Origin of the sequence: Nostoc sp. (genome assembly GCF_036916985.1) — a bacterium.
Classification (GTDB): domain Bacteria; phylum Cyanobacteriota; class Cyanobacteriia; order Cyanobacteriales; family Nostocaceae; genus Nostoc.
The window spans coordinates 1-115,343 of sequence record NZ_JBALFD010000062.1; the positions used below are offsets into that span (position 1 = coordinate 1).

Below are 115,343 nucleotides of genomic sequence, written 5' to 3' on the forward strand. Positions count from 1 at the left end.
GACCAACCTACGAATACGAAGCGATCGCGCTTGAGCCAGTCGTCGAGAACGTCAAACCACCCTCTACTGGGGGCACGTCCAACTGCGATGGTCATTAGAGCAAATCTCCAAATGTTTATAAGTACAGGTTGTATCTGTATTATAGATGGCTATATAAAAGCCCTCTACAAGCAGAAAGTTAACCAGGTTGTTAACCAAGTTTACAATTTTTTACACACCTTTAATCATATTAGGTGTAAATCGCTAATTTTTCTAGGGTATTTGTAATAAAAATTAATTTTTGATTCAGATGAGCGAGATGAACAGAAATTCCCAATCCCCAGTCCCCAGTCCCCATTTCCCTAGAATCACTCAGCTGACGCTAAAATGAGTCCACAGTTAAATTTGATTATTGCTAAATGTTTACCATCGATTTAAGCATCAGAAACACTGCTTTCCCTATTTCAGTACAACGTAAGTCAGCAGAGGATGCTGAGGCTGTCTATCAGCTAATTTTGGCAGCAATCCGTTCTGGGAACCCTGACATTGTAGAACTCAAGTGCGAGGGCAAGACAGAGAAAAAAATCGCTGTGCGCGCTAGTGAAATTTCTGGGGTGCAGATTGTTCAAAAAGATGGTACAACCCCTGGTGGTGGCAGACCACCTGGCTTTTTTGCTGTAGCTGCTGAGTAACTAAGGTTGACAAATGTCTCAAGTTGGCATTGAGGTCAAGGATTTAAATTTCAGTTGGCCTAATGGAGAGAAAGTGATCAAATCTTGCTCTTTAGAAGTACCCAAGGGTGAGTTTTGGATGCTCTTGGGTACAAATGGCAGCGGCAAATCAACGTTACTGAGACTGCTGGCGGGGTTATTAGCTCCTGAATCTGGCGAAATTCGGGTTTTGCACCCCGTTGGTTTTGTCTTCCAAAATCCGGATCATCAACTGGTGATGCCAACGGTTGGTGCTGATGTGGCTTTTGGATTGGTGGAAGAAAAGTTGCCACCTGCTGCTACCAGAGCCAGGGTTGAGGAGGCGCTGGGAGCGGTGAATTTGCTTACCCTGCAACGACGCCCTATCTATGCACTCTCTGGGGGACAGAAACAGCGAGTCGCGATCGCCGGTGCGATCGCCCGTCGCTGTGAAGTTCTATTATTAGATGAACCTACTGCCTTACTAGATCCAGATAGCCAGTTAGATTTAGTTGCTGGTGTCCGCCGCCTTGTCAAAAGTCGAGGTATTACAGCCCTCTGGGTGACACATCGATTAGACGAGTTAAATTACTGTGACGGCGCTTTTTTGCTAGAAAAAGGCTCTCTGGTAGATAGAGGTGAACCCCAACGCCTCAAACAACGTCTAATGGAGGTAGACAGCGAAGTTTCCTAATTGAGTGCTGAGTGATGAGTGCTGAGTTAGGAGTGATGAGTAATGAGTGCTGTTAGCGGTAGCGGGGCGTTTAGCCCGTGTTGAGTAAATAAGTAAAATTCATTGCACTGGCTCAACCCTAGCTATTCCTAAACTGCACTCCTGATTACTACTAAAAAAGAACTGCAACGCGCCTTTTAAACTAAGGCGCGTTTTAAGTTGGTGCGTCTATCTTAGGCTTGAGTTTTGTGAGGCTGCCGTATTTTTTATTCTATGTAGCATAGTGTTACACACAATTGATCAATTATTATAAATCTTATGAATGAATTTTGTTAACTCTAGAAAATTGTGATTAAAAACCATGCCCCGTTCCTTACTCCAAGCCGTTTTGTTAGTGGACGGCTACAATATCATAGGTGCTTGGCCTTGCCTTAAAAAAACGCGTGATAGCGTTGGATTAGAGGCCGCACGGGGCGAACTTGTGGAAGCAATGACTGGTTATAGTGCGTTTCAAGGTTACACAACTCAGATAGTTTTTGATGCCCAATATCAAAACAACTCTAGTAATAAAGAAATTATTACTGAGCTTTTATCTGTTTATTACACTGATTATGGGCAAACAGCAGATACTTATATTGAAAAATCCTGTGCTTCTTTTCGGCAGCAAATAGCTCAATCTTTGATTTCTCGTGTGATTGTTGCTACATCAGATCGGGCACAACAGCTGATGATTCAAGGGTATGGGGCTGAATGGTTGTCTGCACAACAACTTTGTGGGGAAGTGGAAGCAACTGTTTGCCGGATGCGGCAAAAGTATCACACGCGCAAACAATCTAAGAGTAGGTTTTTAGCTAATGCCATTGATGCTAAGGCGCGGCAACGTCTGGCTGAATTACGAATGGGATTATAGTATTTAACACTCTCTGCTTAAGTTCCTGAATGGGTTTTGGCTGCAAAATTTCTATAAATTAAGCATCTAAAAAAAATATTATCGAAAGTACTTGCCAAATTCTATTTTTAGCCCTAAGATTATAAATCGTGAGTGATCCTCAGTAGCTCAGTGGTAGAGCGATCGACTGTTAATCGATTGGTCGCTGGTTCGAATCCAGCCTGGGGAGTTTAGAGATTTTGGATTTTAAATTTTGGATTTTAGATTATCCATCAGAGATTTATGGTCGCTTGACTCGGTTGTGACGTTTCTGAATCATGGGTGTTTTGGTGCTTGTCCTAAACAAGTGTTGGAATTTCAACAAAGACTGCGATCGCATCAAGGGTCTGTTTTGCACTTTTAGCAGTCAACATTGGGCCATTTGCCAAATAAATATTTTTCTCAGATACCTGTTGTGCTTGAGCGAGGCGATTAGTATTTTCGGGAATTATGGACGAATTTAGCAGATAGCAATGTCTACGACGGGCTACGCCTACGCTCTCTCCTGCGCCGGATAATCAATCCACGAGGAAAATCCCACACAGCAAGACAAAGGCGTTGTCCGCAAACTAACGCGAAAAGAAATTTTGACCCAGAAGGCAATGCTTTTCAAGTGCCTTTGGTGCAAAAATATATAGAGCAGTTGCTAGAAGAAGAATAAGCCAGCACTATACTAATGCATAGACTTACAAAAATTAAATAGAGACGTAGCACTGCTACGTCTCTACACTTGTTATTAAAATCGCTTTTTCAATTAAACTTAAGTGTGAAACATCACAGTCAGTAGAGGCAGGAACGCCAACAGAAAGCCATGCCAGGATTGCAATTGAGCTTCTGGAGTTGGTTCTGGTGGTGCTAATAGAGCTTCTACTCTTTGTTCTAAGCGATCTGCGCCAGAGGAACCTAATGCAGCACAGCAAATTTCCGATAAAACGGGGCCACTACTAACTACTAATAAAAGTGATTCCGCTAGCACCAGAGGGTCTACCTGCAATGCTGCATAACCATCGGCACGGAGTTCGCGCAAAGCTAACAATTCTTCCCACAAAGGCTCTGTATTCGGCAACCATGCAGTGCAAGAACGCACCCAACCCAACCAAAAAAACCAGAACGTATCCCTGTAATAGTGATGCCCTTGCTCATGGGCTAAGACGCTTTCTAAATGAGCTGGTGAGAGAGTTTGCACTAATCCTTGACTAACCACTAGTTCTGGTTGCCAAAAACCGATTTGACCTGCGAACAGTGCCCCCGTTTGCAGCAGTCTGGCTCGTCTATCGCCAACATTTACTAAAGGGCAGTTACGGGCAGATTCTACAGACTGCCAACCCTGCAAGGCAAGTTTAATGCATGAAATGGCAAAAAATGCCAAATAAATTAATGCTAGTAAATAGCTAATTGAGCCTGTATACATTCCGCCCATTTGTCCTTGAGGCCCCATGAACAGCACAGCGATCGCAGTCATGAAAATTAGCAAGGGCGGGAAGAGGAATAGAAACAGCGATCGCTGCCACCGCAAATTCCAATTGCCTTGGGGTTGATTCCAAGCTGATCTTAACCACCAGGCAACTGCCAAAGCAATCAAAATCATCATCAGATGCATCATTGTTCCTCCCTGGCTTGGCGTGCAGATTGAATGCGTTTGGCGATCGCTGCTATTTGCTCACTAGCTGCTTCATCGAGACTATCAGCAAAGGCTGCAATAACATCGGGATTCCCCACCGCTAAAAATCGCTGTAACTGCTCGTGAGCTTTGATCACTTCTGATTGCTGCTTACTCAGCATTGGCCGCCAATAGAATGCGCGCTCTTTCTTGTCGCAAGCCAGCCAACCTTTATCAGTGAGGCGACGTAAAACGGTAGTAACAGAAGTATAGGCTAATTCGCGGTTGGGATCGGCGAGGATGCGATCGTGTACATCCTTGACTGTGGCTGAACCAAGTTCCCAGATGATATTTAAAATTTCCGCTTCCAACGGGCCTAAAGATAGTTGTTTCGGGCGGTAGTCAGGTAAAGGTGCCATAGCAATTTCAATGGGGAAGAGGAAGGGGGAGTGAGGGAGATGAGGAAGCAAGGGAAAAGGAACTATTGATTATTGACCAATGCCCATGCCTTCTAACCGTAACTTGTTAAAGGTCTTTCTTGTTTTAGATTACAAGATCGTGCAACAAGTCTGAAAGTCCAGAAGCATAAGAATGGCTTTTTGAGTATTGATGTATTCAATGGGATACATTGTGCATTTTGATGCTAAAAAATGCTGTGGGATAATTGTAACTGTAGTTAGCTAAGAGACAATAAAGTTGCCAATTTAATAAGTTTTTTCTGGTAAAATACTTATGGTAAGCTTGACCCACATTGGTGTCTGATAAGCCTCTGCCCAGTAGCATTGCGACTATTGGTAAGCGACTACGTTGCACAGCATGAAATTAAGTAGGCACATCTTGATTAATACAAATTACCAATTGGTTTGTCCAATAGTGCGAATATGCCAGCATTTCATCTAGGACAGTAAAACTTGTAGGGTACAAGGTAGGAAATTCATAGTCTGCGGCAAGGCATTCTGTGGACTTAAAACAAAGCTCATCGCCTCCTAAGCAATAGCCGGATGTGCGATTCGTTTAGCCTAAAGTAAGCTGAAAGGCTCACGGGACGGTTAACCCAGTTGATGAGACTGGTGATAACTGATTACACCTCTAGGTGCGGGTTTCCCCCTAGTCCTAGTCCTCAAGTGCAGAGGTAAAAGCATATCCCCTATTTTGATGGGTAGCAACCATCAGGGTAAAGCGGGGGTAAAAAGGCAGACTACTGGTAGCCAAATCTGGTAACTGTCGAGCAAGACTCCATGCGTAGCGAAAGCAAAGATGTGTCTGAACCACCGTTAACTGCAATGGTCAAAATGGCTGCTCAAGACCAAGCCAAAAGGCAAGGATAGGGCATAAGCGGTTATCCGACCGACTTATAAGCACCGCCCATAAAACCCGGTGGAAAGCATCACGCTAAAGAGTCAACAGGTGTAATCGGAACGAAGTAACCCCTAGATATCTCTGGAAGGTCGAATATCCAGTAAGTAGCTAACGAATGATTGTAGGGGAGGGATTGTATCAGAAGCGAATGTCTTGCTGTAACGGCAAGGATATGCAGACAGATACACGATAACTCCAAGCGGAAGAAAGACAAGTAGCAATGAATAAGTCTAAAACACAGAACAATCTGATGGTGGAATGGAACCAAATCAATTGGTGTAAAGCTGAGAGATTTACGTTCAAGTTGCAAAAGCGAATTTTCCAAGCGAGTGAGCGTGGCGATGTAAAAGCAGTTCGCAAACTTCAAAAGACCTTGATTAGGTCTTGGTCTGCAAAGTGTATTGCGGTTAGACGGGTCACTCAGGACAACCAAGGTAAAAATACAGCAGGTGTGGATGGTGTGAAAGCATTGACCCCAAGGCGACGTATGACCCTAGTCAAAAATCTGAGAATCACTGGTAAATCTGAACCCGCTCGTAGGGTGATGATTCCCAAACCAGGAACAGATGAAAAACGACCATTAGGAATCCCCACAATACATGACCGGGCATTGCAAGCGTTAGTGAAGCTAACGTTAGAGCCAGAATGGGAGGCAAAATTTGAGCCAAACAGTTACGGCTTTAGACCAGGACGTTCATGTCACGATGCGATTGGAGCAGTATTTGCCAGTATCAATCAGAAGTCCAAATATGTGTTGGATGCTGATATTGCCAAATGTTTCGACCGCATAAACCATGAAGCGCTACTGAGAAAAGTCAACACATTCCCGACAATGAGAAGGCAACTTAAAGCTTGGCTCAAAGCAGGGGTAATTGACAAGGGAGAGCTATTCCCTACCAATGAGGGTACACCACAGGGCGGAGTTATTTCACCGCTTCTGGCTAATATTGCCCTACATGGTATGGAAGAACGAATTAAGCAATACGCTGAAACGCTAAAAGGGAATAAGGTAAAAAACCGTCGAACCCTAAGTTTAATTCGATACGCAGATGATTTCGTGATAATACACGAAGATATCAACGTAGTACAAAGCTGTCAGAAAATAATCGCGGAATGGTTGAGTGATATTGAACTGGAGTTAAAACCAAGCAAGACAAAACTAACCCACACCTATAGCAAATTTGAAGGTAGCACTGGGTTTGAGTTTTTGGGGTTCCACGTACAACAGCACAAAGTAGGAAACTACCGAAGTGCCAAGAATTCCAACGGAAGACCGCTAGGTTTTACAACGCTAATCACCCCATCCAAAGCCAAGGTTAAGACCCATCTAGACAAGATTGCTGAAATAATAGATACCCATAAGACCGCCCCTCAAGCTGCCCTAATCAGTAAGCTGAATCCAATAATCAGGGGATGGTCAAACTATTACTCATCAGTAGTCAGCAAGGAAACCTTCAGTAAAATAGACCGTCTGATGTGGGAAAAGTTAAGAGCCTGGGCTAGGAGTCGGGGAAAGGGTGACATCAATAAGGACAAATACTGGCGAACAGTAGGAAACCGAAAATGGTGTTTCAGTACAGAGGAGGGTCTAGAGTTAGCCGAACATCAGGCAACGCCAATTATAAGGCACGTCAAAGTGAAGGGCGAAGCTAGTCCGTACAATGGAGACTGGATTTACTGGAGTAAGCGACGTGGAGAATACCCGGAAACGCCTAGCAGAGTGGCAAAATTACTCAAGAGGCAACAGGGTAAATGTACCCACTGTGTTCTGTACTTTACAACTACAGATATTGTAGAAGTTGACCATGACAAACCAACCTCATTAGGTGGTAAAGACACCTATGAAAACCTCAAGCTTCTACACAAACACTGCCACGACACAAAGACGGCTAAAGATGGTTCCCTCCACAAGAACTATGACGATAACCCGTTTTGAATCGTATCCATAACAAGGATGAAGTTATTGAGGAGCGGAATGAAGCGAAAGTTTCACGTTCCGTTCTGAAGGAGAGGTAGGAGTGGTAACACTTCTATCGACTCTAACTGGGTGAGAAGCCTACACTGCGTTGCAAGCAACGCAGTGTAGGAGTATGTCATTGACACCAACTAGGTAGAATGTTATTTACGGCAGTAGTATTAAAACAGGTGTATCCAGCCCGTGAAGTTATTCGTATACCACACTCCTGAATTGACTCCAACGGATAAAGCGCCAGAATGTGCGATCGCAGTTGATGTCTTGCGAGCCACTAGCACAATAGCGACTGTCTTAGCATCTGGAGGCGAAGCTGTACAAGTATTCAGCGATTTAGATCAGTTAATTGAAGTTAGCGAAAAATGGCCTTCTGAAAAACGGCTGCGGGCTGGAGAACGGGGCGGCGCAAAAGTTGCTGGCTTTGAGTTGGGTAACTCTCCCCTTGACTGCACACCAGAATTGGTGCAAGGGCGGCGTTTGTTTATCAGTACCACAAATGGCACTCGTGCCTTACAACGGGTACAAGATTCTCCAAATGTCTTAGCAGCAGCCTTAATTAATCGAGCTGCGGTGGTGCAATTTCTCTTAGATAAGCAACCAGAGACAGTGTGGATTGTCGGTTCCGGTTGGGAAGGTAGTTTTTCTTTAGAGGATACAGTTTGTGCGGGTGCGATCGCTCACAGTATTTTGCAACAAACCAAGTTGTTACCAGAAGAACTCGCTGGAAATGATGAAGTAATTAGTGCGATCGCTCTTTACTCTCAGTGGCAAGATAACTTATTAGGATTACTTCACCAAGCTAGTCACGGTCAAAGATTGTTACGCCTTGACTGTCTAGATGATTTAAAATATTGTTCCCAAACTGATATTTTAAATGTCTTGCCTATACAACGAGAGACGGGAGTATTAAAAAGGGGATAGGGACTGGGGACTGGGGACTGGGGAGATGAGGTGGACAAAAGGGACAAGGGGGACAAGAAAAAAATAACTATTCCCTATTCTCTATTCCCTATTCTGCAAGCATTTGTCGGAGTCTTTGCCGCCAATGGGGGGGATAAGTCTCTAGAAGTGCGGAAATTTTTCCACAAGCAAGGACGGAATAAGCAGGGCGACGGGCTGGTGTCGGATATTCGGCGGTTGTAATGGGAACAATGCTTTCAACTTTCAAAGGGAAGCCTAGCTGTTGGGCTTCTTCAAAAATGGCGACGGCAAAATCATACCAGCTAGCAACGCCGCTATTAGTGTAGTGATAAGTGCCGCTAATTTCCGGAGTTAACTGGGGAATTATCTGGGCGATAACTGCGGCTATATCTTGCGCCCAGGTTGGGCTACCAATTTGATCGGCGACAACACGGAGTTCTTGACGTTCTCCACCTAGTCGCAGCATGGTTTTGACAAAGTTACTTTTGCCAAAGTTTCCATAAACCCAAGCAGTACGGAGTATAAGGTGATGGGCGCAAGTTTCCCGAATAGCTTCTTCTCCAGCGAGTTTGGTTTTACCGTAGACACTCAAAGGATTAGTCGCATCAGTTTCCTGATAAGGGCTACAGCCATTACCTTCAAAAACGTAATCGGTCGAAATATGAATTAGAAAAGCTCCTAATTTTTGGCTTTCTTCGGCAAGAATTAGGGGTGCAATAGCATTAATAGCGGTAGCAAGTTCGGTTTCACTTTCGGCTTTGTCTACAGCAGTGTAAGCAGCGGCGTTAATGATGATTTGCGGCTGCTTTGATCTGATAACGTTGCGGAGAGTATCGGGTTGGGCAAGGTCTACTGTTGGGCGCGCTACTGAGATAACATTGCTGTGAGATGTGAGGATTTGTTGCAGTTCCTTACCCACTTGACCATTGCTACCAATCAGCAGAATTGATTTACTCATAGTTATTAGTCATTAGTCCAAAGCTACGCCCACTCTTTAACGTGGTTTGAATTATTCCGATGAAAGACAAAGTTTTTCCGCTCACCATAAAAGTAAGCTTAGGGTATTACAAGAGGAGGGGTCTGTAACACAATCCAATAACCAATGACTACTTAATCAAATATTTCAGCAGTTTTCAAAGGTTTACCAGCTTGGTCTTTAGCTGACAAAATCGGTGGCGCATTTAAGGGCCAATCTATCGCTAAATCTGGATCGTTCCATAAGATTGTGCGCTCGCCTTGGGGCGCGTAGTAATCTGTAGTTTTATAGAGAACTTCAGCTACTTCTGAAAGCACGAGGAAACCATGAGCAAAGCCTGGTGGTATCCACAGTAGTCGTTTGTTCTCAGCACTGAGTTCAGAACCTACCCACTTACCAAAAGTAGCCGAGCTTTTTCTAATGTCTACGGCTACGTCAAAAATAGTACCAGAAATAACCCGGATGAGTTTTCCTTGGGGTTGTTGGATTTGATAGTGCAATCCACGTAGGACGTTTTGCTTAGAACAAGAGTGGTTATCTTGGACGAAGTTCGTAACAATCCCGATCTCTTGAGCAAATTTTTGGTGGTTGTAAGCTTCAAAAAAGAAACCGCGATCGTCTGCAAATACTTGGGGTTCAATTTGTAGAACTTCAGAAATTTTGGTATGTAAAATGCTCATTAATATTATTTATAGGATGTGCCGCGTGTTCTGATTGTGAGATGAATTTCGCATTTATATTTTACAGGCACTATGTTCCAACTTTAACGATGGTTTATCGTATTTTTAACCAGTAAATCAGGTTAATTCAATTTTGCAGTCATCGCCAATTAGAAATCGCAAGGCTTTGGGACGACGGGGCGCAAGAGTCAATTGCGCCCGTTGTCCAATGACACTATCAATAATGCGCTGATGAATTCCGGCGATTTTAGCACCTTCTAAAATCACACTATGTTCTAAATCAGTATCAATGAGTGTGGCATTATTAGCAATACTACTATAAGGGCCAATAAAGCAGTTTTCTAAATGGCAATTGTTACCAATGATCACTGGCCCTCGAATTGTGCAGTTAATTACTTTAGATTTTGCACCGATTTGGACTCGCCCAATAATCTGACTTTGGGCATCGACTTCGCCCACAACTGATACTGTCAGATAGGTGTCAAGAATTAATCGGTTAGCTTCTAGTAAGTCATCTTTCTTACCAGTATCTAACCACCAACCTTGGAGATTGTGCGCTACAACTTGCTTTTTTTGATTAATGAGGTATTGAATAGCATCAGTAATTTCTAGTTCGCCTCTGGCGGAAGGTTGGATATTGGCGATCGCATCAAAGATGAGGTGAGAAAAAAAATAAACCCCTACCAATGCCAAATTTGAAGGAGGAACTTTGGGTTTCTCAATTAACTGTAATACCCGTCCTGTTTCATCTACCTGAGCCACGCCAAAGGCGCTAGGGTTGGCAACCGAACGCAAGAGAATCAAAGCATCTGGCTGTTGCTGGCTAAATTGTTCCAGAAAGTAACGTAACTCACCTAGTTGAATCAGGTTATCGCCCAAGTACATCACAAAGGAAGAATCACCTAAAAATGGACGGGCGATTTGAACGGCGTGAGCAAGTCCAAGTGGCTGGTCTTGCACGATGTAGGTGATGTTTGCTCCAAAGGATTCTCCATTTCCGGTTTTCCCTTGGACTTCTGCTCCGGTTTCTGGACTGATGATGATGCCAATATCAGTAATACCAGCCGCAACCATTTCTTCAATGCCATACCATAAAACAGGTTTATTCGCAACTGGTACAAGTTGTTTTGCCCCGCTGTAGGTGAGGGGACGTAAGCGTGTACCTTTACCGCCAGAAAGAATTAGTGCTTTCATCAGGATTTAGGATTAATTATCAAGTCATTAGTCAAGATAATCTAAAAACTTGACAAAATCCCAAATCCTTGCATTTAAATCCTGGCGTTAGCTTATAGGTAACGGGATAAAACTTCGGCGGTTGCCTTTCCTGTTTTTTCCCAACTGAATTGTTGGGAGTGAGTGATACCTTGGCTAGAAAGGCGCGATCGCAATTCTGAATTAGTTGCAACAGCCTGCATCGCCTCTGTAATTTCTGCTGTGTTGTAGGGATTGATCAGAATCGCCGCATCGCCAGCCACCTCTGGTAAGGAGGAAAGATTGGAGGTAATGACAGGAGTACCACAAGCCATTGCTTCGAGGACTGGTAAACCAAAACCCTCCCACAGACTGGGGAAAACCAAAGCGATCGCTTGATTAATTATTTTTGGCAATTCGCTGTAAGGAACATAGTCAAGGAACTTTACCTGATTAGTTACACCCAATTCTGCAACTTGCACTTTTAAAGTCGGGGTGTAACGCGAATCAATTGGCCCTACTAACCATAGTTCATAGTCTTTGCAGTTAGGTAACGCCGCAAAAGCACTGATGAGCCGTTGGATGTTTTTGTATGGATCTTGGCGGCCAATGTAGAGAAAGTAGTTGCTGGTGGGGAGGTTGAGAGGACGGAAGTGAGTGCGATCGTGGGCGAGGGGGATGAAAGTAATTTTGCTGGCGGGAATTTGGTAGAAATCGATAATATCTTTCGCTGTAGTCTGGGAGATACAAATAATATGTTGCGCTTGCTTAAGAACTTGGGGAGTGTAGTAGCGATGGTAGGCTGTGAGTGGTGAGAAGCCTTTGGCAAAACGCAACGGTATCATATCAAAAGATGTGACAACAAAACGACAGTTAGTATAAAGGGGTGCTTCCGGTAGCGGCGAGAATAAAAGACTTGATTTGAGGTTTTTATATATTTGTGGTAGTTGAAATTGCGTCCAGATGAGGCGGTTAAAATGACCTTTTGTGCCGTGGTCTGGTGTTAAGTTTAACGGGACTGAATAGCAGTCAAAATCGGGATATTTTTGCGCTACTAATAGAGTGGGTTGAAAAGATTTTAAATAAGGAAAAAGATTTTGAGCATAGTTGCCTATACCCGTTGGTTTAGACAACAGAATAGATAAGTTAATAATTAATTGTTTGGCGGATAGATTGTCTACTATTGTCATTAAATAATGGTTCTATAAGCGTTTAACGTTTCTTTTGCCGTTCTTTCCCAGGAGAATAATTTTGCTCTGGCTTTCCCTTTATTAATTAATTCTTGGCGTAACTGGGAATCACTGATGACTTTCAGGATAGCTTCGGCTAGTTGAATAGGATCATTGGGGTTAATCAATATAGCAGCGTCTCCTGAAACTTCTGGTATTGAAGAAGTATTAGAGGTGACGACTGGAGCGCCTAGCGTCATTGCTTCCAATACGGGTAAACCAAACCCTTCGTAATGAGATGGATAAACGAAGATATCAGCTTTTGAATAAAATAATGCAACTAATTCATTAGATAGGTAATTAAGATGATGAATTTGGTTTGCCCAAGGCGAATTTTCAATAGCTGCGAATATCGATTCGTAATTCCATCCTTTCTTACCAATCAATATTAATTGATGTTCAATTTTATACCTTTCTTTTAAAAAATCAAAAGCTGTGATTATATTATTAATATTTTTTCTTGGCTCTATTGTGCTGACAAAAAGTAGATATGGTTTGGAGAAATCATAATTAGTTTGCTTTTCTAGGTTTTGGGCAATTTCTTCAGATAAGTAATTAGGATAGTAGCGACTAGCTAAAGGTGTGACATAGACTTTTTTGGGGTCTACTTCCAAATATTCAATAATATCTTTTTTAGAGCTTTCTGAAATTGTTAAAACTAAATCTGTCCACTGTAAACATCGCTTTACCTTTTCTGTATATGTTTTTACAACTGAATTTATATATTGAGGATATCTAATAAAAGTCAGATCATATATATTCATTACCTTTAAACTATTTTGACAGGGATAGACTGAGTAATTTGTACCATGTAATATATCTGGAGAACCAAAATATTTTTCAAAGTAAGATAAACTGGGTTTAAATGCTAGAGCTAATAATAAATCTGAAATTCTCACAGGTAAAGGCAGGACATACTGTTGAGAAGAATGTTTAAAGGATTCAGGCAAACTGAAGTCACCCCGAAGCCAATTTTTTAACCCTGGTTGATAAACTACTCCTAACTTAAAATTTTCCTCTTTTTGTAATACATCAAGAGCGCATATTAAATTAGCAACATAAAAGCCAACGCCACTGGGTTTTGAATCCACTGGGGTGGCATCAACTACAACTTTTAGCATCAGAATATTTAAGCTCCGCCGTTGCTCAATTTTTTTAGATCATAATCAACCATTAATTCGACCAATTGCTCAAAGGAATGCTGAGGCTGCCAACCTAACTCAGTTTTAATTTTATTAATGGAACCAACTAATTGCACAGGTTCATCAGCACGATAAAAAGCAGGGTCAACCGAGACATAATCTTGCCAGTTAAGACCAACGCAGTTAAAAGCACACTCAACAAGTTCTCTGACAGAGTGAGTTTCACCACTAGCGATGATATAGTCATCAGGTTGTGCTTGCTGCAACATCAGCCACATAGCGTAAACAGCATCTTTGGCGTAGCACCAATCACGACGGGCATCTAGGTTGCCTAATTTTAGTTCATTTGCCAAACCTAATTTAATTTGGGCAGATGCATGGGTAATTTTGCGAAATACAAATTCTGTCCCACGTCGAGGCGATTCGTGAGTATAAGTAATACCACAGGAGTTGTAAAGGTTGTATTTCTGCCGATAGTTGACAGTCATCCAATGAGCGTAAGCTTTGGCAACACCGTAAGGGTTGCGCGGACGAAAAGCAGTACGTTCGGTCTGAGGCGATTCATCAGGTTGACCAAAAACTTCACTACTGGATGCCTGATAGAACCTGGCATCGGGTTTGCACCGACGAATAGATTCTAATAGGCGAGAGACACCGAGGGCAGTATATTCAGCAGTGAGAGCAGGTTGTGTCCAAGAGAGAGGAACGTAGCTTTGCGAGGCGAGATTATAAATTTCGTCGGGTTGACACTCGCTAACCACATCCATTAAAGAAGATTGGTCTAAAAGGTCGCCAGATACAATTTGAACATTGCCTGAGAGGTGGTTGATGCGCTCTAGGTTACTTGTGCTAGAGCGGCGGACTAAGCCAAAAACTTCGTAGCCTTTAGCGAGAAGAAGTTCAGCCAGATAAGAGCCGTCTTGTCCTGTTAAACCTGTGATTAGGGCTTTTTTAGTCATCTGCTACAACAAAATTATCAAGATTGTGAAGATGTTAGTTATGAGGTATAAAAATTACTAAGGTAGCAATTAATATCTCTGGTTACAAGTATCATGTCTATAATGGCTACATAAGCCCCTATCTAGGATTCGGGTAAAGGCGATCGCGCTCGTTAAACTTTTTTGACGATATTGGACAAAGCATTTTCCTGTCAAAAACGCTGATTCCCAATATAAGCTTAAACAGGGAAAAAATTTATAGGTAAAATGGCTTCTAGTTCTTTTATCTTTTCAAAGCATATTCTAGAAGTAGTGCAGCGATGAGAGCTTTTTATTATTGATTCTTTGATGAGGTTCATTAGATGCAACTGGGTTTTATTTTTGCCAAATTACCAAAATAACTCCACCCACAATAAAACTCAAACCGATAAGACGGGTTACGGGAATAGTTTCTCTAAATATAAAGTAACCCAACAGAACTGAGAAAACATAAACTAAGGATATAGATGGGCCAGCAATACTCAGACTTACTCTGGTTAAAAGCATGATGTATGCTAGCGCACCCAGACCGTAGCACGCTAGTCCTAATACAAGTTCAGGTGTTGTAATGATGCTAAGAATGTGACTAACAGCATTTCCAATATGAACTCTACCTAACTTTAGCGCACCTGCTTTTAAGAAAAATTGTCCTCCTACACTGGCAAGGACTGACATTAGCAGTAAAATAAGTTCTTGTGGTGTCACAGAAATATCCTTTAAATTCTTTAATTGCAATTTATCTTGCTATTCCTCTTCAATCGTAAATTGCGTAAAATTGACAGTCATCTTGCGCTCATCATCTGGTGCAAATGTAACTTTTCCGTTATTCCAATCTTTGTATTTGAAAACTACTGTATTCCATCCTGGAATACTTTTGAATTTAAGCCTACGCTTAATATTAGTATCTTTGCTAATATTAACCAGTTTGTCCAAAGTTACTCCATTAGCTTCCACAAGAACATCCTGTCCATTAATTGGATTTATAAAGCTGAAAACTAAGGTTACTGATTTAGAATTTGGCAACTTAAATTTGAGTAAAGTTTCTGGACTTAAACCCCAGCGCCATCTACTGCCTTCATGGGTTTCAATTGTACCTAGAGTTAGCCCATTTACATTTAAGCCATAGGGTACTTGAAACTTAATTAAGTCAGCTTCAGAGAAATCTAAAAAAGGTTCAAACCTCAGGCGACTTCCCAAGTTTAAGTCCACTTGATTTCTTAATTTAGAAGATTTAGGTATAAATTTAACTAGACCAGCTCCAGGCACTTTTGTTTCTACAGTTGGCTTGCCGAAGCGTGTATAAAAATCGTTAATACAATCTTGTGGTAAAAAATCTAGATAAAGGTTAATTCCTGCAAAGTCATTCAGCTTATAAAAATCTGTAAAAAAAGCCCATTCGTCTGAACTAAAACAGCGTTTTTGATGGCTTGCTTTGAAAATATCTTGAATGTCAGGAGCAAACAGTTTATCCCAGCCAGCATCAATATATGGTTTTATTTGAGAAGTATGTAAACGCCCGAAATAGTGTCCCATAACTTTTTTCTTATGAAATCTTCTTAAAGTAGAAATTGCCATATTCTTTGAATAATATGGGCAAAGACTGTTGCCACCTACTCCATTACCTCCTACTACACAAAATGGCCAATCTAGAACTGCTTCTCCTGGTTGTTTGTTAACATAGTTCATATATTGAAGAAAGTTATTGTCAAAGGAGTAGAAAGGCCAATCGCCTAGTTTGGGTGAATAAGCAGTATAAATCTCAGTGCAAGCCAAAAATACTAAGAGCGCTGACAGCACCTGTTTAGTATATAAACGTAAGCCATTCAAATTCATATTTAGGGCAAAAATACTAAGTATGATCGGGTAGAGAACGGTAAAACGACCTTGGACGCGGCTGAAGGCAAACCAGGGAAATATCTTCAGTATGGGAAAGTGAATCGGGTGGTAAAGCAGACAAAGGAAAAAAATAAGCAGGAGAGGTATAAAAATGATAATTTTTTTGCGTCCTTGCCATAACCCGATAGATGCGATAATCAGTAAAAACCAGCCTGGACTACCAGCACCTATACCTTCTGGTGAATCGTTAAAAAATTGATCGAGATTAACTTGCCCTGGGTGAAAAAACGGTAGAAAAGGAATTAGTATTCTAAGAGGATTAGCCCACCAAGCTCCACTAGGAATTTCAGTAAAGTCAAAGCTTTTTGCTTCTCTCGCAATTTGGAAAACTAGGGGTAAATTAATAAAGCTTGAAATCAGGCATAACCCCAGTAAAGCTAGGGATATACGAGGATGGGCAAAAAACTCATTTTTATAATTGCCTGCTGTACTTTTGATAAAGCTTACTAAACTCTGTCTTTTATTTATGAAATACCTGTAACCAAGGAATAAGGCAGCAAAAATAGTAGAAATTGTAAACGACGTTAAAGCACAACCAGCTATGTATCCTAATTCTTGTCCTAGAGATAGAATAAGTAAACAAGCTCTTAATAAAATAAGTCGTAGAGATACATACTGTCCCGATGTTACTCTTTTGAGTATGAGGAAGTCAGCGATAAAACTGAGGGCAGTCCAATGAAATATTGAATAGCTAAGATGCGCTGGATATTTAAGAATTGCGTAGAAGCTAAAGAAGGGAATCAAGAATCCAGCCCCACTAGCGCGGGCAAAGCTATAATCTTTGAAAAGTAGAATGAAGGTTCCGATACCTGTAAGTAAAACACTTAAAAGATAGTAGATTTGTATCCACGGACCAATTCCAAAAATTGAGTAGAAGATAGCATAAAAAATATCTCTTTCAATTGACCAAGGCTGAAAAACACTGCTAGTTCCGTAAGGATAAAATACCTGATTATTAACAAGATCCAGATTAGGAAATGGTGTAAAGCTTATATTATTTTTCAGGTAGAATCCTGCATACTCCCATTGCTCTGTATCACCAAATCCGACAAGTGGTTCAGATAAATTTTTGATAATTAATAAACTAAAAGCCAGAGCAACACCAGAAAAGGCTAAGATTGTTAGTATAAAATTTCTATTTTTTAGATGTATTTTTAAATTCATGGTTAATATTTCATGATTTTGTACAAAATTATTTCTCTAGTTTTAGTGATTTGACTGGCTTCAGTATGCACAAAAAGCAATTAAATTTTATCAATTGCAATCAATATAAATTAAGATTTAGGAATAATTTGTTGTACTTTTAAAACCAAGTATTGATAATCTCGCTGTGGCAAAAAGCCAAAATTATTTCTTCCGCTCAAAATCAAAAATACAAAAGAAAGAGATATAGTCAAAGATTGTAGTAATATAATGAAAGACAGCCCAGCTACATAAGGTGCCCAATTAGGAATAGCTACTCTAATGAGTATAACTGTTGCAATTATTGCAACACTGAGCAACATCAATAATAAGGTTGCAATCAGAAATCTAACACCTATAATGTCCCCATATACAGAAATGGCACTGAGTCCATGTATCACTAAAGATACAAACTTCATTTTTGACTGTCCAGCCAGACGTACACCACGGTTACACGGAATTTGTGTCCACGGTATTTTTGCTTTCAAAATTCCAGCAGTATAGTGGTTCCATATTTCTGAAACAACTACAAGTCTTGATAATATCCTGTGAGGAATAATGCTGAAATTTCCTACATGTATCTCCTGACCAGTTAGCAGATGATAAATTAATTGGTAAATTTTATAAAACACCTTGAATATCTGATTCTCAGAACGTTGATTCCTTCGAGCAAAAACTATTTTCTTATATCCTTCGGCGCTGCATTTCTCTATGAGTCTTAACACATCTCTAGGAGTATCTTCTCCGTCTCCATCCATCACAACAACTGCTTGACATATTATATTGGCTTCAATATAAGCTAATCCAATCGCAATGGCTCTTTGATGCCCTAAATTTCGCTTCAATTCTAGACAATTCACTTTTTGAATAGCGTTAAAATCTGCAAACATGAAACTGTCATGAGCAGGTATGCTAGATGCGTCATCTATAACTAAAATTTCACATTGTATTCTTTGATTACTCATAACTTTGTCTAAATCTCTCAGCAAAATATCTAATGATTGCCAATCATTAAAAACGGGAATTACTATCAAGATTAATTCATTGAGAGATTTTTCCTCATTCATGATTTGTAACAACCTATTATTCCTTGTAATTATTATTGAATATTTATGTCCTACATATCGAAGTGCGGAATCTCAGTTTTAACCTCCTTCACAGAAGTTTTTTAGGAAGTTCTAAAATATCTATATATGCTTGAATTACTTGCTTTGCTGTGTTTGACCAGGAAAATTTTTTTGCTTGTCTTTGACTATTCATCTTCAAAATATTACGCAATTCACCATTATTAAGTTTTGCAAATTTTTCTACAATATCATCTTCATTTGTAGGATCTACGTATAAAACTGCATCTCCCCCAACTTCAGGTAAACTCGTAGTATTAGAAGTTAGAACAGCTGTACGAAGACTCATTGCCTCTAAAACTGGCAATCCAAATCCTTCATAAATTGATGGATAAACAAAAGCCCAACAATTTTTATAGAGCCAACTTAGTGTATCATCATCCACGTACCCTAGTATACGAATATGCTTAGTCAAGCCTATATTAACAATGAAACTTTCAAGATCATCTTCCAACCATCCTTGTCCTCCTGCCAAAACCAAAGGTTTAGGATCGTTATAAATATCGATATATTTTTTATAAGCAAGCAAAGTCCGGCGTAAATTTTTCCTTGGTTCTAAAGTACCTACAGAAAGCCAAAAACTATCAGGTTCGAGGTCAACAACCGGTTTTTTTTCATCACCATCCTGAAAACGACTTCCTAAATAGACTACACGAGTTCTTTCTATTGGGAAGTGTGGAAATATTTCCAGAAATCGTTGTCTAGAATATTCAGAAATAGCAATAATTAAGTCAGCTTGCATTGCTGCATGGAAGACACCATTAAAACAATTCCATCGGTTTTCCTCAGAAGTATATTCTGGATGATCGAGGAAACTCAGATCATATAAAGTATAAACAAACCGAGCAGAAGTAAAACGAGGACACGAAAAGTTGTTGCTGTGAACAATATCTGGATTCCCCAACTTTTCTTCATCAATCGCTGCTGAAGTACTCCAAAAAGCTAGAGACTCATGATGTGAAAAATTGTCTAGTAGATGAGTACAATTACTTTTATGAAGGCGGCACGTGCTAGTTCCATGTTCTGTATCCCAAAAAGTATTCCCAAATGCTGAGTAAAGCAAATACTCATTATTAGTGTCGCACTTTACTAAGTGTTTTATGAGACTATCAGCAAAGTACCCACATCCTGCCTTGGCTTTTCCAGTTTGACTAATATCAAAACCGATTCTCATAACTTTTTCAATAGTAAAACTAAATTTTTAAGCAAAAATATATTAGCAGCAATTAACCACCAAATCATCCTGACTGATGCATTAATTGAAATCGATTTTCTCCAATGATAAAATGACCACAGACTATTAAAAATTACTGCATTCACAAAAATCATGTTTTCAATAGGTTTTGTTCTCTCTAATTTCCAAGTCTCTTCTACCTTTATGTGTGCGTAAGCAAAAATCCATTTATCTGGTACATTTCCAAATTTGGAATGCATCATATTATTTATTTCATAATGAACAGCTATCCGTTGACCCAGTGTTTTATTAGTCTTATATAGCCGCGAACCAGCAAGCTTGCGTGGTATATAATGAAATTGTGTGTTTTTACCATAACGAAGCCACAACTCATAGTCCATACAGTACTTGAGAGAATCATCTAAATTACCATATTTTTTAACTAGACTGCGGCGAAAAAATACGGCTGGTTGACAGAGAAAACAAGTTTCAATTAAACGTTGATAGTTCCAATTCTCAGTCGGATAAGCTTCAATGACTCGATCTTGTTCATCAATGTGATCGGCATCACCATATATAGCTTGAACATTGGGATAAGATTCAAAAATCTCTTTAATTGCCTGAAAAGTTCCTGGATAGTAGATATCATCAGAGTTAATCCAAGCAATTATCTCACCGGTGGTCATGTTGATAGCTTTATTAACCGCATCTGCTTGTCCCCTATCAGGTTCTGAAACCCACTTTATGTAATTATCGTAATTTTTTAAGATTTCTACAGTTTCATCGGTACTAGCACCATCACAGATTACATACTCCATTTCTATATCTGCATCTGCCAATTTTTGAGAGAGTACACTCTGTATAGTTCTCTCTATAAAACAACCTTGACGAAAAGAAGGTGTAATAACGCTAAATTTTAATTTCACACCACACTCTCTAATGCTAAAACTGAACTAGATGACCCATCAACTAAGTTTACCCGATAATCGCGCACCATTAACCCAAGCCGACTTTGATCCGAGTTCAGATTCAGTTTACTATACTGGTGTGCAGTTTAATTGAGATACAAAAACTTTGCTAAAATAATTTTACAGTAAGAACTTTAGTGTTCTCATCTAATCGATAACCGCTATAGGTTGAGAGCTGTTTTTTGATTTAAAGCCTCTGTTTCAAATATATTTAGATACTGGGAAGCCATCTCCTTTCCATCAAATAGCTTTAATCTTTGAAAACCTCTGTTTATCAATTGTTCAACCAATAGTTGATTACCGCTAATATTTGCCAAACATGATGCTATTTCATCTGGTTTTCGAGGATCAAAATAGATAACCGCATCTCCTCCAACTTCTGGTAAGCTAGCAGTATTGCTAGATAATACTGGCTTACCAAATTTCATTGCTTCTAAAGTTGGAATACCAAATCCTTCATATAATGAAGGGAAAATTAAGCATTGACAACCTTGCCAAATAGCTGTCAATGTCTCTTCATTTAGAAAACCTAAAAATAGGACATTTTCACTCAAACCCATAAGTTCTACTGCTTCCTTTAATTGATTCTCTTCGTTTTCTAATGCACCCGTAAAAACCAAATCTAAAAATGAATTTGGAAACTGTTTTTTATATATTCCATAGGCTGTTAAAAGGATACGATGGTTTTTATGTGGCCAATAGTTAGCAGGATAAAATGCATATTTACGTTCTGCTAAACCTAGACTACTTAGATATTTTCTAACAGTACTTTCATTTAATTTAACTAAGCGTTCATGAATAGAAATGGGTACAACAGTAAGTTTATCGGTGGGTGTTTTAAAATGATTGATAAATGATTGGCGTGTAAAATCTGAAATGCAAATAACTTTTTGGGACTTGTTAAGGAGATCAACTATAAATTTTGTTCTATGTTGCCGTTCTTGAGCAGTAAAGAAAAAATGATAGTCTAAATGCTGTAAATCGTAAGCAATAGCTACTAACGGGATATCTTTTTCAGCATATGTTGGCGCAGAAAAAGGACAGAATAGTAAATTAATCTTATTTTCTTTGAGTAGGGAACTAGAGCCTATAACATTATTGAACTTAAAGTTGATTTTAGTAAATATTTTTTGTACCAGTTTCGATAAAAATTCCAACTCATTTTTCTCCGGTGTATCAATTAAATTGGCAACTAATAGTCGCTTCATACTCTTACTTTCGTATTGTGCTAATTCTAAATGATTCCAAGGAGCTGTAAGGAGTAAGAAATAATGATGAGGTGCTAATTTTTGAAATTGCTTTAGTAGAGTTAACACTAAAACTTTAGCTCCCCCATTTTCACCACCAGGTCGTAAAGGAGTTAAATCTATAGCAATTCTTAGAGATTGTTGTAGTTTGCTCATATGGTCATTACATTAATGTATTTAACGTATTTAACGTATTCAATTTTTTTGAGTATATAACTTGTATCCTACAGATGCATGATCTTGTGACCCATGAAAGTAATCTAGATATTCGGATTACTTCACTGAAAAACATTATTATTATAGTATTTTTGTCGAAATAATTGTTACTGTATTCATGAAAAAAGTATTCTGTCTAATTCAATGAAACTTGTGATTTCGTTATTAATTATCGTATTTGCTATTTGTGAAAAATCAGCACCGTAGTCGGCGATTTCATGAGAAGGAATATCCTTGTTATATTCTGTACTCTCTCTCGACCTATGATTCAATGACCATAGAATCCACAGAAAAGAATTAATGTTTCTTTCTTTTTCAATAGGTGATGCCAAACCTAGATCAATAATGAATGTCTTCTCCTCAGAAACTATGATATTCCAAGTGCGAATATCATTATGATATAAGCCTTTTTTTTCTACTTTTACTAATACTTGAATAAGCTGATTAATAATTCTTTTTTGATTTGAGCTATTCAGATCGTTTAGAATATCACATAATAGTTGTCCTTCAATGTTTTCTAAGACTATATATGCTCTCTCATCGTTGATCTCGTAATCAAAAAATTTGGGGACACCATCAATTTCATCTTCTAAGGCAATAAAATTTGCTATTTCAGATATAATTTGTACTTTATTAATATTATCAAGACGATTAAGGAATAAATATTCTTTAATAAATATATTTTGGCTAAAATAGTAGAGCCTGCCACTAGGTGCACATGAATCTTTGTAAGCTTTCCATATTAACTTATCTATTTGATAAATATTATTGTTGACTTTAATTACTTTTTTGCTAATCGCATAAAGAGGTCTTTTAACTGAAGAAAGATGAGTAGGAAAATATCCTATCAAATTAATATGTATGTCTTGGCAGGTTTCAAATATGCTTAGTGAATCATTTGGTAATATTTCTCTCCAATATAAATCTTTCTCTTCATTTTCTTCATCTTTAACAGCTAACTCTACAATAATTACTGGTACTTTATCTAAAAGCATCTCCATCATTTTTTTGGTATATTCAAGTCCTTTAAAATATATGATATGATGAATAACTGACAAGAGAAATACAACATCGTATTCTGATTTTTGGAGTAAATTGATATAATCTAAATTAAATTCAGCTACTCTGAAACCAACATTAATACCATTTATTTCTGAGATTAAGCGACTAGCTAAAACATTCTCTATATTATTATCAATTCCTGAAACATGAGCTTTTCGCTCTGCAAAATAAAAGGAATTATATCCTAAAGAGCTACCTACATCTAAAATTTTTATTCCTGTTAAGTTGTTTCCTAAAGTTAAAAGATTATTTTCTATAGCTTTACACCTATCTTCACAGTTTCTTTGCGGTAAGGAGTTTTTAAGTAAATAAGGTGTTTTGTAAAGAGGTTGATAATATTCAATTTTTTTGAGTAAATGACTTAGTTTAATTAAAGGATTATCTAATATTGCCACCAAATAATCAATATCATTGATTATTTTTTCTTCTGTAGAACCAATCCGTTGTTCTGTAGAACCAATCCGTTGTTCTGTAGAATCAATTCGTTGTTCTGTAGAATCAATTCGTTGTTCTGTAGAATCAATTCGTTGTTCTGTAGAACCAATTCGTTGTTCTGTAGAATCAATTCGTTGTTCTGTAGAATCAATTCGTTGCTCTGTAGAATCAATTCGTTGCTCTGTAGAATCAATTCGTTGCTCTGTAGAATCAATTCGTTGCTCTGTAGAACCAATTCGTTGCTCTGTAGAACCAATTCGTTGTTCTGTAGAAGCAATCTGTTGTTCTGTAGAATTAAGTTTGGATATTAAACTTTGATTAATTTGTAAAGATTCTCGAAGAGCCTGAATTAGATTTCTATTAACAACAATTTGCTTTTTGAATATCAATCCATATATTTTTAAAATAAATTTATTGATAATTCCAATACTAAAAGGAAATTTATTTAATTTTTCTGGTAATTCTGTTGGAACTTGAGAACATAACTCGGAGTCATTTAATAGAGATTGAATACGATCAAATGTATCTATGAAATCATTAGCTTGCAAAACATTGATTTCATTTGAAATACTTTGGTTAATAGGAAACAAAGATTTACGATTAGCAACTTCCACTCTAACTTTCTCCATTAATTCATCTACATTAAGTTCTAAGTTATTTTTCAATCAAAATTAGGATTCCTAAATTTAGATGTAAAACATTTACAATTAATTACTTAATAATGGTTTAACTTATAACATCTTTTAAATCAGACTTTAGTTTTGATTAACACTTTTAAAATAAGATTCCACAACTTCATTGGATTCTCCAGATAATTTTATATTACCCTTCTCTAACCAAATTGCTTTATTACAAGACTGTTTAATAAATTCCATTGAATGAGAAACAACTAAAACAGTAGCTTTGGTATCCCAAAACTTATCCATACGTTGCTTACACTTGTTCTTAAAACTCTCATCCCCCACCGATAAAACTTCATCTAAAATTAAAATATCTGGCTGTACATCAGTAGCAATAGAAAAACCCAAACGAGCAACCATACCTGAAGATAAACCCTTAACTGGAACTAAAGCATAATCCTCCAATTCTGCAAATTCCAAAATAGAATGTGCTCTTTCTTTCATCTCATTTCTAGAAAATCCTAGCAGCACTCCATACAACAAAATATTATCCATGACAGAAATTTCTGCATCAAAAACTGCCCCTAGTTCAATCAAAGGAGCAATTTGACCTCGTACTCTTGCTGAACCAGTCGTCGGTTGAAGAATGCCAGAAATTATCTTTAAAAGTGTTGATTTACCAGAGCCATTAGCCCCAATAATACCTATTTTTTCGCCCCTTTTGACCACTAAATTAATTTTGTCTAATACCAACTTCTTTGCAGGCTGTCGATATTTACCCTCAAATACAGACAATAATGTTTTCTTTAAGTCATAAGAGAACTCCTCTTGAGTCCTTCTCCATAGCGAAACATTATCCAAGCGAATTACTTCCATTTACAGTAAATCCATAAACTGATGTCGCCACAGATGAAAACAAATCCATCCCAGGGTCAAAATAATTACGCCACTAAGTAACGCGCCCCAAATTAAACCTAAATCTGGTGGAGATCCTGATAATGTAATTTGACGCAGACTTTCAATAATCGGTGATAATGGATTCAAACCTAAAAACTGCTTTACCTGCTTTGGTACAATAGCTGCTGGATAAAATATAGGACTAGTGAGCCAAATCACAAATACAACTAACTCATAAAAATAAGGTAAATCTCTAAAAAATACGTATAAAGCGCTTGTAAGAAAGCCAACTCCCGTACAAACTAAGACTAGCGCCAAAAATGGAAACACTAGCGCCAGCACATTGACTAGACTCTTGGAATTAATAAAAGTCGTCAGCGCCAGTAAGGGCAATGTTCCCACTAAGAACTGAAATATATTTGCTGTAATCATCGATAGAGGAAAAACGCTTACTGGCAGACGGATTTTATTCAGAAGTGAGCCATTAGCAACTACACTATTCAACGCCTGGGAGGTGGAAGCCGAGAAAAAATTGATGACCACCAACCCTGTAAAGGCTGCCAATACATAGTTCATTATGGAATTGCCATAATAGGATGCAAAAGTCTCGCCAAAAATAGCCGTATATAAACCAGTCATAATCAACGGGTTCAGCAGCGACCAATATACACCTAAAAACGACCCCCGATAGCGCACTTTCAGGTTACGCGATACCAAAACGTACAGCAATTCCCAATAGCGCCGCACTTGCAACCAAGTTAAATTATCTTTAGGCGAAATTATCATCCTTAAAAACCACCACATACCACAGACAAGTTATTCGCAAATCTTATAGTATCAGAGCGCACGTTGTCGCATTAGCCTAACATTAAAAACTTTATTTTAAAAAGCACTGTTAAACGCTCTAGTTACCATTTTTATACTCTTAACCACACACTATCCCGTTAAGACCAGTTAATTTATCAATTGGTTCCGAGAACTCCCTGACATAAACCAGCAGGCTCTACATATCATAAAAATGTTTAAAAGTCAAAATTAATGTTTTTCAGGCTGTCTACTCATTTGGATGATCTCAGCGCTACTCTATTACCTAGCTCAAGCTATCCGGATCGACCCCGATCGATTGCAAATACTCTGCCAGTTTATCAGCCCGTTGGCGTTCTTGGTTTGCACGTTGGCGTTCTTGTTGTAATTGTTCAGCCAGTTCAGTCGGTGTGAGTAATTTCTCCCCGGTATCTAGACGATAAAATCCCAATAGTTCACCCTCCACCGCCACTCTTAATCCTAAAGGTTGAGATATACCATCGGTAATTAACTGGTAAGTCTCACCCTCTAACCTATATCCTCTTAACTTTTCTTCAATCCATTCCCCCTTGGGGTCAAATAACCAATATTCTAAAATCCCTAATTGTTCATAGAGATTTTTCTTTTGCTCTTGGTCTTGTTTTTGAGTTCCTTGAGAAGTCATTTCAAATACCACCTGGGGAACTTGACCTTCCTCCCAAACTTTATAACTATCCCGACCCCCAGGCGGCACATCAAAAATTACCATTACATCTGGTGCAACTCTTAATTTAGGAAAACCTTGAGCATAGTAGAGAAATTGGTCTGCTAAAACTGTGGCTTGCCTGCCTGCTAGGTATTGTTTAATTACTTCTAGGGTGGTGAGAATTGCGTAGAGATGTAGGTATGATTCTGCCAATGGTTCACCGTCGGAACTAGGATATTCGATGTTGGGATTGACTATTTTTATGCTTGTAGTCATGGCTACCTTTTACTAGGGTAGGTTGTTTGGATCAATTCCTTGCGATCGCAAATACTCTGTTAATCGATCAGCCCGTTGGCGTTCCTGTTCAGCCCGTTGGCGTTCCTGTTCAGCCCGTTGATGTTCCTGTTCAGCCCTTTGGCGTTCCTGTTCAGCTTGTTCTCTTCGAGTCGGCACCCAACCCGCAGAATTATACCAACGCAACCACAAACCTGTTGTCTGCTGATAACTACCTTGCCAAAGACCCAATCCTAGCTCTAACTCTGCCAAAAAGAAGCGGTTTTCTGGTAACGAGATTGCTTCATAACGAGTGCCCATAAGTTTAAAGGCACGCAAATGATTTTCATAGCGGTCATAGATAACGTAGTAGGGAACCCTTAAAATCTGTTCATATACTTCCCACTTTGTTGGAGGTCGGTTTACTTCCCGCAGTGTTTTTCCTAAGTCTTCTTGTTCTGTACCAGGTGAAAGTAATTCAACTACTAAAAATGGATCAATCCCTTCTTGCCAAATAACGTAACTTAAGCGTAGGTCTTGCTGTTGGCTAGCACTCGGTAATCCTAAAACCATGTACCAATCAGGACGCTTGTACCACAAAGGATGGCGGGGATCGTAGTAAAGATTTAAGTCGCTAGCAAGCAAAATTTCCTCAGATGGATAAGCAAGAGGCTGACAAGTCTCACTGAGCAAATCCGCCTGAATGCGGTGAAATTCATCTGGCAAACCTGATTCCCCCACTAATTCACTGGGTAAATCATACATCGTAGGCATGGTTTCTTGTGGCGGACGGGGTGGATCTGTTTGATACATGACTACTACCTTTGTTGCTGAACTCGAGCTATCTGAAACAACTCTCTCCAATTTTTGACGACAACCAGCTTTGCGTCTAGACGAATTTTCCGCTAGCGATCGCAGTTGTTGTTATAACCACCATTGAACCTCAGAAGTCATTAGTCATTTACTATTCTCCTTCATCTTCCTCATCTCTACTGAATTTGTGAGAGCAGAGTCACGGATTCCGCTACACTGAGACGAAGGTTTATCTGAATTGTAATCAGGCATGGAAATCGGACAAAAGGTTAAAGTCTATCGTTTGCGCGATCGCGTTTCTCCCCCAATTGTGAAAAAACTCGGACAAGTGGGTATCATCCAAGGCTACAAAGTCATTGATGGTGGAATCGGTGTAGTGGTGCTGTTTGACGACAATTCTTCCACTTGGTTTTTTGAAGATGAAATCAAAGCTGTGTAGTTGTAAAGAACTCAGATTCAGGTTTTTCTTGCCATCTGAAATTGAAAGCACAGGTTGAGAGTCTTTGTTGAGTGCTAAGTTGGAGTTGAAAAGATCGGCGGTGAAAATAGGAATCAACTAATGGCTCTAATATTGACATTTTTGGGCAAAGGCGGCACCGCTCGTACCAAAATTGCGATCGCCGCCGCCAAGTTATTGGCAAGTCAAGGCAAGCGCGTACTCCTAGCAGGACAAGCAGAACCAACATTGCAAATCCTACTGGGGACTCCCATTGCTGCCGATCCCCAGGAAATAGCTCCCAATTTGCAAGTAGTCCAGTTTCAAGCATCTGTACTACTAGAACGCAACTGGGACGAAGTGAAGAAGCTTGAGGCACAATATCTCCGCACGCCCATCTTCAAAGACGTTTTTGGTCAAGAACTGGTGGTATTGCCGGGGATGGACAACGCCCTAGCTTTGAATGCTATCCGCGAATATGATGCCAGTGGCAAATATGATGCGATCGTTTACGATGGCGCGGGCGATTCTTTAACGTTACGAATGTTGGGTTTGCCAGAATCTCTGAGTTGGTATGTCAGGCGATTTCGGCAATTATTTGTCAACTCCGATTTGGGAAAGACAATTACTGAATCACCTTTGATTCAACCGCTGATTAGCAGTTTTTTCAATATTAACTGGACATCAGATAATTTTGCAGGGCCCACTAACCAAGTCAATAATTTCTTAGAAAAGGGGAGAACTGCTCTAGGCGATCCCAAAAGTCTCGCTGCTTTCTTGGTGACTACAGAAGACCCCATTGAGGTAGCAAATGCTCGTTATTTGTGGGGTAGCGCTCAACAAATCGGTTTAACTGTTGGTGGTGTTCTGCTTGTGTCTACGGAGACAACTGGGAACCTGTCAGAGGAATTTATACCCCTACCTGTGAGCGTCATTCCCGACTTACCTACAGGTGACTGGCAACCACTGATAGAGGCTCTACCCAACTTTGAAGCCCAAGCTTTACAGGCTCCCAAACCAATTGAAATAAACATCCAGAATCGTCAAGTACGCTTATTCTTGCCAGGATTTGACAAAAAACAGGTCAAGCTTACCCAATATGGGCCAGAAGTCACCGTAGAAGCCGGAGATCAGCGACGCAATATTCCCTTACCACCGGCTCTGAGTGGTAGACCTGTTGCTGGAGCAAAGTTTCAGAATAATTATTTGATAATTTCGTTTTAAGTTATGGGAATGGGGACTGGGGACTGGGGGCTGGGGACTGGGGACTGGAGAATAGGGAAGAAAGTTAATCACCAATGCCCAATGCTCAATGCCCAATACCCCATACTTCGGCTTCGCTCAGTACAAGTGCCCAATACCCAATGCCCTATTAATCAGTAAATCTTATGTCAGAATCAACTCCCATTACCCCAGACCCCAACCCATCTGAGGCACTAGACTCAGTAGTAAATAATCCCAGTGAGCAAGCGATTGCATCTGCTGATCGCAATGCGAAAACTAGGCAGCTGTTGGGGATGAAAGGTGCATCTGCTGGGGAAACTTCAATCTGGAAAATTCGTTTGCAGCTAATGAAGCCCATCACCTGGATTCCCCTAATTTGGGGCGTAGTCTGTGGTGCGGCTTCTTCTGGTAACTATACTTGGACGCTGGAAAATGTGCTGAAGGTCGCAGCCTGTATGTTACTGGCTGGGCCGTTGATGACAGGTTACACCCAAATCCTCAATGATTACTACGATCGCGAAATCGATGCCATTAATGAACCCTATCGTCCCATACCCTCTGGGGCAATTCCCCTACCCCAGGTAATTATTCAGATTTGGGTATTACTGATTGCTGGTATTGGTTTGGCATTTGTGTTAGATGTGTGGTCTGGTCATGAATTCCCGACAATTACAGCGATCGCGATTATCGGTTCTTTCATCGCCTACATTTATTCTGCACCTCCCCTGAAACTCAAACAAAACGGCTGGCTAGGTAGCTACGCCTTGGGTGCAAGCTATATCACCCTACCTTGGTCTACAGGACACGCTTTGTTTGGTGAACTGAATTCCACAATTGTGATTTTGACAATGTTCTACAGCTTGGCTGGATTGGGCATTGCCATTGTTAATGATTTTAAGAGTGTAGAAGGCGATCGCCAGTTAGGATTAAATTCACTACCCGTAATGTTTGGCATCACCACTGCATCTTGGATTTGTGTAGTAACGATTGATGTCTTTCAGGGATTGATTGCAGCTTATCTCGTCAGCATCCATGAGAATTTGTATGCAGCAATACTTGTATTGTTAATCATCCCGCAAATCACCTTGCAGGATATGTATTTCTTGCGCGATCCTGTGAAGAATGATGTTAAGTATCAAGCCAGCGCCCAACCGTTCCTTGTTCTAGGAATGCTCGTCACTGGTTTAGCACTAGGTCATGCTGGCGTTTAACTATACTTCTGATAAGTGAGAAGTTAGGAATTAGGAGCTAATATACTGTTAACTCCTAATTTGTATCAGGACATACCGTGTTTAAACTGATATTTTTCCTCATTAATGGGATTCAACCTTTGTTAGTCCCAATTTGCTTTGTCGTTGCTTGGACTGTAATTATTCTCGTTGTTTTAAGTCTCTGGTCGGCAGCACGAGATAGTCTGACTACAGCCAAGCAAATGCATCAAATCCCCTGTACTGGGTGCCAATTTTTTACCGATAATTACCGTCTTAAATGTACTGTCCGCCCATCTATTGCCAACACAGAAGAAGCGATCGATTGTTCTGACTATCAACCGAAAACGAATCCTTATTTGTATTAGGGGATTGGGGACTGGGGACTGGGGAAGATGAGGGAGAATAACCAATGACCAATGACCAATGACCAATGCCTAATGACCAATCTCTAACAATATCTTCAAAACACCGCGACTCTGAGCGTGTTCAAAAGCCGCAAGCCCTTCAATGAGGGGGTAGGTGGCATGAATTAGGGGTTGTACATCAACTTGTCCTGTGGCTAGTAGCTGGAGGGCTGGGGCAAAGGGGCCACAACGGGAGCCGATGAGGGTGATTTCATCCACTACTAAAGAAGAGACATCTAGACTGAGATTGCCAGCATAAGTACTTTTGAGTACAAGTGTACCACGGGGACGTAGGGCGCGACGAGCGATCGCAAATCCTTCTGGGTTGCCAGTACATTCTACTGAGATATCGAAATATCCATCTGTAACAGCGTCGGCTATACTCGTTTTTATCCCTCGTGCTTCTAAGTTAGCCAGTTTTTCTCGATGACGCCCTACAGCTAAAAGTTCACAGCCAGTTAAAGCTAGTGTTTGGGCTACTAACTGCCCTAGTTTGCCATCTCCAACCACTAACACCCGATCATTTGGATGTAATGGCACTTGCTGCTGAATTTCTAAAGCTGCTGCTAAAGGTTCTGTAAATGTTGCTACTTCTGTTGGCACATTATCAGGTACGGGATGCAGATTCTCTATCGGCAAACAGAGATATTCACCAAAAGCGCCGTTGCGGTTGACAATGCCCAGAACTGTACGATTTTCGCAGTGAGTTGGTTGTCCGCTGCGACAAAACCGACAATGCCCACACACAGCATTGATTTCTCCAACAACCCGTTGATTAACTAAGTGTTCTGGCCCTTGTTCGACAACGCCGACAAATTCATGCCCCAAAATACCAGTGTAGGGATAGTAGCCTCTGAGTAGTTCCAGGTCAGTATTACAAATACCCGCACGCAAGACACGCACCAAGGCTTCTCCTGGTGGCGCTTCAGGAATGGAAATATCCGTGCGTAGTTGCAACTGGTTATTTTCAAGCCAAAGTCCTTTCATTTTTCTTCACGTCCTTTACCTAATTATCAATTTTGAATTTTGAATTGTTAAGTCTCTGTAGTCGGTATTTCTTTAATTTTAGTTACATCAATTTTGCTTAACCAAGTAACCAAGTCTTCTGAGTCAAGTGCAATCTCGCTTCCTAAGGTTTTGATATAAAGAAGTCCGTCGCTAATAATTAAATCTCTAATTGGATACCATGAATCTCGTGTTCTAATCAGCAGTTCCAACGGAATCCCTAGTCTTGAAGTATACTTGCGATATTTCCACCAGGCTCGCCATAGGAGTACACATTTAGTGCAGTGCATCTCATAGCCTTTAGGAACTTCACAGTATTGATACTGATAGAAACCCCGACTATCTACTTCTCCTTTGAGGAGATAACTATATTCTGCTAATACCTGATTTATCAATTCCCAGTGGGTTGATTTTGGAGAAATCGAGAATTCAAGTAGGGTGTTGGATAGTTGGGCGATCGCAATTACGCCTTCAGATTTTGCTGTCAGTTGGTTGGTTTTATAAACTGTTTGCGCTGTCAAAGCAGGATTTGACAACAAAACGTCTTTTTTCTGAATAGAGTTTTGCACAAACTCTCGAATTAAATCTAGATTAGACAACATAAAATTTTTTATACTAAATTAACCAGTGTGATGAAAGACACAACACTACTTAAATTAATAACTACACTGGTTTTGCACTTAAATCAGGATTATTACCAGCTTTATTTATACTAGATTCTTTGTTTGGCTAGGGTTTTGTTAAGTTTAATATTGATATAGCAATCCGATTTGATTTCTGAATCACTCGTAGAGGTAAGGGACTGGGGATAAGGGGTAATTGGGGACTGGGAAGAAGGAATAAAGGTGTACTGAGTTTTGTTCAAAAATCAAATATGAGTCCTAATATAACGAAATCCATTAGGCTGGTTGACAAAATTACTGTTTCCAGACCCCAAGCAGCAAATTAAATTTTTACGCCTTCGAGAAAAGGTTGAAATACTGGAACTAATTCGGGACGACTGACAACAAGAGTGGGAAAAGAGCGATCGCTATAATCTTCTCCAGGTGATAATGGAAACGGTTCTGACTTCAGCGATAACCAAACGCCACCAGCCGCCTGGACAATTACCCAAGCCCCAGCTATATCCCAAACTTTTGGTGTCGCCTCAATTCCACCGAGAGTAGCCCCAGTGGCAACTGTCAAAAAATTATAGCTAGCTACGCCCAACATCCGAATTTTGCAGGGAAAACCATTTTGGATAACTGCGGTGCTACGAGAACAGAGGTTAAAAAAGTGATTATTGCTGGGACTATCTATACTAGTGTGGATGGGATGGTGGTTGAGAAATGCGCCTGTAGGTGTTGCTAAACCAGATGAACCTGCCCAGAAACCATGAAAAGCTTGATTTAAAGTTGGTGCGTAAACATAACCAAAAATTGGTGTACCTCGATATAGTAAACCCAGAGATATTGTCCAGATGGGAATGCCGCGTGTGAAGTTGGTTGTACCATCTAGAGGGTCAATTACCCAGCACCACTCAGTACCGGGAAATGACTGATCGCTCTCTTCGCTCAAAATGCCGTAACCAGAAAAATTAGAAGCGATCGCATCCCGAATTTCCTGATCTGCCCATTTATCTGCTTGCGTCACCAAACTACCATCAGCTTTTTGGGCAGCCTGTACTTGCCCAAAATCTTGCATTAGCTGCTTGCCCACCCTGGTAGTGGTAGTTTGAGCAAAATCAAGAATTGTTGTCCAAAAATCATTCATTGGTTATTAGTCATTTGTCATTAGTCATTAGTCATTTGCCCCATGCCCCATACAGTTTAATCTAAATCGCTTTCTAAGACTGAAGCGATCGCCAGCTTTGTACTGGTTTGAAATTCTGTGATGTTCACCCGATTCAGAAACCAAATCGACAGCAACATTCCCACAGCTTCTAGAACGAATACCAGTCCATAAGCTAACTCTAGGCTTGGTAACAGCTTGCGTCCAATATCCAAAACTGTACCTCCGATGACTACCGCCACACCTCTAGAGAGGGACTGCGCTAATCCCCATGCCCCAATAAACGTACCTGCGGCTTCTGCTGCGGTCAGATCCAACATCAAGCTAATTGCTGCTGTAGTTAAAAAACCTGCGGCTAAACCGAAAAAGAATAAACCTAGTTTGAGAACCGCTGCATTAGCTGTGAATCCTGATATACCTAGCAATATTGCACAGAATGCCACCAACATACAGCCTAGACGTGCAGTTCTGCGCTTACCCAAACGCGGGACAATGTAAAAGCCAGTAATGCCGTAGGCAATCAGCAAACCCGTTCCATAAAAAATATTTAATTTGGTACTTTCCGCTAAGGGCATTTTAAACACTTGACCCGCATAAGGTTCCAAAACTGGGTCTTGCATAAACAAACTGATAGTCATCACCAATAAAAAGGTGAAAAACACACCTGTCTGTGGGCTAGCGGTCAAGATTTTCCAAGCATTACCTAGAGTAATGCTGTCTTCCCGGTTCACCAGTGTGGAACGGGTTGAATATTGGGAGTACTTTTTTTCGACGCCGAATGTGGCTGCGATCGCTAAACCAAATACAATTGCTGGGACGATCAAAAACAATCTGTTGATTGCTGGCTGCAAGGTTGCGATAGAAGCGCCTAGTGTTAATGGCTGTAGTAACTTGGCACTAATAATCGCCCCAACAATAATTCCCACCATTAGCATCGACCAAACCACACCAACTACTTTGGAACGGTTATCTTCTTCAGATATATCCACCAACAAAGCAGCAAAAGCAGTACCGCTAGCACAAATCCCTAGACCATATACAGCGAAAATAATAGACAGAAGTGCTGTCCAGCCGATTGTTTGGGTTGTCCATACCCAAGTACCTGTACTATTTCCAGCAATATTAAGCTGCCATATCACTTGTATAGCTAAAAATGCTGCGATCGCAAATATTGCCGCGCCCACCCAAACATAAGCTGTGCGGTGGTATCCCCATAACGGTTTGGCATCGGAAATCTGGCCAAACCAGACACGGGAAGGAGCAACAAATAAAGGCAGTGCTAAAACTACTGATACCAGCGTCGCCGGAATTGCTATTTCTTGAATCATGACTCTATTGAGTACCCCCAGAGTCAAAATAGACATCATGCTCAACCCCATCTGAAATAAACCCAGGCGAAACATGGTCAGCAGGTTTACCCTTGGCAGAGATGGGGATTTTGTTTTGGTATCAAATACTTCACCGCTTGCCATAGCTACTTTTTCGTATGGTTTATAAGATTTAATCTCTCTCTTTAAATAAAGATAAACCCTACTCGCTTCAAATCAGCGAACGAAAAGTTGAAGTTGCGATTTGGCAAGCGATTATACACCTCAATTAGGGTATGCTTCAGCCAAGTTAGGATTAATTTTTAGGGCTTGGTTCTAATCTGCGATGTCTACGATGGTCTACGCCTACGCATAACGAGAGAATTTTAGGATGAAATAGTGAAACGAGACTCCATTTACTATCAAATTTTTAAGCGCTTTCCTGGGTTACTCTTTGAACTGATTGATGTCCCTCCTCCTCAAGCACAAAACTATCGATTTGAATCACTAGAAGTCAAAGAAACGGCTTTCCGCATCGATGGTGTGTTTTTACCTCCAGAGGATGCAACATCCAGAGCGATCTTTTTTGCTGAAGTTCAATTCCAAAAAGATGAAGCCCTTTAGCATCGCTTCTTTACCGAGTCGCTGATGTACCTGAATCGAAATCGTTCTCAGTACGATGACTGGTTCTGTGTGGTAATTTTTTCATCACGCTCTTTGGAACCAAGCGATCAAAGAACTCATCGAATATTTCTCAACAGCGACCAAGTGCAGCGAATCTATTTAGATGAGTTAGGCGCGACCAATCAGCAGCCAATAGGCATCAACTTGATGCAGTTGACTCTAGCATCGGATGAAGTGATGGCAGAGCAAGCAAAGCAATTGATTGAGCGGGTAAAATTAGAGTCAACGGACATGCTGCCGAAAAACGAAATACTAGACATCATCACCACAATCGTCGTTTATAAGTTTTCTTCATTGAGTAGAGAGGAAGTTGAAGCTATGCTAGGACTGACTTTAGAGCAAACAAGGGTTTATCAAGAAGCGAAAGCCGAGGGTCGAGAAGAGGGTCGAGAAGAAGGTCGAGAAGAAGGTCGAGAAGAGGGTCGAGAAGAACGGGAAGCTGAAATGTTGAAACTTACCGTCCCTCTGTTGCTAAAAACAGGGATGAGTATGGAACAGATTGCTCAACACCTCAATGTTGATATAGAAGCTGTCCAGCTTGCCACACAACAAAATACATAGAATGGGCATTTTATGTCTGTTGTCATATTTTTGCAAAATGAGGAGAGCTTGATAAGAATCCTCAATTGTCCTTTTATGGTTTCTAGAGCGATCGCCTCAAGACCGCAAATTGTAAAAAAGCTTTAAAAAAGACTAAAGTCAGAAACTTTAGCGCTGCATTTCTTATCAAGAGTAGGCAAAGTCCAGCAATATCAAAGGTTGTGATAGCCTCTTATTCGCATCTTTCTTGCAAAGTAAAGGTGTGGCTAACAGATGGGAAAATCTTTAAATCCAATCTAAATTTACAATTACTAATCTCTTTAGTTGGGTATTCTCGAAATTCGCCAACGGTATTAGAAATAGAAACTCAAAAATATGGATAATACCTATGAAAAATTAATCAAACAGCTTCATAGTAAACGTTTATCTGATAATGTAGCTAATGAAATTATCAAACTTGGTAAACCTGTATTTGATTATCTATTAGTAAAAATAGATGACCCAAGACTCACTGAATATCAAGTTATAAATTTACTGCGTATTTTATACCAAATGAAATATCATGATATTACACAATTCGTTAATAAACTTTTATCTATTACTCAAGATAAAAGAATTGATGTGCGCTCAACAGCATCATTTTTGTCAATTTGTTTATTTCGGATCAAAAAACAATTTCCTGAGTTAAACATTCCCTTAGAAGGAGAAGTATTAGCACAATGTCTTCACAAATCTTTAGCGATGGAACTACACCAAACGATTGGACAACAAGTAGAAATTTTTCTTCAAGATAATATTTAATAACAGCTAATTTACTTACTTAAGCTAATAGCAAAACTGTAAACATGATGACAAAGAGAGAGATTATGTAGTTTTTTTAAGGTTTGGTATTTGTAACATTGAGCATAAAGGGCAGTAAATAAACAATCAAGCAATTTTCATGCCCTTTTTCTCATTTTTACAATGTAAATACTATTTGAAATTATGAAAAGTAAATTGATTTCTAAGGCTTTTATCCAAGAACAAGGTAATGGAAGGCTCCGATATGAGGAGCAACTTGTCACTGAAGAATTCAGAGCCAGAGGCTTACCAATTACTTTTTATACTGAGAAACATATTCATCGAAGACAACTTGCACTTGATAATGAATCTTTAGTTGTTGGTGATATGCGATGTGTTTTAGGTGCAATAAAACAGCTTGGCATTCCAGAACCAAAGCCTAACGATTATCCCGCTTCACTTAAGAACTTCATGCACCGTCGTACATGGACATCTACTCTAGAACAGTTGGAAATGGAATTTTGCGACGGTAGATATATTCCAACATTTGCTAAACCCGCTACACGCCGTAAACGCTTTACAGGTTGTGTTTTTGAATCGGAATATGATTTGTGCCGAGTATACGGAGTGTCACGTCAAGAGCGGCTGCTGTGTTCAGAAGTTGTCTCTTGGGTAAGTGAGTACCGAGTTTATGTTGTTCACTCACAAATTAGAAGCATCGATCATTATGATGGAAACCCCAATGTTCTACTAGATATTGATAAAGTTCTATACGCTATTCAAGCTCTAGAAAATGCAAAAGAATCTTATGCAGGATATGCAATTGATTTTGGAGTTTTAGATTCTGGAGAAACCGCTCTCGTAGAAATGAACGATGGTTTTGCGATTGGAGCATACAAAATTGATCAGAAAAACTACACAGACATGATTTTGGCAAGATGGGAGGAGCTTTTAACGAACGCACTTTGATATGAAGTTTTAAGATTTTGCAGCCACTAAACTAGAAAGTTATATGCCTTATTGTTGTTGATGAGAGTTGATGGAATAAGTTTTTAAGATGCAAACTTTTGATTATTTTGAAATAAGAATCAATCGATCATTTACTCCCTGGACGCTAGGTAAGAGGCTTTGTGTGGCTGAGATTTATATCAATAATCAACCACTCATAGAAGTAGTGCGTCTAATTGAAAAACCATTTATTCAAGCAGAGATTGAGGAACAACGTGTTGCGGGGGAAGATATTGATGAGTTGGCCTTTCCAGCAGGAGACTATTTGTATTTACCACCTTCAATGGTTTTACTTCCTTCACGCAATTTGCTTGACGAGCCTTGGGATCATGGGTTTAGGTTGCAATCAAATAATTTACAAGCTGGTAAAGCAATTGTTTTAGGTTGTACCTGTGGGGTGATTGAGTGCTGGTTTATGCAGGTTCGCATCACACTTAATGAATCAACTGTTGAGTGGGCTGATTTTGGTCAATTTCATCGTGACTGGCAATATAATCTAGGCCCATTCAAATTTGATCGTAAGCAATATGTATCTGAATTGTACAGACACAGCTAATAAGGCAATGAATCAGACAATTATGCTACGCTATAAAAATAAAAAATCTTTAACTTGAAGAGACGCAATCAAGCCACATAAAAATATCAATATTAAAATGTGGTTTTAACTACGCTATTACATTGAATTAGTAAGATAAAATTGCCGTATGTATGTCATCAAAATACTTACCTTCATCTAGTAACCAAAAAGGCATAAGCAATGAGTAAAGAACCAGTCAAAGTAATATTATGGGAAGAAAATCAAAAAGATTTTCTAAAAAAGTTCTACGATCTCCAATTTACTCCCAGAGTAGGAGAGGAAGTTTACCTAAAAAAGGAGAGATGGAAAGTAACCAGAGTTGAGCATGATGTAGAAATTAGTGAGATTAATGTCTACATGGAATTAATCAAAAAACCCAAGCAGGATAAATCATCTAATTCTTAAATACACTCAACTATAGCAATCCTATTTGATTTGTGAGAATTGCAACCCGCAGATCCCCGACTTCGTAAAAGTTGTCGGGGATCTTGTTTATGCGCGTTTGATTCAGGTTTTAAATCTTTATGCAAGGTGCGATGTCTACGACGGGCGTAGCTGCAACACCACAAGATTTGTAGCCAAGTAGTGGCGATCGCACTCAATCTTGGCTATAACGATACACTATAAAAGTAAAGAAATGTAAATAAACTAAATTTTGCAACCGTGGAAAACATCACATTGGGGCAAAATGGCCCATCTGTTACACCCTTGTGCATCGGCACTTGGGCTTGGGGTGATAAACTATTTTGGAATTATGGCGATCGCTATGGACCAGAGCAGTTACAAGAAGCCTTTACCGCAGCCTTAGATGCTGGTATTACCTTTTTTGATACAGCCGAAGTCTACGGAATGGGACTATCAGAGAAATTTTTGGGACAATTTCTGCAACAGACACAACAATCTGTACAAATCGCCACAAAATTTGGCCCCCTACCGTGGCGATTTACAGCCCAATCCGTCTCTGATGCTTTAACAGCCAGCCTCAAACGCTTGCAATTAGAGCGAATCGCCCTGTATCAAGTGCATTGGCCTTTTGCCTTCTTTTTAAGTCAAGAAACTTTGATGAATGCCCTAGCGGATGAAGTGAAGCGAGGGAGAATTGCGGCAGTTGGTGTAAGTAATTACTCAGCAGAACAAATGCGAGACGCGCATCAAATATTGGCAGCCCGTGGAGTACCTTTGGCTGTAAACCAAGTACGCTATTCTTTACTCAGTCGCCAAGTTGAAAGTAAAGGTATTATCGCAACGGCTCGTGAGTTGGGTGTGACTATCTTGGCTTATAGTCCTCTAGCACAAGGATTACTCACTGGTAAATATAGTATTGATAGTGCTGAAATCCCCACTGGTGCGAGAAAAATAGACCCGCGATTTAAGAAAGAAGGCCTGCAAAAAATTGCCCCAGTTATATCTTTGCTACGCAATTTCGGGGAAAAATACGATCGCACTCCTGCCCAAGTTGCTCTCAACTGGTTAATTGGTCAGGGGAATGTTATTCCCATTGCTGGGGTGAAGACAGCCGAACAGGTACGGCAAAATGCTGGCGCTTTAGGCTGGAAATTGAGCGACGATGAAATTGGAGAATTAGAACTAGTTAGTCGTCTTTGGTTGTAGTAGTTTTGAGCTACTCAAACACAGGAGGCCAAATTTCTGACACTACTAGCTCCCAACCTGGTAGTAAGTCTGGTAGTGTCAGTTTGTCGTTGTCCTGCAAAACTATTGGTTCTTGGTTGAGTCGATAAACTGTCAGCGTCAATTTGTCAGGCTCGATCAGGATACCAACTGTAGATCCGACAAACTGGTAGAAAAAATTACCCAAAAAGCCAAAAAGTCAAGAGCCAAAGTCAAAATCTTGACTCCTAACTCTCAACTCTCCAATTTTAGGTTTGGATTTTGGATTGAAGAAAAAACCTCAAATCTAAAATCCAAAATTGATTAACTTCTAACTGTTGACTAAGAAGCTGATTCCCTAGCTGTCGGTGAACCTATCTTTTTACTAGGGGATGCAGAAGACTCGTGTCCACTTGTCCGTAGTTTTGGTTTGGGAGAAGAATGTCTTTCTTCACCATTGCTATTATCTGATTTCCATGCAGAACGGGGGCGATCGCTAGAAGAAGATTCACGACGCTTACCGAGTCTTGGTTTGGGAGCGGAAGATTCTTCTTGGGGAATTTCCACGTCTGAACTCAACCAAGCAGGACGAGTTTGATCGTAAGCGATTTGTAGTGCAGCTGCGGCGATCGCTTGAGCATCGTATTCTTCAATCAATTCGCTGACAATTGGCAAGAATGAAGCCAAACGCTCACCTGTCAAAGCTTCTCGCACCAGTTCTTGCAATTTCAGAATGTGTTTTGCTTCAATCTGGGCGCGTGTGGGAATCGTCAGCACTTGCCAACTTTGGCGGTTATGACGTTCAAATGTTTGCTGTTTGCGCCGCTCAAATGGCTGAACCAAAGAGATTGCTGTTCCTTCTTTACCAGCACGACCAGTACGACCAATACGGTGGACGTAAGTTTCTACGCTATCGGGTAAGTCGTAGTTGATCACATGGGAGAGTTGATCGACATCTAACCCTCTTGCTGCAATATCAGTTGCTACCACCCAACGAACTTGACGGTTACGGAATCTGATTAATAAGCGTTCCCGCGCTTGTTGGGACAAGTCACCGTGATATTCATCAACGCTGTGACCAGCACCTTGTAACTGACTGGTGAGTTCGGCGGCGGTGCGTCTGGTGCGGACAAAGATTAAAGCTGTTTCTGGATCTTCCATTTCCAGAATTGGCTGTAAAGCTTTGGCTTTTGTCCAGTGGCGGGGGATCAGGTAAGCTACCTGATTAATCTTGTTGGGAGCGGCTTTTGGCTGCTCGACGGTGACAGTTGCAGGCGATCGCAAGAACTTGTTCACCAACATCCGAATCGATGGTGGCATTGTTGCCGAGAATAAAGCTGTTTGGCGATCTACGGGCGCTTGCGAGAGGATTTTGATCACATCGTCGATAAAGCCCATACTCAACATTTCATCGGCTTCATCCAATACAAACCACTTGACTTGATCGAGCTTTAAACAGCCGCGATCGAGCAAATCGATCACCCGTCCGGGAGTGCCCACAACCATGTGAACGCCACGTTTGAGTTGTAACATTTGGCGGTCAATTGATTGACCACCGTAGATTGCTAACACCCGCAATCCTTCATTACCGATAAATTGGGCGATCGCATCGTGAACTTGCATTGCTAATTCACGAGTTGGTGTTAAAACTATGGCTTGTACGGCTCTTTGATTAATATCTAACCGCTCTAAAATTGGCAGTGAAAATGCTGCCGTTTTGCCTGTTCCAGTTTGAGATTGACCGACTACATCACGACCGGCTAGCAATTGGGGAATTGCTTGCACTTGAATGTTAGTTGGTTCGGTAAAACCGATTTTTTCTAGTTGTTCGACACGTTCTTGGGAAATGCCTAATTCTTGAAATGAAAGAGTCATTAATTCGTCCTAAATTTTATGTAAGGATTTTTGGATTAGTCATTTAGTCATTAGTTATTAGTCATTAGTCATTAGTCATTAGTCATTAGTTATTGGCTAGTTAGTAAGCCTTGGGCGATAGCAAAGCCTCAAACTATTGGAGAAGCTATGCCCACGAGTGAGTCCCCGAACTTCAGGTAAACCCTCATGAAAACTGCCATTAATGCAGCGTCGATATTGGAATAAGGGTAAATCTGTAAGGGTCATTTAACAAAAGACAAAGGACAAAAGACAAAGGACAATTTAGTTATTGACTACCTGACCATAGAGGTCGTATGTATCAGCGTGGTGAATCGCTATTGGCACGATGGTTCCTAATTTTGCCTGGCCTTTGACATATACCAGACCATCAACCTCTGGGGAAAATCTACCTGAACGACCTATTAATTCACCACTTTCAGGATTTTCTTGCTCAATCAGGACATCAACGATTTTGCCTACTTCCTGTTGATTTTTCTTTTGGGAAATCGGTTGCTGGATTTCCATAAGTTGGTATCGGCGCTCGTCCATCACCAGTTGGGGCAACTGATTTGGCAACTTGTAAGCTGGGGTTCCTTCCTCAGAGGAAAAGGTGAAGACACCAACATGATCGAATTCATGCCTTTGAACAAACTCTAATAAATGCTCAAAATGCTCGTTTGTTTCTCCTGGGAAACCAACAATAAATGTTGTCCGCAATACGGCTGTTGGTAGCGCCGTTTTGATGCGATCTATAATCCCATCATTTACGCGTCCTTGCCAAGGACGATTCATGGAGCGGAGAACATCTGGATGAGAATGCTGCAAGGGCAAATCCAGATAAGGCAAGACGTTGGGTGTTTCTTGAATCGCCGCAATCACATCTGGGGTCAGTCCCGTGGGATAAGCGTAGTGCATTCTGATCCACGGTATATCTACTTTCCCCAAAGCGCGAAGTAATTCGGCTAATTTTGGCTGACCGTAAATATCTAGACCGTAATTAGTGGTGATTTGGGAAATTAAAATAATTTCCTTTACCCCTTGACTAACTAACTGCTCCGCTTCGGCGACTATAGATTCTATAGTACGCGATCGCTGGTTCCCTCGAAGATGAGGAATTATACAAAATGCACAACGATAATCACAACCTTCGGCAACTCTGAGGTAAGCAACGCCCTCTGTTGTAGTGCGATAGCGCGGTGTAGTTTCGTCGGCAATGTAGGTTGGCTCAATACTAACCTGTTTAACCCGCTCGCCAAGTTCTACACGCTCAATTACATTAACAATTTTGTGATAATCGCCGGTACCTACCACCGCTACTGCTTCCGGTAACTCTTCCAAAAGTTGCTCTTGGAAGTGTTGCGCCATACAGCCAGTAATTACGATTTTTTTGTTTGCCTCTGCCAGTTCTACCAATGTTCTGACAGATTCTTGCCGGGCTGCTTCAATAAAACTACAAGTATTAACAATAACGTAATCTGCTAACTCTTCGTTTGTATCTACACCGTAGCCTGCTTCTACGAGCAGTCCTAGCATGTGTTCTGTATCAATTCGGTTTTTCTCGCAGCCCAGGTGAGAAATGGCAATTGTTGGCTTGTCACCCATATTTTGAAAATATCTTCATTTTTTTTCTTGCAGTCAGGCATTTCAGCGCTAATTTCGCTTTTTTTAGATCGCTATCCCTCTAATAACAGCACGTTGGCAGATTCTCACTGTCAGTAACTATCCGTAGAGTTATGACCCTATCAATAATAAAATAGAGGTCATGTTATGATATTTTTATCAATCTGTTCCCCAGGGTAAATTGAAGTGTCTTTGGGTACATTTGACACTTGTAATGTTTTTTAACAATTCGCTTATTGGTATTTTACATTACCGCAGCGTGCGCGTTGTTAACCTACCCATCGGGAAGCCGCCCAAAGGGCTTGTTGTGAGAAGTCGCTACCCTCAGGGAAATCGACGAAAGCGACTACGCCCATAAAGCAGTAATGCTAGCCTGGCGATTGGCAAGTCCTACGACGGTGCGCGGACAATACGCCTAAACCATGGAAAGCTGCCTTGCGTCTAGTGAGTGGCAAACTCCTCTTGTAGCCAAGTTTTATCTTAACATATCTTATGGGAGGTTTCACGCCAATTTCCATCTCAGGAAAGAAGCAGTAAGCCGACTATCATAAAACACATTTGACTAATTAATGGAAAGTCAAGAGTCAAGGGTCAAAAGGAGCCAGTCACGTGCGGGGTTTCCCCCGTTGAAGAGCCACCCCCGTAGAGAAGTTCTCTCTATTCAGGCGAGTGGCGTTGAACTGGCGTTCAATAGTCAAAAAATTCTGGACTCTGGACTCCGCGAGGCGGATTAAAGACGTGGACTTATATCAGATATTTAAAACTCGTTCCCCAATTATTGGCGTGGTTCACCTGCTACCACTGCCTACCTCACCCCGTTGGGGAGGTAGTTTAAAAGCGGTGATTGATCGTGCCGAACAAGAAGCCGCAGCCCTAGCAAGTGGAGGGGTTGATGGTCTGATTGTCGAGAATTTTTTCGACGCGCCGTTTACCAAAAATCAAGTCGATCCAGTGGTTGTGAGTGCCATGACCATTGTGGTGCAGCGGATACAGAATTTGGTGACTTTGCCGATAGGCTTAAACGTTTTGCGAAACGACGCCAAAAGTGCAATGGCGATCGCTAGCTCTGTACAGGCACAATTTATCCGCGTCAACGTCCTTACAGGGGTGATGGCAACCGACCAAGGATTAATTGAGGGAGAAGCCCATCAACTACTCCGCTATCGACGGGAGTTGGGCTGTGATGTTAAAATCCTGGCCGATGTGTTGGTGAAACACGCCCGTCCTTTGAGTTCTCCAAATCTCACAGTCGCCGTGAAAGACACCATTGAAAGGGGTTTAGCAGACGGAGTGATTTTATCTGGTTGGGCTACTGGTAGTCCGCCTAACTTAGAAGATTTGGAACTAGCTTGTGGCGCAGCAAATGGCACGCCAGTATTTATCGGTAGTGGGGCCAATTGGGAAAATATTGATACATTGATGCAAGCAGCAGATGGTGTCATAGTTTCCAGTTCCCTGAAACGTCATGGACGTATTGAGCAACCAATTGACCCAATTCGCGTCAGTCAATTTGTGGAAGCCGCCCGTCGCAATTGGAACTCCAAAGGTGAAAGTAAATCAGCAGAACAAGTGAAGTTACATTCTTAGGGAGTAGGGAGTAGGGAATGGGGAGTAGGGGAGCAAGCGAGTAATTTCTTATTACCCATTACCCATTCCCCATTCCCCATTACCCATTCCCCAGTCCCCAATCCCCAATATTTATGATTCGCCGTCGTTCTACTCCTTGGATTCATAAATGGTCACGTCCATTGATTGCCGCGATCGCTGGATGTGGTGCTTTGATCACAGGTTATCTGACTATAGAAAAGTTAACAGGAGGCAGTGCCGCTTGTATGGCGCAGGCTGGTGTTAGGGACTGTAATGATGTGCTTTCCAGCCCTTGGGCAACGGTTCTTGGTCAGCCATTAGCCTTGTTTGGGTTTTTGGCATACATCAGTATGGTGATATTTGCTTTGGCTCCCTTGGTATTTAACTCAGGGGAAAACAATAGCCGCAAACAATTGGAAAATTGGACGTGGTGGCTGCTGCTGGCAGGTGCGATCGCTATGTCTGTTTTTAGCGGCTACTTAATGTACGTCCTGGCATCTCAAATCAAAGCTATTTGTCCTTACTGTATTGGTTCAGCTTTGTTCTCTTTTAGTCTTTTGGTACTGACGATTATCGGTCGGACTTGGGAAGATATTGGACAAATTTTCTTTACCGTCATTATTGTCGGCATGGTAACGCTGATTGGTACTTTAGGTGTCTATGCGGGTGTAAATAAATCAGAAGTTACGCCTGAAACTCCTGGACAACCCGTTAAAATCATCTTTAATTCCAAAGGAGATCCTAACCCGGCATTCGGTTGGGAAGTTACAACTACTTCTGGTGAAGCAGAAATCGCCTTAGCACGACATCTGGCAAAGGTAGGCGCGAAGGAATACAGTGCTTATTGGTGTCCTCACTGCCATGAACAAAAGCTGCTTTTTGGTAAAGAAGCCCAGGAAATAATCAATAGTGATGTTAAGGTCGAGTGCGCGCCCGATGGACTCAAGGCTCAAACAGAACTGTGTAAAACCGCGAAAATTGAAGGCTTCCCTACTTGGATCATCAATAGTAAAAGTTATAGCGGAGTCCAAAACTTAGAGGAACTAGCGAAAGTTTCTGGTTACACAGGGCCTCGTAACTTCAAGTATTTCAAGTAATTGTGTTGAAAAAGCCTCAGCCCCAGTTCTCAATTTGGGAGCCTGCACCGACCTACTGGTATGGAGTAGTTCACACACCATAGTCAACTGGATAAATACAGAAAAATCTGTTTCTGGTTGGCTTTTTTGTTTTTGGTGATCGATAATAAGTTTTGTTCAATACCCTATTACCAATTTTCCTGTGGCTTTTATCCTCAAATACCTTGGGTTCAAGGAAATTAATCACTATGTTTACTTAAGTAGACTTATTTTTTAGTTTTTTTACACTTGGAAGCCACATTGGGATGTAATCATGTCAGTGCCGAAATAAACTGGGTGAGCAGGATGCCGCCATTGGTGTCAACTTAAGCTGAAACTCCTTTAAAACCTCGTTTCCAGCCAGAGTCGGGAAATGCAACTCAAAAGCGGCTCTGCCGCCAGCAAGTGAGGCGGAGCCTTTAGGAAGGCATTCCCAGTCGAATATTGGGAACGAGACAATATCTAAGCGTCCTGCTTGAATTTTGAATTCCGCCGACCTGTACTAGTTGCCATTTAGTCAGATCATTGGCCTTAATATATGGTAATACATCATAAATACTACGATGTCTTGAAGTACCTTGCTGAGTTAAAAAAAACTCTTAGAAACTCTATTTAGCTCCCACTTGAGCTATGTTAGTCCGATAGTTAATAGCTATAGGAAATAGAGAATATTTCTCTCTATTAGGTAATGGGAATGAATCAGCAGCTAGGCAAGCGTTTTGTGAAGTTTATCTTTGAACTAAAACAATCGCTTAGTCGAGGACACAAAGAATTGATTACTGCTGCCAGCGTTGCAATCTGCGTCCTGCTTTTGCACTCTATTGGATTATTGCAATCTTTAGAGTTACCAGCTTTGGATCAATTTTTTCGCTTACGTCCAAACGAACCGCCAGAAAATAGTATTACGATTGTAGTGATTGATGAAACCTATTTAAACGAAGTAGGTTCATGGCCGATTCCCGATGCGAAGATTGCCCTGTTGTTGCAAAAATTAAATGTCCACAAACCCCGTGCTATTGGCTTAGATATCTACAGAAATTTGCCAGTAGAGCCTGGTAATCAAGAACTACGTAATGCTTATGAGTTAATGCCCAACTTGATTGGTATTGAACTCCTAGCAAATGACAAAAACAAAAACTTTAGTGTTTTGCCTCCACTGGGGCTAAATCAGGATCAAGTGGGCTTTAATAACGTGCTGTACGATCTTGATGGCAAAGTACGTCGCAGTTTGTTGTATTGGCACGTTAAAAGTCAGGTACATGAAAGCTTTGCCTTGAAGTTGGCTTTATTGTATTTAAAGTCAAAAGGAATTACTCCCGCCAAAGCAAAAAGCAACCCTGAGTATTTGCAATTGGGTAAGGCAGTATTTAATCGTTTTGAGGCTAATGATGGTGCTTATGTGGGAGCTGATGACAAAGGCTACCAAATTTTGACCAATTTTCCTAAACCTAAATGTCAAAGTTCATCTGGAGAATTTTGTAGTTTTCGTCAGGTATCGATGAGAGATGTACTGGCAGATAATTTCAAAGAAAACTTAATCAAAGATCGGATTGTACTTATTGGTTCGACTGCACCCAGTCTTCAGGATTTTGTATTCATTCCCTACTCCAGCAGTCTCATGGGTACGGCAAAGCCTGTACCTGGTATTCAACTGCAAGCCTATTTTATTAGTGAGTTAATCTCTGCTGCTCTTGATGGACGACCATTAATCAAAGTCTGGCCTGACTTGGTAGAATACTTGTGGATTTTTATCTGGTCTTATCTGGGAGCCGTAACAACATGGCGGATACAAAACGCAACTAGGAGCCTACTTTGTATCCTAGTTTCTTGCTTGATATTGATCCTGACTGCATACCTTGCTTTCTTGTACGGTTGGTGGATACCTGTCATTCCCTCACTGTTGAGCTTTGGCTGTTCAGCTATTTGGACGATTAGTCATATTGCCCACATACAGGAAGAGTGGAAACGTTCTAAGGAATTTTTGCATCATGTCATCAACACGATTCCCGATCCCATTTTTGTAAAAAATGAGCAACACCAGTGGATTGTTTTAAATGAGGCGTATTGTCGATTTATCGGTTATCCGAATAAGTTGTTAATTGAAAAGTCAGACTATGACTTTTTCCCTAAACATGAAGCTGATGTATTTCGCCAACAGGACGATCTGGTTTTTCGGACTCAGCAACCCCAGGAACATGAAGAAGAATTTACAAATGCTGATGGCCAGACTCATCAAATTGCCACTAAGCGATCGCTCCATAAAGACTCAGCTGGCAATTTCTTTTTAGTTGGGGTAATCCGAGATATTACTCAGCGCAAGTTGATGGAAGAACAGCTGAAGCGTACTGCTGCTGAACTATTCCGCTCTAACAATGAATTAAAACTCAAAGAAGACCACTTACGTTATTTAGCGTATCACGACCCCCTCACCGGTTTATCTAATCGCAAATTTTTTGCTGAACAACTTTACGAGTCGTTACATTGGGCGCAACATAACAACTTGTTGCTGGGACTGCTGTTTATCGATCTAGATGGCTTTAAGCAAGTCAATGATAACTTGGGACACGAAACGGGCGATCGCTTGCTAATGACTGTCGCTGGAAGACTCAGCAACTCTTTACGCGCTAGTGATACAGTTTCTCGTTTAGGTGGCGATGAATTTACTATAATTTTACGGGCAATTCCTAATGTCCAAATAGCTGCTAAAGTCGCCGAAAAAATTTTAAGCAGTATTACCAAGCCAATTGTTTTGGACGGCTATGCAATCCGAATCTCTGCCAGTATTGGCATTAGTGTTTACCCATACAACAGTCAAGACAGTGAAACTTTGATGAAACAAGCAGATGCCGCAATGTATCGTGCCAAGCGCCTGGGTAAAAATCGTTACGAGTTTGCTTAATGAGTCAAGGTCAAGCCTCCAGATTTTTTTCGCTTTAGTTAAAATTTTTACCTTCAAATTTATAAATGTTGACTAGAGATACCTCTAAGGCGCTGTTTTGAAAAGCATAGCTTATATACTTTGTCGGTAAGATGTAGACCTGGCAAGGATTTTTACCTGAATACTAAGCTGATAACTCATGCAAGAAAGGAATTATTCATCAGACTTAATTATAAAAATAAATATTTTTTGTAAATATTAATACCTCTAAAAATATACTTGTACTGCCTCGTTTTATTACGTGTTGCATAGTCATATATTTTTTTAAATCCTTATAGGATAACAATTATATTGTTTTATCTTCATATATCTTTACTCTAATTAAATATTAACTATACAATCAAATAAGTATTATTTAATAATTTATTAGACTCATTATTTAGTGAACATAGTGTTTATACTTATAAATATGAAGCTATCATTAATAAATGGTTAATTAGACAGTATGCTCACAGCGATCCATCAACATATCTAACTTTAGACTGATGTAGAAACGGCTAATTAAGAATACTAATTAAGTATAAATACTATTTAATACCAGCAGATTAAGGTTAATATCTAAGCTAACACCACACCAACTTATACATTACCAATAGTAATTTAATAAAGTTAAAATATTTTTTCAAAAAATTCAGTAAATATACTGTGAGAAATAAAAAATACATTTTGAGATGAAAAATTAGTAAATTTACTGAAAGCTATGAAAACTAACTTCCGAATTACAAAGTTGATAATATTCTGTATAGGTGCTTACATACTAGTACCAAAAATTGCCGCTTGTACAGGTATATTCAGTGCTGCAAATACTAGTGCTTTTGGTGCTACTAGCAGTAATACCTTAATAGCCCGCAAAGCCAATTGTGAAAATATAAAAGATATATATATTCCACCAAATTATGGCGGTCCAGACAGTCATAATGGTAGTGGTACTCGCTGATGCAATTTCGGATTTTAGATTGTGGTAAAGCAGACCGACAAGGCAGCTATGGTCTTGGAAACCACATCCTTTACTTAGCGGCTCATTGCAAAATATTGTGCTTTAGGGTTGCTAAAAACTATCAGGCTTTTTAAAGCATTTTATTCAAGACAGTAGTTGAGATTTCCACCAATGATGTGTTTGTACAAGTGTGTGGACTTCCCAATTTGGATCTGGTTGAGGATAATCTAAACGGTAGTGTCCGCCTCGGCTTTCGGTTCTAAAAGCAGCACTTTTGAGAATTAAATCAGCCACATCTAATAAATTGCGGGTTTCTGCCCAAAGCCCCAATTGCCGTTCAACATCTGGTAGGTCAAAACTAGCTGGTTCGGCTGGACGTAAAGCAAGCAAGAAGTGACTTAAAGGCAAGGCCGCGAAATCTTGCTGCCAAGATTCAATAGTAGCGATCGCAGTTTCCATCCTTGATTGCTCCCGACAAATACCAGCATTTTCCCACACTAGACGCGGTAACTTCTCTCTGAGTGCTTCTAGCTGTGCTTGCTGGATGTGCCACTCACTAGCATCAGGACTAAATTTTCGTAATGGCAGCGCTGGTGTTTCTGATGGCAGCCCAATATTTTCTAACTCAATTTCGCCCATCTGAGCGCCAAACACAATACATTCCAACAGGGAATTACTAGCAAGGCGATTGGCCCCATGCACCCCGGTACTAGCAGTTTCACCCACTGCGTATAAACCGGGGATATTAGTGCGATTCATCAGATCCGCGACAATTCCACCCATCCAGTAATGGGCGGCTGGCGCTACAGGAATCGGTTCGTGGAAGACATCAACGCCCCAATGTTGACAAACTTTGATGATGTTGGGAAAACGGTGACGAATCTTGTCAGCGGGGATGGGGCGCATATCCAACCACACATGGGCTGTAGCTAAATCAACGGCGGTACGTTGTAAATGGCTGAAAATTGCTCTACTGACTACATCTCTGGGTGCGAGTTCACCAGCAGGGTGGTAGTCAAAGGCAAAACGTCGCCCTTCATTATCGATGAGGTGTGCCCCCTCGCCGCGTACAGCTTCGCTGATCAAGAAGCGATCGGCACCAGGTTTAGTGAGGGCTGTGGGATGAAATTGGACAAATTCTAAATCGCGGAGGATCGCTCCAGCACGAGCTGCGATCGCTACTCCATCACCCGTACTCACAGCCGGGTTAGTGGTTTGGGCAAATACCTGACCGCCGCCGCCAGTTGCCAGTACCACAGCACCAGCTCTTATCCAAGTTATTTTACCTTGATAAAATAGGCTAATTCCCTGACAATGACCAGTTTCGGGTTCAATCCACAAACTCAAAGCCAAAGCTTGTTGAATAACTTGAATATTCTGGCGACGTAATACTTGGGCGGTGAGAGTGGTAGTAACTTCCCTCCCTGTGGTATCCGCAGCGTGGAGAACACGGCGGCGAGAATGGGCGGCTTCTAAAGTTAAAGCTAGGGCTTGACCCTGACGGTCAAAAGCTACTCCCAAGTTAACTAGGGATTGAATGCAGCTAGGGGCATGTTGGGCGAGAAATTCTACGGCGGTGCGATCGCATAAACCCGCACCTGCCTGGATCGTATCTTCAATATGTAGCTTGGGAGAATCTTCTGGGTCTACCGCTGCGGCAATGCCACCTTGCGCCCAATCACTGGCAGACAACGCAACAGTTTCTTTGGTAATCAAGCCGACTCGTAAGGATTCTGGCAGACACAGCGCTGTGTATAGTCCGGCAGCACCAGCACCGACTACTAAGACATCAAATTGGCTAGGAATATCTATCTGAGACAAGGTAATGGGTATGGGGAAGTGAGGAGTTAGAAGTTAGAAGTGAGGAGTTAGGAGTTTTGAATTTTTAACTCATAACTCATAACTCCTAACTCATATCATGCCCCACTTCCTAGAATCAGGAGTGGGCTGCTATTTGCTACATTAACAACTGCACGTGCAGTTATCTGTAGATACCGTTGTTAAAGCGATCGTCTCCTTCGTTGAAGGCAGGCTCTAGTTCTGTCACGGTGAATTTATCCAGGTTAGCTTGCAGGGTTTGTTTTTGGCGATCGCTCAATCCTGGAAGATCCAATACTTCCTCTACCTTTTTGTAGGGGGCATTGGTGATGATTTTCTTAGCCAGTGTGGGATAAAGCCCTGGAAACTGTTGAAAAGCCCGGACGTTGGTATTATTCAAATCAATTTTTTTACCAAATTCCGTTCCTAGTTTAGCGTCTGCCCGATTCTGCCGCTCAATTGCTAGAACTGGGACTTGTGGAAAAGCAAAACTATTGAAACTAGCAGCTTGGGCTATTTGAGTTGTTCCCAACCATCCCCAGCAACTAAGTAACAAACTAAACACTGTTAATAAACGCGCCAATCCTTTCACGATTTTCTACCTCTTTCCATCAAACAGAAATAAAAGTTTAAAGATAACAGCAGTCATTAGTCATTAGTCATTAGTCATTAGTCATACCCTACGGGAAGCCGCTAATGCATCTACGTGAGAATGCCAAGGAGAAAGGACAAACAACAAAGGACAAAAGCTGATACCTTAATCAACACACAGCAGTCATCAGAAACTAATATACAGCGTATTAATATCCACAATATTTACCATTACTGGGTTTGAATGTACTTTTGCCAAAAATTATCATTGTGGGAAGAGTACCTACATAGCTGCAATAGTGTTGTATCCACTATCTTGCCAGCATTTCCAGCTAGGCGAAATCTTTTCAGGGTGGCTGATTCTACCTCCCAAGTAGATACGAAACTGTGCGATGTCTAATACCAAAGATCCACCAAAAAAGACTTGATGGCGATCGATTTTTATGTAATATTTCTTAACTAATTAATTATCTACAGCATCATTTTTGATGTGCCGTAGATTGGGCTGGGAAAAGTCTACTTTTGCCCTGGCGAATGGAATGAGACTGTTGGTCAATTCACGGTGGGTTTGACCTATCACCCCTAAAACCTTGGTTTGGCGTTGCTTTCCCGCTCTGAAATAAATTTCGGGCTAATAGCTCAAGTCCGTTGAAACGGACTGAAATTAGAGTAATGAGGAATGATGGGTTAGACCCCCTATTAATTCGCCAACAGTCTCATGGAATTCGCGGCTACACTGGCATTGTCCGCCTCCGCGGACTAAAGTCAAATTAAGGGTTTGAAACCCAGGATCGGTAGCTTTTGTTTGTATAGACGTAGTTTCTAACCGCCCGTTTCACGTTAAGTTGATACCAATGCCTCCTGCCTCCTTCACGCTGCGATCGCTGCTAACAAAAACAGGCTATCTACCAAAATCGTGCTTAAAACTGCGCCACCAAAGGCATACCAGTGTCTCTGCTTTCGACCTAAAGGTAAAACACCGACTGTTAACAGCACTAGAGCAAGAATGATTGCCCAACTTTGTCCCCAAGGTGTTTGTACTTGTATAAGGGCATTTTGTAAAATTTGTGGTGCTAACTCTGCATCTACTCTCATGATTTGCCGCCAATAGGGCATTAAGTCTACTATATAAAAATATACATCTGTTAAAAGTGTACCGAGTAAAGAACCTAAATAAAACCAGTTACCCACCTTGCCCCAATTCTTGAAGAGACACCAGCAAGCAAAGGGTAAACCTATAGATTCTACTGGCAGATGCCATGCAGGTTCCCAACGTAACCAACCCCAGTAAATCGCTCCTGCTAACCAACTCCAGCTAAACCCTAAGAGCAAATCCCCCCAGACATAAGTTGCAGGACGTGACATTAAGGTAAAACTGAGCCACACCCAAAATGCTGTTATCGCTAAACTCAGACTTGGTAGCGAGCGCACTATTGGCGCTTCTATAAATACTGGTACTGATACCAAAAACACTGCCGCTGCAAACACTAACCAAGTTTGTCTCCCAGAAATAGATAAGGGAAGAGGCGGAGAAAAAGAGAGTGTAGATTCCAATTGCCTGATACCTTTCTGCCCAGTATCAGCTAAATCCAACTCGGTATCAATAGAAGGGGTAGAAGCGGCATAAGACGACAGTGTATTATTAATCAAAGTTTTTAATATTTGTTACTAAACTTTATCTTATTTAAGATATCACACTTTTAAATCCCCCCCTGGGGCATTGTAATTATACTGAAATTTCTGCGATCGCTGGTGTCAACCAAAGAAAACATTCTTGTATTATGTACAAAACTCCTCTGTAGTTCCTTTTCAGGAGTGTAGGGAACATGCCCATTGGTGTCAACTTAAGCTGGAAATAGCTTATCTGTTGGCTTCCATACCCGCCCGGAAATAAATTTTCGGGCTAATAGCTTAAGTCTACTGAAGTAGACTGGAGATTTTTGGTGATATTTAGTCATCTTCAGATGACTTTAGCTATGAGACGGGAATTTCAATTCCCGGCGGACAAGCGGTTTCACGTTAAGTTGACACCAATGGGCAATGCCGTGCCCCTACTCGTGATGTAATGTTGTACCGCATCTGAATGGAAACCGCTATAGTCCGCTAAATATTAAAGTTTGATGAATTTCCAAAATTGCGTTGACTTCTTGGGGTGGGTGTAAGAACATAGTCAGCGTCTTCGATGATGTTATTGATCGGTAAAATTGAATTTTCTAGAAGATTAGGTGCAATAAAGAGTATAGAAAACAACATCATCAGCTAAACAATGTTCACAATGATCTCTAGAACGGGAAAAAGGTATTAATTGTATATGGAGTTTATCCAAGCTTTTATTTTGGGTATTGTTCAAGGTATTACAGAGTTTTTGCCAATCAGCAGCACTGCACATCTTCTGATTGTGACAAAGGTATTAGGTTGGAAAGAACTAGGATCTAAAGATTTTGTTGATGCAATTCAATTTGGCAGTGTTGTAGCAATTGTGTTTTATTTTTGGTCGCTGATTTCTAGTATTGTCAAAGGTGGAATTGAAGCACTAAAAGAGAAAGATTGGCAACGAGAAGAATGGAAAATTCTTGTAGGTATTCTAGTAGGAACAATGCCCGCCTTAATTTTCGGCTTTCTTTTAAAAGATATTTTACCTGAGAGTGCATTAATTATTGCCATCATGTCAATCATCATGGCACTTGTACTAGCTTTGGCAGAAAAAATTGGCACTCGTAAGCGAGGTTTCGATTCATTGCAGATTCGCGATGGTATTTTAGTTGGATTAGGCCAAACACTTGCTTTGATTCCCGGCGTTTCTCGTTCTGGTTCGACGTTGACGACTGCCTTGTTTTTAGGATTAGAACGCGATACAGCAGCAAAATTCTCATTTCTGTTAGGGTTTCCAACTCTTACCATTGCTACCCTCTATAAAAGCCTGAAAATATTTAAGTTGTTTCAAGCCCATCAATTGCCAGATAACATTGTCGGGCTGTTAATTGTAGGGATTATTTCAACCTTTATTTTTTCCTACCTATCAATTGCATTTTTGATCAAATACTTACAAACCAAAAACACTTTGATTTTTGTTTGGTATAGATTAGCATTCGGTAGTTCTATCTTACTAGCGATCGCAACAGGTTGGAAAGGATAATCAATTAGTTATTGGTCATTGGTCGTTTGTATACAGTACAATCTGACCTTTCTTCTTTTTAGGAGAGAGGCTTTGAATCTTAACCCCCTTCCCTAAAAGAGAAGGGGTTATTCTTGTTAGGTCTGTATTGGACTCAACACAGAAGCGCTATAATGCCCAATGCCCCATTCCCAATGCCCCATACCCAATGACTATACATCCTGCCCGAATTACCAAAGTTCTTCCAGACTCAATAGCCGCAGAGATTGGCTTTGAAGCTGGGGATGCGATCGTTGCAATCAATGGTACACGTCCCCGTGATTTAATTGATTATCAGTTCTTGTGTGCTGATGAAGTCTTAGAATTAGAAGTTTTAGACGCTGCTGGTAAAACTCATAACCTAGAAATTGAAAAAGATTACGACGAAGATTTGGGGTTAGAGTTTGAAACTGCCCTATTTGATGGCTTAATTCAGTGCAATAATCGGTGTCCATTTTGCTTTATTGACCAACAGCCACCAGGTAAACGTACCAGCTTGTATTTAAAAGACGACGATTACCGTCTGAGCTTTTTGTACGGCTCTTATCTTACCCTGACCAACTTACCAGAAAGAGAATGGCAGCGCATTGAACAAATGCGCTTGTCTCCGTTGTATGTTTCTGTTCATGCTACGGAGCCGGAAGTGAGAATTAGACTGCTGAAAAATCCTCGTGCGGGACAAATCTTGCCACAACTCAAGTGGTTTCAAGAAAGGCGACTACAAATTCATGCTCAAGTAGTTGTTTGTCCTGGTATAAATGATGGCAAACATCTGGAACAAACTCTTAAAGATTTAGCGTCTTTTCATACTGGTGAAGTGCCTGCGGTGGCATCGGTGGCAGTTGTGCCAGTTGGGTTGACACGATTTCGACCTCCAGAAGATGAACTCACACCCGTAACTAGAGAAAAAGCTCAAGAAGTGATTTCTCAGGTGCAAATGCTCTCACGGCAATTTCGCCAAAAGTTTGGTTCCAGCGTTATTTGGTTAGCCGATGAGTGGTTTTTGATTGCAGGTGAGGAATTACCCAGCGAATCTGAATATGAAGAATATCCCCAAATTGATAACGGAGTTGGTTCAATTCAATTATTTATCAAGCAATTTGCCACCGTTGCGGCAGAATTATTGCCGCCAAAAGTTTATCCTCAGAGAAAATTCACTTGGGTAGTGGGCAACGCTGTAGAAAAAGCATTTCAACCAATTTTGAAACGCTTAAATTTGGTTGAAGGTTTAGAAGTTAATATGCGTGCTTTATGTAGTGACTACTGGGGACAAACTATCAGTGTAACTGGGTTACTCACTGGTCATGATTTGCTTTTAAACTTAGAAGGTCAAGATTTAGGGGATGGTATTCTACTACCGAATGTCATGTTAAAAAATGGTGAATTAGTATTTTTAGATGACATGAGTATTCAGGAATTAGCTACTAGACTAAATACCAACATTTTTGCAGTAGCAGGAGTTGAAGATTTAATTAAAACATGTATTCTCAATCCTGCTCAGGTTTAGTTATCAAAGATCCGTTGTTCTTCGGAGGTAATTTATTGTTATGCTGGATGATAAATAAGAAGTAATGCCTAATAAATAATCCACTGAGGAGTCAGTAGTGAAGAATCAGGAAAAGTATCACGAAAAGGCAAATTTAAAAATAAAAAAAGCCGGATTCTTCATTTTAAGTTTTAAGTTTTTAATTTTAAATAGTTTTAATATTTTGCCAGTAATGGCAGCGACCGAAGAACCTGCATTGAGCGTAGTCTATGGTCAAGAAAATGCGAATCAATGGAAAGGAATAAGCGATCGCTTACAGGCAATCGGGGTGAAATATTGTGTAATTCCCCTAAATGATGTCAAGAGTGGGGCAGATTGGGGCGATCGCCGGGTATTGTTTTTGCCAAACATTGAGACATTAACACCAACCCAAGCGATCGCCCTAGAAGAATGGATGAGTAAGGGGGGGCGTTTGATTGCCAGTGGCCCCGTAGGTAGTCTGTCATCGCCAGGAGTACGACAGTTATTGCGATCGCTCTTGGGAGGTTATTGGGGATTCAGTCTCAGTGATACAGAGCAGATTCAAGCCGCAAAAACCAATATTCCAGAATGGGCAAATCAAACTGGACTCTTTGGCAAAGTTCGCGGCGGCGTTGTAATTCCTAACGATATGGGTACTCAACCTGCTGCTGTTTGGAATTCCAAAGATAATCCTGCCGCAGTTGTGACAACTGAGCGTTCCACCTTTTTGGGCTGGCGCTGGGGAACAGATGCAGCCTCAGCCACCGACTTAGATAATGCCTGGTTAAAAGCTGCTCTCAATCACTATTTGACAGCACCAGCACCATCAAATCGCATGAAAAAAATAGCCGGAGGTTCCCAAAACTGCTCTACGACAGTGGCGGCTGTGCCCTCCGGGCAGGCAAGTAGGGGAGCAGAGGAGCAGAGGAGCAGTTTATCTCCCCCATCTCCCTTATCCCCTCCTTTGAAAACTTCCACCGCTCCTATACCTAGACCGCTGCCTATAGTCAAACCTCCAAGTTCTCAAGAGGCTATCGATCAGTTGGAACAAGCAGTGCGTCTAGATGTTGCACCCAACTCCAATGAGCCGATTGACAACAACCAAGCGATCGCCCTCCAGCAAGAGTTAGAAAATCTGATTGGTCGCGTGGAAAGCGCTCATTTAGCAGTGTTGGCCGATGCAGCTAATGTTGGTGAAGTTATATCTGAGGAAAAGCAGACTTCTAGACATCTACGCAATTACGCCCCCCAATCTGTCAAAGAGCAGCCGCCGCAATTGGCCTCAACTAAATTAGGGGGGCTAGCCATAAGTAAAGACCAAGCCTTGGCACAGGTAAGGGTAATTGCTAAAAATTTACCCCAATTAATTGCTCAAAAAAACTACGCTTTGGCTCGCCAGCAATGGCTAGTTGCTAAAACGACTTTGTGGCAGCAGTTTCCTGTTGATCGGAGACTGGCTCAACCAGAAATTCGGGCAGTTTGGTTAGATCGGGGGACGATTGTTCGTGCTGGTAACAAAGCGGGACTAGCCCAGGTTTTTGATCGCCTTGCCCAAGCCGGGATTAATACCGTCTTCTTTGAAACCGTTAACGCTGGCTATACAATTTATCCGAGCCAAGTGGCAAAAGAGCAAAACCCATTAATTCGTGGATGGAACCCACTAGAAGAAGCAGTGAAATTAGCCCATGAGCGAGACATGGAATTACACGCTTGGGTTTGGACTTTTGCTGCTGGCAATCAACGTCATAATGAAATTCTCAACCTCAATCCTAGTTATCCAGGGCCAGTACTGGCGGCTCATCCCGATTGGGCAAACTACGATAACCTTGGCAACATGATTCCCGTTGGGCAAACTAAGCCATTCTTCGATCCAGCTAACCCCGAAGTGCGGCAGTACTTGCTCAAACTGTTTGAGGAAATTGTCACTAAATATAAAGTTGATGGTCTACAGCTAGACTACATTCGCTATCCTTTCCAAGATCCATCAGCAGGTCGAACCTACGGCTATGGCAAAGCTGCAAGAGCGCAATTTCAGCAACTTACTGGTGTAGATCCAGTGACTATTTCTCCTAGCCAACCAGACTTATGGCAAAAGTGGACAAAATTTCGCACCGAGCAAGTTGATAGCTTTGTCGCCCAAGTATCAGAGCAGTTGCGAAAAAAGCAACCGAATTTAATTTTGTCGGTTGCAGTATTTCCTTTGCCAGAACAAGAACGGATTCAGAAAATTCAACAAAACTGGGAAACTTGGGCAAGGCGGGGGGATGTAGATTTAATCGTTCCCATGACTTATGCTCTCGATACTTCCCGTTTTCAACGACTAGCTCAACCCTGGATTGCCTCTAAACAACTGGGAGCTACCTTGTTAGTGCCGGGAATTCGTTTACTTTCTTTGCCAACAATCGGGGCATTTGATCAACTCCAGTTGGTAAGGGACTTACCAGTTAGTGGTTATGCACTCTTTGCCGCAGATAATTTTAACAACGATCTTCAAAAACTTTTTAATAGCACCCAAGGTAGGATTCAATCTACAACAACTGAACCGATTCCTCACCGCCAGCCTTTTCAAACTGCCGCCATCCGTTACACCGCGCTGCAACGTGAATGGAAATTTGTTTTTCAAAATGACCCACTACAAAGGCCTGCTCAGACAATATCAGATTTTAACAACCAGGCAGAAGTTTTACGCACTGCTTTAAATCAGCTGGCTGCTTCCCCTTCTCCTAGTAAGCTGCTAGTGGCAAAAGCCTCTCTAAGTCGCTTCCAGTCACAATTTCGGGTATTGATGAGTCAAGAAATTAAGTCGAATTCCTATCAAGTCAAAGCTTGGGAAAATCGGCTCGTAACTATAGAAAGGCTATTGCGTTACGGTGAACGGCGGGTGCAGTTGCATCCTTAGTGAAGAATCAGGGGGACTGGGGAATAAGCAGGGGAGAAGAATTTTCCCCTCTGCCTCTTTTCAATGACCAATATCTAACTAGCTGGATATAAGCTGGTTTGTAATTCTTAACACACTTCTTGTAGTGTTTATCTCCTCAATATTAATACTTGTTTAGCGTCAAAATATTGGAAAATACTTATATAAAAAGCTTTAGATAACTATTGTTTGATAAGAGCTATTGTAAAAATCTATGCAAGCCTTACCTCAGCTTATCGGGCTACAAAGCTTAGAGTCAATAATTGACTGTTTGCCGCTGATGGTTGTGCCAGAAAAATCACTATTAGATGCGATGTCTACAAAGTGTTACGCCTACGCACTGATGCTAACACAGGGCAAGAATGTCTTGTTTTCTTCATCTTTGCAGGTAGTAAAATGCTTCACCAAGCATGATATGGTAATGCTTGTAGCTTCTGGAACTAGCTTGAAAACAGCCAATATTTTTGAAGTTATACATAACTTGGTTATGACATTGAACATGTCAAAATTTTCTGATACTGCCTCAGTATTATCACTGTTATACCAGCAGCAGTTGGATCTACTAGTAGTTGTAGATAATCAAGGTTGCATTGGTTATATTACCCCCGAAAGTATCTGTGAAGCACTGGCACAAAAAACAGAGAAAACTATAGTTAAGACTAGTATTAGTTCCTTTGAGCTTGAGCTAGAATATAAGATTTTTATTGAGAGACAATTACTCAAGTACCAATGGTTACAAGCACGCGTTATAGTACGTAAAGATACGATAGGCAAACCTACTCGCCTCATTGGAGTTTCTGTGAAGGATTTGGATTTATACCGTAAGTATGATAGCAGGGTCATACAGACGAATACACCCACATATCACATAATTGTGTAATCGCGCTAGTAATATCGCTAATATATTAGACACTCGATTAAGAATAGCAATCGCCGTAAAAAATTGTGTAAATATCTATCAAGGTAAAATCTTTGTCACAAATATGCTGGAATTATTGACAAAATTTACCGTCATTTTTTCATTAAAAAATAAAATGTAAACCGAGGTAATTATGCCCAAAATTTTAATAATAGAAGACGAGGAAGCAGTCCGTGAAAATATTTTAGATTTACTAGAAGCTGAGGATTTTGAAACTATTGCTGCGGCGAATGGCAGAATTGGGGTACATTTGGCTATCTGTGAAGTTCCCGATTTAATTCTCTGTGATATGATGATGCCAGAAATAGATGGTTATGGCGTTCTAACAGCGTTGCGCCAAGAGCCATCAACGGCAACAATTCCCTTCATTTTTCTAACTGCCAAATCTGCTAAATCGGACTTCCGTCAAGGTATGGATATGGGTGCTGATGACTATATAACTAAGCCGTTCACTCGGTCTGAGTTATTAAGTGCCATTATCAATAGGTTAGAAAAACACGCTACTTTAAAAAAGTATTTGTCTCCTCAGACTGTAATTAACAACTTGTCTCCAAAAATGCAGTTGTTAGAAATTAGCTTACATCGGGCTATCAAACAACATAACTTTCAAGAATTTGAAATTTATTATCAACCAATAGTCGATATTGCTTCTGGTAAAATAGTTGCTGCTGAAAGTTTATTGCGCTGGCAAAGTCCAGAATTGGGGATGATTTACCCAACAGAATTTATCCCGTTAGCAGAGTCTACAGGTTTAATTGTTCCTATTGGTAAATGGGTATTAAAAAGTGTATGCAAACAAATAAAAAGCTGGCGTGATGCTGGAATTAATTCATTGCTGGTTGCTGTAAATCTCTCCGCAATTGAATTTAATCAACCAGATTTTATTCATAAAATAGTCAATTTTATAGCTGCCAATGATTTAGAACCACATTACTTAGAGTTAGAACTAACTGAAAGTATGATCATGCAAGATGTAAATAGTGCGATCGCAACTATGAGCAAACTGCAATCCTTGGGTGTAAAAATTGCGATCGATGATTTTGGTACGGGCTACTCTTCTTTAATTTATCTGAAAAATTTACCCATTAACACATTGAAAATAGACCGTTATTTTATCCATAATGTTGCTAACGATTCCCAGAAGTCAGCTATTACCAAAGCATTAATTCAAATGGCTCATAATCTCAATTTAGATGTAGTTGCTGAAGGTGTAGAGACGGAAGCAGAACTGGCTTTTCTGCGACAACACAATTGTAATTATATGCAAGGTTTTCTATTCAGTCGTCCCTTACCAGCAGCAGAATTTGAAAATTTTTTGTTAACTAACAAATGCTTATATGTTTAAATATTGGGCATTGGGCATTGGGGATTGGGTATTGGGATTGATTATTTCTCATCCTCCCTTGCTCCCTGCTCCCCCTGCTCCCTTATCGTACATTAAAGGGTTTAAATACCGTCTGAAATGTCTTTAATTTTGGATTTTGTTAGCGAGTCTGCGTAATATTACAGAGAAGCAAGCTACTCGCAGCGTCTCGTAGAGAGCGTCATTTTGAATTTTGAATTGTTAACCCTGCACCCCTGCTTGTTCCCCAATCCCCAATCCCTAATCCCCAATCCCCAATCCCCAATCCCCAGTAATAAAAATCAAACTTTAGATTGGCGACAGTTATTAAGCCTCAAGTCTAGAGTGGGAAAGTTGTGCATAGTGTCTACCACCATGAAAGTCCCTGCGCGTTTTTTGCTGCCAGTTTTTTTACTGACTTTGGTAGCAGCCTGTAACCAGACTCGCGCTTTCTCAGATAATCCTACGCCACCAACATCTGTACCTTCTACCCAACTCACACAAAATCCTACACAGCCAAAAAATATTGTCCGTACTGAAGCACTTTCACCTACACCTATCCGAATCAATCTGAAGAATTTACCAGCACCTTTCGCAACAGAAAGTGCATCCAAGCGGCCTGAGGTTGTGCCCATTCCGCAAAATCCGGTGCTGCGCGTACCGCCAGGTTTCACAGTCAACGTTTTTGCCGAAGGTTTAGATGCCCCACGCTGGCTAGCTTTAACCCCCAGTGGTGATGTCTTAGTAACTGAAACCGGACAAAATCGGATTCGTTTGTTGCGTGACAGCAATGGCGATGGTATAGCCGACGTTCGAGAAACCTTTGCTAGCAGAGATAACGGACTCAATAGACCTTTTGGGATGGCTTTTACAGGTAATTCTTTTTTTCTGGGAAACACGGATGCTGTGGTGCGTTTTCCCTATACTCAAGGTCAAAACCAGATTACAGGTAAGGGAGAAAAAATTGCCGATTTGCCTGCTCAAGGTTATAACAATCATTGGACGCGCAATGTCGTTGTCTCGCCTGATGGCAATAAATTATATGTCTCAGTTGGTTCAGGAACCAATGTAGATGAAGAACCCCTACCACGGGCTTCGATACAGGTGATGAATTTGGATGGTTCCCAGCAGCAAACTTTCGCTTCCGGCTTGCGTAATCCTGTTGGTTTAGACTTTCATCCTGTAACGAAGGAACTTTATACCACTGTCAACGAACGGGATGGAATTGGTGATGACTTAGTGCCAGACTATTTGACACGCGTTAAACAGGGAGCATTTTACGGCTGGCCTTATGCTTATTTGACACCAAATAACCTCGATCCGCGCCAAAAAACGGATGATAAAAGTAAACGCCCCGATTTAGTAGCCCGTACTCAAACACCAGATGTGCTGTTCCAGGCGCACTCAGCAGCATTGGGTTTGCAGTTTTATGATGGTAAAACGTTTCCAAAAAAATACCAGAACGGTGCTTTTGCGGCTTTTCGTGGTTCTTGGAATCGCGATCGCGGCACTGGTTATAAAATTGTATTTGTTCCCTTCGATGCTAAAGGGCGATCGCTTGGCTACTACGAAGACTTTCTCACAGGATTTTTACTAAATCCTTCTGTACCAAGCACTTGGGGACGACCTGTAGGTTTACTCGTATTGCCAGATGGCAGTTTACTACTAACAGAAGAAGCCAATAATCGGATTTATCGGATTCAGTATACGGGAGGTTAGGCAATTCACGCATTCAAACATTTAGAAATTTACGGATAGGATCTGTTGCCTCAAGTAAAGTTAGAGCAGTTGTAATCAATAGAGACGTTGTGACTGCATCTCCCTACCCAGGTTTATCTCGTTTACGGTAAATTACTGATAAATACTAATACTTATCTGGTTGAGAAATTAATTATGACTCCCAATGAAAATAATACTCAGTCAAATATCAACGAATTGTCTCCACATTCAGGTACACGATACTGGGGCGAAGTAGAGGTAATCGAAGAGGGAGAAACCTATAGAATTAGTCGCGTGGAAATCAAGCCCAGGCACGGCATTAAACCACAAATTCATTATCACCGCAATGAACATTGGGTTGTAGTTTCCGGTGTAGCAAAGGTAACTTGTGGCGATGCAGAAATATTACTGAATCGAAACGAATCAACTTATGTCCCCGCAGCAACCCTACATAAGGTAGAAAATCCTGGACATATCCCGCTAATTATTCTGGAAATTCAAAATGGTGAATATTTAGGTGAGGATGATACTGAGCGTCCTTATGAGTTAAATTTGGTCAAATCTGTAGCTGAAGGTCAGTAGGGGCTGGGGAGTAAGAATTTTAGATTTTAGATTTTGGATTTTGGATTAAATTTCAATCTAAAATCTAAAATCCAAAATCCAAAATTGAATTGCTCAATGCCCAATATTTAATCAAAACCACCCTTCTTGTTCCAGGGTTTCAATCAGCTGCAAGCCACGAGGATCGCCCACTCCTAACAGTGAGGCTTTAGCGTCTTCTCGGACTCCCAAATCTTGGTCTTCAGCAAAAGCCTGAATTAGGGCGTCGATCGCTGTGGCATAAACTACATTAGAAGGTAGTTCGCGGCACAGTTGACCAATTGCCCAAGCACTGTTACTTCGCACAGCTGCTACAGGATCTTGGACTAAGGCTTCAATTAAAGGTGGTGTTGCCCCGATCACTGCTTCATATCCCACTTCTGCCATCTGTGCTAAGGCGCTAGCAGCCCACAAACGCACTGCGGAAATGTCAGTTCTTAAGGCGTCTGCGAGGGGTGCTAAAGAACGGCGATCGCGACAGTTTCCTAAAGCCCAAACAACACCTTTACGCACATAGCCATTCCAATCGCTGTTTAGTTGAGCAATTAACGGACTTACTGCCTCTGAACTGGGGTTGCGTCCGATGCCATAAGCTGCACTCACCCGCACTAAGGGACAGGTATCAGTTAACAGGCGAATCAGATGGGGCGTAGCACGCGCATCTTCAATATCACAAAAAGCACGTGCCGCTAACATTCGTTGCTGGGGTTGGGGATTTTCCAGCAGGGCTAGCATCACTTCTGGATCGGGCTTTGCCACAACTGATTCGGCAGTTAGCGGCTCTATTTTATCTAAGGGGCTTTCTAGCTCCTCCTCAATATCGAGTAGGCTTAGATCGTCTTCGTCATACATAATTTAATTTCAATCCCGAAAAGGGATTAACACATAATCCCCTGCGCCAATAAGTCAAAACTTTATAAGTATTAGTTGCGTTATTATACATCTTCCCTCACCCTCGTTGAATTTTATCCAAACGAGAACCGCTATAACTCAGATGCTAAAGTATGTTACGGCTATCCTCTAGTTTATTTTTCTGCACTCAGGAATTTTACCATCCAGATGGATTGGGTTTGATACCCTAACTGATTATAAAGATTCAATGCGGGTTTGTTTGATTGAAACACTTGCAGGCCAATTTGGCGATCGCCTCTTTGAATAGCCCAATTTTCCACATATCGCATCAAGGCTGTACCAATACCCCGTCGCCGATGTTCTGGTACAACGTAGAGGATAAAGATGTGAGCATGACGATTCCCATGTACTTGATCTATGGCGTTTCCCACCCAGAGGCAGGCTACTGGGGCAGGGGAAGCAGGGGAGGTAAGGGGGGGTAACTCTTCTCTCCCCCCGCTTCCCCCGCTCTCTTCTTCGATCCACCACAAGGGCGTATCGCTGGAGAAGTATTGTTTAACTGTTTGCTCTAAATGAAAAAAATTCTCATTGGGAAAGAGATCCTGGTAAGTTCGCTGCATGAATTTAAGCAGCAGCGATCGCTCCAAAAGGGAGCCACGGCGAATCATATATCCAGGTAGTAGTTGCTCAGACACTTAAATACATTTATTGACTTAGCTGGCTAAGTTAGGTGTTGCTGGTGGTAAATCAGTGGGAGTAGGTTGAGAAGTTACCTCTATCTTTTCAATTGGTGCGGGTGCTGCCATATCGGAGGGTAAAAAGATGCGGGCGCTGACTGCCACTAAGGCAAAGACAAATACTAATACTACAAGCAGTGGGGCGATGTATTGACGAAAAATAGCCATAAGTTAATTGCAAAGGAAGCTACGAACTTTTATGAGAAGTTAGCTGAAGATTTGTGAAGTATTCTTGATTTATTTTAGCAATGTTATGGGTATGGGAATTGGGAAATTCAATTTTGGATTTTGGATTAAATTTCAATCTAAAATCTAAAATCTAAAATTCTTGCTCCCCTGCTCCCCTAATCCCGCTGGCGATCGCGTTCTAAGTCGTCAAGCACTCTTTCGCAATACCAATTTTCCGGCATCCCAGGATAAGTTTCCTTTGCCTGTTCAATTAACCGTTCGGCAGCGGCAGCATCACCAGATAATTTAGCGATTAGCCTGTTTTTGAGATAGCTATCAGATAAACCCTCCTCTACCTGGTTTGGTAGTCCTTCATTTATAGTTGATGGCCGGGACTGCTCTCTTCGCAACTGCCAAAATAAAACGTAATAAAGTGTACCAAAAATTAAAATTAGGCTGAGTGTTCCGAAAAAAGTTAGGAGGTTAAATGCTAGATATCCTAGAACTAACTGCGAGAGAACATACCCAAGTAATAAACCAGTGAGTAAGAGAATAAATGTGCCGACAGCAATAACTACTTGATTCCCCATATATCCTCTTCTTCGTCGTCAAGTCCTGGTCTGGATAATACTACCACTGGCTTTGGATTCCAAGGGGCAAAGAATGGCAATAATAGTAATCCCGGTAAAGCTGCTATTGCTGTCAGTAGAAAGAATGTAGACCAACCGGTGGTTTGTGCCCATGTACCTGCTGGAGCGGTAAGAATATCTCTACTAAAAGCCTGCAAACTCGAAAGTAAGGCGTACTGTGTAGCGGAAAAGCTTTGGTTACAAAGACTCATCAAAAATGCCACAAAAGCAGCTGTTTCTAGACCAGCACAAAATTGTTCTATATTAACGGCAGCTAACATTAGATAGAAGTTTTTACCTACTACTGCTAAAGCAAAGAAAGCCAAGTTGCCGACAGCCTGCATGATGGCGAATATCCACAGCGCTCGATTAACACCAATTTTGGTCATGACTGCTCCTGCTGCCAAGGTACCAATAATAGTGGCGAAAATTCCTAGCGCACCAGGAAATGCGATGTCGGTTTGAGTGAAATGTAAACCTTTATCTAACAAAAATGGGGTGGATACATTCTTGAGTAAAGAATCCCCCAACTTGTATATCACAATGAATACCAAAATTAAAAGTCCTTGTAACCATCCCTGACGCTGGAAAAATTCAATAAAGGGTAATTTGACGGCGGCGGATAAAGTCTGAGGCGGGCGATCGCGTAGGACTGGTTCTGGTGCAAAAATAGAACTTACCAGACCTACGAGCATCAACAGCGACATTAATAAGTAAACAGCTTGCCAAGGCATTCTGTCTGCCAAAAACAGTGTTACATAACCGGTTACTAAAATGGCAACGCGATAACCCAATAAGTAAATAGACGCTCCAGCACCTCTCTCTTCTGCTTCCACGACATCAGTGCGGTAAGCATCAACTAAAATGTCTTGGCTGGCGCTAAAAAAGGCAACAGCCACAGCAGCAATTATTAAAGGTTGTAGCCCTTGGGATGGGTGTTGTAGAGCCATGACAGCTATACTTAACAGTAATGCTACTTGTGTAATTACCAGCCAACCTCGACGCCGCCCCAAAAAAGGCGGTACAAATCTATCTAGTAAAGGCGACCAAAGAAATTTCAAAGAATAGGGCAGCTTTACTAAACTAAAAGCGGCGATCGCTGCCAAGCTAATCCCTTCTTTGGTCAACCAAGCTTGTAATGTCTGACTGGTTAAATACAACGGCAACCCTGATGAGAAGCCAAGAAATAACAAAGCTCCCATCTTCGGGCTGCCAAAAATTCGTAGCAGCGATTTATTTACTTGCACAATCTTGAAGATTCCTTGTTATTTAATTGAATTGCAGTTATCTTGCCATAACTGCTGTCTAATTTCGTATAAGCACACAAACCTACTAAGATTTTCTTTATTTAAGATACATATCAGCAATGCTCTAACATTGTGATTGTTCCTTAATTTTCCTTAATTGAATAAACCTGATGCCCTCTGATTTCGACTCTGTGGGCAGCGAGGCACTTTTCCCAACCTTCACGCGTACCAATGTCGCTTTTTTGGTTAAGCAGCCCTAATTGCTGTTCTTGTTGGGTGAGTTTAGCAAATTCTTCGTAGCGTGGGTAGTTGCTGGTAACAAATGTTTCTTTACGGTGCAAAATCGGCGGATTTGCCCTACTTTCGTAGTCTCGGTGAGTGACGAAAAGGGTTTTTAAATCAATACCGATGCTGGCTTTTAACGCGGGATGAGGATCAGTGTCGAATTCAGGGTAAGACAGATAGGATATTTGCGGCTTATCAGTGTGAAATTTGATTAATGTGGCTTCATCGATACGCCCAATGGTACGGCTAGCGCAACCTTCACAAATTCGTAGTACGGGGTCAAGTGCTGCTAATGCCGAAACATGGACGTAAAGGGCACCGCGCGTGTGTTTACCAATTTTGCTTTTTTCACAAGCAGTTTTAATCACCCCAGGTTTACCTAAGCTGAAAAGCTTTTGGTCGGCTACTTGACAAGCTTCTTCATAGCTACTAAAAAAGGCTTTGATATCGTGACGCATTTCTGGCGCTAGCTTTTGCCATGCAGGGCGTCGATCGAAGTGGGTGAGGGCGAGATAAACTTGGATATCCAGAGAACGACGGTAAGCGATCGCATCCCATTCAGCCTCATCAGTGGCTTGCAGAACTACACCAAAGGCGCGGCGAAAGTTACCAAATTCGCTCAGTAATTCTTGTTCATTTTCCAATTCGCCTTTCACAGGTAATCTACCGCGCTTGGTAAAAAAAGCCATGAGTGGTTGCAGCTGTTCTTGATAGTCTTCAAACCGCTTAGTGGGGATGCGTACTCGCGGTGTAGAAGTAGCAGAAAAGAAGCGGATAGCTTTGTAACTTTCTTTTTCCGCCTCATCTCGAAAAACAAAGTAAACGCCTAGTGCGATCGGTACCGCATCGACATTTAGGACTTCATCAATATAAGTTTTGAGTTCTTCTTGTTCGTAATATTTCTGAAAAGTATTACGGCGCGTCACAATGCCATCATTGTAAGCAAGTTGGGTTTTGCTGGGAGCGTTAATCAGGATTTGAGCCGCGACAATTAAAACTTTCCCGGTGAGTTCCCAAGCTTGGCTCAAGCTTTGACGGCGTTCCTCTGCGTCTTCAATGACGTTGAGGACATAACCCAAGTTGACAACATCGGCGGCGGTGCGTGGTACATCAGGATAGTAGTAAGGGTCCCAGCCTGCACTGGTGTAGCCTAAGTTTGCTACTCGCTGGACATCACCACCATAGCCGCAACCGTAGTCAAAAAAAGTGGTGTCTGGATTCAGGATTGACCCTTCTATAGCCAATCGTACAGGGCGAGATATATCAATGCGAGCGATCGCAGCTCGATGACGCTCAATTTCTAGCGCTTCAGGCATAATATTAGTTGTCAGTTAACAGTGAACAGTTAACAGTCAATTAATATCCTTTCAATTTTTAACCACTAGTTCAATTAAATCTTCAATTTTCTTGATATTTGGATCGCCTGCTAAGTAGCCAATACCGCGATGCAAATGTAAGCGGAATTGGGTGGCGAGGGTTTCTTTATCGGTGGGATAACCATCATTGTGACAGCGTTGCTTGAGGGCGAGGAGGAGAATATCGGACATTTCGCCGCCAAAGACGCGCCAAGTCATTTCGACGTTGCTATCTTGGGGAATTGGGACGGGGGAGGGTGCGGTTGATTCTACTAGGGAACGACAAAACGCCCAACGGCATAGGATATTCCATTGGTCAATTTTGGTACTGCGCTTAAGTTTGGTAAGTTGGTCTTTGGCTGTTTGGGAGAGTTTAATTCTTTCGATTGGTGATTCCATAACTAAAAGTAAAAGGGAAAGAGTGAGTCTGTCTACGCACTCTAATATCAACATTTAAAGTGGTATATATAGTAGTTAGTAATATACAATTCAATAGTTGTCTATATCTTCGCAGTCAATATCTCATACATATTTTGAATCTAGTGTCAGGAAAATATATTTAATTAAACTTCGCATTTAGAAAATATATTATGGCTAAATTGCAATTGCATTTCAATGGCTCTTTTTCCTTTAAAAAAGACGAAATCAATAGACTGCTTCATACTGCTGCCCAAGAAAAAGGCTTAAATGATAGCTTGCCTAATTTGATGGAGAAAACAAGTTTAGGTAATGGCAAAGTAGGACGAGTAAAAAGTTGGGCAGTACGTGCAGGGTTAATTAAGAATAATCGCCCCAGTCCCGAAGGAGAAATTGTCTTGCGACTAGACTCAGGCTTAGAGTCAAATATTACAGACTGGTTGATGCATTTTTATTTAAGTTTTGGTGATAAAGGACTACAACAAACACCAGAAAATCCTGTTGATTGGGGTGGATGGTCTTACTTTGTATATACGTTCTTGCCTCGTTATAGTAAATTTACTAGCGAGGAATTATTGTATCATATTACTTCAGGATTTGAAGAAGAAAGCAAAGTTATTGGTGACAGAATCAAATTTATCTTGCGGGCATACACTGAGTTTCAAGCTTTAGCATCCTGCAAGTTTATCACTCAACAAGAGGATAAATATGTTGCTGGAAATGCCCACTTACCTAACTCTTACCTAGTGGGATATTTCCTAGCCAAGCTGTGGGAACGTGACTTTAAAGGCGAAGGTTCTGTTCTTACCGAGTCCATCTTGAACCAGAAAATGGGAATTGCTGCTGTACTGGGCATCAAAGCAGACGCACTACAGGAACAGCTAAATGCACTAGAAGCTTACGGCATCATAGAACAGCGACGGGCAGTACCTCCTTTCCAAGTGATTCCGCGCTGGGATGAACCTTTGGCACTGCTGGAAAAAGCCTATGACGGATAAAGCTGATTTCCTACTGAGAGATGCCAGACCCGATGACAGAATTCACTTGCTATTGTGGGATACACCTAACGAAAACGAATTAGTACGTATCGCTTTTGACAATAATGCTGAACGGGTCAACTACCGGAAAAATTTGTTACAAAGGATTCATCCGGGAGAAAACTTTCTCACGCTTCATCATAATTTGGATCTGGAATTGGATGCGATCAAGTCAATGTGTTCTGGGGTTAACAAGCAAGTTGTTTTATTGGAAGGGTTAGATTGTCTGATTACTTATCTACAGGTGACATCTGGCAGTCACATTACCCTTTTCTGGAAGCAACTGGAAGAGACTCGCAAGCTAGAAAAACTTTTGTGGATACTGCTACCCCAGCAACTAGCACCCAAAAATTGGTCGTCAGAGCGAATTAAGCGTATTCCTTCAGGATAATTATCACTTTGCATCTGCTATTTTAATTGATTATGCTCCTCAACCAACTTGTTGAAATCAACGAAAAGGGTAGTATTGCCAGTTCTGTGAACTTTGGGATGTTGGATGATTTAGAGAAGAATTTGCCTCTGTGTGAGAGTTTTATCTTTAATTACGACTCAAAAAAACCTGAGTTATCGAGGTTGGTATTTTGGATGCGGTGCGCCGTAGCTATCATAGTCCAAATCAGCCGAATATCCATTTGATGATTCAACAATATGGTAAGGGTAAGTCTCATTTTGCGATCGCAGTAGCCAATTTTTTCAAAAAACCCTTCCACAGTCAGGAAGTACAAGAGATTTTGTCACAAGTAGAAAAGGCGACATCTGCCAAAAACCAGGCTATCTCTGAAGGATTAAAGCTTTTTAAACAAAACCAACGCCACCAACATTTAGTTATCTGTCTTAGTGGTGACATCGGCGGCGATATCAGAAAGCAATTTCTCCAACAACTCGTTAAAAGTCTAGAAGCAGCAGGTATTCAAGATTCTTTAGCACACCATATATGCAGTGAACCCTTACGCTATTTGGAAACTTTGAATCCAGAGAATAGGGCAAAGGCAGAGAAATATTTACAAAGTATTGGTAATCCTGATGGTGATTTAAATTCTCTGATTCGCTTACTCAGAGAAAATAACTCTGGTGTTATATCGACTGTTAAAAAACTTGCCTTTCAAATCACAGGATTTACTCTTGATTTTACTGCTGATATAAATATTCAAGTAATTCTCGAAGATTTGTTAAAAAATTACTGTACTGGTGAAAATGCTCACTATCAGGGTATTTTAATTTTATTTGATGAGCTAAATTACTATCTGAAATCTTGGGCAGCAGATGATATTGGTGCTGGGGGTACGTCACTGCAAAATATTACTAATATTTGTGAGAACTATAAAGGTAAAATCGCACTGCTAAGTTTCACCCAAATTCATCCTGGTAGAGGATTAGGAATTTCTGCTAATGCCATGCCAGAATACCTCAAAATTGCCACTCGCCTCGCCCCAAAAGATGGCACTACCTATGATAATCCCACTTCTAGTTTAGAACTGGTGGTAGAAAACTTATTGTTGCAAAAAAATGCCTCTACTTGGCAAATATTTCGTTCTAAATGGGAGAGCGTTTTGAGGGGAGAAGCGCAAACAGCTTTTGAACGCAGAATTAAAGTTTATAAAGAAAAAGGCTGGTCTTTTCAAGAATTTTATACTCACTTGTCTGAGGGTTGTTTTCCCCTCCATCCTCTGACAGCATATCTATTGTGCAACCTTGATTTTACCCAAGACCGGACTGCTATTCAGTTTATCAAAGGCTACGTCAAAAATTTTATCGCCACTCAACCTTTAGAAAATGCTGGAAAACTTAATTACATTTATCCCATTGCTTTAGTAGATACCTTTATTGAAAACTTTTCTAATTCCTCGGTTTATAATTACTATAAAAAAGCTGTGGATTTGGTTGCAGGTGCTGACAATGAAGATGAATTAATGGTTATCAAAGCTTTATTTTTATATGAAGCTAGTGGAGAAAAACTTACCAAAGCAGACCGAGAAGAACATCAAGAGATTTTAGTAGCTTTAACAGGTTTAACTAAATTGAGACTCCACACAGCACTAGATAAACTAGAAAAGGAAAGAGACTTAATTTACCACCGACCAGAAATTAAGCTTTATCGGTTCTGGGAAGGAATTAACCCTAAAGTTATTCAAGAAGAAATTGAAGAAAAAATCAGATTACAAACAACCTCTATTAATGATGTTGTCGCCTATTGTGATAAAATTAATATTCTTAAACAAGATAAAAAAGATAAATCTAATATAATTAGTGCTACAAAGTTTGTCGAAGATAACAAATTATGGCATGAAGACTGGCGGTTTGAATGTAAGATATATAGTATTGATAAATTCATTAAAGCGCTAGAGAACAATCGTATTCTGAGAGATTCTAAAGAGAAGGGGATTTTAGCTTATGTTCTAACAGAGACTCAAGAGGAGTTGCAAGATTTTCGTAATACTGTAGCTAATTATTTATCTAAATCGCCAATTCAAAATTACATTGCCGTTGCTATTCCTAGAGAAGAAACCGGAAATTTAGCCCGTGTAATTCTACAGATAAAAACTCTTGAAGAGACGGACGCTGCTGATAAAAGATTGTCGGGAAAAGCTTATCAAGAACAGCTTCAGCGTTGGCAAGAAGAAGCAAATACACGGTTAACAAGGTTATTAAATAATTGCACTTATCATTGTGTGGAAATCGAAAAAATTCCATCTGCGGAACAACACAAAGCGCAACGGGTAATCAGTTTACTTTTACAAGATTTATATCCCTTCGTTCCTCCTGTGGATAAAATCGATAAAATGCGTTCAGGCCATCCGACAGGTAAAAAAATTGTCGGCTGGACTGCCAAACAAATCTTTATAGAAGATAACCTCAGTCAACAGACACTGCCTGACCGTTCTTACAGTACTGTTATTGATCAGATTTTTGTCAAGCTATGGGGTCTATTCAAGAAAACATCTGATAAATATATCGTTCAAGAACCAACTGATGAAAAAATCCGTGCTGCCTGGGATAAAATTTCTGAAATAACTGACTTAGAAGGATTACCACAAAATACTTTTGGTCTAGAAAAAATTTGGCAAGTACTTTCTGCCCCACCTTTTGGTTATAGCGAGTATAACTTTACCATGTTGCTAGCAGGATGGTTGGCAATCCACCGCAAAGAAGTATCTCTCAGAGGCTATATCGAACTTGGTTCTAAAAAGTTAAATATGACATTGAAAACACAATCCTTGAAAGACTGGGGTAATACTGATATTCTCCAAAACCCTACTGCATTTGTTGAGGACTGGATTATTAAACAAAAGTCCAAACTAATTCGCCGCCAACAAGCAGAAATGCCGATTTCGGCATCGCTAATAAACTATTATGACCAGGCGCAGGAGTATCTAGAGGTCGTTGCTGCTTTTTTAGAGTTTAATGAACCAGATGAGTTAGAAAAAGAAGAGTTAACTAAGAATAGAAAGCAGATGAGTGCTGCGGTTGCTGAAATTGACAAGTGGTTCCAACCAGTGCAAGCTGTGGAAAATTTACCTCATGATGCACAATTGGTAGCACTTTTACCACTTTACCCGCAACTGTTGAAGCGATCGCCAAACAACTCAATTTTACCAACACAACAACAACGCGATCGCTTCTCTCAAGCATTTCAAACGGTCAGTAATAAAATTGACCAACTTGTAGCAGCAGAAAACAAGCGTGCTGAATCACTATCTACCGAACAAGCTTGCAATGCTTATCAAAGAGAAATTCCACAAATTATTGACCAAATTAACCAAATTACAGACTTGCCTCCCCACTTAATTGAGAGTTTGCAAAATGGCCTCCGTACCAGCAATATTAGATTAACAGACATTAGGCAGCAGGCAGAAGCAGGACAAAAGCAAGCTGAAGATACACAAATTATGCAGAATATTCGTAATTCTGCAACAAAAATCAAAACTATTCATCTTTCTCAAGCAGCGCTGCAAGAAATTGAAAATTTACAATCTCGCTTCAATTATCCTGATAAATTTCAGCATGAACTTGCTGAAATTGTGCAGTCAATTCAAAACAAAATCACTAGCGATCGTTCTAGTCTGGGAAATCTCCGCACTCAACTACATTCAGTAAATAATCTCACAGAGTTAGATATTATTAATACAGAATATGCCAAGCTTGATGTTGTATTTCAAGATTCGGCTGATTACGAAAATTATCAAGAACTACAACCACAAATCCAGAGTTTAAAACATGATTTAGAGCAAATACAAAACCTGGAAATTCGCTATCAAAAAAGTGATTTTATTACCAGTTGTAATGATGCTTTGACAATAATTGCTAGTGGGGAGTTGAATATTTATAATGCCGATCGCTTTCAAGAGAGAATTTTTCAGTTAGAAGCAAATTTTAGGAATAAAATACAGGAATATGAACAAAAACAATTGCAAATTCTCCAACAAAAACAAACTGCCGCCCAGCAATGGATCAAAGATTTAGAAAACAGTTGTACTCAAATAAACCAATCGGTTGATGATGCGGAGAAACTAGAAATAGCAAACAATCTACTTGAGCAAATTCAAGCTGGAAAATCTGATTATATTAACTTAATTAGTGTTACAGAAACTCAGTTACTAGTGAATATAGAACGTCAATGCGTTGAGGAACAGAAGAAAGATATAACCAATCAAATTTTCGTACTGTTGCGGCAACTTACCCGTTTAGGGCAACAAGATGTGTACGAGAGGTTAGGGCAAATTCTCTCAGAAAAGACGGATGAGTGATCAACATATCATATTAGACCCTACTGGATTGTACGATATTCCCTGCGGCTATATCCAAATTACAACAGAGGTGGAATGGATACAGTTCTTTGGAGTCAGTTCCGATCCTTGCTGGGTAAGAGGTGAGCGATTATGCAAATGGGCAGAAACCTGGCTGCGATCGTGGAATAGAAGTGAGGAAATCGCGGAAATTAAGCAGCATCCTCGCAACAAACTAGCACAATTGTTTGATACTGCACCCTTACCGGAAGACTGGACTAACGAGCAATTACTGATTTTTGCTAACAAGTTAGATGCTTATCTCCAAGACAACGCTATTGCCCACTTTTTGGCAGATAACATCACTGAAATTAATGGGCAGATATGGTTTACCGAACCCTCTATTTCACATCTCGCCGCTTGGTTAGCAATTTCAGTTCCACAAGAATATAAACCTTTTGAGCAAGTTTGGCAGCAGCAGTTTAAAGAACATGAGTTAGCAACTTATTACCAAACTGAAGATAAATTATTGTTCCTACGTCGCTGGTTAGGCATAGCAGAACCAGTCTTCAACGACATCGGCAAGTATCCTTTGCCAGTTCCCGATTTACTCAGACAAGAGTTTGACACCTATTGGGAACAACTCATTTCTCGCACCGAAGGTAAAGTCTTGGATACCCTAATGCCTGCGAACCAAGTAGGTATGGAGCGAATTGCAAATTGTGCTTACAAGCTTCTTGGTAATCGACCTAACGGGATTAATCAAGCCAGGGAAGCCAAAGTTATCCCTTATCTTAGCTATCAGCAGAAGCAAGAATTAAATCTTAATCAACATCCCCCCCAACCCCTGGCTTTAGATGCTACTCCTGGGCAAGCTTTAGCTTGGGCAACAAAAGATTACCTGCCCTTCCGTCGCTGGGAAGTTATTAAGCAACCTGCCGTTGCACCAAAAATTAGTGATAGTTTGGCGGATAGCTTTGTTGAGTGGATGCTTCAGCACTACCCCCAAATGAAGGTAGAATCAGTAGAAAATTCCTACCTCAACTACAGCGTTGCATCAAGAGTGCAAAATCTTTGCCAAGAAAGTCCTGTTTTTTGGGTTGTGGTCGATGGCTTAGGATGGTTAGATCATCTAGAACTTTTGTCTTTACTAACGAATAATTACAAACTGGTTGTAGAAACTGCCATTGAGCCTCGGTTTAGCATTCTACCCACTAAAACAGAATATGCCAAATGGAGTTTATACGCTCAACTTTTGCCTAATGATCCTGCTTGGGTTGCTGATGCTGGCAAAGCTTTTGTAAAAATGGGTATGGGCAAACGTTATACAGATAGACAAGTTGACAGACTTGACAGCGCTTTGAGAAAAAAGACTTCTAAGTTATATTGCTGGGATACAGATGAGTTCGATAGTCTTTATCACACTAAAAAAGATTGGCAAAGTCTTTACAAACTTGACCGTCCCCACGCCCTAGAAGGCATTGCCAAGAGAATTGATTACTGTTTGCAACAATACCCCGATCCAGATGCGCTAAGAATCGTTATTGCCAGCGATCATGGTCAAATGATGGGTACTTCCGAAAAAATCACCCATTGCCCTCCAGAACTGGAAGCTAAGGGGAGAATGGCGATTGGTAAAACTGATGATACTAGGTTTGTGGTTTTAGAAGGCGATCGCTACGGTCTTCCTCACGATATTAGTATTGTCAAAGGCTCCGCCAGCTTAGGTTCTTTTAGCTACACTAGCAATAAAAAAATCATCGGTTCTCACGGTGGGCTATTTCCCGAAGAAGTTGTGGTCGGTGTATCTGTTCTGCGAAAATCGATCCAACGTCTTCCTGTACTGGTTTTTTGCTTGGGTGAAGGCAAACCCAGACAGACAGGAGAACTGGAAATTACTATTGATAATCCTAACTCAGTGCCGCTAACAGACCTTTGCCTATATATTCACGAACTACCTGATTTTCAGCAGGGAAAACTATTAAAACAAGAAATTCCTGCTAATCAGGGCTTCAGTTTTCAGATAATAATTCCTGAAGTACCCACATTGCCCCCAAATTATTCGGGAAATAACTTATCTTTAACTGGCAATTTAACTTTTAGATTTGCCTATGCTGAAATTGAAAGCACTGCCCTAACTCCTGACTCAAAAATTATTATTAACCAAATATATAGTAGTGGATTTGATATAGATGAATTCTTGGGAAGCAACAACCTATAATAACGATTTGGTTCGTGAGGTTTTTGGAAATCTCTGTATTGATAAAACTAGACTACCATCTAGTGGACTCAGTTCTATTGGCGTGCCTAGTTTTGTGGCTGAATGGTTGTTAGATAAAATAGTGCCCGGTTCAGGAACACTTACATCAATAGAATTAGAGAAAATCAATAGTTTTATTAAAAAAGCCTTTCCCCGGAAAGATGACCGGAATGAAATTATTTTTGACCTAACTCAAGGGGAAATCCGAAAACTCATTGCTTTAATGCAGGTTCGCATTAAATTAGAACAGGGAGGAAGAGTCATTCCTGAACCCTTGGCACAAATTCCTGCATTGAATTTGACTGAATGTAGCATTGCTACTGATATTGTCGAACGTTATAAAATACTGCTACGCCAAGGGATATGGGGCAAAATTACTCTGGCTATGCTTCCCGATGGCAAAGTGGAAGTGATGGATTTTGAACCATTTCAATGTTCACAAGTTGATTTACAAGGCTATGCAGAATGTCGGGCAAAATTCAATACACAACAATGGCGGGATTTAATATTTTGCTCAATGGGTTTTAACCCCCAGCATTCCAGTTATCAGCAGGAAGCTAAAACATGGATTTTGGCTAGGTTATTACCATTAGTGGAAGCTAATTATCATGTCATAGAATTAGCTCCTAAAGGTACTGGGAAAAGCTTCTTTTTTGAAAATATCAGTAGTAAAGTTACTTTAATTAGTGGTGGTAAAGTTACTCCTGCCCAATTGTTTATCAACGGCAGAACTAAAGAAGTTGGGTTACTCGGTCGTCATGAAGTTGTGGTTTTAGATGAAGTTCAAAGTTTAACCTTCGATAATCCTGAAGAGGTGATTGGGCCACTTAAAAATTATCTTGCTAGCGGTCGTTATAATCGCTCTGGTTTTGCAGATATTTCTAGTGACTGCGGGTTAGTGATGCTAGCTAATATTGAATTAGACGAGCAATTAGAACCACGCCATGAAGATAATTTAATTGCTAACCTCCCCAAGTTTTTTGCCGAAACTGCATTATTAGACCGATTATCTGGTATTATTCCCGGCTGGAAAATTCCGAAGTTTCAAAGAGAAATGGTAGCTTCTCAAGTTGGTTTAAAAATGGATTTTTTTGGTGAAGTATTACTATCTTTACGCCAAGATAATCGCTTCAGGTTCTATGTAGAACAGCATACTAAATTTGCCAAAAATGTGACTATTCGTGACCAAAATGCTATTCTCAAATCAGCATCAGGTTTTCTAAAAATTCTCTATCCTCATTTAGAATTAACATTAATGGACTATGAGCGTGATTGCCTGGAACCTGCTTGTAAACTACGCCAAGCAATCCGAAATTCGCTATATTATCTTGATGATGAATTTAGGCAGTTTGGTAGAGAAATTTATGTAGAGACAAAGTAAATACTAGAATCACCAAAAATATTGATTTTCTACTACTGTTGTTTGGCGGGTGGAGGAGTCGTATTTGAGGAGATATTCGCGGGCGATCGCTTCGTTTTCTCGCAGTGTTTCGACTTCTTTCTTGCCAATCTCAGTATCCGTAGATAGCAGAATCACTTGGTGGCTGGCGGATGGGAAGTAACGTTCAACTAGGTTGCTGCGGTGGGAGGAGTCTAGTCTACCTAGTGGCGTATCGATTGCTACTGGTAGGCGGTGTCCAGAGACTTTGGCTAAACCCCAGAGGAATGCGATCGCCAGTAGTTGTTTTTCGCCTGCTGATAAACGATGTTTAGGAACAGGTTTACCATTTAAATCATAAAGCAAAAGGCTAAAAGTCTTGGTATCAATGGTAATGCGATGTACTAAGTCTGATTTATGGAGGAGATAAAGGAAGCAATTTTTAACTTCTTCCTCCAATTTATTGAGTTTTCGCAGAGTTAATTTTTCCCGAAAAATCTTCAGCGTGTTTTGAACTTTAGCCGCAGAGTTAATAATATGTTCGCTATTTTTATGTTTAATATTTTCTACAGTATAATCACTTAATTCTCTCTTTGATTTGGCAATAATAGTTTCTAATTCAGCTAAACGGCGGCGGATTGTTTCGTAATTGGCTTTAGCTTCAACAACTTGATTTTGTGCCGCTTCTAGTGTGTGACGCAGCTTTGTATAATCTTCTGGTGCTGCTGCTGTTTGCACTTGCCTTTCTAGAGTATGAATTTCTTCTTCTTTATTTTTGAGAATAGCTAATTTCTCTTTTGCAGAAAGTTTAGAATTTTGCAAGTGATATATGAGATTATCTAGCTGACTTAAGGTTTCATCATCGGCTAATAGCCAAGGTGCTTCTGTCTGGATAGTCTTTGTATATAAATTATCTACATCTTGGATTAAAAATGATTGGATTTTTTCAACTTCTATCGGAGAAATTTCTACTTGATTTAGCCAAGCGAGTAAGCGCTGATCTCGTTCAAGTAATAAATCCTTGGAGATTTGTACCTGTTGATGGCGAAATTCTTTTTCTCCTTGTGTCTGCGCCTGATTAAGCAAATTGGGAATTAATGCTAGAGGTAAAACATCAGCTGCTAATTCACACATTGACTGACGTACTTGTTCAATTTCCGCAGTTTTTGTATTTTGCTGTAGTTCTAGTTGATTGCGTTCTGCTGCGATCTTCCCACCTTCAGAAATAAATTTATCAAAGGCTTCTTGCTGCTTTTGTTCTAACTCTTCTACCTGATTTTTGAGAATTTCTACTTTCTCTTCTGTTGTTTGATAATCTTCTTGCTGTTGGGTTAACCTAGTTTCAATTTCCTCTAGGTTTGCTAAATCCTTACTATTACCAACTTCTTTAAGTTTACGGTTAACTAAGATATCTAAATCAACTGCTAAACGATCTGCCAACTCTAGCCCTAAAAGTCCGCGTATTGCATCTACTACAACTGGTGGTGGTGTTTCCTGTTCTGCAAGTTCTTTAACCTGTTCACCATCAAAGAGAAATAAATTAGAAATACCTAATGGCAGGAGATTTTCAATATACTCATCCCAGATATTAACTAAAGCATCAGGCCATGTATCACTGTCGCCTAAAATACCTAATGTATCTTTACCGTCTTTAGGATTTTTTGTCCAACTACGCACAACCCGGTATTTTATTGGCTTATCATTTTCAATATGTTCAAAAAGTAATTCAATACGCGTATCTGCGACTGGATCTATTTTATTGTTAACACATTGATTGAGAAAATCGCTATAACTTAAATTACCACGGGTAGAACATTGGGCACGAGCGCCATAAAGAGCGAGACGAATGGCATCCATAAGGGTGGTTTTTCCGCCACCATTCATGCCACCTAATAGGATGATTGGACGCGAGTTTTCCTCATCAATTTTTGGGTTAAGGTTGATTACCTGTTTTCCACTGTAGGGGCCAAAGTTTTGTAAGACGAGTTCAAGAAATATCATTAATTTTTAAGATTAACATGAGTTCGACGGCGATCGCAGAAGCAGAAAGTTTGTGATGAAAGAAATCAGATAAAATTAATTAGATGGTTTTGTCTGACGCATTGAGAAAAAATATTGTCTATGAAATATAGATAATACCATCACTAACTGTTAAGAAATGCGATTGTATAGCGGTTATTGGTAAGCGTGAAGTACAATTTTGACCTCTCTCCAAACCTCTCTCCTAAAAGGAGAGAGGCTTTGAATTTTTCCCCCTTCCCGCTTCGGGAAGGGGGTTAGGGGGTTAGGTCTATTTGCACACCTCCAGCTTGAAAAATCTGTTCGGCGGTTAAATTCAATTCTGGGAAAGTAGGTGAGACAATATGGGTATCGCCTTTAAATTGAGTAACTTGGTACTCACCATCAATTAATTGATAAATGGATATAGTAGGCAGCTTAGGATTGCCAATAAACTTCCTAGCACCTATAGCCGCATAATCTATAATCCAATATTCGGGAATACCTATAGCTTCATAATCAGCTAATTTTTTGTAGTAATCATCTCGCCAATTAGTACTAACAACTTCAATAACTAAGGGAATAGATGTAGCTTGAGATACAGTTGATTCTTTTTTCCATAAAGGCTCATTCACTAAATTTGGTCGATTGATTATTAAGATGTCTGGTGAATAAGCTGATTCAACTTCAAATGGCTTGACTAATACAGTTTTTGGAATGAAGTAAGGAAGTTTTTGTCGCCCAATTTCGATAGATATATTTAGCGCCAAAAAACCAACAACATCCTCATGATCTCCCACTGGTTGTGCCATTTCAACAATCACGCCATCATGTAATTCATATCTCCCACCCTCAGGCCGCCAAGCTGCAAAATCTTCAAAAGTTACTAATTTGTGTATGGCTTGAATCATAGAACCTCGTTTGTTTTCAGATAACCCAACTTTGTCAAGCGTTCTTTAAGTAGTTTGGTTGACTCCCGTCTTCTATTATTCTGAGTTTTCCTTTTTAAATTTCATATTTGCCCAAGTTACCTCTTCATCACTTTCACCTTCATCTATTTCATTAACTGCTGCAACATCGCCCAAAGTCATCTGCTTGACTTTTGCAACATCACCTTGACTAACTGCTTCGCTTAATTCGCGTTTCAAACGAGCATTTTTAATCGCATCTTCTGGAGAACGGGAACTCGTATTAAAACATTTTTCTAGGGTTTCATATATCCCTACGCGACGAGTTTTTTTGCGATACTGGCGTTCTGTGTCTAACAATTTCGCCATGAGTTCCAAGTGCATCGCGTCACCTTCACAGATTTCTTCTAATACTATCCATTCATCACGACCTAGTAGGCTATAGTCAGCACCGGGACGGGGATCTTGAAATTCTTCGCCAGTCACTTCTTGATAAATCCGGGGTAAGCTATCATCAAATTCGTGTTTTTCTTCTAGCCAAATGCGGCGAATTTCGCTCATTTCTTCTAGAGTAATTAGGGTGATATCGCGCATATTTTCTGGCGCTGTCCGACGGGTTTTTGTTTGCGCTTCTAATAATCGTCTAAGCCAATGTTCCCGCCAATACTTGGTATAGGGGCCAGGTATTGGTTCAATGGAAATTTCCCCATTTTTATTGCGTTCAAATAGTTGGACATCTCCCCAAATTCTTCTAAAATCTCTTTTTTCTCGGTCATCTTTGATATCTAGTTCATTACGGATATCTAATAATGGCTGCATCCATTCTTTTTCTTCATCATTTTGGATCATCGCCTCCATTGATTTATCCTTATTCACTAGTGTGCAAACCCAGCAGCCAAATCGTGAATCACCACAACTAGGAGTAGAAGTATCAACAACTAGTGGACATTCATTATCGGCTGTTGCACCTCGATACATAGCAAATAATTCTTTATTACTTTGTCCCCAAGGATTATCCCACTGATTCAGGTATATCCAGACATCGTTATTACTCCAATCTTCTATAGGAGTATAAATTAGGGAGTTGGGTAGGCTGGCATTAGGACTCAGGCGATCGCGTACTCGATCAACTTGATGCTTTTTCATTGTGGCAGCACGTTTGGCGCTTTCTGCTTTGCGAGTACCCAATACAAGAATTGTTTCACCGTTAGCTCTAACTATTTCACGGATGAATTGATTGGCGGGATTAATTTTTAAGCGTGGTGTACACCAGCGAAACTGGTTACGAGGTGCTGGATATCCTTTACCAATAAGATTTACCCAAAATGTGTCTTGAATTACTGGTTGTAGTAAATGGGGATCGATTGGTATCCCCTGTTTTTTAGCAGCTACCTTGAGATTCTGCATGGATTTGCGAACCCAAGCAGACACTACAGGGTTTTCTACTTGAGTATCGGTTGTAATTACATAGACTGTTTTAGTTCTTTTTTCTGGAGGAAGAACTGCGATCGCATTCCACACAAGCTGCAATACCGTGCTAGAATCCTTTCCCCAAGACACGCCTAAAACCCAAGGTATCTCATCTAAACAATACAATTCTTGAATTTCAGTAGTGAGAGCTTTGATATCTTCCACTAACTCTGCTACAGTACGTGTTTGCTGACCTTTATTTTCTGCTTGTTGTGCTGTAGTCATTTCTCCTTCTCTCTGGAAACCTGGCGTAATATCGGGGTAAATAGGGCGAATAGAATTCGCGTCTACACATACAAAACCCAGTGACCTGGGTTGAAAAAACAGTTTTTAAAAACTTTACTACTAATATCTAATTTTTTAGATAATTAAACGACATAATCCTATTCTGTTTTTAAAATTTAACATGAAAGATAGTGCATCTGACCCAACTGCTGACATCGCTAGAGAATACCTGGAACGAGAAGATAAAGAAAAACAGGTACTAGCTTTACTCCTAGAGAAGTTTTTAGGGAGAAAAGATCAGATTCTCGTTCAAAAAACCGAGATGGGTGGTACTGAGGCTTATGTTAGCTCTGTTACCTTGGAATGGTTCGCCGGTCGGGTTCACTTCGCCTCTGGTTTGCCTCTGTTTCAGAAAAAGTACAATCCTGAGACTGATAATGTCGAAATTGACGCGGATAGTATTGATGAAATTCAGCAACGTCCCCTTGATTGGTCACGTCAAGCACCGCTAGTCCAGTATTTAGCGGCTAGAGACAATCATAAGTTTCCGCCGGTGCTGGTGGTGATAAATCAACCGTGGGTGGATAATCCTAAAGCTGCTGAGTGGGACAGCGAAGGACGCGCTACAAAGTCTACGACTGATTTTATACCTTTAGATAAAGACAGTAAGGTAGGTCTGCTAAATATTTCTGAGGATGATGTAACTATTTATGCACTAGATGGTCAACATCGACTGATGGGGGTTCAAGGATTGATGGAGTTAATCAAAACTCGTAAACTCCAGCGCTATAAAAAAGATAAAGGTGCTGATGACAGTTTTATTACAGTCAATGATTTGATAGAAAAGTACCAAGTAGACCTTGCTTACTTGCAAAATTTACCCAAGGAAAAAATTGGTATTGAGTTCATCTGTGCAGTAGCGGCTGGGGAAACTCGCACCCAGGCAAGGCGGAGGGTGAGATCGATTTTTGTTCATGTCAACCTGATGGCTGCACCCTTGACTAAAGGGCAACTAACCCAGTTGAATGAGGATGATGGTTTTGCGATCGTTGCTAGAAAAATTGCAGTTACACATCCACTATTAGAACAACGACAAGATCGCAATCCTCGTGTTAATTGGAATAGTGCAACAGTGGCTTCCAATTCAACAGTTTTGACCACTTTGCAAGCTCTGCAAGATATGTCTGAGCGATATTTAGTTCATAAGTTCCCTCACTGGAAACCCTTGGAGAAAGGTCTAATTCCCATGCGTCCAGAGGATGAAGAACTTGAGCAGGGAATTGAGGAATTTAAAAAGCTATTTGATTCTTTGGCAAGTCTTTCTAGTTATAAAATTTTAGAACACGAGGATACACCAGCTTTACGGCGCTTCAGCTTTGAGAAGGATGGAGGTGAAGGAAATATGCTTTTCCGTCCAGTTGCTCAAGTTGCATTAGCGCAAGCTTTGGGAATTTTGGTTTTTAAAAAAGGTTTTTCCCTGGGAGATATTTTTAAGAAACTGCGGAAGTTTGACCAGCAAGGTGGTTTTAGTGGTATGGAATATCCCCAATCTCTCTGGTATGGGGTTTTGTATGACCCAAATAAAAAGCGGGTGCAGGTTGCTGGAAGAGATTTAGCAGCGAAGTTATTGGTTTATATCCTGGGTGGAATTCAGGATCACATGGAATCTGCTGAACTTCGTAAGGCTTTAGCAGATGCTAGGACTGTGGAAGATAAAACTATAGGTTTTGATGGCAAGTTTGTTGAACCAAAAGCTGTAGGACTTCCATCTATTTTGTAGTTGTTAATGATTACTCGCCTTTAAAGAAATTATTATGCTACCCTGATACGTATTGTATAAAGGGAGTCTACTTTGTGGCATGGCTATATGGTAGTGATGCTGTGCAACAGCTAAGTGAAAACGTCGTCTTGTACGATTTGGCACAGATACGTGGAAATAGTGCTGTTTTAAGCCGCATCCCCGATAATATCGGCGGTGTCTACGCTTGGTATCGTCGCTTCGAGATTGATGCTAATGCCATCAATGATCCTCAAGTCTTCGCTAACTATATTTTGGAGGAACTTTGTAAGGAGCATTCGGCTCCGAGAGAAACAAAACTGCCTCCAGCACACAAAATAAAACTCCAAGCAGAGACTTCATTTTCTAAAGAGCTTTTGCTGAAGGAGTTAGCTGCTGATTCCTCCTTTCGTCAACTGCTCTTTATGCTTTTGAATAATTCCCTCATATTTCAGCAGCCATTATATATAGGAAAGGCAACTAATTTATACTCTAGAATTCGCAGTCATATTCGTGAAGGTAGCATTTTACGCGATCGCCTTGCAGATGCTGGACACAAAATTCATAAATGCAGACTGCTAATTATTCATACTTCATATAATACAGACACTGTTCCATATAGTGTTGATGAGGATGACGAATTAGATAATCAAATTGAAGAAGACTATGAATTTTCTAAACTTGCTTCAGACAAACTAGTTGAAGATATTTTATCTAGACTATTTCTTCCATCATTTACTCTTAGATACGGTTGATAACAAATGCTGATATTCTCTAATAATGAAGGAAAATCAAGATTTAATAAACCGCTATATGGTTTAACTGGTATTTACACTTTATCAGAAGGTATAGCACTTCCATACGTTCTTTCACTGGTTGAAGTTAACCGAGCTATTGATGAACTTAAGATAGCTGAACAAATTCCCGCTTCATTAGAGACAAAATGGTCTCTCAAAGAGCTTTTTCAACGAGAAATTGATGAAAAGAGGGTAGAAGATGACATAGTTAAAGGCTATCTTCTAGATCCAAACAAGCTGAAATTTTTTAATGCAATTACTATTGTATTAATGCCAAAGGACGATGATGGTAAGATTCAAAATGCTTTTGATGAAACAACAAGCGTAGCACCTCCTCCTATACCTTGGGATAGTACTGATCCTGATGATGAACAATGGAAAAATTTTCAAAGTGAGGTTGCGAACTTCGGGGGTGTTCAATTTGTTTCTACTGGAGTCTCTGCTAGGCTGCGTTGGGATGAAGATAGAGTATTAGCAGTAGCAGTAGATGGACAACATCGTCTTTGGGCGCTCCGTACTTTTCGTGAAGATCCAAGATTTCGAGGTGGTACTCTTAACACGATTGAGCAACAAACAAAAATACCAATTTTATTTATTTTGCTTCATCCCAGTGCGGGTTTTAAAAATCTTCAGAGTACATCTGATTATTCAATTCGAGGAATCGCTCGTGAATTATTCACTGATTTGAATAAGAATGCTAAGACTGTAGATAAGGCTAGAGAGCTTATTCTTGATGACAAAAGTATTAGCGCCCAATGCGTTAGAACTTTATTGACTGAGAGTACAGGCGAAGATGCGAAAGATAAGCTTCCTCTTTCTCTAGTGCGCTGGCAAGACGACTCAAACCGATTTGATAGCTCCTACTACCTCAATTCACTAGTTCATTTAGATTTGCTGATTTCAGCAGCACTGGATCTGAAACCACCACGCGATCCAATGGAAAAGAAGCACGTGCTAGATTTTATCGATAGTATTGATTCTGCCCTTGGCACAGGTGAGGAAAAAGTTCAGTACGAGGGGCGTAGTCTTGAAGAATATTACATAGAAGACTATTGTGACGAAGATGGAAATCCTGATACACCATTTGCTCGAATACCAGAAAATTACCTTGGCTCTGCAATAGAAGGTTTTAAAGTTAACTTTCGTCCTTGGCTAATCAAACTTTTACTCGAATTTAAGCCATATCGAAACCTACTCCAGTATGCTCGCGAACATAATTTGATTGAGGGTACTTTTGGTAGTTACCAAGCTCAAACAAGTAAACATAAAGGAATTATTCGGCAGCGAGAAATTGCTAAAGATAGTGATTGGAATAGCCGAGAGATACTCTCACACCAGGCTGCTATTAATAGCATCAAAGAAAATCAATGGGCTTTCAAAGCAATATTCCAGAAAGCTATAGTTCGTTTAGGCAGAATTGTCGAATTTGACTATAAAGCCAAAGATAAAAACTTAGGTAATATCGATGACGTATTGAGTTGTCTAGATAGACTATATGACAAAGGCATTCTAAAAGTAGATGCTGACTTACCAGATTACCCTTTTCGCTTATGGACATTTGTAGCGATAAACCAAGGTACTGACAAAATTAAAGTGGCGAGAACTGTAGAAGATAGGATATTTTCCTTATTATGTTTGTGGTATTTCGGCTCTCGTAAAATACAAATCGACGTTGCAAAAGGTTCTCAAATCTTATCGAGGCGAAAACTACTCAATTTCTTTAGTGCAGACAAAAATAAAGCTGAGTGGCCAGCTTGCACAGATGCTTATAAAGCATTATATAAAGGTTTCGATACTGTTGCTTTTTATGGTAGAGAACATGAAAAAATGAACAATCAACAAAAAGAAGAGATGGTTCGAGATAGGTTCTCTGCTATACTCGCTATTGGTTTGCCAGAATTAAATACTCAATCTTCACTTCTCCAAGTATCAGAAGAAGATGATGAACTTGATGCTGAATAGAAATATAAAATCTATTAAAGTTAACTGTTGTTAAGTTGTAGTAGAGGATAATTCAAGATAGGAATTTGGTTAGATCAAATTCCTCATCTTGTTGGTCTATATTAGTTCTCTCATAACTAAGAATCAATAAAAGTCGCTCTGAATAGTCTACTGCTCCATGCAGTTCATTTTGTATAATTTCTAAACCACCATTCGCATACTCTTCAAAAATGTGAATACGTTGCTCATCAGCAACATTATCATCGTCTAGAATCTTAATGTTTTCTGTTTCGGTGATAGCTAACAAATTAATTAACAGAGTGAAGCTGCTAGTAAAATAATCTTGTCGCAGTGGGGATAAATCTTTAGAAATTATGTCTAAAGGAATGCGCTTTTTATTTTTAACGCCCAATGCTGCTGCAAACACCATTACTTCTACATAAGTCTGAAAAGGCCCAGTTGTGTCTTTTGATGCGACTAGAGATTTCACCAACTCAGCCTTATCTTTAGCAACCCTGATTCTATTTGCAGCCATTGTTTTAATATCTACATTGTTGCTATTTTAACCGAAAGTTGGAAGTGATAGTAACTGTCAACGCATTATTTTATACTAGTATGTGAGCGATCGCTAAACAAACAAATTATCTACTACCATAGTCTATCCTGGCACTGCGGGTTCGCTTTTTCGCACCCCTTGAAAATTTAACTTCGTAACTCACGCAACATCCTTGCTTATTTCGTTTCTTATTTCGTTTTGAATTTCATCCCAAGATACAGTGCCATTAATGCGTATATCTTCCCTAGCTTCTTTAATGGCTTTTAAGTCTTCGTCATCATCTACATCATCGATTTTTTTTAATAGTGCGTGAATTTCAACTAAAGTACTGTCATAAGCTTGATGTAGCAGTACGTTGATATCTTTAATTAACTGTTCTCTTTCATCTGCTATCATTTTTAATCATCCGAGCGTGGGTTTACTTTTTCTGCCATTGTCTCTAGTTTCCCATAAACTCAAGTTGGAAACTGAACATCCTCATAAACCAAGGAAATAGGAAAGTGAAAATCAACACTAGTTAGATGAACTTCATCCCCTGCTTCATAAGGATGTAACTCCCAAAGTCCTCTATCATTTAACCGAAAACAATCTAAACCAATTTTTTCAGCATCGATGAGGACGTATTCTTGCAAAGTCTGAATGCGACGATACCGCGTAAATTTTTTACCTCTATCGTAAGCTTCCGTACTTGGGGATAGAACTTCAACAATTAAACAAGGATATTGGAGAAATTGAATAGCTTGTTTATCCCGTTCATCGCAACTCACCACAACATCGGGATAATGAAAAGCCACATTTTCAGATACACCTACTTTTGCACCTGCCATATTGACACGATATGAACCTCCTCGACAGTGGCTTTTTAATGCTGAAGCCAAATTTAAAGCAATGCTATTGTGAGGAATAGTACCCCCAGTCATAGCGAAAACTTCACCATCAATATATTCGTATTTAATTTCTTGGCGTTCTTCCCATTCCAGATATTCCTGTGGAGACATATAATTTCTGTCTGGATTCGCCACCATCACCTCATTTCTACCTTTTCTCAACTGTAACTAAAAAACCTCTGCGCCTCTCCGTGAGTAATTACCCATCTCGTTCAACCGCGATAATTTCTGTATATTCAAACTCATTCGGACTTTGTTTCACCAAAGGATATCTTTCCCCACCCAACTCAATATAATCTTGTTCGCAATCCGGTTTAGAAGAATAATACGTAAGCACATATTCTCTCCCAATTCTCTCTGTCATTTCCGCTTCTACTTCACCCCGCCATTGAGTCTTAGTTACTAAGACTATCAACTGATTCGCCAATTGGGGAATCGTCTTCGCAATATGTCGCCGCGAACTTTCATCTAAACTACCAAACGGCGAATCCATGACAATTGGGAAAGTACTACTATCAGGAATCATCATCATTTTCCGCTTCTCACTCCATTCCCGTACTTTGTCAATAATGCTGGCAATAAAGGATAAACTGAGAATTTGATTCTCTCCAGTAGAAGCTGCAACAAGTGCTTCTACACCTGTAGTATTTTCTACTAATGTCAGTTCATATTTATCACTAATTTTAGGAATGTATGGAGTTACAGAAATCTCTGTAAATATCTCTTGCACTCGCTTTTCTAATTGCAGACGAAATTGTTGTTCTTGACGATTTCTAACTTCCGTTAACCGTTCGATTGCATCTTGAGTAGCATTAATTCGTCGCTGTGCTAAAGTTTGCTTATCTTCATTCAGCTTTTGTTTGGCGATTTGTTTATTTAAACCTTCAATTTCAGTTGTGAGTTGAGCAATTTGCTGCTGATTTGCACCCTGTTCTCGATTTAATTCATCAATTTTACTTTCAATTTCATCTAACCGTTTTTGCAAACTGCTAATTTCTTCATTAGCATCTTTTCGCAACCGTTCTTGAATATTATCTAAATCGCCTTCAATTTGAGATATACTCTGCCTTAACTGATTAATCCTAGTTTGTTCTCTATCAACTTCTTCCCAAAATCCTATCGCTTGCTTATCAATTTCATCTACTTGTGCGCTCATCCGAATTGCAGTTTCTTCTACCGCCGAAGAACCTGCTTTATTTAACCAAGTACTCACATGAGTATGAGAATGATTACCCTCGTGTAATTCTGCACCACAAATACAGCGTTGAGAATTGAGTAAATCATTGACAAATTCCCGTGAAATTCCAGAGGTTAACTCGCCTCGCGCCTTCAAATCATCGATAATTCCTCGGAACTGGGATGTAGTTTCTGAAAGTAAAACTGTATAACCCCGCGCGGAAATAACTTTTTTTAGTGCTTCCTTAGTTTTCTTATATTCCTCTTGATTCGCTGCTTTCTGCGATTCTAAATCTTGCCATCTTTCTTGCAATTCCTTGGCAGCACTCAATTCTCGCAAACGATTACTTGTCTCTTTTTTAAAAGTTTGTTGATATTCTAACTCTTCTTTAATTTCTGTTTGCCGTTTGGTAATGCGTTCGCGCTCTCGTTCTATCTTTTCTTGCTGTCGTAACAGTTGTTTAGTTTGGGAATCACCAATCGCTTTTAAGTCATTTTCTAGAGTTTTTTTAGCATCTCCCAAATGTCTGATGGAACGATTGATGACTTCCACACCTAAGAAAATTTTTGTAGCTTCAGCAATTTCAGCTTTTTTATCAGAACGGACTATTTCTTCAATTCGTTCGCCGTCAAAGAAAAAGTATTGATGTAAAGTAGCAGGTAAAATTTGATTAATTATATCATCTGGTTGCTGAGTTGGTATATTCCAGTTGCCATCGTCACTACCAACCCACATGGTTAATTGAGTTTTGCCAGCGTCAAAATCATTTTCGTTTTTATAACCCCGACAGGTGCGTTTCACTCGATAGCGTTTACCTTCATGTTCCCAGCCAATCTCTACCCAACATTCTACAACTTGACCTTTTTGAGTTTCTGCGAGCGCACGCTTATTCACCAACTGCTCTATCGATGCAAAAGCTGCACTAAATTTTTCATATAATACCCAAGTAAAGGCATTTAGTAAACTAGTTTTTCCAGAGCCATTATTGCCATGAATAATTGTCGTGTTCTGAGCATCTCCAGCAGCGAGGAGCATCTCTGGTGTCGTACCATAAAAGGAGCGAAAGTTGCATAGCTTGATTGAAGTCAGCTTCATCGCACCTCTTCCTTAATAATGTCCAAAATATGATCATTTATATGGCTGTTAATCTTCTTATCTAGTCTGCCTTTTTCCAGCTTCCATACTCGCTCAATAATTCGCCGTACTTCTGGTGGTGCGCTGGTTATTGGCTCCTGTACATCATCGATATTCGCCTCTTGTGACATATCAGATTTGGAAATATGCTTTTTCTATATTTTAACTTTCTCTAGAGCTGCATTTACCTCCGTAAACCCACTATTTCCGTTATCTTTAATTTTGCAAAAACTGTTTTTTCAAATTTATAATTTTCTGGAAAAAACGCTTTATTATTTAATGGTTTTCTGTTATGCTTAACGAAGCATCTTGATAATAATGGGATGTAAGTGAAATTTTTAGCGCAGCTTATATCTCATTATGATCAAACTCATAATTTTATTATTTCATATTTAGTGCTACTTGTTGCAAAACTCGAAAATTTTTACAAAAACATACAACTATTCTCTGCTTTATCATCAAATATCTAATAAACCATATCGCTTTTGTAAATCAAGTAACTTCATTCTTGCAACGCCTGCATTATCAGCTAAATCAGCGAACTCTACAAAACGACGTAATTCCTTTTTCAACAGATTCCGCTCAACTTCTATAGTTTCTCTATCCAAATCTGGCGGTAAAACAATCATGTCAAATATAGTGGCGCGTTCCTTACCTGGATGAGGACGTAAAACTCGCCCCCGTCGCTGGATAAACTGGCGTGGATTTCCAGAACTTGATAAAATCACCGCAGTTTGAATTGCCGGAATATCAACACCTTCATCTAAACAACGAATTGCCACCAAACCCTGCAACTCTCCACTTTCAAATTGATGGCGCAATATTTCCCGTTCTTGTAAAGTTGTTTGAGCCGTATAGGTACTTACCTTATACCCCAAATCCACACCCAGAATTTTAGCCACAGCTTTGAGTTGGCGTAGCGATGAACGTTGTCCCGCATCCTGTGAACCATCACTGCAATAAAAAAGAGTGTGAGTAGTGTCGCGGCGAGTTGCCATTAAATCCCTTAAAGCATTTAATTTATTTTCCGCCGCCCCAATTAATCTTGCTCTTTGCATCAATAACGGCTTTAAATCTTCATTGTCTTCAAAGTTTCCGCCATTTTCCCGATCTCGATAAAGAAGCGATCGCCCAATTCTTTTAGTTAACTTTAAATAGGCAATACTTTCTGCTTCAGTTAACTCCACCAACACCGGATAATAGAGATAATGTACCAAAGCACCTTGAGCGATCGCATCCCTCAATGTAAACTCGGGCTGGAGAACTGGGCCAAAATAATCAAATAAAGATTGCGTACCAAAATCATCAAAATATCTCTCCGGCGTGGCAGATAAAGCCAGTCTCAACCCCACACTGCGCGGTAAACTTTCTTCTAACTTGGGTGCGCCTAAATTATGCGCCTCATCACCAATAATTAAAGTTTTGGCGGGAAAATATTTGAGTTGAGACTGAAACCCATCGCCAATTAAAGTAGAGTTCGTAGTAATTACCGTGACAAACCGTTGAGAACCAGAACGCAGATTATAAATTTGGGTAGAAAGTTGACTTTGCCAAGTGCGTAAATTCTCGAAAGCTAAAATGGGTTGTAAATTAAATTTTTCACATTCCCGCGCCCATTGGGTGACGAGATGGCGATAGGGACACACTACTAACAAAACTTGTAAATTAATCTGCTGATATAATTCACAAGCGATCGCTAATGCGGTAATGGTTTTACCACTACCAGTAGCCATTTTCAGCGTCCCTCTGCCATTGTTGGTAAACCAGCTAGCGATCGCTTGGCGCTGATATTGCCGTAATTGCAGAGACGGAGGCATTCTTGGGCATCCTGGTAATGGTTGCGTATAATAACTGCCCTTACTTTCCCTTGCATAAGGTAATTTCAACCGGAAAGTGGGCAGTTGCAGCACTGGATTTTTCGTCAGGTACATATTTATTTAGTCATTAGTCATTAGTCATTGGTACTTATCTTTCCCAATCCCTATTCCCCAGTCCCCATTACTTAGTTGTAACCACGCCAAACACCAATGAGTGAACCTTGTACCTCGACTTGTATGGCACTGACTTCAATGGGATTGTACTTAGGATTTGCTGGTTTAAGGGTGACGCGATCGCCTTGGCGATAAAAACGTTTTAATGTTGTACCAAATCCATCTACTCTGGCGGCGACGATGGTGCCATTTTTTAAATGATTTGGTTCTGCTACTGGGCGCAGAAATACCACATCACCATCAGTAATTAAATCTTCAATCATGCTATCGCCAGCTACGCGCAAAGCGTAAGTTTGGGGAGGTAAATCGAAATTAGAAAAGTCTAAATGATCTACAGCATCAGTAAACGGTTCTATTAAACCACCAGCCGCGATCGTGCCCAAAATTGGTACACCTTGCTTCACAGGACGCAAAATCCGAATCGTTCGCGCTTGTCCTTCAGTCCATTCTATATATCCTTTAGTGCGTAAATGTTCTAAACGACTTTGAATTGGTGCCGGTGACTTCAGATTCATCGCTTGCATCATTTGTCGAATAGAAGGCGAATGCTGGTGCGTTCTGATGTATTCTGCCAACCATTCGTAAAGTTCTTGTTGAGCTTCTGTTAGACGTTCCATAAATTTGCGGGAAGTAATTATTAATGTCTCTAGAACATTAGTACTACAAAAAACTCCCCATAAGCAATAGAAAAATAAAAATATAAAAGGCAAAAGCAAGATGATTTTATTTTCTTTTGCCTTTTAACTTTTAACTTTTGACTTTTTACTCTGCTCCTAAGATACTAGCAAGCAAAGCTTTTTGGGCGTGCAAGCGATTTTCAGCCTGTTCCCAAACTCGTGATTGGGAACCTTCAATAACTTCTTCGGTAATTTCTTCACCGCGATGGGCTGGTAAGCAGTGTAAAACAATTGCTTCTGGATCAGCAAGGCTCAATAGCTGCTCGGAAATTTGGTAAGGCTGGAAAATTGGCATTCGGTTATCGGCTTCTGCCTCTTGTCCCATACTTGCCCAAACATCAGTGTAAAGTACAGCAGATCCCTTAGCGGCTAATTCTGGATCGTGGGTGAGGAGGACTTCAGTTTTGTGATTAGCGATCGCTCTTGCTTGTTCTACAATCCTAGAATCTGGCTCATATCCTTTAGGAGTAGCAATTCTGACATTCATCCCCACTAAAGCACAGCCCAACATCAGAGAATTAGCCATATTATTCCCATCACCCACGTAGGTTAAAGTTAACCCAGCAAAAGTGCCAAAGCCTTCTTTAATGGTCAATAAATCTGCTAATACCTGACAGGGATGTTCTGCATCAGTCAGCGCATTAATCACCGGAATCTTCGCATACTCAGCAAAAGTTTCCAAATCTTGCTGGGCAAATGTGCGAATTGCCAAAATATCTAAATATCGATCTAACACCCGCGCCGTATCCTGTAAAGGTTCTCCGCGACTAACTTGAGTGACATTAGGGTTGAGATCGATTACCTGTCCACCCAGTTGATACATCGCCACGGTAAAACTTACCCGTGTGCGAGTTGAAGCTTTGGAGAACAACAACCCCAAAACTTTATTACTCTGCAACCTCAGCTGTTGTGATTTAAGTTGAGTTGCCAATTCTAGAAGTTCTTGAAGTTCCATTGGACTAATGTCCACCAGACTTAATAAATCTCGTCCGAGCAGTGCTGCCATGCTTATGATCTGTAAAAAATAATTATATATTTCTGTTCCTTTATTCAGCTGTGTAAAGAAAAAACAGTTTTAGAACTGCACCAGATATTTTTGCGTCCAGTCTGAAGAAGGAGATATTTTTTAGCAATTACAGCTAGACAAATAAATTGATTATGGTACAATAAGAAATTGTGGTTGCTAATTAAAAGTAATCGCCAAGCTTGCCAGCATAGCACAGTGGTAGTGCATCCGACTTGTAATCGGAAGGTCGCGAGTTCAAATCCCGCTGCTGGCTTTAATGACTGTACGTAAAAATTCCCTTAATACAGGTGTGATATTTTCTTGCCGCCACACTATAGCCGTTTCTACTAATGGTGTTTTCTCCTCCAGAGTGCGATAAACTACGCCAGCCCTCTGAAGATTTTGCAATGAAGACGGCGCGATCGCAATTCCCATTCCTGCTGACACCAATCCGATAATCGTCTGCATCTGAATCGCTTCTTGAGTCACTTTTGGGCTGAAATTTCCTTGCTGGCAAAGGCTTACGATTTGGTCGTAAAGTCCGGGGCCCAAATGGCGAGGGAACATGATAAAGTTTTCGTTTACTAGCGATCGCACTGAAATCTTTTCTTGTTCAGCCAAAGGATGAGTTTCTAACATAGCCACAATTAGAGCTTCCTGCTGAATGCACTCTTGATTGAGTGTGTTGTCTTCTAAAGGTGGATGGGCAAAACCTACATGGATGCGGCTATCCTGTAGGGCTTGTTCCTGCTGAGTTGTGGTTAATTCTTGCAATCCCAACTCTACTTCTGGAAACTGTTCTCGAAACCGCCGCAAAATTATTGGAAGCAAATCATAAGTTACCAAACTGGTAAACCCGATTCGCAATTGTCCCTTTTCACCTCTTCCTGTTTTTTGAGTTAGCTCAATTGCTTTTTCTAGTTGAGCCAAAAGTTGATAAGCCTCTTGCAAAAAAACTTGCCCAGCTTCCGTTAACTGCACCTGTCGCTTGGTTTTGCGCTGAAACAGTTCTACCCCCAACTGCGCCTCTAGTTGCTGAATTTGTTGGCTTAAGGGCGGTTGAGCAATATGCAGTCGCTCGGCGGCTCTACTGAAGTGCAGTTCCTCAGCGACAGCAATAAAGTAGCGCAGGTGTCGCAATTCCATTTTTTTGATACTTTATAAGTTTCAATTCTCTATAAATATATATTGGACATCTCAAAATTACCTACATATCATACTTATACAGAATCGTAGGGAGTCAAAGCGATGCCGGAAAAGTATACTCCAGGCTATTCGAGCAATGCGACGAATTTTATGGCAAATCGTAGCGTAGATACTCATGCGGCGTTTTTTACGCCTTATTTACGCCCAGGGATGAAATTGCTAGATTGTGGTTGTGGCCCTGGTGCGATCGCTTTGGGTTTAGCAAGAGTTATTGCCCCTGGTACGCTTATAGGTATTGATCGAGAAATATCTCAAATCCGCATAGCTGCTGAAAGTGCTTTTAAGCAAGGTGTCAATAATACTAATTTTCTGGAGGGAAATATATATGCTCTACCCTTTCCAGATGACTCATTTGACGCAATCTTTTCTCATGCGCTGTTTGAGCATCTTCAAGAACCTGTGCAGGCGTTGCGCGAACTGTGCCGAGTTTTGAAACCGGGGGGAATTGTTGGGCTTCGTAGTCCTGACTGGGATGGATGTCTGATTGCACCGTTCCCGCCAGAACTAGATCGGGCGATTACTTATTACAAATGGCTCCATGAGGAGAATTCTGGTAATCCTTACGTAGGTAGAGAGTTACGCGCTTTGCTGCGGGAAACTGGGTTTATTAATATCAAAGCTTCGGCTTCTTATCAATGTTATGAGCCGGTGAGTGCGATCGCAGAATATCTAGCATTGCGAATCGAAGATTCTGCAAAGGAAGACCAAGCTGTAGAGAAAGGTTGGACTGATGAGATATCGCTTACAGCAATGAGTAATGGTTTGCGGGAATGGAGTCAGCACCCAGATGGATTTTTTGCTCAAGCTTGGTGTGAAGTTGTGGGAGAAAAGGGTTAGAAGTGAAACGCAGAGGGGAGGCAGCGCGTTGCGGGGGTTCCCACGCCACTTGCTTTATGCCGGGGAACCCGTCCACCGCAGTGGCTCCCCGTTGTAGCGACTGCCGTCGCGCAAAGTTGAACGCAAAGTAGCGCAGAGGTTTTAGAGAATTTGTGACAAAAATTTGCGTGTTCTTTCTTCTTTGGGGTTGTTGAAAAATGCGTCAGGCGTGGCTGACTCGACGAGGAAACCGCTATCCATGAGAATAACTCGGTCGGCGACTTCACGAGCAAACCCAACTTCGTGGGTGACAACTACCATTGTCATTCCATCACGGGCTAGACCTCGCATTACATCCAAAACTTCTCGTACCATTTCTGGATCTAAGGCTGAGGTGGGTTCGTCAAACAGCATAATTTTGGGTTGCATAGCTAAAGCACGTGCGATCGCCACCCGTTGCTGTTGTCCACCAGATAACTGTCCTGGATATTTTTGCGCCTGTTCTAAAATTCCTACTCTTTCTAAGAGTTGCATTGCCAATTCTTCGGCCTTTGCCTTTGGCGATCGCCGTACCCAAATTGGTGCTAAAGAGATATTTTGCAGTACTGTCAGATGAGGAAATAAATTAAATTGCTGAAATACCATTCCCACCTCTTTGCGAATGGTTTCAATATTTCGCAAGTCATGACTGAGAGTGATGCCGTCGATTTCAATTCTTCCCTGTTGGTATTCTTCTAAAGCATTAAATGTGCGGATAAAGGTAGATTTACCTGAACCAGATGGCCCCATCAGCACTACAACTTCTCCACGATTGACTGTCAAGCTCACACCCTGAAGAGCATGGAATTTTCCATACCACTTGTGAACATCTTCAGCAATAATTATTGACGCTTGTTTTGTTGTCACAGATTTACACCTCCGAATTTTTTAGTAAATTAGCGATGTCTCGCTACAAGCTGATGAAATAACTATCAAATAATTGCTGATTTTAGAGATTAATAAAAACTTCTTGATAGACTAATCTCTAATCAATAATAACTCTAATTAATCAGATTTTACAGTGCGATACCTATTTAATATTTTCCTAGTGAACAATATCACACATTACAAAAACACTCATAAATAAAATTTGAGTTACAAGTACTATGAAGATATCTTATGAGTTCAAATAAATTTTTTGCAGCCCATAGATGCGCCGAGACTCAATTTTCTACAAACTCTTTCAACAATCCCCAAGCTTATTATTTGAATTGTTGACAAATCCCCCAGCCAATGCTGATAATTATCGCTTTGATTCCGTAGCTGTCAAGGAACCCAAATTTGAAATTGATGGTGTGTTTCTTCCACCTGATACTGCTGATGGCGGGGTTGTATATTTCAGCGAAGTTCAATTTCAAAAGGATGAAATGCTTTACGAAAGGCTATTTGCCGAGTCGTTATTGTATTTCTATCGCAACCGGATGAGATACAGTGATTGGCAAGCGGTGGTAATCTACCCATCCCGCAGTATTGAACAAAGTAATAGCTATCCCTACCGCGCATTCCTTAATAGCGAACAATTGTATCGCGTTTACTTGGACGAGTTAGGAGATATTCGCCAATTACCTTTGGGTTTAGCACTGATGGTACTGACTACGATAGAAGAAAATGCAGCACCAGAAGAAGCTAGGTATTTGCTAACCAGAACATATCAAGAAGTGCCCCAAGTATCAAGTCGCGCCATAATAGAATTGATAACGACCATAATGGTGTACAAATTTGAACAATTAAGCCGAGCCGAGGTGGAAATCATGTTAGGCATAACATTACAGCAAACGAGAGTTTATCGAGAAATTAAAGAAGAAGGACGACAGGAAGGAGAACAGGAAGCAACTATTAAATTGATTTTTCGACTCTTAACTAAGCGTCTTGGACAAGAACTGTCTGAGCAAATGCAAGCAACGATTTCTCATTTACCCTTAACAGTACTTGAGAATCTAAGTGTTGCTCTGTTGGATTTTAGCAGCTTGGCGGATTTACAAGCTTGGTTAGATGCACAATAAATTACACAACTGACCAAATAAGGCAAAATTTAAAGATTAAAAGGAGTCAGAATACTAGAAACATTCTAAATTCTGGCTCTTAATTTTCTCTTAGATAATTTAATGTGAGTTCGATGAACCTCTGCCTCCCAACCTCCCTCTCCGAAACGGAAAGGGAGGAGCAAGAAAAATTCCGCTTTTTGCTCCCCTCTCCGTGTCTGAGAGGGGCTGGGGGAGAGGTCAAATAAGACTTGTCGAACTCACGTTAATTTATTTTTTAAAATCTCTTAACTACTGACTTAACTGTTTTTCTAATCGCCGAGAAGCTAACGACATGGAGTAACAAAATACCCAGTAAATAAATCCAATAAATAGATAAACTTCTGCATAGCGTCCGAGAAACTGTGGTTGTGCCAATATTGAACGGGCAATACCTGTAAGTTCCACCAATCCTACTAAAGATAAGAGTGAAGTGTCTTTAAATAAGCCAATAAATTGACCAACGATCGCAGGTATAACACTACGTAAGGCTTGAGGTAGGACAATTAATATCACTACCAAAGGTGTATTTAAACCTAGTGCTTTCGCAGCTTCAATTTGCCCGCGAGGAATTGATTGGAGTCCACCACGCACGTTTTCTGCCATATATGCGGCACTAAATAGTACTAGTCCAGCTATTGCTCGTAATACCCGATCTAAACGCACATCTGCTGATAAAAATAAGGGAAGCATTACCTGAGCTAAGAACAAAATTCCAATCAGTGGTACTCCCCTAATAATTTCAATATATAGGATAGAAAACCAACGGACTACAGGCAAATTGCTTGTGCGCCCTAAAGCGAGTAAAACCCCAATGGGAAAGGAAAGTACAATACTCACTGCTGCCATTAGTAGGGTAAGTAGCAAACCGTTCCATAAATTTGTAGGTACAGGCTGCAATCCAAATCCACCGCCAATTAGCCATAAAATTATCGGGAAAGACAATAACCATAATAGGGAAAGCCAAGGACTTAGTACCTTAGTAAACTTTCCTCCAACCCAAAAACCTACAAATACCAAAACTGCAATTAACAATAACCAAAGGCGGGATGTAAAATCTAGTGGTAAAACAACTAACAAAATGCCAATGATGAAAGCAAACAAAGCAATTCCCCGCTTTGTTAACTGTTGTCTACTAAAGAATACACCGCCAGTTATAGCGCCTAAAATCGAAGCGATCGCTAGCACAATCCAAGTTCGCCAATATAGCGTTTGCGGAAATCTGCCAACTAGAAATAAACGTAAATTAACCTGAATTATCGCCCATTGTGCTTGAGTAGTTGCCCAAGTTAGAATTCCTCGTACTACCCAAAACAGAAACACTAAACAGACAACAGTTAATAAGCTGTTGTACCAAGTACTAAACAGGTTTTTACGCAGCCAAGTTAATTTGTTATTAGTCATTGGTCATTGGTCATTAGTCATTGGTCATTGGTCATATTTCAACCTTAAAGGTGCAACTTCCGAGTTCAAAGGTGCAACTTCCGAGTTCAAAGGCTCAACTTCCGAGTTCAAAGGTGCAACTTCCGAGTTCAAAGGCTCAACTTCCGAGTTCAAAGGTGCAACTTCCGAGTTCAAAGGTGCAACTTCCGAGTTCAAAGGCTCAACTTCCGAGTTCAAAGGCTCAACTTCCGAGTTCAGAGGCTCAACTTCCGAGTTCAGAGGTGCAACTTCCGAGTTCAAAGGCTCAACTTTTGAGTTAAATTGCTGATTTATGCCCCTCATCACCCTTATCTCTCTTTAATTTGCACGCTGCGATTGAATAAATTCATCACTACCGAGATAGTCAAACTCAGAGTGAGATAGGTGAGCATAATCAGTAATATCACTTCTACGGCTTTCCCTGTTTGGTTAAAAGTGGTAGAGGCGACAAAATAAATATCGGGGAAGCCGATCGCGATCGCTAAACTGGTATTTTTGGTCAAATTCAGATATTGACTCGTTAACGGTGGAATGATTACCCGCAAAGCTTGGGGAAAAATTACCAACCGCATTACTAACCCTGGTTTTAATCCTAGCGATCGCGCTGCTTCCCATTGTCCCTTCGGTACTGATTGAATCCCACCTCGCACAATTTCTGCAATAAACGCACCTGTGTAGAAAGTTAATCCCAACAGCAACGTTGAAAACTCTGGTGATAGGGTAAACCAAGGAAATTCTAAGCCATTTTGACTAACGCCAATAAAACCCCAAAGGGATATCTTATTTTCTGTTTTGGGAAAACTGATAAAAACAGCAAAGTACCAAAACAGCAATTGCAGCAGTAAAGGCGTATTGCGGAAAACCTCTACATAAACCATCGTGATATTCCGCACCAGCCAGTTGTCAGAAAGTCGGGCAATCCCAGCACTTATCCCAACAATGGTGGTCAGAAAAATTCCTGCGATCGCCACCCGCAAGGAGTTAATTAGCCCCACCCACAAAGCACGACTGTAGGTGTCAGTGGGTTTGTAGCTAATCAGCGTCTCGCCAATATCAAAAGATGCTTGTTGCTTAAGAAAATCAAATCCAAACGGAATACCCAATTGCCGCAAATTGCGCTTGAGATTACCCCACAGTATTACTACTGCAACTACTGCTAAAAATACAGCAACTAATTGCAAAGCAATCCTCCAAAAACGCACATCACGCCATATAGACGGTTTTAAATTAGTCATTAGTCATTAGTCATTTATTATTTCTCCCCCTGCCTCCCCTGCCCCCTGCCCTTCTACCGGAACGGTGGAGAATAAAGCAGTCCGCCTTTGCTCCAGAGTTGATTTTGACCGCGAGCTAGATTGAGTTTTGTCTTGGGGCCGAGGTTGCGATCGTAAATTTCGGCGTAGTTACCAACATGCTTAATTATTCTGGCTGCGAAGTCGTTAGTTAAGCCGAGTCCTTCGCCAAGATTACCTTCGGTTCCTAAAAAGCGCTTAATATCTGGATCGGTACTTGTAGCGAACTGACCTATATTCTGGGAAGTAATGCCCAATTCTTCAGCTTTTACTAGAGAATAAACCACCCACTTAACAGCATCACTCCATTTAGCATCCCCTTTAGCAACTGCTGGGGCAAGGGGTTCTGAAGAGATCACTTCATTGAGAATCACGTTATCTTCTGGTTTCGGTAAAATTGTGCCCCGCGAAACTAATGCTGAACGATCAGCCGTAATCCCGTCGCAACGACCTTCGGTATAAGTAGCAAAGGTAACGTTAACGTCTTCAAAGACAACGGGTTTGTAAGTGATGCCCCTTTTCCGCATTTGGTCTGCTAAGTTCTGTTCGGTAGTAGTTCCAGTTTGAACGCAGATGGCTTTATTCTTGAGGTCTGCCAGGGACTTAATGTTACTACTTTTGCGAACCATGATGGCTTGTCCGTCGTAAAAGACCACAGGTGCAAATTCTAGACCTACTGTGGTTCCGCGACTAAGTGTCCAGGTAGTATTGCGGCTGAGAATGTCTACTTCTCCAGTTTGCAAAGCTGTAAACCGCTCTTTGGAATTGAGATTGCGAAATTCTACTGCATCTGGCTTATCAAACAAAGCTGCGGCGATCGCTCGACAAACATCGACATCGATGCCACTGTATTTACCATCGGTTCCCACAAAGCTAAACCCTGGCACTTCACCACTGACACCGCAAGTTAACTGACCACGGCTTTTAATGCTATCCCAACGATTTCGAGTTACTGGTGCAGCTGGAGTACTGCCTGGAGTGCCGGGTGTACTTGCTGTTTTTCCTGAATCTCCATCACAAGCTGCGATCGCAAAAACTAAAGGTGCGATCGCAAAAACTAAAGCTGATTTAGGCATGAACTTCATAAATTACTAGATCAAAGAATTGTATTGCTCACTACAATCATTTAGTGAAAACAATTTGTTGCTTGTAATATAAAACTGTACCAGCCTATGTGCTATGTTTATTCACTTTTAAAAGCGGCAATTAAAGTTTTTACTTATATATTCAAAAGCCTCAAATACTATGGGTAAATTATGTCAACTTGGCTTCAGTTTTCAAGTTTGATTAAAAATCCTGCTATCATGCTTGCTCGAACAATACACTTATTAAACCTAGAAGACAATATTAAAACTTAAGTGAGTTAGTGCTATATCCTTCACTGGCTAAGATTTGAAAAATAGTGATTATTGCTTCTTTAAGAAGAAGCTAATAAGCAACAATCCTTAAAAAAATATCATTCACAACGCCGAACGATCATCTATTTTTCTTATCTTTCAATGCCCAACAGCCAGGGATTGGGGACTAGTGACTAGTGACTGGGATATTTTTGCTAATACCCAAATCCCCAGTACCCAATCCCCAGTACCCAATCCCCAGTACCCAATCCCCTTGCACACTTCTATGCAATCAGAAGTATCCACACCAACCCAAACAACTACCCCTAGCAGGTTAAACTAGACCTGGTGACAACTGCTCCACGTTCCTTATGAGGCTTTTATGGGAGCTAACCTCGAACAGATTGCCAACTATTTAGACAACCTTGGTTGGGACTACCGTTTTGATGATGAAGAAGACCGAATTATAACAGGTGTCGAGGCTGATAACCTAGAAGATTTCCTAATAGTTGTCCAGTTGGATGAAGAGGGAAAATTTTTTCGGGTATTTGCCCCTCAAGTTCTGGCAGGAATCCAAGACCATCCTCACAAGGGAGTTATCCTACAGACGATGCTTGCCATTTCTTGGGAAACCAAAATGTTGCAATGGGAATATGACCCATCTGATGGTGAAATCCGTGCCATTATTGAGTTTCCTCTAGAAGACTCGATTCTTACAGAAAAGCAATTTCATCGTTGTCTGAGTGGGTTAATTCAAATTGTGGATGGCATAGCGATACCTCGCCTGAAAGAAGTGATGGCAACAGGTCTTGATCCGGGGAATATAGAACTTGGGGAAAGACTGTTACTCAGTATCCAAGAAGAAGCCCCAGGATTATTAGATTTACTAGAAAAAGCAATGGAAGCGCGAAAAAAGCGAGGAAGTTTTCCTAGTGAGTGAGACGGATCATCACTTAAATAGCTATACTCCAAAGTGATACCCTCACTATATACATGAAATTTTCTGGGGCTGGATATTATGACATCCTACGCAACCTCCTCTGCCAAAGCGGAAATGAGTGAACTACGGCGGTTGAAAGGCTTATTACCGCCAGAATTGCAAAGCTGGGTTACGGTTGAAGGCACAACTGAAGTCAATCCACCCCTGGTTCGCTGCGAAGAAATTGGTAAAGACCAGGTAGAAATTCAAATTGACTTGGTAAAATGGGATGCCCTCGCAATGGATCAGCGTAATCTGCTGTTCTGGCATGAAGTTGCTCGCGTTCAAAATGACACAATTCCCAAAGATGGTTGGGAAATGGCAGCACTAGCCATCGGTTTAGGTGGTGCTGTAGGCGAATTGTGGGTACAAGATGGATTGCTGCTGGTGTTAGCTTTGTCGCTTTGTGGTGTGTCAGGCTGGCGACTGTACCAAAAGAATAATGGGGAAAAGCAACTAAGAGAATTGCTCAATGCTGATGAGAAAGCGATCGCATTGGCAACTCGTTTTGGTTATAGCCTCCCCAATGCCTACAAGAGTCTTGGTAGCGCCTTAAAAACCCTGATTGACAATACTCCTAGTAAGCGCCAACGGTCAAGATACGAAGCAAGACTCTCTGCCCTCAAACGCAGTGCTAATAAGGCAAAAGCTAAATCTAAAACTCCAGATGAGGACTCACTGTAAAAACAAATCAACCTGAGTTCGATGAACCTCTTCCCTACCTGTTAAAGTCTATCCCTCTCCGAATCGGAGAGGGACGGTTTTACGCAGTAAAAGCAGGGAGAGGTCTTTTGATTGAGCTAATTAGATTGCCTGTAACAGCCTCACCAAATCTTACTTTTTTCTTGACTACATCTTTATCAAAATCAAATTTTACAACTGGTTCAGCATTTTATGCGTCTGGGGGATCACACGCACATGTTTGATAAACCCCTTCATCAAAGCTTGCCAGGTCAAAACTTGATCGCTGGAAGGCGCAAGCATAGGGATTGGTGAAAATTGTTCTGACACTGCCAAAGGCGTAACAGGTTGTAAAAATACTGAGATATCTGGACTAACCTCTGCCACCAACGAAGCTGAACGTTCCAACTCGGCGGGATCTGTGTTTTGAGACACAATTATCTTGACAAAAACATTTAAATATGAGTCATAACATAACTGGAGAGATTTACTATGTTCTTGCCAATGACTTTCGCCGCTAACACTGGGCAATTTGAAATCCATACCTACGGAGTCTAAGTAGGGGAGAATCATTGCTAGTTGTTCTGGGCGATGTCCGCCAGTTTCTAAATATATAGGTAGGCCAGTTATGGCTCGCACTTGGGGTAGAAACTGCGTTAAAAATGGGGCATGAAGAAGGGGTTCGCCTCCAGTTAAGCTAATGCTATCGTGTAGACAAGGAAGATTTTGCTGTTCCACCCATTCGAGTAATATGGGTAATGGGACAGGGTTAGAGTGGATTTCAAAGTCGCGCAATCCAGGCGATCGCTCTATCCGACAAGTATCAGGTGCATTCCAAGTGTGGGCGCTATCACAAAACTGACAACGCAAATCACACAAAGCAAAACGAATAAATATTTGACGTGTCCCTACATTCAGTCCTTCCCCTTGAATGGCAGAAAAGACCTCAATCAGGCGTGCGGTAGGTGTAACCGTATTTTTAGCAATCATAAAATGAGAGCAACGCGATCGCGCTGCGTCGGCACAACGGCAAGGATGTTTTTTGGCTTCTTGTTCTATTGTGAATCGTCGCTAACGATCTCCAATTTCAGCCCCGGTAAATAGCAATTAGTCCTGATTACTACTGATTCCGATATTTAGGTTAGATAATTTTGTAGGACAAAATAATGTTTGGCAGATTACATTATACTTGACACTCCCTGCTCTAAAGAGACAGAGATTCTTAAGAGATTTTCACCCTTAACGGCGCTGCCAAAGCGCTCCTACCCAGTCCGATATAGCGGCAAGGCGGTTCAAACCGCTTGTTTGTTTTTCCGCTCCGCTCTAAACAGACGGAGTTCCCAAACGTATCAGTTATTTCTTATGGCAACGAAAGTGCAGAGCTTCATGACTAGCCAACCGACAGAGGTCGATTTTCCAGTTAATTCCCTAAACGACACCGCTATAGTGCAGGTGCCAACGCGGTTAAGCGTGCTGGAGGCTTTAGGCTTTAAGCAAACCTGCCAAGGCTTAATCCAGACCAATTCACATCCTAAGCAAATCATCATTGACTTTCACCAAACTACTTTTATGGATAGTAGTGGTTTAGGTGCCCTGGTCAGTAATTTTAAATCCGCTCAAGCGAAAGAGATTACATTAACACTGCGGAATGTAACACCCCAGGTAATGGCAGTCCTGAAACTCACGGGATTGGATCAAGTTTTTCCCCTTGAATCTGTGGCTGATGGGTCGCTAAGAGAACCAGAAGACTTAGTAGATAATCGGAAGACAACTCCCCGAAAAGTAGAGCCGTTACCCGCTACTCACCCTTCTGTGGCATCTTGGATGAAACGGTTCTTAGATATTATCGGGTCAATAGTCGGTTTATTAATTACAGGAGTTTTGTTTATTCCCATTGCGATCGCTATTCAAATTAACGATCCTGGGCCCATTTTCTTTAGTCAAACACGTTGTGGTTGGATGGGGAAGCGGTTTGAGATTTGGAAATTCCGCTCCATGTGTGTGGATGCAGAAGCGAAGAAATCCCAAGTTAAAAACCAAGTACAAGGTGCTTTTTTCAAGAATGAGAATGACCCCAGAATTACCAAGGTAGGGCGCTTTTTACGGCGTACTAGTCTTGATGAACTACCGCAATTTTTGAACGTCCTCAAAGGAGAAATGAGTTTAGTAGGCACTCGACCACCTACACCCGATGAAGTGGAACGCTATGAAGTACCGGAGTGGCAACGTTTAGATGTGAAACCCGGTATGACTGGCGAATGGCAAGTAAACGGGCGTTCTACAGTCCGTAGTTTTGAAGATGTAATTCGTTTGGATTTGCAGTATCAAAAAAATTGGAGTTTGGTGTACGATTTAAAGCTAATTTTCAAAACTATAGGTATTCTATTTAATAGAAACAGTGGTGCTGTTTAGCTAATTACCCTTATTCACAATTTTTTGGTAATTTCCAAGTCTCACTATATTCTTAAATACACCCAAGCCTAAAATAGGCTTGGGTAAATTTTAGGTTCATTTACGCCAAGTGTCAGCCAATTTCGGATTTTAGATTTTAGATTGCAATACAGTTCAGTTAAGCATTTCTTTTTTTGTTTGTGTTCTTCTCTAACGAGACGCTGTGAGTCTACGTTCAAAAAATTGACTTTGACAAAAATTTTAAATTTTGGATTTTGAATCATTCAATCCAAAATCCAAAATCCAAAATTTTGTAATCCTTTATATGAGATTATCCCGCAGCCTTCTGAACACCAACTACTTCAACCTGCTGTGTTTCTGGCAACAAACGCTTCACACCTTGCTTAACAAATCCCTGCAAAAAACCAATCTGCTGATTTTGCTGAAACACCTTTTGCAAGGTTTGCCGCAAATTCTCCAAATTCAAACCAGTCCCAGAATCGATCGCTATTTCCTGCTGTTGGAAATATTCAACTAGACTTAACCCTGCGACTCTAGTTAGATAAGCTGCACTGACTCCCTGAACTACGCCACCAGCAACAAAGGTAAGGGCATTACTTTTCAGAACAGTACTAATCGCCTTTGTCGAAAGTTCAACTAAACCCAATTTCAGCATCAAACTTCCCATTGTTCCAGCTACAGTTTGCGCTTGTTCTAGGGAAAACTTCTGCTGATAGATGTTACCCAAATCCATTACCATTTGAGCATTAATTGCCGCAGTCGCCAAAATATCAAGGGCTGGTACTGGGTTAGCAAAGGCAGCAGCAGCAGCTATCCATTGATATTGTTCAATAATTGGGGTGGTGCGATCGCGTCTGGTTCCATTCAGCCAGTTTTTCGCCTCAGCTTTCAACAACCCGGCTTTCCTCATAGTAGTTAGCCAAACCAACCGTTGTCCTTGCTGTACCAAAACTTCATCCAACTGCTGAGTTAACTGCTGGATATCTGCTGCTGGTTGTTCCATCCACTCTTGCACAGCACCATCAGCCTCATGCTTTCGGACTTTGATGGCAATAGGAGAGGCCGCAGTTGCAACTACATTCCCCTGCATTCGCTGTTTTAATGACAGCAAGATGCTGGCGCTTTCATCGGCTAAATACTGGTCTTGTTTGTTGAAAACCAGGATTGTGGGCTGATTTGCTGCCTTTAGCTGCTGTAAGGTTTGAAATTCTGAGTCTGTCAAATCACCGTTTGTCAGGAACAGAACAAAATCAGATTTTGCTACTTCTGTCAAAATAGCTGCATCGGAGTTTTCACCCACTTCTCTAAATAAAGGTGCTGTCTCTTGTAAAGACACGAAATTTCGTGTCTCGACATTTTGCTTTAGCACTTGAATTAAAGTGCTTTTACCCACGGATTTCCCGCCAGTCACAGCCACTTTAATTTCTTGTCTGTCTAATTCCAACAATAGTTGGTTAACTTGTTCTCGCAGTGTTTGTAACGCCGGATGGTTTTCTGATTCTTGTGCCAGTTGGTTAATTACAGTTTCAGTTTTAGTGATCGCACTTTCCACAGTCGCCCGACCCACGAGCATACCATTTAGCTGCTCTAAACTGTCTTTCGAGCGATTTTGTTGGAATAACCACAAACCACCGCCTACAGCTAAAGCACTCAACAAACCAAACTCACCCACCTGCACTATCGAATCGTGCCAACTGTCCAACATCCACAAAGAAAAGGACAATCCCAATCCTCCCACTAAAATTGGTCGCTGCAACTTCACAACCATGATTCTCCGCGCCTTTTAGATGGCTATTTCTTCCAGAATAGATCAAAAATAAAACAAAACCCTGCAATCTTTACTGATCGTAGGGTTTTGTTTTATATTTTATTTGGTGGCGGGAAGTGGATTTGAACCACTGACCTTCGGGTTATGAGCCCGACGAGCTACCAGGCTGCTCTATCCCGCGTTGCTCTCGACTTATTTATAGTAACCTATAGTCAAGAGTTTGGCAACTACAAAAATGATAATTCTCCAATTACTTCTAAACGCTTGTATTTTCCTAAGGTGACAAACTTCTCTGAGAGGCTTTCGGCGGCGCTGGGACTAATCCAACCCATTTGCTGGAGTAAGTGAATCGCCACGGCGTATTTTGCTCGTTTCGCCCCATCCATGACTTTGATTGCCAAGCCCAAGCCCTCACCGAGTCTACCAATGCACTGCACTCCTTCGGAACCAGTTTTACTGACTAGTTCCCCTGGAGTTAAGCGCATCAGTTCCGTATCAAATTCTCCATCTCCTGCTACCATAGCCGGGTGATGAGTCATCGCTCGGACGATGCGCTCCATATCTAAGTTGGTACTAGAGGCTAGCAGTGCATATAAAGATGCCATGTGACCGAGTTGCATCAGATAAGTTGGTACGCCACAGTCATCATGAGCGCTGATAAATTCTGCTGCTGGCATTCGCAGCAACTCTGCTACTTTGCCCAAAATTAACTGCTGTATTGGGTGCTTGCGATCCAAGTAGTTATTCAAGGGCCAATGGCGTTGCTGACAAACGGCCAACATTCCTGCATGTTTTCCAGAGCAATTGTATTCTAAAGCACTCCGCTTACCTTCAGGAATTGGACACTGGAGTATAGTTGGGTCAAGATCGGCCCGCCAAAGGATGTTAAATACCTGTCGGACTTGATCTATTCTTCCTTTATGGGAACTTGTGATAATTGCTAAGTCGCGATCGCTGAGTTGATAGCGTTCCAGTGTCCCTGTGGTGGTGACAGCGAGTGCCTGAAATGGTTTGAGGGCTGAACGGATAAATGCAGCAGTTTCAGAATTTCCAGCAACGGTGAGAACCCGTCCTCGTTCGTCGCAGACAACAGCTTGGACTATATGCCTGGATTCAATAATACCTTCTCGCAGCAACCGGACTTCCAGTGCTGCGGCCTGAGTTCGTTTTCCCATTGTCATGGGTTTATATTTATCACCTTTTTTAATTAATTAGTCATTAGTCATTAGTCATTAGTCCTTAGCTAATGACTAATGACTAATGACTAACAACTCTTTTAAAACAAATGCCAACCTATAGTACCAATAACGTACATTCCCGCCAAGCCAGCAAAGGTAAATTGTAACCGTCGCAGAATGGGTTTGATTTCGTATGCAACAATTAAGCGATCGCGGTTGAGAACTTCCTCTGGTTTAGTCCAAGTTTGGCCGTCGTACCAGCCTGACTCTTCATAAAATACTGTAGGACTGCAAAGGCGATCGCACACGTAGAACCAACCTAAGTACAACCTTACCAGTATTAGTACTAACCCGACACTCGCCCCGGCTGCACCACAGAGAATAAAATGTGCAATATACTTGTGAGGGGGAAAACTTGCCGCAGCTATGGGCCCTGCGAATAACCAAGATAAACCCCAAATCCAAAAGAGTTTCGTGATATACTCGCGCCAATCTAAAGTAGTATCACGAAACAGCCAGGAAGTTTTTAACTCTTCGTATTCATTGAGCGGTTGTTGGTCTGTAGGAACTGGGCAATTAGAAACCGAAGACCTAATCATGTTGGCTTACCTTCACCCTCGTCTGATTCTGGAAGGGAAATACGTTCTGCATGAATCCAGAACGCTTCTAAATTATAAAACTCCCGTTCCTTGGGCATCATAATGTGAACGATCACATCACCGTAATCTTGTAGTACCCAACTCCCCTCGACTTTTCCTTCTGTCCTTAAAGGACGGCGTTGCAACTCAGTTTCAACTTTTCCTTCAATTGCTTGAGCGATCGCTCTGACTTGTACCCTAGAATAGCCAGTCATCATCACAAAGTAATCCGCTAGGTAAGATACCTCTGCTACTTTGAGCAATATAATCTCACCTGCTTTGCGGTCTGATGCCGCTTCTGCGATCGTTGCAGCTAATTTTCTGCTTGCCTCTTCGGTTTGGCCGTGGCTTATTACCGCACTCTTCGTCAGTGGGACAGATTGCAATGGGAAATTTCCTTGGAAATAATCAGTCATTAAACCTCAGGTGCTTTCTTCCTTTTGAAACAATTGTTTACATTTACTTACAAACAACAAACAATTGATCTGACAAACAAATGTGTCAATAGGTTTTTTTGAATACTAACAAAAAAACAGGTGTCTATGGGGCTAGTACCGCAAGGCGGAATTTAAAATTCAAAATTCAAAATTCAAAATTAATACAGTGTAAGCGTTTCATTGATTTTGAATGGTGAGGCAGTCCTGTCTTTTCCCAAAGGGAGAGGCTGACGCCAACGCGGAGCGTCTAGAAGGGGGTTCCCCCCATGAGGAAATGCCGTTAGCGAGCCTGTGAGCGTCAGTGGTGGTTTATTTACGCCGTGTTGTACTAGTTTGATAATTGGCTGTTTGGATTTCGACATCCGCAACTGCTGATTGCTGATGGTTATTGTGCAGCGATAAATCAACCAATAGCTTTCCAGCAATAATTGACAGCGAAAATAATCGCAGATTCATCAAACAGCATAATATGTGATGTAAGGCTAGTAATTCGCAGGTAACGCTAAATCTAGGCTTTAGACTTAGACTGCCTGCTAAAAACTACGAGCCAACACAGCATACTCATAACTGAATCTACCAAAAGTACGAGTAGTACACAGAAAACTTAGTATTAAAAAATACTAAAAATTCTCCATATATAGATAAAGATAACAAATTGGTTTACTCACGGATTGAATAAAGTGAAGCCGTGGGATTTTTAGTTTAACAATACACCTAAAAACCTGCTTATCTATTACTATATGTTTCCTAATAAAATTAGCTACCCTCAAAATCTCCTGTCACCTAGATTTGAGGGCATAATTGCAATTTCTACAGATGCAATGTAAATTTGCTGCAAAGCTTAAACTTCTTGTTTCGTAACTATGCCTGTAGACTGAATTGCTCGACGATTTGCCATCAATGAGTAACATAAGGACTCATACTGATTTAAAGCCTGCTCAAAAGAATATTGCTCAACGGCATATTGGCGACTTTTGTAACCTAGAGTTTTGACTTTTTCGGGGTTTTGGTACAAATCTAAAATTGCGCTCGCTAAAGCTTGCGGATCTTCTGGAGGTACAATAACTCCGCCGCCACTTTGCCTGATGGCTCTTGCTGCCGTACCATTGTCAGGGACAGAGGCAACTAAGGCCCCTCCACTGGCAAGTAACACTTGAATTTTTGATGGCATATTGAAGGATACAACATTTTTCTTTTGCACCACCAAGCCAACATCGGCAGCTGCTAACATTTGTGGCAAATCTTTGCGGGGTTGAAATGGCAGTAACAAAACATTATCTGCGCCGCAGTCGAGACATTCCTGTTGCAATCGCTGTAGACCTTTGGCCTCCCCAACGATGACAAAGACAATATCTGGGATATGGCGCAATACAGAAGCAGCTTTGACGACGCTTTCTAAACCTTGGGTGAGGGCAATGTTGCCAGAATAAAGTACTATAAATTTGCCATTCAAATTATGGGCTGTGCGGAAAGGGTTATCTTCTTTAGGCAAAGGGCGAATAAAATTTACATCAACCCAGTTGGGGATTTGCACAATTTTGTCAGCTTCTACACCCTTAGATCGTAAATTGTCTACAAACCCATCGGCGATGACACTAATTTTACTAGCACTGCGGTAGGCAAATTTTTCTAATAATGCAAACAACTGGATGAGTAATTTATTTTTAAGTAGACCGACGTGGACGGCTGCTTCTGGTAATATATCTTGTAGATTTAAGATCACAGGACAAGCACGTAACCATCCTAAAAGAGCAACTGGTACACAGCTTGGTAAGGATGGTGATGTTGAGAGGATCACATCTGGACGCCAACCGATGAGGGCAGGTACAAAACTAGTGACAACGAAACTAGCATCTAATAACACCCTATCTAATAGGTTGGGTTGTGGGCGAATCCAAACGTAACTGCGTTGAATTTGAACGCCATTTTTGTATTCGTTGACATACCACTTGCCCCGATACTCTTGGTAAATTTGACGTTCGGGGTAGTTAGGCATAGCAGTTACTACGCGCACTTCATGTCCACGCTTCACTAGTCCCTCTGCTAATTCAGTCATCAGTGGGGCAATACCAATTGGTTCTGGATAGTAGTTGTAGGAGTAAATTAAAATCCGCATAAAAAATTAGTCCGAAGTACCCCGGTTTTTCTTTAATGACAAATATTTGTCCGAAACATTATTTGGAGCTTGTTAACTCCTATATTTAATTGTGACTTCAGACTCTTTTTCTGTCAGGGATTTTCCTTAAAGATTGAGTAAACTTCGATATGAGATACTTAGAGGAAGTGTGAATTTTTTTTACTATTTAAGCAGTATTCAAATTTTTCATTTTTGATTGGTACTTACGTATAAACCCTAAGTATATTAGGGTTTGCCAACCCTTAAGACCAAATTGAGATAGTTAGTATTAATTTCCCTGGAAGGAAGGATATAAGCAATTTTATGAATATTTGATATTAATTAATACTGTTTTATCATGCGAGTCATTCAATGAGCGATCGCCCTTGTATTTTCTCTTTTTTTGCTGGATCGGGTTTCCTCGATATAGGTTTTGAAACCAACGGTTTTAATATTGTCTATG

99 protein-coding genes, 3 tRNA genes and 2 pseudogenes (1 of these 104 running past the window's edge) are annotated in these 115,343 nt (G+C 40.7%); 43 read left to right on the forward strand and 61 right to left on the reverse strand.

Features of this window, described 5'->3' with window-relative positions:
- Nucleotides 1–398 precede the first annotated feature (398 nt).
- The 5 genes from V7L07_RS20025 to V7L07_RS20045 all read left to right on the forward strand — a co-directional run bounded on the left by V7L07_RS20025 (nt 399) and on the right by V7L07_RS20045 (nt 2,633).
- Complete coding sequence (locus tag V7L07_RS20025; protein WP_012410874.1) at nt 399–671, forward strand: hypothetical protein; 273 nt, start codon at nt 399–401, stop codon at nt 669–671.
- Nucleotides 672–684: 13 nt separating this feature from the next.
- The gene (locus V7L07_RS20030) at nt 685–1,362 is read left to right on the forward strand and encodes an ABC transporter ATP-binding protein (protein ID WP_335060696.1); all 678 of its coding nucleotides are present in this window, start codon (nt 685–687) and stop codon (nt 1,360–1,362) included.
- A gap of 340 nt (nt 1,363–1,702) precedes the next feature.
- On the forward strand, nt 1,703–2,251 hold the full coding sequence (locus V7L07_RS20035) for an NYN domain-containing protein (protein WP_335060697.1): 549 nt from the start codon (nt 1,703–1,705) through the stop codon (nt 2,249–2,251).
- A gap of 136 nt (nt 2,252–2,387) precedes the next feature.
- Nucleotides 2,388–2,459, forward strand: a tRNA-Asn gene (locus V7L07_RS20040).
- 24 nt (nt 2,460–2,483) lie between these two features.
- Nucleotides 2,484–2,633: a hypothetical protein gene (locus V7L07_RS20045; protein WP_335060698.1), complete on the forward strand. Its 150-nt coding sequence runs from the start codon at nt 2,484–2,486 to the stop codon at nt 2,631–2,633.
- 396 nt (nt 2,634–3,029) lie between these two features.
- Here the strand turns inward: V7L07_RS20045 and V7L07_RS20050 are convergent, their stop codons facing one another.
- The gene (locus V7L07_RS20050; protein ID WP_335060861.1) at nt 3,030–3,869 is read right to left on the reverse strand and encodes a M56 family metallopeptidase; all 840 of its coding nucleotides are present in this window, start codon (nt 3,867–3,869) and stop codon (nt 3,030–3,032) included.
- Nucleotides 3,869–4,288, reverse strand: coding sequence for a BlaI/MecI/CopY family transcriptional regulator (locus V7L07_RS20055; RefSeq protein ID WP_335060699.1), 420 nt, complete (start codon nt 4,286–4,288; stop codon nt 3,869–3,871). Before V7L07_RS20055 ends, V7L07_RS20050 begins: the two co-directional genes overlap by 1 nt.
- A gap of 1,160 nt (nt 4,289–5,448) precedes the next feature.
- Between V7L07_RS20055 and ltrA the strand changes: the two genes are divergently transcribed.
- On the forward strand, nt 5,449–7,164 hold the full coding sequence (gene ltrA, locus V7L07_RS20060) for a group II intron reverse transcriptase/maturase (protein WP_335060700.1): 1,716 nt from the start codon (nt 5,449–5,451) through the stop codon (nt 7,162–7,164).
- 222 nt (nt 7,165–7,386) lie between these two features.
- Nucleotides 7,387–8,121, forward strand: coding sequence for a 2-phosphosulfolactate phosphatase family protein (locus V7L07_RS20065; RefSeq protein ID WP_335060701.1), 735 nt, complete (start codon nt 7,387–7,389; stop codon nt 8,119–8,121).
- 88 nt (nt 8,122–8,209) lie between these two features.
- Here V7L07_RS20065 and rfbD read toward each other — a convergent pair whose 3' ends face one another.
- The 17 genes from rfbD to V7L07_RS20150 form a co-directional block, all read right to left on the reverse strand.
- Nucleotides 8,210–9,079, reverse strand: a complete 870-nt coding sequence (gene rfbD, locus V7L07_RS20070; RefSeq protein ID WP_335060702.1) for a dTDP-4-dehydrorhamnose reductase — start codon at nt 9,077–9,079, stop codon at nt 8,210–8,212.
- Nucleotides 9,080–9,231: 152 nt separating this feature from the next.
- Nucleotides 9,232–9,777, reverse strand: coding sequence for a dTDP-4-dehydrorhamnose 3,5-epimerase (gene rfbC / locus V7L07_RS20075; protein WP_335060703.1), 546 nt, complete (start codon nt 9,775–9,777; stop codon nt 9,232–9,234).
- Nucleotides 9,778–9,894: 117 nt separating this feature from the next.
- Nucleotides 9,895–10,971, reverse strand: a complete 1,077-nt coding sequence (locus V7L07_RS20080) for a glucose-1-phosphate thymidylyltransferase (RefSeq protein WP_335060704.1) — start codon at nt 10,969–10,971, stop codon at nt 9,895–9,897.
- A gap of 92 nt (nt 10,972–11,063) precedes the next feature.
- The gene (locus V7L07_RS20085) at nt 11,064–12,158 is read right to left on the reverse strand and encodes a glycosyltransferase family 4 protein (protein WP_335060705.1); all 1,095 of its coding nucleotides are present in this window, start codon (nt 12,156–12,158) and stop codon (nt 11,064–11,066) included.
- Complete coding sequence (locus tag V7L07_RS20090) at nt 12,158–13,318, reverse strand: glycosyltransferase family 4 protein (protein ID WP_335060706.1); 1,161 nt, start codon at nt 13,316–13,318, stop codon at nt 12,158–12,160. Before V7L07_RS20090 ends, V7L07_RS20085 begins: the two co-directional genes overlap by 1 nt.
- Nucleotides 13,319–13,326: 8 nt before the next feature.
- Complete coding sequence (locus V7L07_RS20095; protein ID WP_335060707.1) at nt 13,327–14,298, reverse strand: GDP-mannose 4,6-dehydratase; 972 nt, start codon at nt 14,296–14,298, stop codon at nt 13,327–13,329.
- A 354-nt stretch (nt 14,299–14,652) separates the two neighbouring features.
- On the reverse strand, nt 14,653–15,021 hold the full coding sequence (locus V7L07_RS20100; protein WP_335060708.1) for an EamA family transporter: 369 nt from the start codon (nt 15,019–15,021) through the stop codon (nt 14,653–14,655).
- 39 nt (nt 15,022–15,060) lie between these two features.
- On the reverse strand, nt 15,061–17,376 hold the full coding sequence (locus V7L07_RS20105) for a hypothetical protein (RefSeq protein WP_335060709.1): 2,316 nt from the start codon (nt 17,374–17,376) through the stop codon (nt 15,061–15,063).
- 110 nt (nt 17,377–17,486) lie between these two features.
- Complete coding sequence (locus V7L07_RS20110; protein WP_335060710.1) at nt 17,487–18,461, reverse strand: glycosyltransferase; 975 nt, start codon at nt 18,459–18,461, stop codon at nt 17,487–17,489.
- An 88-nt stretch (nt 18,462–18,549) separates the two neighbouring features.
- The gene (locus V7L07_RS20115; RefSeq protein ID WP_335060711.1) at nt 18,550–19,692 is read right to left on the reverse strand and encodes a glycosyltransferase family 4 protein; all 1,143 of its coding nucleotides are present in this window, start codon (nt 19,690–19,692) and stop codon (nt 18,550–18,552) included.
- Nucleotides 19,689–20,618: a glycosyltransferase family 2 protein gene (locus tag V7L07_RS20120; protein WP_335060712.1), complete on the reverse strand. Its 930-nt coding sequence runs from the start codon at nt 20,616–20,618 to the stop codon at nt 19,689–19,691. Before V7L07_RS20120 ends, V7L07_RS20115 begins: the two co-directional genes overlap by 4 nt.
- Before the next feature lie 203 nt (nt 20,619–20,821).
- Nucleotides 20,822–22,063: a glycosyltransferase family 4 protein gene (locus tag V7L07_RS20125; RefSeq protein ID WP_335060713.1), complete on the reverse strand. Its 1,242-nt coding sequence runs from the start codon at nt 22,061–22,063 to the stop codon at nt 20,822–20,824.
- A gap of 176 nt (nt 22,064–22,239) precedes the next feature.
- Nucleotides 22,240–24,285 carry a protein kinase domain-containing protein gene (locus V7L07_RS20130; protein ID WP_335060714.1) on the reverse strand — a complete coding sequence of 682 codons (2,046 nt, stop codon included), beginning with the start codon at nt 24,283–24,285 and terminating at the stop codon, nt 22,240–22,242.
- Between the two features lie 90 nt (nt 24,286–24,375).
- Nucleotides 24,376–25,116 carry an ABC transporter ATP-binding protein gene (locus tag V7L07_RS20135; RefSeq protein ID WP_335060715.1) on the reverse strand — a complete coding sequence of 247 codons (741 nt, stop codon included), beginning with the start codon at nt 25,114–25,116 and terminating at the stop codon, nt 24,376–24,378.
- Nucleotides 25,117–25,923, reverse strand: a complete 807-nt coding sequence (locus V7L07_RS20140; RefSeq protein WP_335060716.1) for an ABC transporter permease — start codon at nt 25,921–25,923, stop codon at nt 25,117–25,119.
- A 304-nt stretch (nt 25,924–26,227) separates the two neighbouring features.
- On the reverse strand, nt 26,228–26,902 hold the full coding sequence (locus V7L07_RS20145) for a Uma2 family endonuclease (protein WP_335060717.1): 675 nt from the start codon (nt 26,900–26,902) through the stop codon (nt 26,228–26,230).
- A 12-nt stretch (nt 26,903–26,914) separates the two neighbouring features.
- On the reverse strand, nt 26,915–27,712 hold the full coding sequence (locus V7L07_RS20150) for a Uma2 family endonuclease (RefSeq protein WP_335060718.1): 798 nt from the start codon (nt 27,710–27,712) through the stop codon (nt 26,915–26,917).
- Between the two features lie 250 nt (nt 27,713–27,962).
- Between V7L07_RS20150 and petP the strand changes: the two genes are divergently transcribed.
- The 4 genes from petP (at nt 27,963) to V7L07_RS20170 (ending at nt 30,948) form a co-directional block, all read left to right on the forward strand.
- The gene (gene petP, locus V7L07_RS20155) at nt 27,963–28,151 is read left to right on the forward strand and encodes a cytochrome b6f subunit PetP (protein WP_179066769.1); all 189 of its coding nucleotides are present in this window, start codon (nt 27,963–27,965) and stop codon (nt 28,149–28,151) included.
- Nucleotides 28,152–28,271: 120 nt separating this feature from the next.
- Nucleotides 28,272–29,372, forward strand: coding sequence for a Get3/ArsA fold putative tail anchor-mediating ATPase NosAFP (locus tag V7L07_RS20160; RefSeq protein WP_335060719.1), 1,101 nt, complete (start codon nt 28,272–28,274; stop codon nt 29,370–29,372).
- A 164-nt stretch (nt 29,373–29,536) separates the two neighbouring features.
- Entirely contained in the window at nt 29,537–30,583 is a 1,047-nt protein-coding gene (chlG, locus tag V7L07_RS20165) for a chlorophyll synthase ChlG (protein ID WP_335060720.1), read from the forward strand.
- A gap of 77 nt (nt 30,584–30,660) precedes the next feature.
- Nucleotides 30,661–30,948 carry a hypothetical protein gene (locus V7L07_RS20170; RefSeq protein WP_335060721.1) on the forward strand — a complete coding sequence of 96 codons (288 nt, stop codon included), beginning with the start codon at nt 30,661–30,663 and terminating at the stop codon, nt 30,946–30,948.
- A gap of 69 nt (nt 30,949–31,017) precedes the next feature.
- Here the strand turns inward: V7L07_RS20170 and V7L07_RS20175 are convergent, their stop codons facing one another.
- From V7L07_RS20175 to V7L07_RS20190, 4 genes are all read right to left on the reverse strand, one after another.
- The gene (locus V7L07_RS20175; protein ID WP_335060722.1) at nt 31,018–31,974 is read right to left on the reverse strand and encodes an MDR/zinc-dependent alcohol dehydrogenase-like family protein; all 957 of its coding nucleotides are present in this window, start codon (nt 31,972–31,974) and stop codon (nt 31,018–31,020) included.
- Between the two features lie 47 nt (nt 31,975–32,021).
- The gene (locus tag V7L07_RS20180) at nt 32,022–32,594 is read right to left on the reverse strand and encodes a hypothetical protein (protein WP_335060723.1); all 573 of its coding nucleotides are present in this window, start codon (nt 32,592–32,594) and stop codon (nt 32,022–32,024) included.
- A gap of 343 nt (nt 32,595–32,937) precedes the next feature.
- On the reverse strand, nt 32,938–33,744 hold the full coding sequence (locus V7L07_RS20185; RefSeq protein WP_335060724.1) for an inositol monophosphatase family protein: 807 nt from the start codon (nt 33,742–33,744) through the stop codon (nt 32,938–32,940).
- Between the two features lie 56 nt (nt 33,745–33,800).
- Nucleotides 33,801–35,234, reverse strand: a complete 1,434-nt coding sequence (locus V7L07_RS20190) for a BCD family MFS transporter (RefSeq protein ID WP_335060725.1) — start codon at nt 35,232–35,234, stop codon at nt 33,801–33,803.
- Between the two features lie 234 nt (nt 35,235–35,468).
- On the opposite strand from V7L07_RS20190, the pseudogene V7L07_RS20195 reads away from it, so the two are divergent.
- The 6 genes and pseudogenes from V7L07_RS20195 to V7L07_RS20220 all read left to right on the forward strand — a co-directional run bounded on the left by V7L07_RS20195 (nt 35,469) and on the right by V7L07_RS20220 (nt 40,269).
- Nucleotides 35,469–36,314, forward strand: a pseudogene (locus tag V7L07_RS20195) (Rpn family recombination-promoting nuclease/putative transposase).
- Nucleotides 36,315–36,668: 354 nt separating this feature from the next.
- On the forward strand, nt 36,669–37,094 hold the full coding sequence (locus V7L07_RS20200) for a hypothetical protein (protein WP_335060726.1): 426 nt from the start codon (nt 36,669–36,671) through the stop codon (nt 37,092–37,094).
- A gap of 195 nt (nt 37,095–37,289) precedes the next feature.
- On the forward strand, nt 37,290–38,042 hold the full coding sequence (locus V7L07_RS20205; protein ID WP_335060727.1) for an ATP-grasp domain-containing protein: 753 nt from the start codon (nt 37,290–37,292) through the stop codon (nt 38,040–38,042).
- 88 nt (nt 38,043–38,130) lie between these two features.
- The gene (locus V7L07_RS20210; RefSeq protein ID WP_335060728.1) at nt 38,131–38,637 is read left to right on the forward strand and encodes a hypothetical protein; all 507 of its coding nucleotides are present in this window, start codon (nt 38,131–38,133) and stop codon (nt 38,635–38,637) included.
- Nucleotides 38,638–38,838: 201 nt separating this feature from the next.
- Nucleotides 38,839–39,063, forward strand: coding sequence for a hypothetical protein (locus V7L07_RS20215; RefSeq protein WP_179066759.1), 225 nt, complete (start codon nt 38,839–38,841; stop codon nt 39,061–39,063).
- A 258-nt stretch (nt 39,064–39,321) separates the two neighbouring features.
- The gene (locus V7L07_RS20220) at nt 39,322–40,269 is read left to right on the forward strand and encodes an aldo/keto reductase (protein ID WP_335060729.1); all 948 of its coding nucleotides are present in this window, start codon (nt 39,322–39,324) and stop codon (nt 40,267–40,269) included.
- Nucleotides 40,270–40,279: 10 nt separating this feature from the next.
- On the opposite strand, the pseudogene V7L07_RS20225 reads toward V7L07_RS20220, so the two are convergent.
- The 3 genes and pseudogenes from V7L07_RS20225 to rimO form a co-directional block, all read right to left on the reverse strand.
- Nucleotides 40,280–40,450, reverse strand: a pseudogene (locus V7L07_RS20225) (Uma2 family endonuclease); the annotation flags it as partial.
- Between the two features lie 158 nt (nt 40,451–40,608).
- Nucleotides 40,609–42,141, reverse strand: coding sequence for a DEAD/DEAH box helicase (locus V7L07_RS20230; protein WP_335060730.1), 1,533 nt, complete (start codon nt 42,139–42,141; stop codon nt 40,609–40,611).
- Between the two features lie 282 nt (nt 42,142–42,423).
- Nucleotides 42,424–43,743, reverse strand: coding sequence for a 30S ribosomal protein S12 methylthiotransferase RimO (rimO, locus tag V7L07_RS20235; RefSeq protein WP_094352114.1), 1,320 nt, complete (start codon nt 43,741–43,743; stop codon nt 42,424–42,426).
- Nucleotides 43,744–44,499: 756 nt separating this feature from the next.
- On the opposite strand from rimO, the gene btpA reads away from it, so the two are divergent.
- The 4 genes from btpA (at nt 44,500) to V7L07_RS20255 (ending at nt 50,338) form a co-directional block, all read left to right on the forward strand.
- Nucleotides 44,500–45,348, forward strand: a complete 849-nt coding sequence (gene btpA / locus V7L07_RS20240; protein WP_335060731.1) for a photosystem I biogenesis protein BtpA — start codon at nt 44,500–44,502, stop codon at nt 45,346–45,348.
- Nucleotides 45,349–45,461: 113 nt separating this feature from the next.
- Nucleotides 45,462–46,445 (forward strand): vitamin K epoxide reductase family protein, encoded by a 984-nt coding sequence (locus V7L07_RS20245; RefSeq protein WP_335060732.1) that lies wholly within the window; start codon nt 45,462–45,464, stop codon nt 46,443–46,445.
- Nucleotides 46,446–47,157: 712 nt separating this feature from the next.
- Nucleotides 47,158–49,362, forward strand: a complete 2,205-nt coding sequence (locus V7L07_RS20250; RefSeq protein ID WP_335060733.1) for a CHASE2 domain-containing protein — start codon at nt 47,158–47,160, stop codon at nt 49,360–49,362.
- Nucleotides 49,363–50,101: 739 nt separating this feature from the next.
- On the forward strand, nt 50,102–50,338 hold the full coding sequence (locus tag V7L07_RS20255) for a hypothetical protein (RefSeq protein WP_335060734.1): 237 nt from the start codon (nt 50,102–50,104) through the stop codon (nt 50,336–50,338).
- 144 nt (nt 50,339–50,482) lie between these two features.
- Here V7L07_RS20255 and nadB read toward each other — a convergent pair whose 3' ends face one another.
- The 3 genes from nadB to V7L07_RS20270 form a co-directional block, all read right to left on the reverse strand.
- Nucleotides 50,483–52,159, reverse strand: coding sequence for an L-aspartate oxidase (nadB, locus tag V7L07_RS20260; protein ID WP_335060735.1), 1,677 nt, complete (start codon nt 52,157–52,159; stop codon nt 50,483–50,485).
- 160 nt (nt 52,160–52,319) lie between these two features.
- On the reverse strand, nt 52,320–52,748 hold the full coding sequence (gene psbU / locus V7L07_RS20265; RefSeq protein WP_334706146.1) for a photosystem II complex extrinsic protein PsbU: 429 nt from the start codon (nt 52,746–52,748) through the stop codon (nt 52,320–52,322).
- Between the two features lie 869 nt (nt 52,749–53,617).
- The gene (locus tag V7L07_RS20270; protein WP_335060736.1) at nt 53,618–54,397 is read right to left on the reverse strand and encodes a DUF3120 domain-containing protein; all 780 of its coding nucleotides are present in this window, start codon (nt 54,395–54,397) and stop codon (nt 53,618–53,620) included.
- 661 nt (nt 54,398–55,058) lie between these two features.
- On the opposite strand from V7L07_RS20270, the gene V7L07_RS20275 reads away from it, so the two are divergent.
- The 7 genes from V7L07_RS20275 (at nt 55,059) to V7L07_RS20305 (ending at nt 64,887) form a co-directional block, all read left to right on the forward strand.
- The gene (locus V7L07_RS20275) at nt 55,059–55,883 is read left to right on the forward strand and encodes an undecaprenyl-diphosphate phosphatase (protein WP_335060737.1); all 825 of its coding nucleotides are present in this window, start codon (nt 55,059–55,061) and stop codon (nt 55,881–55,883) included.
- 187 nt (nt 55,884–56,070) lie between these two features.
- Nucleotides 56,071–57,408: a TIGR03279 family radical SAM protein gene (locus V7L07_RS20280; protein ID WP_335060738.1), complete on the forward strand. Its 1,338-nt coding sequence runs from the start codon at nt 56,071–56,073 to the stop codon at nt 57,406–57,408.
- Nucleotides 57,409–57,505: 97 nt separating this feature from the next.
- Nucleotides 57,506–60,307, forward strand: a complete 2,802-nt coding sequence (locus V7L07_RS20285) for a glycoside hydrolase family 10 protein (RefSeq protein WP_335060739.1) — start codon at nt 57,506–57,508, stop codon at nt 60,305–60,307.
- A 232-nt stretch (nt 60,308–60,539) separates the two neighbouring features.
- Nucleotides 60,540–61,205 carry a hypothetical protein gene (locus V7L07_RS20290; RefSeq protein ID WP_335060740.1) on the forward strand — a complete coding sequence of 222 codons (666 nt, stop codon included), beginning with the start codon at nt 60,540–60,542 and terminating at the stop codon, nt 61,203–61,205.
- 172 nt (nt 61,206–61,377) lie between these two features.
- The gene (locus tag V7L07_RS20295) at nt 61,378–62,589 is read left to right on the forward strand and encodes an EAL domain-containing response regulator (RefSeq protein WP_335060741.1); all 1,212 of its coding nucleotides are present in this window, start codon (nt 61,378–61,380) and stop codon (nt 62,587–62,589) included.
- A 372-nt stretch (nt 62,590–62,961) separates the two neighbouring features.
- On the forward strand, nt 62,962–64,305 hold the full coding sequence (locus V7L07_RS20300) for a PQQ-dependent sugar dehydrogenase (RefSeq protein ID WP_335060862.1): 1,344 nt from the start codon (nt 62,962–62,964) through the stop codon (nt 64,303–64,305).
- Nucleotides 64,306–64,479: 174 nt separating this feature from the next.
- Entirely contained in the window at nt 64,480–64,887 is a 408-nt protein-coding gene (locus tag V7L07_RS20305; RefSeq protein WP_335060742.1) for a phosphomannose isomerase type II C-terminal cupin domain, read from the forward strand.
- Nucleotides 64,888–64,998: 111 nt separating this feature from the next.
- Here V7L07_RS20305 and V7L07_RS20310 read toward each other — a convergent pair whose 3' ends face one another.
- From V7L07_RS20310 to dndE, 7 genes are all read right to left on the reverse strand, one after another.
- Complete coding sequence (locus V7L07_RS20310) at nt 64,999–65,757, reverse strand: HEAT repeat domain-containing protein (protein ID WP_335060743.1); 759 nt, start codon at nt 65,755–65,757, stop codon at nt 64,999–65,001.
- A gap of 173 nt (nt 65,758–65,930) precedes the next feature.
- On the reverse strand, nt 65,931–66,425 hold the full coding sequence (locus V7L07_RS20315; RefSeq protein WP_335060863.1) for a GNAT family N-acetyltransferase: 495 nt from the start codon (nt 66,423–66,425) through the stop codon (nt 65,931–65,933).
- Between the two features lie 45 nt (nt 66,426–66,470).
- Nucleotides 66,471–66,662, reverse strand: a complete 192-nt coding sequence (locus tag V7L07_RS20320) for a hypothetical protein (protein WP_335060744.1) — start codon at nt 66,660–66,662, stop codon at nt 66,471–66,473.
- Nucleotides 66,663–66,838: 176 nt separating this feature from the next.
- The gene (locus tag V7L07_RS20325) at nt 66,839–67,252 is read right to left on the reverse strand and encodes an ABC transporter permease (protein WP_335060745.1); all 414 of its coding nucleotides are present in this window, start codon (nt 67,250–67,252) and stop codon (nt 66,839–66,841) included.
- Complete coding sequence (locus V7L07_RS20330) at nt 67,237–68,538, reverse strand: AmpG family muropeptide MFS transporter (protein WP_179066739.1); 1,302 nt, start codon at nt 68,536–68,538, stop codon at nt 67,237–67,239. Before V7L07_RS20330 ends, V7L07_RS20325 begins: the two co-directional genes overlap by 16 nt.
- Before the next feature lie 143 nt (nt 68,539–68,681).
- Nucleotides 68,682–70,139 carry a DNA phosphorothioation-associated putative methyltransferase gene (locus V7L07_RS20335; protein ID WP_335060746.1) on the reverse strand — a complete coding sequence of 486 codons (1,458 nt, stop codon included), beginning with the start codon at nt 70,137–70,139 and terminating at the stop codon, nt 68,682–68,684.
- A 51-nt stretch (nt 70,140–70,190) separates the two neighbouring features.
- Nucleotides 70,191–70,577: a DNA sulfur modification protein DndE gene (dndE, locus tag V7L07_RS20340; protein ID WP_335060747.1), complete on the reverse strand. Its 387-nt coding sequence runs from the start codon at nt 70,575–70,577 to the stop codon at nt 70,191–70,193.
- 191 nt (nt 70,578–70,768) lie between these two features.
- Between dndE and V7L07_RS20345 the strand changes: the two genes are divergently transcribed.
- From V7L07_RS20345 to brxL, 5 genes are all read left to right on the forward strand, one after another.
- Complete coding sequence (locus V7L07_RS20345) at nt 70,769–71,593, forward strand: hypothetical protein (protein ID WP_335060748.1); 825 nt, start codon at nt 70,769–70,771, stop codon at nt 71,591–71,593.
- The gene (locus V7L07_RS20350; protein WP_335060749.1) at nt 71,583–72,023 is read left to right on the forward strand and encodes a hypothetical protein; all 441 of its coding nucleotides are present in this window, start codon (nt 71,583–71,585) and stop codon (nt 72,021–72,023) included. Before V7L07_RS20345 ends, V7L07_RS20350 begins: the two co-directional genes overlap by 11 nt.
- 190 nt (nt 72,024–72,213) lie before the next feature.
- Nucleotides 72,214–76,377: a hypothetical protein gene (locus V7L07_RS20355; RefSeq protein ID WP_335060750.1), complete on the forward strand. Its 4,164-nt coding sequence runs from the start codon at nt 72,214–72,216 to the stop codon at nt 76,375–76,377.
- Nucleotides 76,370–78,577 (forward strand): hypothetical protein, encoded by a 2,208-nt coding sequence (locus V7L07_RS20360; protein ID WP_335060751.1) that lies wholly within the window; start codon nt 76,370–76,372, stop codon nt 78,575–78,577. Before V7L07_RS20355 ends, V7L07_RS20360 begins: the two co-directional genes overlap by 8 nt.
- Nucleotides 78,549–79,997 carry a BREX system Lon protease-like protein BrxL gene (gene brxL / locus V7L07_RS20365; protein ID WP_335060752.1) on the forward strand — a complete coding sequence of 483 codons (1,449 nt, stop codon included), beginning with the start codon at nt 78,549–78,551 and terminating at the stop codon, nt 79,995–79,997. The genes V7L07_RS20360 and brxL overlap by 29 nt, the downstream gene beginning before the upstream one ends.
- Nucleotides 79,998–80,006: 9 nt before the next feature.
- Here brxL and dndD read toward each other — a convergent pair whose 3' ends face one another.
- The 3 genes from dndD to dndC all read right to left on the reverse strand — a co-directional run bounded on the left by dndD (nt 80,007) and on the right by dndC (nt 84,595).
- Nucleotides 80,007–81,995, reverse strand: coding sequence for a DNA sulfur modification protein DndD (gene dndD / locus V7L07_RS20370; protein WP_335060753.1), 1,989 nt, complete (start codon nt 81,993–81,995; stop codon nt 80,007–80,009).
- A 275-nt stretch (nt 81,996–82,270) separates the two neighbouring features.
- Nucleotides 82,271–82,903 (reverse strand): Uma2 family endonuclease, encoded by a 633-nt coding sequence (locus V7L07_RS20375; RefSeq protein ID WP_335060754.1) that lies wholly within the window; start codon nt 82,901–82,903, stop codon nt 82,271–82,273.
- A gap of 75 nt (nt 82,904–82,978) precedes the next feature.
- Nucleotides 82,979–84,595: a DNA phosphorothioation system sulfurtransferase DndC gene (gene dndC / locus V7L07_RS20380; protein WP_335060755.1), complete on the reverse strand. Its 1,617-nt coding sequence runs from the start codon at nt 84,593–84,595 to the stop codon at nt 82,979–82,981.
- A 181-nt stretch (nt 84,596–84,776) separates the two neighbouring features.
- Between dndC and V7L07_RS20385 the strand changes: the two genes are divergently transcribed.
- The 3 genes from V7L07_RS20385 (at nt 84,777) to V7L07_RS20395 (ending at nt 89,131) form a co-directional block, all read left to right on the forward strand.
- Nucleotides 84,777–86,375: a DGQHR domain-containing protein gene (locus tag V7L07_RS20385; protein WP_335060756.1), complete on the forward strand. Its 1,599-nt coding sequence runs from the start codon at nt 84,777–84,779 to the stop codon at nt 86,373–86,375.
- A gap of 74 nt (nt 86,376–86,449) precedes the next feature.
- Nucleotides 86,450–87,127, forward strand: a complete 678-nt coding sequence (locus V7L07_RS20390) for a GIY-YIG nuclease family protein (RefSeq protein WP_335060757.1) — start codon at nt 86,450–86,452, stop codon at nt 87,125–87,127.
- Between the two features lie 6 nt (nt 87,128–87,133).
- Nucleotides 87,134–89,131, forward strand: coding sequence for a DNA sulfur modification protein DndB (locus tag V7L07_RS20395; RefSeq protein ID WP_335060758.1), 1,998 nt, complete (start codon nt 87,134–87,136; stop codon nt 89,129–89,131).
- 52 nt (nt 89,132–89,183) lie between these two features.
- Here the strand turns inward: V7L07_RS20395 and V7L07_RS20400 are convergent, their stop codons facing one another.
- The 8 genes from V7L07_RS20400 to argF form a co-directional block, all read right to left on the reverse strand.
- Nucleotides 89,184–89,645, reverse strand: coding sequence for a DNA phosphorothioation-associated protein 4 (locus V7L07_RS20400; RefSeq protein WP_335060759.1), 462 nt, complete (start codon nt 89,643–89,645; stop codon nt 89,184–89,186).
- A gap of 180 nt (nt 89,646–89,825) precedes the next feature.
- Nucleotides 89,826–90,062 carry a hypothetical protein gene (locus V7L07_RS20405; protein WP_335060760.1) on the reverse strand — a complete coding sequence of 79 codons (237 nt, stop codon included), beginning with the start codon at nt 90,060–90,062 and terminating at the stop codon, nt 89,826–89,828.
- Nucleotides 90,063–90,121: 59 nt separating this feature from the next.
- A complete protein-coding gene (locus tag V7L07_RS20410; RefSeq protein WP_094331642.1) occupies nt 90,122–90,691 on the reverse strand; it encodes a Uma2 family endonuclease in 570 nt (189 codons plus the stop codon).
- A 61-nt stretch (nt 90,692–90,752) separates the two neighbouring features.
- On the reverse strand, nt 90,753–92,825 hold the full coding sequence (locus V7L07_RS20415) for an AAA family ATPase (protein ID WP_335060761.1): 2,073 nt from the start codon (nt 92,823–92,825) through the stop codon (nt 90,753–90,755).
- Nucleotides 92,822–92,995, reverse strand: a complete 174-nt coding sequence (locus V7L07_RS20420; protein WP_335060762.1) for a hypothetical protein — start codon at nt 92,993–92,995, stop codon at nt 92,822–92,824. The genes V7L07_RS20415 and V7L07_RS20420 overlap by 4 nt, the downstream gene beginning before the upstream one ends.
- Nucleotides 92,996–93,322: 327 nt before the next feature.
- Nucleotides 93,323–94,795, reverse strand: a complete 1,473-nt coding sequence (locus V7L07_RS20425; protein WP_335060763.1) for a DNA phosphorothioation system restriction enzyme — start codon at nt 94,793–94,795, stop codon at nt 93,323–93,325.
- A 71-nt stretch (nt 94,796–94,866) separates the two neighbouring features.
- Complete coding sequence (gene lexA, locus V7L07_RS20430) at nt 94,867–95,472, reverse strand: transcriptional repressor LexA (RefSeq protein WP_335060764.1); 606 nt, start codon at nt 95,470–95,472, stop codon at nt 94,867–94,869.
- Nucleotides 95,473–95,617: 145 nt separating this feature from the next.
- Nucleotides 95,618–96,538 (reverse strand): ornithine carbamoyltransferase, encoded by a 921-nt coding sequence (gene argF / locus V7L07_RS20435; RefSeq protein WP_335060765.1) that lies wholly within the window; start codon nt 96,536–96,538, stop codon nt 95,618–95,620.
- Between the two features lie 202 nt (nt 96,539–96,740).
- On the opposite strand from argF, the gene V7L07_RS20440 reads away from it, so the two are divergent.
- Nucleotides 96,741–96,812 (forward strand) — tRNA-Thr (locus V7L07_RS20440).
- Here the strand turns inward: V7L07_RS20440 and V7L07_RS20445 are convergent.
- Nucleotides 96,794–97,684 (reverse strand): LysR family transcriptional regulator, encoded by an 891-nt coding sequence (locus tag V7L07_RS20445; protein WP_335060766.1) that lies wholly within the window; start codon nt 97,682–97,684, stop codon nt 96,794–96,796. The two genes, V7L07_RS20440 and V7L07_RS20445, sit on opposite strands and share 19 nt — an antisense overlap.
- Before the next feature lie 102 nt (nt 97,685–97,786).
- On the opposite strand from V7L07_RS20445, the gene V7L07_RS20450 reads away from it, so the two are divergent.
- The gene (locus V7L07_RS20450) at nt 97,787–98,581 is read left to right on the forward strand and encodes a methyltransferase domain-containing protein (protein WP_335060767.1); all 795 of its coding nucleotides are present in this window, start codon (nt 97,787–97,789) and stop codon (nt 98,579–98,581) included.
- A gap of 141 nt (nt 98,582–98,722) precedes the next feature.
- Here the strand turns inward: V7L07_RS20450 and V7L07_RS20455 are convergent, their stop codons facing one another.
- Nucleotides 98,723–99,466 (reverse strand): amino acid ABC transporter ATP-binding protein, encoded by a 744-nt coding sequence (locus V7L07_RS20455; protein ID WP_334768660.1) that lies wholly within the window; start codon nt 99,464–99,466, stop codon nt 98,723–98,725.
- Nucleotides 99,467–99,750: 284 nt separating this feature from the next.
- Between V7L07_RS20455 and V7L07_RS20460 the strand changes: the two genes are divergently transcribed.
- Nucleotides 99,751–100,602 (forward strand): Rpn family recombination-promoting nuclease/putative transposase, encoded by an 852-nt coding sequence (locus V7L07_RS20460; RefSeq protein WP_335060768.1) that lies wholly within the window; start codon nt 99,751–99,753, stop codon nt 100,600–100,602.
- Nucleotides 100,603–100,872: 270 nt separating this feature from the next.
- Here the strand turns inward: V7L07_RS20460 and V7L07_RS20465 are convergent, their stop codons facing one another.
- The 4 genes from V7L07_RS20465 to V7L07_RS20480 are packed head-to-tail and all read right to left on the reverse strand — an operon-like array spanning nt 100,873 to nt 104,410.
- Nucleotides 100,873–102,024 carry an amino acid ABC transporter permease gene (locus V7L07_RS20465; RefSeq protein ID WP_335060769.1) on the reverse strand — a complete coding sequence of 384 codons (1,152 nt, stop codon included), beginning with the start codon at nt 102,022–102,024 and terminating at the stop codon, nt 100,873–100,875.
- Between the two features lie 24 nt (nt 102,025–102,048).
- The gene (locus tag V7L07_RS20470; protein ID WP_335060770.1) at nt 102,049–102,345 is read right to left on the reverse strand and encodes a hypothetical protein; all 297 of its coding nucleotides are present in this window, start codon (nt 102,343–102,345) and stop codon (nt 102,049–102,051) included.
- A gap of 5 nt (nt 102,346–102,350) precedes the next feature.
- On the reverse strand, nt 102,351–103,277 hold the full coding sequence (locus V7L07_RS20475) for an amino acid ABC transporter permease (protein WP_335060771.1): 927 nt from the start codon (nt 103,275–103,277) through the stop codon (nt 102,351–102,353).
- A 53-nt stretch (nt 103,278–103,330) separates the two neighbouring features.
- Entirely contained in the window at nt 103,331–104,410 is a 1,080-nt protein-coding gene (locus V7L07_RS20480; RefSeq protein WP_335060772.1) for an amino acid ABC transporter substrate-binding protein, read from the reverse strand.
- A 643-nt stretch (nt 104,411–105,053) separates the two neighbouring features.
- On the opposite strand from V7L07_RS20480, the gene V7L07_RS20485 reads away from it, so the two are divergent.
- Nucleotides 105,054–105,611 carry a hypothetical protein gene (locus tag V7L07_RS20485; protein ID WP_334778447.1) on the forward strand — a complete coding sequence of 186 codons (558 nt, stop codon included), beginning with the start codon at nt 105,054–105,056 and terminating at the stop codon, nt 105,609–105,611.
- 78 nt (nt 105,612–105,689) lie between these two features.
- Nucleotides 105,690–106,334 (forward strand): DUF3318 domain-containing protein, encoded by a 645-nt coding sequence (locus V7L07_RS20490; protein ID WP_179066624.1) that lies wholly within the window; start codon nt 105,690–105,692, stop codon nt 106,332–106,334.
- A 189-nt stretch (nt 106,335–106,523) separates the two neighbouring features.
- On the opposite strand, the gene V7L07_RS20495 is transcribed toward V7L07_RS20490, so the two are convergent.
- Entirely contained in the window at nt 106,524–107,321 is a 798-nt protein-coding gene (locus V7L07_RS20495; protein WP_335060773.1) for a 7-carboxy-7-deazaguanine synthase QueE, read from the reverse strand.
- A gap of 372 nt (nt 107,322–107,693) precedes the next feature.
- Between V7L07_RS20495 and V7L07_RS20500 the strand changes: the two genes are divergently transcribed.
- Entirely contained in the window at nt 107,694–108,743 is a 1,050-nt protein-coding gene (locus tag V7L07_RS20500) for an anti-sigma factor antagonist (protein ID WP_335060774.1), read from the forward strand.
- Between the two features lie 310 nt (nt 108,744–109,053).
- Here the strand turns inward: V7L07_RS20500 and V7L07_RS20505 are convergent, their stop codons facing one another.
- The 7 genes from V7L07_RS20505 to V7L07_RS20535 form a co-directional block, all read right to left on the reverse strand.
- Nucleotides 109,054–110,511 (reverse strand): YcjF family protein, encoded by a 1,458-nt coding sequence (locus V7L07_RS20505; RefSeq protein ID WP_335060775.1) that lies wholly within the window; start codon nt 110,509–110,511, stop codon nt 109,054–109,056.
- A gap of 104 nt (nt 110,512–110,615) precedes the next feature.
- Nucleotides 110,616–110,692, reverse strand: a tRNA-Met gene (locus V7L07_RS20510).
- A 46-nt stretch (nt 110,693–110,738) separates the two neighbouring features.
- Complete coding sequence (locus tag V7L07_RS20515) at nt 110,739–111,692, reverse strand: asparaginase (RefSeq protein WP_335060776.1); 954 nt, start codon at nt 111,690–111,692, stop codon at nt 110,739–110,741.
- A 95-nt stretch (nt 111,693–111,787) separates the two neighbouring features.
- A complete protein-coding gene (locus tag V7L07_RS20520) occupies nt 111,788–112,288 on the reverse strand; it encodes a CGLD27 family protein (protein ID WP_335060777.1) in 501 nt (166 codons plus the stop codon).
- On the reverse strand, nt 112,285–112,743 hold the full coding sequence (gene rsfS / locus V7L07_RS20525) for a ribosome silencing factor (protein ID WP_335060778.1): 459 nt from the start codon (nt 112,741–112,743) through the stop codon (nt 112,285–112,287). The genes V7L07_RS20520 and rsfS overlap by 4 nt, the downstream gene beginning before the upstream one ends.
- A gap of 330 nt (nt 112,744–113,073) precedes the next feature.
- Nucleotides 113,074–113,220, reverse strand: a complete 147-nt coding sequence (locus V7L07_RS20530) for a hypothetical protein (protein ID WP_335060779.1) — start codon at nt 113,218–113,220, stop codon at nt 113,074–113,076.
- Nucleotides 113,221–113,605: 385 nt separating this feature from the next.
- The gene (locus V7L07_RS20535) at nt 113,606–114,880 is read right to left on the reverse strand and encodes a glycosyltransferase family 4 protein (RefSeq protein ID WP_335060780.1); all 1,275 of its coding nucleotides are present in this window, start codon (nt 114,878–114,880) and stop codon (nt 113,606–113,608) included.
- A gap of 372 nt (nt 114,881–115,252) precedes the next feature.
- Here V7L07_RS20535 and V7L07_RS20540 point away from each other — a divergent pair, with 372 nt between their 5' ends.
- On the forward strand, nt 115,253–115,343 hold the start of the coding sequence (locus V7L07_RS20540; RefSeq protein WP_335060781.1) for a DNA cytosine methyltransferase. Its footprint extends 1,085 nt past the window's final position; the window shows 91 of its 1,176 coding nt (coding positions 1–91); it begins with the start codon at nt 115,253–115,255; its stop codon lies off the right edge, out of view.

Excerpts from the sequence above, each read along its gene's own strand:
- rsfS (WP_335060778.1), bottom strand. The coding sequence starts at position 112,743 with ATGACTGATTATTTCCAAGGAAATTTCCCATTGCAATCTGTCCCACTG.
- V7L07_RS20315 (WP_335060863.1), bottom strand. The coding sequence starts at position 66,425 with ATGATTCGCCGTGGCTCCCTTTTGGAGCGATCGCTGCTGCTTAAATTC.
- V7L07_RS20445 (WP_335060766.1), bottom strand. The coding sequence starts at position 97,684 with ATGGAATTGCGACACCTGCGCTACTTTATTGCTGTCGCTGAGGAACTG.
- V7L07_RS20140 (WP_335060716.1), bottom strand. The coding sequence starts at position 25,923 with ATGATAATTTCGCCTAAAGATAATTTAACTTGGTTGCAAGTGCGGCGC.
- V7L07_RS20335 (WP_335060746.1), bottom strand. The coding sequence starts at position 70,139 with ATGCCTGAAGCGCTAGAAATTGAGCGTCATCGAGCTGCGATCGCTCGC.
- V7L07_RS20475 (WP_335060771.1), bottom strand. The coding sequence starts at position 103,277 with ATGACTAATTTAAAACCGTCTATATGGCGTGATGTGCGTTTTTGGAGG.
- V7L07_RS20400 (WP_335060759.1), bottom strand. The coding sequence starts at position 89,645 with ATGGCTGCAAATAGAATCAGGGTTGCTAAAGATAAGGCTGAGTTGGTG.
- V7L07_RS20495 (WP_335060773.1), bottom strand. The coding sequence starts at position 107,321 with ATGATTGCTAAAAATACGGTTACACCTACCGCACGCCTGATTGAGGTC.
- V7L07_RS20290 (WP_335060740.1), top strand. The coding sequence starts at position 60,540 with ATGCAAGCCTTACCTCAGCTTATCGGGCTACAAAGCTTAGAGTCAATA.
- rfbC (WP_335060703.1), bottom strand. The coding sequence starts at position 9,777 with ATGAGCATTTTACATACCAAAATTTCTGAAGTTCTACAAATTGAACCC.
- V7L07_RS20080 (WP_335060704.1), bottom strand. The coding sequence starts at position 10,971 with ATGAAAGCACTAATTCTTTCTGGCGGTAAAGGTACACGCTTACGTCCC.
- V7L07_RS20295 (WP_335060741.1), top strand. The coding sequence starts at position 61,378 with ATGCCCAAAATTTTAATAATAGAAGACGAGGAAGCAGTCCGTGAAAAT.
- V7L07_RS20115 (WP_335060711.1), bottom strand. The coding sequence starts at position 19,692 with ATGAGAATCGGTTTTGATATTAGTCAAACTGGAAAAGCCAAGGCAGGA.
- V7L07_RS20030 (WP_335060696.1), top strand. The coding sequence starts at position 685 with ATGTCTCAAGTTGGCATTGAGGTCAAGGATTTAAATTTCAGTTGGCCT.
- V7L07_RS20110 (WP_335060710.1), bottom strand. The coding sequence starts at position 18,461 with ATGAATGAGGAAAAATCTCTCAATGAATTAATCTTGATAGTAATTCCC.
- chlG (WP_335060720.1), top strand. The coding sequence starts at position 29,537 with ATGTCAGAATCAACTCCCATTACCCCAGACCCCAACCCATCTGAGGCA.
- V7L07_RS20275 (WP_335060737.1), top strand. The coding sequence starts at position 55,059 with ATGGAGTTTATCCAAGCTTTTATTTTGGGTATTGTTCAAGGTATTACA.
- brxL (WP_335060752.1), top strand. The coding sequence starts at position 78,549 with ATGAATTCTTGGGAAGCAACAACCTATAATAACGATTTGGTTCGTGAG.
- V7L07_RS20515 (WP_335060776.1), bottom strand. The coding sequence starts at position 111,692 with ATGACAATGGGAAAACGAACTCAGGCCGCAGCACTGGAAGTCCGGTTG.
- V7L07_RS20300 (WP_335060862.1), top strand. The coding sequence starts at position 62,962 with ATGAAAGTCCCTGCGCGTTTTTTGCTGCCAGTTTTTTTACTGACTTTG.
- V7L07_RS20490 (WP_179066624.1), top strand. The coding sequence starts at position 105,690 with ATGACATCCTACGCAACCTCCTCTGCCAAAGCGGAAATGAGTGAACTA.
- V7L07_RS20420 (WP_335060762.1), bottom strand. The coding sequence starts at position 92,995 with ATGTCACAAGAGGCGAATATCGATGATGTACAGGAGCCAATAACCAGC.
- V7L07_RS20095 (WP_335060707.1), bottom strand. The coding sequence starts at position 14,298 with ATGACTAAAAAAGCCCTAATCACAGGTTTAACAGGACAAGACGGCTCT.
- V7L07_RS20410 (WP_094331642.1), bottom strand. The coding sequence starts at position 90,691 with ATGGTGGCGAATCCAGACAGAAATTATATGTCTCCACAGGAATATCTG.
- V7L07_RS20480 (WP_335060772.1), bottom strand. The coding sequence starts at position 104,410 with ATGCCTAAATCAGCTTTAGTTTTTGCGATCGCACCTTTAGTTTTTGCG.
- V7L07_RS20505 (WP_335060775.1), bottom strand. The coding sequence starts at position 110,511 with ATGGTTGTGAAGTTGCAGCGACCAATTTTAGTGGGAGGATTGGGATTG.
- V7L07_RS20415 (WP_335060761.1), bottom strand. The coding sequence starts at position 92,825 with ATGAAGCTGACTTCAATCAAGCTATGCAACTTTCGCTCCTTTTATGGT.
- V7L07_RS20145 (WP_335060717.1), bottom strand. The coding sequence starts at position 26,902 with ATGACTACAAGCATAAAAATAGTCAATCCCAACATCGAATATCCTAGT.
- V7L07_RS20450 (WP_335060767.1), top strand. The coding sequence starts at position 97,787 with ATGCCGGAAAAGTATACTCCAGGCTATTCGAGCAATGCGACGAATTTT.
- V7L07_RS20320 (WP_335060744.1), bottom strand. The coding sequence starts at position 66,662 with ATGGCTATTTTTCGTCAATACATCGCCCCACTGCTTGTAGTATTAGTA.
- rfbD (WP_335060702.1), bottom strand. The coding sequence starts at position 9,079 with ATGAGTAAATCAATTCTGCTGATTGGTAGCAATGGTCAAGTGGGTAAG.
- V7L07_RS20055 (WP_335060699.1), bottom strand. The coding sequence starts at position 4,288 with ATGGCACCTTTACCTGACTACCGCCCGAAACAACTATCTTTAGGCCCG.
- V7L07_RS20520 (WP_335060777.1), bottom strand. The coding sequence starts at position 112,288 with ATGATTAGGTCTTCGGTTTCTAATTGCCCAGTTCCTACAGACCAACAA.
- V7L07_RS20280 (WP_335060738.1), top strand. The coding sequence starts at position 56,071 with ATGACTATACATCCTGCCCGAATTACCAAAGTTCTTCCAGACTCAATA.
- argF (WP_335060765.1), bottom strand. The coding sequence starts at position 96,538 with ATGGCAGCACTGCTCGGACGAGATTTATTAAGTCTGGTGGACATTAGT.
- V7L07_RS20350 (WP_335060749.1), top strand. The coding sequence starts at position 71,583 with ATGACGGATAAAGCTGATTTCCTACTGAGAGATGCCAGACCCGATGAC.
- V7L07_RS20465 (WP_335060769.1), bottom strand. The coding sequence starts at position 102,024 with ATGACTAATAACAAATTAACTTGGCTGCGTAAAAACCTGTTTAGTACT.
- V7L07_RS20395 (WP_335060758.1), top strand. The coding sequence starts at position 87,134 with ATGCTGATATTCTCTAATAATGAAGGAAAATCAAGATTTAATAAACCG.
- V7L07_RS20150 (WP_335060718.1), bottom strand. The coding sequence starts at position 27,712 with ATGTATCAAACAGATCCACCCCGTCCGCCACAAGAAACCATGCCTACG.
- V7L07_RS20230 (WP_335060730.1), bottom strand. The coding sequence starts at position 42,141 with ATGACTCTTTCATTTCAAGAATTAGGCATTTCCCAAGAACGTGTCGAA.
- V7L07_RS20050 (WP_335060861.1), bottom strand. The coding sequence starts at position 3,869 with ATGCATCTGATGATGATTTTGATTGCTTTGGCAGTTGCCTGGTGGTTA.
- dndE (WP_335060747.1), bottom strand. The coding sequence starts at position 70,577 with ATGGAATCACCAATCGAAAGAATTAAACTCTCCCAAACAGCCAAAGAC.
- V7L07_RS20215 (WP_179066759.1), top strand. The coding sequence starts at position 38,839 with ATGAGTAAAGAACCAGTCAAAGTAATATTATGGGAAGAAAATCAAAAA.
- V7L07_RS20460 (WP_335060768.1), top strand. The coding sequence starts at position 99,751 with ATGCGCCGAGACTCAATTTTCTACAAACTCTTTCAACAATCCCCAAGC.
- V7L07_RS20255 (WP_335060734.1), top strand. The coding sequence starts at position 50,102 with ATGAAAACTAACTTCCGAATTACAAAGTTGATAATATTCTGTATAGGT.
- V7L07_RS20325 (WP_335060745.1), bottom strand. The coding sequence starts at position 67,252 with ATGGGGAATCAAGTAGTTATTGCTGTCGGCACATTTATTCTCTTACTC.
- V7L07_RS20160 (WP_335060719.1), top strand. The coding sequence starts at position 28,272 with ATGGCTCTAATATTGACATTTTTGGGCAAAGGCGGCACCGCTCGTACC.
- V7L07_RS20310 (WP_335060743.1), bottom strand. The coding sequence starts at position 65,757 with ATGTATGACGAAGACGATCTAAGCCTACTCGATATTGAGGAGGAGCTA.
- V7L07_RS20185 (WP_335060724.1), bottom strand. The coding sequence starts at position 33,744 with ATGAATGATTTTTGGACAACAATTCTTGATTTTGCTCAAACTACCACT.
- V7L07_RS20485 (WP_334778447.1), top strand. The coding sequence starts at position 105,054 with ATGGGAGCTAACCTCGAACAGATTGCCAACTATTTAGACAACCTTGGT.
- V7L07_RS20125 (WP_335060713.1), bottom strand. The coding sequence starts at position 22,063 with ATGAGCAAACTACAACAATCTCTAAGAATTGCTATAGATTTAACTCCT.
- V7L07_RS20190 (WP_335060725.1), bottom strand. The coding sequence starts at position 35,234 with ATGGCAAGCGGTGAAGTATTTGATACCAAAACAAAATCCCCATCTCTG.
- ltrA (WP_335060700.1), top strand. The coding sequence starts at position 5,449 with ATGAATAAGTCTAAAACACAGAACAATCTGATGGTGGAATGGAACCAA.
- V7L07_RS20375 (WP_335060754.1), bottom strand. The coding sequence starts at position 82,903 with ATGATTCAAGCCATACACAAATTAGTAACTTTTGAAGATTTTGCAGCT.
- V7L07_RS20360 (WP_335060751.1), top strand. The coding sequence starts at position 76,370 with ATGAGTGATCAACATATCATATTAGACCCTACTGGATTGTACGATATT.
- V7L07_RS20245 (WP_335060732.1), top strand. The coding sequence starts at position 45,462 with ATGATTCGCCGTCGTTCTACTCCTTGGATTCATAAATGGTCACGTCCA.
- V7L07_RS20085 (WP_335060705.1), bottom strand. The coding sequence starts at position 12,158 with ATGACAATAGTAGACAATCTATCCGCCAAACAATTAATTATTAACTTA.
- V7L07_RS20530 (WP_335060779.1), bottom strand. The coding sequence starts at position 113,220 with ATGAATCTGCGATTATTTTCGCTGTCAATTATTGCTGGAAAGCTATTG.
- dndC (WP_335060755.1), bottom strand. The coding sequence starts at position 84,595 with ATGACTACAGCACAACAAGCAGAAAATAAAGGTCAGCAAACACGTACT.
- V7L07_RS20025 (WP_012410874.1), top strand. The coding sequence starts at position 399 with ATGTTTACCATCGATTTAAGCATCAGAAACACTGCTTTCCCTATTTCA.
- V7L07_RS20385 (WP_335060756.1), top strand. The coding sequence starts at position 84,777 with ATGAAAGATAGTGCATCTGACCCAACTGCTGACATCGCTAGAGAATAC.
- V7L07_RS20175 (WP_335060722.1), bottom strand. The coding sequence starts at position 31,974 with ATGAAAGGACTTTGGCTTGAAAATAACCAGTTGCAACTACGCACGGAT.
- petP (WP_179066769.1), top strand. The coding sequence starts at position 27,963 with ATGGAAATCGGACAAAAGGTTAAAGTCTATCGTTTGCGCGATCGCGTT.
- dndD (WP_335060753.1), bottom strand. The coding sequence starts at position 81,995 with ATGATATTTCTTGAACTCGTCTTACAAAACTTTGGCCCCTACAGTGGA.
- V7L07_RS20210 (WP_335060728.1), top strand. The coding sequence starts at position 38,131 with ATGCAAACTTTTGATTATTTTGAAATAAGAATCAATCGATCATTTACT.
- lexA (WP_335060764.1), bottom strand. The coding sequence starts at position 95,472 with ATGGAACGTCTAACAGAAGCTCAACAAGAACTTTACGAATGGTTGGCA.
- V7L07_RS20090 (WP_335060706.1), bottom strand. The coding sequence starts at position 13,318 with ATGCTAAAAGTTGTAGTTGATGCCACCCCAGTGGATTCAAAACCCAGT.
- V7L07_RS20105 (WP_335060709.1), bottom strand. The coding sequence starts at position 17,376 with ATGAATTTAAAAATACATCTAAAAAATAGAAATTTTATACTAACAATC.
- V7L07_RS20425 (WP_335060763.1), bottom strand. The coding sequence starts at position 94,795 with ATGTACCTGACGAAAAATCCAGTGCTGCAACTGCCCACTTTCCGGTTG.
- V7L07_RS20200 (WP_335060726.1), top strand. The coding sequence starts at position 36,669 with ATGGATAATACCTATGAAAAATTAATCAAACAGCTTCATAGTAAACGT.
- V7L07_RS20405 (WP_335060760.1), bottom strand. The coding sequence starts at position 90,062 with ATGATAGCAGATGAAAGAGAACAGTTAATTAAAGATATCAACGTACTG.
- V7L07_RS20035 (WP_335060697.1), top strand. The coding sequence starts at position 1,703 with ATGCCCCGTTCCTTACTCCAAGCCGTTTTGTTAGTGGACGGCTACAAT.
- V7L07_RS20345 (WP_335060748.1), top strand. The coding sequence starts at position 70,769 with ATGGCTAAATTGCAATTGCATTTCAATGGCTCTTTTTCCTTTAAAAAA.
- V7L07_RS20470 (WP_335060770.1), bottom strand. The coding sequence starts at position 102,345 with ATGAGGGGCATAAATCAGCAATTTAACTCAAAAGTTGAGCCTTTGAAC.
- V7L07_RS20135 (WP_335060715.1), bottom strand. The coding sequence starts at position 25,116 with ATGGAAGTAATTCGCTTGGATAATGTTTCGCTATGGAGAAGGACTCAA.
- V7L07_RS20250 (WP_335060733.1), top strand. The coding sequence starts at position 47,158 with ATGAATCAGCAGCTAGGCAAGCGTTTTGTGAAGTTTATCTTTGAACTA.
- V7L07_RS20305 (WP_335060742.1), top strand. The coding sequence starts at position 64,480 with ATGACTCCCAATGAAAATAATACTCAGTCAAATATCAACGAATTGTCT.
- rimO (WP_094352114.1), bottom strand. The coding sequence starts at position 43,743 with ATGGGTGACAAGCCAACAATTGCCATTTCTCACCTGGGCTGCGAGAAA.
- V7L07_RS20535 (WP_335060780.1), bottom strand. The coding sequence starts at position 114,880 with ATGCGGATTTTAATTTACTCCTACAACTACTATCCAGAACCAATTGGT.
- V7L07_RS20500 (WP_335060774.1), top strand. The coding sequence starts at position 107,694 with ATGGCAACGAAAGTGCAGAGCTTCATGACTAGCCAACCGACAGAGGTC.
- V7L07_RS20180 (WP_335060723.1), bottom strand. The coding sequence starts at position 32,594 with ATGTTGTCTAATCTAGATTTAATTCGAGAGTTTGTGCAAAACTCTATT.